Annotated in this window: 117 protein-coding genes, 2 tRNA genes and 1 riboswitch (2 of these 120 running past the window's edge); of the genes, 58 read left to right on the plus strand and 61 right to left on the minus strand. The window is 55.9% G+C overall.

The annotated features are described in order from the left end of the window. The 8 genes from Q1B21_RS01095 to Q1B21_RS01130 form a co-directional block, all read right to left on the minus strand. A protein-coding gene (locus Q1B21_RS01095) for a hypothetical protein (RefSeq protein WP_299884880.1) crosses the window boundary here: on the minus strand, positions 1-67 show its beginning. The gene continues 254 nt to the left of window position 1, outside the view; the window shows 67 of its 321 coding nt (coding positions 1-67); its start codon is at positions 65-67; the stop codon falls past the left edge of the window. Further along, positions 64-681, minus strand: a complete 618-nt coding sequence (locus tag Q1B21_RS01100) for a hypothetical protein (protein ID WP_299884882.1) — start codon at positions 679-681, stop codon at positions 64-66. The genes Q1B21_RS01095 and Q1B21_RS01100 overlap by 4 nt, the downstream gene beginning before the upstream one ends. 27 nt (positions 682-708) lie before the next feature. Next, complete coding sequence (locus tag Q1B21_RS01105) at positions 709-1,425, minus strand: hypothetical protein (RefSeq protein ID WP_299884885.1); 717 nt, start codon at positions 1,423-1,425, stop codon at positions 709-711. Between the two features lie 23 nt (positions 1,426-1,448). Continuing rightward, the gene (locus tag Q1B21_RS01110) at positions 1,449-1,928 is read right to left on the minus strand and encodes a hypothetical protein (RefSeq protein ID WP_299884887.1); all 480 of its coding nucleotides are present in this window, start codon (positions 1,926-1,928) and stop codon (positions 1,449-1,451) included. Then, on the minus strand, positions 1,918-2,433 hold the full coding sequence (locus Q1B21_RS01115; protein ID WP_299884890.1) for a hypothetical protein: 516 nt from the start codon (positions 2,431-2,433) through the stop codon (positions 1,918-1,920). Before Q1B21_RS01115 ends, Q1B21_RS01110 begins: the two co-directional genes overlap by 11 nt. A gap of 92 nt (positions 2,434-2,525) precedes the next feature. Beyond that, positions 2,526-3,830: a hypothetical protein gene (locus Q1B21_RS01120; RefSeq protein ID WP_299884892.1), complete on the minus strand. Its 1,305-nt coding sequence runs from the start codon at positions 3,828-3,830 to the stop codon at positions 2,526-2,528. 190 nt (positions 3,831-4,020) lie between these two features. Next, entirely contained in the window at positions 4,021-4,635 is a 615-nt protein-coding gene (locus Q1B21_RS01125) for a hypothetical protein (protein WP_299884895.1), read from the minus strand. A gap of 278 nt (positions 4,636-4,913) precedes the next feature. Then, on the minus strand, positions 4,914-5,282 hold the full coding sequence (locus tag Q1B21_RS01130; protein WP_299884898.1) for a hypothetical protein: 369 nt from the start codon (positions 5,280-5,282) through the stop codon (positions 4,914-4,916). Positions 5,283-5,591: 309 nt separating this feature from the next. On the opposite strand from Q1B21_RS01130, the gene Q1B21_RS01135 reads away from it, so the two are divergent. After that, positions 5,592-7,223 (plus strand): hypothetical protein, encoded by a 1,632-nt coding sequence (locus Q1B21_RS01135; protein ID WP_299884901.1) that lies wholly within the window; start codon positions 5,592-5,594, stop codon positions 7,221-7,223. A gap of 111 nt (positions 7,224-7,334) precedes the next feature. Here the strand turns inward: Q1B21_RS01135 and Q1B21_RS01140 are convergent, their stop codons facing one another. After that, positions 7,335-7,526, minus strand: coding sequence for a hypothetical protein (locus Q1B21_RS01140; protein ID WP_299884904.1), 192 nt, complete (start codon positions 7,524-7,526; stop codon positions 7,335-7,337). A gap of 413 nt (positions 7,527-7,939) precedes the next feature. Next, a complete protein-coding gene (locus Q1B21_RS01145) occupies positions 7,940-8,683 on the minus strand; it encodes a hypothetical protein (RefSeq protein ID WP_299884907.1) in 744 nt (247 codons plus the stop codon). Between the two features lie 1,228 nt (positions 8,684-9,911). Between Q1B21_RS01145 and Q1B21_RS01150 the strand changes: the two genes are divergently transcribed. After that, positions 9,912-10,331, plus strand: coding sequence for a hypothetical protein (locus Q1B21_RS01150; protein ID WP_299884910.1), 420 nt, complete (start codon positions 9,912-9,914; stop codon positions 10,329-10,331). Between the two features lie 461 nt (positions 10,332-10,792). Here Q1B21_RS01150 and Q1B21_RS01155 read toward each other — a convergent pair whose 3' ends face one another. From Q1B21_RS01155 to Q1B21_RS01165, 3 genes are all read right to left on the minus strand, one after another. After that, positions 10,793-11,869 carry an XRE family transcriptional regulator gene (locus tag Q1B21_RS01155; protein WP_299884912.1) on the minus strand — a complete coding sequence of 359 codons (1,077 nt, stop codon included), beginning with the start codon at positions 11,867-11,869 and terminating at the stop codon, positions 10,793-10,795. Between the two features lie 389 nt (positions 11,870-12,258). After that, entirely contained in the window at positions 12,259-13,596 is a 1,338-nt protein-coding gene (locus Q1B21_RS01160) for a tyrosine-type recombinase/integrase (protein ID WP_299884915.1), read from the minus strand. Between the two features lie 100 nt (positions 13,597-13,696). Further along, positions 13,697-13,783, minus strand: a tRNA-Leu gene (locus Q1B21_RS01165). Positions 13,784-13,924: 141 nt separating this feature from the next. On the opposite strand from Q1B21_RS01165, the gene Q1B21_RS01170 reads away from it, so the two are divergent. After that, positions 13,925-14,584, plus strand: coding sequence for a DsbA family oxidoreductase (locus Q1B21_RS01170; protein WP_299884918.1), 660 nt, complete (start codon positions 13,925-13,927; stop codon positions 14,582-14,584). Positions 14,585-14,623: 39 nt separating this feature from the next. Then, positions 14,624-15,280, plus strand: a complete 657-nt coding sequence (gene lipB, locus Q1B21_RS01175) for a lipoyl(octanoyl) transferase LipB (protein WP_299884921.1) — start codon at positions 14,624-14,626, stop codon at positions 15,278-15,280. A gap of 318 nt (positions 15,281-15,598) precedes the next feature. Here the strand turns inward: lipB and Q1B21_RS01180 are convergent, their stop codons facing one another. After that, the gene (locus Q1B21_RS01180) at positions 15,599-16,534 is read right to left on the minus strand and encodes a cation diffusion facilitator family transporter (protein WP_299884922.1); all 936 of its coding nucleotides are present in this window, start codon (positions 16,532-16,534) and stop codon (positions 15,599-15,601) included. A gap of 79 nt (positions 16,535-16,613) precedes the next feature. Here Q1B21_RS01180 and Q1B21_RS01185 point away from each other — a divergent pair, with 79 nt between their 5' ends. Further along, positions 16,614-17,042 (plus strand): helix-turn-helix domain-containing protein, encoded by a 429-nt coding sequence (locus tag Q1B21_RS01185; protein ID WP_299078361.1) that lies wholly within the window; start codon positions 16,614-16,616, stop codon positions 17,040-17,042. Here the strand turns inward: Q1B21_RS01185 and Q1B21_RS01190 are convergent, their stop codons facing one another. Further along, a complete protein-coding gene (locus tag Q1B21_RS01190; protein WP_299884925.1) occupies positions 17,043-17,459 on the minus strand; it encodes an HIT family protein in 417 nt (138 codons plus the stop codon). 166 nt (positions 17,460-17,625) lie between these two features. On the opposite strand from Q1B21_RS01190, the gene Q1B21_RS01195 reads away from it, so the two are divergent. The 7 genes from Q1B21_RS01195 (at position 17,626) to Q1B21_RS01225 (ending at position 24,139) form a co-directional block, all read left to right on the plus strand. Continuing rightward, on the plus strand, positions 17,626-18,588 hold the full coding sequence (locus tag Q1B21_RS01195; RefSeq protein ID WP_299884928.1) for an AraC family transcriptional regulator: 963 nt from the start codon (positions 17,626-17,628) through the stop codon (positions 18,586-18,588). A 117-nt stretch (positions 18,589-18,705) separates the two neighbouring features. Continuing rightward, positions 18,706-19,485 (plus strand): sterol desaturase family protein, encoded by a 780-nt coding sequence (locus Q1B21_RS01200; RefSeq protein ID WP_299884935.1) that lies wholly within the window; start codon positions 18,706-18,708, stop codon positions 19,483-19,485. Positions 19,486-19,682: 197 nt separating this feature from the next. Continuing rightward, entirely contained in the window at positions 19,683-19,886 is a 204-nt protein-coding gene (locus tag Q1B21_RS01205; RefSeq protein ID WP_299884938.1) for a DUF2147 domain-containing protein, read from the plus strand. A 161-nt stretch (positions 19,887-20,047) separates the two neighbouring features. Then, positions 20,048-21,706, plus strand: coding sequence for a cytochrome c oxidase subunit I (gene ctaD, locus Q1B21_RS01210; protein WP_298932538.1), 1,659 nt, complete (start codon positions 20,048-20,050; stop codon positions 21,704-21,706). 174 nt (positions 21,707-21,880) lie between these two features. Beyond that, complete coding sequence (locus tag Q1B21_RS01215; RefSeq protein ID WP_299884942.1) at positions 21,881-22,909, plus strand: bestrophin family protein; 1,029 nt, start codon at positions 21,881-21,883, stop codon at positions 22,907-22,909. Between the two features lie 94 nt (positions 22,910-23,003). Beyond that, positions 23,004-23,603, plus strand: coding sequence for a 2-hydroxychromene-2-carboxylate isomerase (locus Q1B21_RS01220; protein WP_298932541.1), 600 nt, complete (start codon positions 23,004-23,006; stop codon positions 23,601-23,603). Between the two features lie 44 nt (positions 23,604-23,647). Then, positions 23,648-24,139, plus strand: coding sequence for a DUF2244 domain-containing protein (locus tag Q1B21_RS01225; RefSeq protein ID WP_299884946.1), 492 nt, complete (start codon positions 23,648-23,650; stop codon positions 24,137-24,139). Between the two features lie 23 nt (positions 24,140-24,162). Here Q1B21_RS01225 and Q1B21_RS01230 read toward each other — a convergent pair whose 3' ends face one another. After that, positions 24,163-24,648 (minus strand): GatB/YqeY domain-containing protein, encoded by a 486-nt coding sequence (locus Q1B21_RS01230; protein ID WP_299884949.1) that lies wholly within the window; start codon positions 24,646-24,648, stop codon positions 24,163-24,165. A gap of 183 nt (positions 24,649-24,831) precedes the next feature. Between Q1B21_RS01230 and carA the strand changes: the two genes are divergently transcribed. Both carA and Q1B21_RS01240 read left to right on the plus strand, forming a co-directional pair. Further along, positions 24,832-25,998 carry a glutamine-hydrolyzing carbamoyl-phosphate synthase small subunit gene (gene carA, locus Q1B21_RS01235; RefSeq protein WP_299884952.1) on the plus strand — a complete coding sequence of 389 codons (1,167 nt, stop codon included), beginning with the start codon at positions 24,832-24,834 and terminating at the stop codon, positions 25,996-25,998. 81 nt (positions 25,999-26,079) lie between these two features. Continuing rightward, positions 26,080-27,960, plus strand: a complete 1,881-nt coding sequence (locus tag Q1B21_RS01240) for a glycosyltransferase (RefSeq protein ID WP_299884955.1) — start codon at positions 26,080-26,082, stop codon at positions 27,958-27,960. 3 nt (positions 27,961-27,963) lie between these two features. Here Q1B21_RS01240 and Q1B21_RS01245 read toward each other — a convergent pair whose 3' ends face one another. Then, positions 27,964-28,611, minus strand: coding sequence for a GntR family transcriptional regulator (locus tag Q1B21_RS01245; RefSeq protein ID WP_298932551.1), 648 nt, complete (start codon positions 28,609-28,611; stop codon positions 27,964-27,966). A gap of 100 nt (positions 28,612-28,711) precedes the next feature. On the opposite strand from Q1B21_RS01245, the gene Q1B21_RS01250 reads away from it, so the two are divergent. From Q1B21_RS01250 to Q1B21_RS01260, 3 genes are all read left to right on the plus strand, one after another. After that, the gene (locus Q1B21_RS01250; protein ID WP_299884958.1) at positions 28,712-29,356 is read left to right on the plus strand and encodes a pyrimidine 5'-nucleotidase; all 645 of its coding nucleotides are present in this window, start codon (positions 28,712-28,714) and stop codon (positions 29,354-29,356) included. A gap of 86 nt (positions 29,357-29,442) precedes the next feature. Continuing rightward, positions 29,443-29,691, plus strand: a complete 249-nt coding sequence (locus Q1B21_RS01255) for a hypothetical protein (RefSeq protein ID WP_299884961.1) — start codon at positions 29,443-29,445, stop codon at positions 29,689-29,691. Positions 29,692-29,765: 74 nt separating this feature from the next. Then, positions 29,766-30,962: a UbiH/UbiF family hydroxylase gene (locus Q1B21_RS01260; protein ID WP_299884964.1), complete on the plus strand. Its 1,197-nt coding sequence runs from the start codon at positions 29,766-29,768 to the stop codon at positions 30,960-30,962. Positions 30,963-30,975: 13 nt separating this feature from the next. On the opposite strand, the gene Q1B21_RS01265 is transcribed toward Q1B21_RS01260, so the two are convergent. Next, on the minus strand, positions 30,976-32,103 hold the full coding sequence (locus Q1B21_RS01265; protein WP_299884967.1) for an aminotransferase class V-fold PLP-dependent enzyme: 1,128 nt from the start codon (positions 32,101-32,103) through the stop codon (positions 30,976-30,978). A 231-nt stretch (positions 32,104-32,334) separates the two neighbouring features. Here Q1B21_RS01265 and Q1B21_RS01270 point away from each other — a divergent pair, with 231 nt between their 5' ends. Then, positions 32,335-33,036, plus strand: a complete 702-nt coding sequence (locus tag Q1B21_RS01270) for a GntR family transcriptional regulator (protein ID WP_299884970.1) — start codon at positions 32,335-32,337, stop codon at positions 33,034-33,036. Positions 33,037-33,042: 6 nt separating this feature from the next. On the opposite strand, the gene Q1B21_RS01275 is transcribed toward Q1B21_RS01270, so the two are convergent. Both Q1B21_RS01275 and Q1B21_RS01280 read right to left on the minus strand, forming a co-directional pair. Beyond that, positions 33,043-33,501 (minus strand): Lrp/AsnC family transcriptional regulator, encoded by a 459-nt coding sequence (locus Q1B21_RS01275; protein ID WP_298932560.1) that lies wholly within the window; start codon positions 33,499-33,501, stop codon positions 33,043-33,045. Further along, positions 33,498-33,953 (minus strand): Lrp/AsnC family transcriptional regulator, encoded by a 456-nt coding sequence (locus Q1B21_RS01280; protein ID WP_298932561.1) that lies wholly within the window; start codon positions 33,951-33,953, stop codon positions 33,498-33,500. Before Q1B21_RS01280 ends, Q1B21_RS01275 begins: the two co-directional genes overlap by 4 nt. 131 nt (positions 33,954-34,084) lie before the next feature. Between Q1B21_RS01280 and ilvC the strand changes: the two genes are divergently transcribed. Next, positions 34,085-35,107: a ketol-acid reductoisomerase gene (ilvC, locus tag Q1B21_RS01285; RefSeq protein WP_299884974.1), complete on the plus strand. Its 1,023-nt coding sequence runs from the start codon at positions 34,085-34,087 to the stop codon at positions 35,105-35,107. 44 nt (positions 35,108-35,151) lie between these two features. Here the strand turns inward: ilvC and Q1B21_RS01290 are convergent, their stop codons facing one another. Next, positions 35,152-35,607, minus strand: a complete 456-nt coding sequence (locus tag Q1B21_RS01290; RefSeq protein ID WP_299884976.1) for an SRPBCC domain-containing protein — start codon at positions 35,605-35,607, stop codon at positions 35,152-35,154. Then, entirely contained in the window at positions 35,604-35,915 is a 312-nt protein-coding gene (locus Q1B21_RS01295) for a helix-turn-helix transcriptional regulator (RefSeq protein WP_299884978.1), read from the minus strand. The genes Q1B21_RS01290 and Q1B21_RS01295 overlap by 4 nt, the downstream gene beginning before the upstream one ends. Positions 35,916-35,993: 78 nt before the next feature. Between Q1B21_RS01295 and Q1B21_RS01300 the strand changes: the two genes are divergently transcribed. Further along, positions 35,994-36,896 carry a DMT family transporter gene (locus tag Q1B21_RS01300; protein WP_299884981.1) on the plus strand — a complete coding sequence of 301 codons (903 nt, stop codon included), beginning with the start codon at positions 35,994-35,996 and terminating at the stop codon, positions 36,894-36,896. Here Q1B21_RS01300 and glmM read toward each other — a convergent pair. From glmM to Q1B21_RS01345, 9 genes are all read right to left on the minus strand, one after another. Then, on the minus strand, positions 36,893-38,236 hold the full coding sequence (gene glmM, locus Q1B21_RS01305) for a phosphoglucosamine mutase (RefSeq protein ID WP_299884984.1): 1,344 nt from the start codon (positions 38,234-38,236) through the stop codon (positions 36,893-36,895). The two genes, Q1B21_RS01300 and glmM, sit on opposite strands and share 4 nt — an antisense overlap. A 34-nt stretch (positions 38,237-38,270) precedes the next feature. Next, complete coding sequence (folP, locus tag Q1B21_RS01310; RefSeq protein ID WP_299884987.1) at positions 38,271-39,269, minus strand: dihydropteroate synthase; 999 nt, start codon at positions 39,267-39,269, stop codon at positions 38,271-38,273. After that, positions 39,266-40,186 (minus strand): dihydroneopterin aldolase, encoded by a 921-nt coding sequence (locus Q1B21_RS01315; RefSeq protein ID WP_299078308.1) that lies wholly within the window; start codon positions 40,184-40,186, stop codon positions 39,266-39,268. The genes folP and Q1B21_RS01315 overlap by 4 nt, the downstream gene beginning before the upstream one ends. Before the next feature lie 100 nt (positions 40,187-40,286). Further along, the gene (locus tag Q1B21_RS01320; RefSeq protein WP_299884990.1) at positions 40,287-41,660 is read right to left on the minus strand and encodes a multicopper oxidase family protein; all 1,374 of its coding nucleotides are present in this window, start codon (positions 41,658-41,660) and stop codon (positions 40,287-40,289) included. Positions 41,661-41,732: 72 nt separating this feature from the next. Beyond that, positions 41,733-42,374 carry a cell wall hydrolase gene (locus tag Q1B21_RS01325; protein WP_299884993.1) on the minus strand — a complete coding sequence of 214 codons (642 nt, stop codon included), beginning with the start codon at positions 42,372-42,374 and terminating at the stop codon, positions 41,733-41,735. 186 nt (positions 42,375-42,560) lie between these two features. After that, complete coding sequence (locus tag Q1B21_RS01330; protein ID WP_299884996.1) at positions 42,561-45,101, minus strand: putative PEP-binding protein; 2,541 nt, start codon at positions 45,099-45,101, stop codon at positions 42,561-42,563. An 89-nt stretch (positions 45,102-45,190) separates the two neighbouring features. Beyond that, positions 45,191-47,413 (minus strand): glycine--tRNA ligase subunit beta, encoded by a 2,223-nt coding sequence (gene glyS, locus Q1B21_RS01335; RefSeq protein ID WP_299884999.1) that lies wholly within the window; start codon positions 47,411-47,413, stop codon positions 45,191-45,193. Positions 47,414-47,422: 9 nt separating this feature from the next. Next, the gene (gltS, locus tag Q1B21_RS01340) at positions 47,423-48,637 is read right to left on the minus strand and encodes a sodium/glutamate symporter (RefSeq protein ID WP_299885002.1); all 1,215 of its coding nucleotides are present in this window, start codon (positions 48,635-48,637) and stop codon (positions 47,423-47,425) included. Between the two features lie 7 nt (positions 48,638-48,644). Beyond that, on the minus strand, positions 48,645-49,169 hold the full coding sequence (locus Q1B21_RS01345; protein WP_299885005.1) for a DUF6446 family protein: 525 nt from the start codon (positions 49,167-49,169) through the stop codon (positions 48,645-48,647). A gap of 91 nt (positions 49,170-49,260) precedes the next feature. Here Q1B21_RS01345 and Q1B21_RS01350 point away from each other — a divergent pair, with 91 nt between their 5' ends. Beyond that, complete coding sequence (locus Q1B21_RS01350) at positions 49,261-49,893, plus strand: MarC family protein (protein ID WP_299885008.1); 633 nt, start codon at positions 49,261-49,263, stop codon at positions 49,891-49,893. An 8-nt stretch (positions 49,894-49,901) separates the two neighbouring features. On the opposite strand, the gene Q1B21_RS01355 is transcribed toward Q1B21_RS01350, so the two are convergent. Beyond that, on the minus strand, positions 49,902-50,831 hold the full coding sequence (locus Q1B21_RS01355) for a glycine--tRNA ligase subunit alpha (protein ID WP_299885011.1): 930 nt from the start codon (positions 50,829-50,831) through the stop codon (positions 49,902-49,904). 206 nt (positions 50,832-51,037) lie between these two features. Here Q1B21_RS01355 and Q1B21_RS01360 point away from each other — a divergent pair, with 206 nt between their 5' ends. After that, positions 51,038-52,777: a serine protease gene (locus Q1B21_RS01360; RefSeq protein ID WP_299885014.1), complete on the plus strand. Its 1,740-nt coding sequence runs from the start codon at positions 51,038-51,040 to the stop codon at positions 52,775-52,777. Between the two features lie 58 nt (positions 52,778-52,835). Here Q1B21_RS01360 and Q1B21_RS01365 read toward each other — a convergent pair whose 3' ends face one another. Further along, positions 52,836-54,410: a thiamine pyrophosphate-binding protein gene (locus Q1B21_RS01365; protein ID WP_299885017.1), complete on the minus strand. Its 1,575-nt coding sequence runs from the start codon at positions 54,408-54,410 to the stop codon at positions 52,836-52,838. Continuing rightward, complete coding sequence (locus Q1B21_RS01370; RefSeq protein ID WP_298932594.1) at positions 54,410-55,858, minus strand: TrkH family potassium uptake protein; 1,449 nt, start codon at positions 55,856-55,858, stop codon at positions 54,410-54,412. The genes Q1B21_RS01365 and Q1B21_RS01370 overlap by 1 nt, the downstream gene beginning before the upstream one ends. Positions 55,859-55,869: 11 nt before the next feature. On the opposite strand from Q1B21_RS01370, the gene Q1B21_RS01375 reads away from it, so the two are divergent. Further along, on the plus strand, positions 55,870-56,589 hold the full coding sequence (locus Q1B21_RS01375; RefSeq protein WP_299885021.1) for a hypothetical protein: 720 nt from the start codon (positions 55,870-55,872) through the stop codon (positions 56,587-56,589). A gap of 311 nt (positions 56,590-56,900) precedes the next feature. Here the strand turns inward: Q1B21_RS01375 and folE2 are convergent, their stop codons facing one another. Both folE2 and metZ read right to left on the minus strand, forming a co-directional pair. Further along, positions 56,901-58,004, minus strand: a complete 1,104-nt coding sequence (folE2, locus tag Q1B21_RS01380) for a GTP cyclohydrolase FolE2 (RefSeq protein WP_299885024.1) — start codon at positions 58,002-58,004, stop codon at positions 56,901-56,903. Positions 58,005-58,230: 226 nt separating this feature from the next. Then, entirely contained in the window at positions 58,231-59,421 is a 1,191-nt protein-coding gene (gene metZ / locus Q1B21_RS01385; protein WP_299885027.1) for an O-succinylhomoserine sulfhydrylase, read from the minus strand. Positions 59,422-59,487: 66 nt separating this feature from the next. Further along, positions 59,488-59,565, minus strand: a riboswitch (SAM riboswitch). Positions 59,566-59,685: 120 nt separating this feature from the next. Here metZ and Q1B21_RS01390 point away from each other — a divergent pair. The 5 genes from Q1B21_RS01390 (at position 59,686) to Q1B21_RS01410 (ending at position 64,071) form a co-directional block, all read left to right on the plus strand. Next, entirely contained in the window at positions 59,686-60,384 is a 699-nt protein-coding gene (locus tag Q1B21_RS01390) for a glutathione S-transferase N-terminal domain-containing protein (protein ID WP_299885030.1), read from the plus strand. Positions 60,385-60,454: 70 nt separating this feature from the next. Further along, positions 60,455-61,633, plus strand: a complete 1,179-nt coding sequence (locus Q1B21_RS01395; RefSeq protein WP_299885033.1) for a peptidase S41 — start codon at positions 60,455-60,457, stop codon at positions 61,631-61,633. A 234-nt stretch (positions 61,634-61,867) separates the two neighbouring features. Then, positions 61,868-62,701 (plus strand): creatininase family protein, encoded by an 834-nt coding sequence (locus Q1B21_RS01400; RefSeq protein ID WP_299885036.1) that lies wholly within the window; start codon positions 61,868-61,870, stop codon positions 62,699-62,701. A gap of 252 nt (positions 62,702-62,953) precedes the next feature. Beyond that, the gene (locus Q1B21_RS01405) at positions 62,954-63,277 is read left to right on the plus strand and encodes a 2Fe-2S iron-sulfur cluster-binding protein (protein ID WP_298932607.1); all 324 of its coding nucleotides are present in this window, start codon (positions 62,954-62,956) and stop codon (positions 63,275-63,277) included. Beyond that, positions 63,277-64,071, plus strand: a complete 795-nt coding sequence (locus tag Q1B21_RS01410) for a VCBS repeat-containing protein (RefSeq protein ID WP_299885039.1) — start codon at positions 63,277-63,279, stop codon at positions 64,069-64,071. The genes Q1B21_RS01405 and Q1B21_RS01410 overlap by 1 nt, the downstream gene beginning before the upstream one ends. 90 nt (positions 64,072-64,161) lie before the next feature. On the opposite strand, the gene purD is transcribed toward Q1B21_RS01410, so the two are convergent. Next, positions 64,162-65,424: a phosphoribosylamine--glycine ligase gene (gene purD / locus Q1B21_RS01415; protein WP_299885042.1), complete on the minus strand. Its 1,263-nt coding sequence runs from the start codon at positions 65,422-65,424 to the stop codon at positions 64,162-64,164. 75 nt (positions 65,425-65,499) lie between these two features. Here purD and xseA point away from each other — a divergent pair, with 75 nt between their 5' ends. Beyond that, positions 65,500-66,984 (plus strand): exodeoxyribonuclease VII large subunit, encoded by a 1,485-nt coding sequence (xseA, locus tag Q1B21_RS01420; protein ID WP_299885045.1) that lies wholly within the window; start codon positions 65,500-65,502, stop codon positions 66,982-66,984. 3 nt (positions 66,985-66,987) lie between these two features. Next, positions 66,988-67,629: a glutathione S-transferase family protein gene (locus tag Q1B21_RS01425; protein ID WP_299885048.1), complete on the plus strand. Its 642-nt coding sequence runs from the start codon at positions 66,988-66,990 to the stop codon at positions 67,627-67,629. Between the two features lie 7 nt (positions 67,630-67,636). Here the strand turns inward: Q1B21_RS01425 and Q1B21_RS01430 are convergent, their stop codons facing one another. Next, a complete protein-coding gene (locus Q1B21_RS01430; protein ID WP_299078265.1) occupies positions 67,637-68,017 on the minus strand; it encodes a hypothetical protein in 381 nt (126 codons plus the stop codon). A gap of 161 nt (positions 68,018-68,178) precedes the next feature. Between Q1B21_RS01430 and Q1B21_RS01435 the strand changes: the two genes are divergently transcribed. The 6 genes from Q1B21_RS01435 (at position 68,179) to Q1B21_RS01460 (ending at position 73,567) form a co-directional block, all read left to right on the plus strand. Continuing rightward, positions 68,179-68,817, plus strand: a complete 639-nt coding sequence (locus Q1B21_RS01435; RefSeq protein ID WP_299885051.1) for a lysoplasmalogenase — start codon at positions 68,179-68,181, stop codon at positions 68,815-68,817. A gap of 58 nt (positions 68,818-68,875) precedes the next feature. After that, positions 68,876-70,018 carry a signal recognition particle-docking protein FtsY gene (ftsY, locus tag Q1B21_RS01440; protein ID WP_299885054.1) on the plus strand — a complete coding sequence of 381 codons (1,143 nt, stop codon included), beginning with the start codon at positions 68,876-68,878 and terminating at the stop codon, positions 70,016-70,018. 88 nt (positions 70,019-70,106) lie between these two features. Continuing rightward, entirely contained in the window at positions 70,107-71,009 is a 903-nt protein-coding gene (locus tag Q1B21_RS01445) for an EamA family transporter (RefSeq protein WP_299885057.1), read from the plus strand. 16 nt (positions 71,010-71,025) lie between these two features. Then, positions 71,026-71,631 carry an inner membrane-spanning protein YciB gene (locus Q1B21_RS01450; protein WP_299885060.1) on the plus strand — a complete coding sequence of 202 codons (606 nt, stop codon included), beginning with the start codon at positions 71,026-71,028 and terminating at the stop codon, positions 71,629-71,631. A gap of 140 nt (positions 71,632-71,771) precedes the next feature. Beyond that, complete coding sequence (locus tag Q1B21_RS01455; RefSeq protein ID WP_298932623.1) at positions 71,772-72,440, plus strand: Crp/Fnr family transcriptional regulator; 669 nt, start codon at positions 71,772-71,774, stop codon at positions 72,438-72,440. A 251-nt stretch (positions 72,441-72,691) separates the two neighbouring features. Next, positions 72,692-73,567: an FkbM family methyltransferase gene (locus Q1B21_RS01460; protein ID WP_299885066.1), complete on the plus strand. Its 876-nt coding sequence runs from the start codon at positions 72,692-72,694 to the stop codon at positions 73,565-73,567. Positions 73,568-73,754: 187 nt separating this feature from the next. On the opposite strand, the gene Q1B21_RS01465 is transcribed toward Q1B21_RS01460, so the two are convergent. The 6 genes from Q1B21_RS01465 to rpiA all read right to left on the minus strand — a co-directional run bounded on the left by Q1B21_RS01465 (position 73,755) and on the right by rpiA (position 79,947). Continuing rightward, positions 73,755-75,194: a Do family serine endopeptidase gene (locus Q1B21_RS01465; protein WP_298933466.1), complete on the minus strand. Its 1,440-nt coding sequence runs from the start codon at positions 75,192-75,194 to the stop codon at positions 73,755-73,757. A gap of 175 nt (positions 75,195-75,369) precedes the next feature. After that, a complete protein-coding gene (locus Q1B21_RS01470) occupies positions 75,370-75,564 on the minus strand; it encodes a DUF2065 domain-containing protein (protein ID WP_120635092.1) in 195 nt (64 codons plus the stop codon). Then, entirely contained in the window at positions 75,564-76,457 is an 894-nt protein-coding gene (hflC, locus tag Q1B21_RS01475) for a protease modulator HflC (RefSeq protein ID WP_299078253.1), read from the minus strand. The genes Q1B21_RS01470 and hflC overlap by 1 nt, the downstream gene beginning before the upstream one ends. After that, on the minus strand, positions 76,457-77,599 hold the full coding sequence (gene hflK, locus Q1B21_RS01480) for an FtsH protease activity modulator HflK (RefSeq protein WP_298932629.1): 1,143 nt from the start codon (positions 77,597-77,599) through the stop codon (positions 76,457-76,459). The genes hflC and hflK overlap by 1 nt, the downstream gene beginning before the upstream one ends. A gap of 72 nt (positions 77,600-77,671) precedes the next feature. Beyond that, positions 77,672-79,030, minus strand: coding sequence for a glutathione-disulfide reductase (gene gor, locus Q1B21_RS01485; RefSeq protein ID WP_299885072.1), 1,359 nt, complete (start codon positions 79,028-79,030; stop codon positions 77,672-77,674). 128 nt (positions 79,031-79,158) lie between these two features. After that, positions 79,159-79,947, minus strand: coding sequence for a ribose-5-phosphate isomerase RpiA (gene rpiA, locus Q1B21_RS01490; RefSeq protein WP_299885075.1), 789 nt, complete (start codon positions 79,945-79,947; stop codon positions 79,159-79,161). Between the two features lie 167 nt (positions 79,948-80,114). On the opposite strand from rpiA, the gene Q1B21_RS01495 reads away from it, so the two are divergent. From Q1B21_RS01495 to Q1B21_RS01505, 3 genes are read left to right on the plus strand one after another with little or no spacing between them, the layout of a single operon-like run. After that, complete coding sequence (locus Q1B21_RS01495) at positions 80,115-80,816, plus strand: glutathione S-transferase family protein (protein ID WP_299885078.1); 702 nt, start codon at positions 80,115-80,117, stop codon at positions 80,814-80,816. Position 80,817: 1 nt separating this feature from the next. Further along, positions 80,818-82,191, plus strand: coding sequence for an L-serine ammonia-lyase (locus tag Q1B21_RS01500; protein ID WP_299885081.1), 1,374 nt, complete (start codon positions 80,818-80,820; stop codon positions 82,189-82,191). Between the two features lie 51 nt (positions 82,192-82,242). Continuing rightward, on the plus strand, positions 82,243-83,157 hold the full coding sequence (locus Q1B21_RS01505; RefSeq protein ID WP_299885089.1) for a DMT family transporter: 915 nt from the start codon (positions 82,243-82,245) through the stop codon (positions 83,155-83,157). Here Q1B21_RS01505 and Q1B21_RS01510 read toward each other — a convergent pair. Beyond that, complete coding sequence (locus Q1B21_RS01510; protein WP_367277440.1) at positions 83,102-83,830, minus strand: thiamine diphosphokinase; 729 nt, start codon at positions 83,828-83,830, stop codon at positions 83,102-83,104. The two genes, Q1B21_RS01505 and Q1B21_RS01510, sit on opposite strands and share 56 nt — an antisense overlap. A 100-nt stretch (positions 83,831-83,930) precedes the next feature. On the opposite strand from Q1B21_RS01510, the gene Q1B21_RS01515 reads away from it, so the two are divergent. Continuing rightward, positions 83,931-85,490 (plus strand): hypothetical protein, encoded by a 1,560-nt coding sequence (locus tag Q1B21_RS01515; protein WP_299885096.1) that lies wholly within the window; start codon positions 83,931-83,933, stop codon positions 85,488-85,490. Between the two features lie 199 nt (positions 85,491-85,689). Continuing rightward, complete coding sequence (locus Q1B21_RS01520; protein ID WP_299885099.1) at positions 85,690-86,238, plus strand: GNAT family N-acetyltransferase; 549 nt, start codon at positions 85,690-85,692, stop codon at positions 86,236-86,238. Between the two features lie 8 nt (positions 86,239-86,246). Here Q1B21_RS01520 and Q1B21_RS01525 read toward each other — a convergent pair whose 3' ends face one another. The 7 genes from Q1B21_RS01525 to nthA all read right to left on the minus strand — a co-directional run bounded on the left by Q1B21_RS01525 (position 86,247) and on the right by nthA (position 90,052). After that, entirely contained in the window at positions 86,247-86,447 is a 201-nt protein-coding gene (locus Q1B21_RS01525; RefSeq protein WP_299885102.1) for a hypothetical protein, read from the minus strand. Positions 86,448-86,510: 63 nt separating this feature from the next. Further along, positions 86,511-86,741, minus strand: coding sequence for a hypothetical protein (locus Q1B21_RS01530; protein ID WP_299885105.1), 231 nt, complete (start codon positions 86,739-86,741; stop codon positions 86,511-86,513). 30 nt (positions 86,742-86,771) lie between these two features. Beyond that, positions 86,772-87,008: a DUF2842 domain-containing protein gene (locus Q1B21_RS01535; RefSeq protein ID WP_298932648.1), complete on the minus strand. Its 237-nt coding sequence runs from the start codon at positions 87,006-87,008 to the stop codon at positions 86,772-86,774. Further along, on the minus strand, positions 87,008-88,303 hold the full coding sequence (locus Q1B21_RS01540; protein WP_298932649.1) for an adenylosuccinate synthase: 1,296 nt from the start codon (positions 88,301-88,303) through the stop codon (positions 87,008-87,010). Before Q1B21_RS01540 ends, Q1B21_RS01535 begins: the two co-directional genes overlap by 1 nt. A gap of 131 nt (positions 88,304-88,434) precedes the next feature. After that, entirely contained in the window at positions 88,435-88,770 is a 336-nt protein-coding gene (locus Q1B21_RS01545) for a nitrile hydratase accessory protein (protein WP_299885108.1), read from the minus strand. Next, a complete protein-coding gene (gene nthB, locus Q1B21_RS01550; RefSeq protein ID WP_299885111.1) occupies positions 88,767-89,441 on the minus strand; it encodes a nitrile hydratase subunit beta in 675 nt (224 codons plus the stop codon). Before nthB ends, Q1B21_RS01545 begins: the two co-directional genes overlap by 4 nt. Beyond that, a complete protein-coding gene (nthA, locus tag Q1B21_RS01555; RefSeq protein WP_299885114.1) occupies positions 89,438-90,052 on the minus strand; it encodes a nitrile hydratase subunit alpha in 615 nt (204 codons plus the stop codon). Before nthA ends, nthB begins: the two co-directional genes overlap by 4 nt. 150 nt (positions 90,053-90,202) lie before the next feature. Here nthA and secG point away from each other — a divergent pair, with 150 nt between their 5' ends. From secG to Q1B21_RS01610, 11 genes are all read left to right on the plus strand, one after another. After that, positions 90,203-90,568, plus strand: a complete 366-nt coding sequence (secG, locus tag Q1B21_RS01560) for a preprotein translocase subunit SecG (RefSeq protein ID WP_120635078.1) — start codon at positions 90,203-90,205, stop codon at positions 90,566-90,568. Positions 90,569-90,727: 159 nt separating this feature from the next. Further along, the gene (locus Q1B21_RS01565) at positions 90,728-92,371 is read left to right on the plus strand and encodes a CTP synthase (RefSeq protein WP_299078213.1); all 1,644 of its coding nucleotides are present in this window, start codon (positions 90,728-90,730) and stop codon (positions 92,369-92,371) included. A 100-nt stretch (positions 92,372-92,471) separates the two neighbouring features. Continuing rightward, positions 92,472-93,248 (plus strand): isocitrate lyase/phosphoenolpyruvate mutase family protein, encoded by a 777-nt coding sequence (locus Q1B21_RS01570; protein ID WP_299885118.1) that lies wholly within the window; start codon positions 92,472-92,474, stop codon positions 93,246-93,248. Positions 93,249-93,318: 70 nt separating this feature from the next. Further along, on the plus strand, positions 93,319-93,612 hold the full coding sequence (locus Q1B21_RS01575) for a DUF1330 domain-containing protein (protein WP_298932663.1): 294 nt from the start codon (positions 93,319-93,321) through the stop codon (positions 93,610-93,612). A gap of 42 nt (positions 93,613-93,654) precedes the next feature. Then, entirely contained in the window at positions 93,655-94,104 is a 450-nt protein-coding gene (locus Q1B21_RS01580; RefSeq protein ID WP_298932665.1) for a TerB family tellurite resistance protein, read from the plus strand. 20 nt (positions 94,105-94,124) lie between these two features. Then, a complete protein-coding gene (locus Q1B21_RS01585; protein WP_299885121.1) occupies positions 94,125-94,562 on the plus strand; it encodes a TerB family tellurite resistance protein in 438 nt (145 codons plus the stop codon). Positions 94,563-94,567: 5 nt separating this feature from the next. After that, on the plus strand, positions 94,568-95,311 hold the full coding sequence (locus tag Q1B21_RS01590; protein WP_299886730.1) for a PhnD/SsuA/transferrin family substrate-binding protein: 744 nt from the start codon (positions 94,568-94,570) through the stop codon (positions 95,309-95,311). Between the two features lie 125 nt (positions 95,312-95,436). Then, positions 95,437-96,213 (plus strand): amino acid ABC transporter ATP-binding protein, encoded by a 777-nt coding sequence (locus Q1B21_RS01595; protein ID WP_298932669.1) that lies wholly within the window; start codon positions 95,437-95,439, stop codon positions 96,211-96,213. A gap of 32 nt (positions 96,214-96,245) precedes the next feature. Next, positions 96,246-96,995 (plus strand): transporter substrate-binding domain-containing protein, encoded by a 750-nt coding sequence (locus Q1B21_RS01600; protein WP_298932671.1) that lies wholly within the window; start codon positions 96,246-96,248, stop codon positions 96,993-96,995. A gap of 82 nt (positions 96,996-97,077) precedes the next feature. Continuing rightward, positions 97,078-97,965, plus strand: a complete 888-nt coding sequence (locus Q1B21_RS01605) for an ABC transporter permease (RefSeq protein ID WP_298932672.1) — start codon at positions 97,078-97,080, stop codon at positions 97,963-97,965. Beyond that, positions 97,962-98,768, plus strand: coding sequence for an ABC transporter permease subunit (locus Q1B21_RS01610; protein WP_299078205.1), 807 nt, complete (start codon positions 97,962-97,964; stop codon positions 98,766-98,768). Before Q1B21_RS01605 ends, Q1B21_RS01610 begins: the two co-directional genes overlap by 4 nt. Before the next feature lie 75 nt (positions 98,769-98,843). Here the strand turns inward: Q1B21_RS01610 and Q1B21_RS01615 are convergent. Together Q1B21_RS01615 and Q1B21_RS01620 are read right to left on the minus strand one after the other, a co-directional pair. Continuing rightward, positions 98,844-98,920 (minus strand) — tRNA-His (locus tag Q1B21_RS01615). 47 nt (positions 98,921-98,967) lie between these two features. Next, positions 98,968-99,450: a GNAT family N-acetyltransferase gene (locus tag Q1B21_RS01620; RefSeq protein ID WP_299885126.1), complete on the minus strand. Its 483-nt coding sequence runs from the start codon at positions 99,448-99,450 to the stop codon at positions 98,968-98,970. Positions 99,451-99,527: 77 nt separating this feature from the next. Here Q1B21_RS01620 and Q1B21_RS01625 point away from each other — a divergent pair, with 77 nt between their 5' ends. Next, positions 99,528-99,716, plus strand: a complete 189-nt coding sequence (locus Q1B21_RS01625) for a DUF6324 family protein (RefSeq protein WP_120635781.1) — start codon at positions 99,528-99,530, stop codon at positions 99,714-99,716. Here Q1B21_RS01625 and Q1B21_RS01630 read toward each other — a convergent pair. Next, positions 99,706-100,137 carry an MmcB family DNA repair protein gene (locus Q1B21_RS01630; RefSeq protein WP_299885129.1) on the minus strand — a complete coding sequence of 144 codons (432 nt, stop codon included), beginning with the start codon at positions 100,135-100,137 and terminating at the stop codon, positions 99,706-99,708. The genes Q1B21_RS01625 and Q1B21_RS01630 overlap by 11 nt on opposite strands. A 113-nt stretch (positions 100,138-100,250) precedes the next feature. On the opposite strand from Q1B21_RS01630, the gene Q1B21_RS01635 reads away from it, so the two are divergent. Next, positions 100,251-100,571 (plus strand): helix-turn-helix transcriptional regulator, encoded by a 321-nt coding sequence (locus tag Q1B21_RS01635; protein ID WP_299078196.1) that lies wholly within the window; start codon positions 100,251-100,253, stop codon positions 100,569-100,571. Further along, positions 100,568-100,993, plus strand: a complete 426-nt coding sequence (locus Q1B21_RS01640) for an SRPBCC domain-containing protein (protein ID WP_299885132.1) — start codon at positions 100,568-100,570, stop codon at positions 100,991-100,993. The genes Q1B21_RS01635 and Q1B21_RS01640 overlap by 4 nt, the downstream gene beginning before the upstream one ends. Positions 100,994-101,208: 215 nt before the next feature. Here the strand turns inward: Q1B21_RS01640 and Q1B21_RS01645 are convergent, their stop codons facing one another. From Q1B21_RS01645 to Q1B21_RS01665, 5 genes are all read right to left on the minus strand, one after another. Then, positions 101,209-101,514 carry a hypothetical protein gene (locus Q1B21_RS01645; RefSeq protein WP_299078186.1) on the minus strand — a complete coding sequence of 102 codons (306 nt, stop codon included), beginning with the start codon at positions 101,512-101,514 and terminating at the stop codon, positions 101,209-101,211. A gap of 59 nt (positions 101,515-101,573) precedes the next feature. Then, on the minus strand, positions 101,574-102,056 hold the full coding sequence (nusB, locus tag Q1B21_RS01650; protein WP_298932684.1) for a transcription antitermination factor NusB: 483 nt from the start codon (positions 102,054-102,056) through the stop codon (positions 101,574-101,576). Beyond that, the gene (locus tag Q1B21_RS01655) at positions 102,053-102,604 is read right to left on the minus strand and encodes a 6,7-dimethyl-8-ribityllumazine synthase (protein WP_299885137.1); all 552 of its coding nucleotides are present in this window, start codon (positions 102,602-102,604) and stop codon (positions 102,053-102,055) included. Before Q1B21_RS01655 ends, nusB begins: the two co-directional genes overlap by 4 nt. A 2-nt stretch (positions 102,605-102,606) precedes the next feature. Next, complete coding sequence (ribB, locus tag Q1B21_RS01660; RefSeq protein ID WP_298932686.1) at positions 102,607-103,728, minus strand: 3,4-dihydroxy-2-butanone-4-phosphate synthase; 1,122 nt, start codon at positions 103,726-103,728, stop codon at positions 102,607-102,609. A gap of 116 nt (positions 103,729-103,844) precedes the next feature. Beyond that, positions 103,845-104,432 (minus strand): riboflavin synthase, encoded by a 588-nt coding sequence (locus Q1B21_RS01665; RefSeq protein ID WP_299885139.1) that lies wholly within the window; start codon positions 104,430-104,432, stop codon positions 103,845-103,847. Between the two features lie 141 nt (positions 104,433-104,573). Here Q1B21_RS01665 and Q1B21_RS01670 point away from each other — a divergent pair, with 141 nt between their 5' ends. The 3 genes from Q1B21_RS01670 (at position 104,574) to Q1B21_RS01680 (ending at position 109,089) form a co-directional block, all read left to right on the plus strand. Then, entirely contained in the window at positions 104,574-105,872 is a 1,299-nt protein-coding gene (locus Q1B21_RS01670) for a capsular biosynthesis protein (RefSeq protein WP_299885142.1), read from the plus strand. A 79-nt stretch (positions 105,873-105,951) separates the two neighbouring features. Next, the gene (locus tag Q1B21_RS01675; RefSeq protein WP_299885145.1) at positions 105,952-107,085 is read left to right on the plus strand and encodes a polysaccharide biosynthesis/export family protein; all 1,134 of its coding nucleotides are present in this window, start codon (positions 105,952-105,954) and stop codon (positions 107,083-107,085) included. Positions 107,086-107,088: 3 nt separating this feature from the next. After that, positions 107,089-109,089, plus strand: coding sequence for a capsular polysaccharide biosynthesis protein (locus Q1B21_RS01680; RefSeq protein WP_299885148.1), 2,001 nt, complete (start codon positions 107,089-107,091; stop codon positions 109,087-109,089). A gap of 9 nt (positions 109,090-109,098) precedes the next feature. Here Q1B21_RS01680 and ribD read toward each other — a convergent pair whose 3' ends face one another. Beyond that, positions 109,099-110,152, minus strand: the 3' portion of a protein-coding gene (ribD, locus tag Q1B21_RS01685) for a bifunctional diaminohydroxyphosphoribosylaminopyrimidine deaminase/5-amino-6-(5-phosphoribosylamino)uracil reductase RibD (RefSeq protein WP_299885151.1). The gene runs 47 nt beyond the window's last position; the window shows 1,054 of its 1,101 coding nt (coding positions 48-1,101); the start codon falls outside the window, past its right edge; its stop codon occupies positions 109,099-109,101.

Consider the following 110,152-nt stretch of genomic DNA (forward strand, 5'->3'; position numbering starts at 1 on the left):
GGAATTTCTCTCTCAACAGAACCCTGATTTGTTCGATGCCCCCATAGTGGTCTTCACGTTCGCTCATTTGGAACCATACGCTTTCCGCTTGGCCTTAGTAGTCAGGTCTGCAACCTGCGCCTCAAGCTCTGCAATCCGTTCCGCGTCGGACTTGGGAAGTTCCATAGCCTTCGACGTGTCGCCTTTCTGTGCAGCAACCTGTCGTGCCATGGATGCACGAAACTCGTTCATCTTGCGGTTCTCAGCTTCCTTAGCTGTCTTAACAGCCTCGGCTACAGGGTCGGCTGGGGGTTCAACTTCTTCATATGTGCGGCCGTAGTGAGGGCTGTTCTCGCATCCGGCAGGGATAGGACCAGACACCCGTAGCACCACGCTGCCACGACGTTCGAAGTGATATTCGATTTCGTCGGGTTCTCTGACTGTATGCACGGCGTTCCGGGCGGCCTCTTCAGCATCCTTTGCGCGTTGGTTCACGAGTTCCTTATAGGCATCCTGAACAACGGCCTCGGTGCCGCCAGCACGCAGACGCTCTTGCTTCAGCCGCTCAGCCGTGGCTTCGGCGTCCTTAGCGATAGTTTCAGATAGTTCCTTAGCGGCCACATCACGGGCTGCACGTTGTTCTTCTGCCCTAAGTTCATACGAGCGGATACCTTGGGGCAAGAATTGGTCTTGTTCATTCATGGTTAGTTTATCCTTTTGGGGGTTGGTTTAGGAGGTGGCTTTGTCAAGCACGGCCTTAACACCAGCCATAGAGCCGTCAGTCAGGAATTGACCAAAGGCAGCCTTAGCTTGTGCGTAGAGTTCCGGGTCATTGGATACAACTTGCTCAAGCATGTTCAGGTCGTAACCAGCGGTGGTGATCTGTTCGGCTAGGTAGTCCCGTCCGTCGTCGATAAAGTCGGCAACGTCGTTGACCACACCTTCAACTTGGTCGTCATCTGCATCGCCCATAGCGTCTCGAATGGCGTCAACATCGATAAACCCGTCGGACATGATGGTTTGACCAATTATTACAGCGGTGGCATCCTCGCCCATCTCATCCACCAGATGGTTGACGATGTCTGTGTTCTCTTCGCCCAGCAACTCGTCCAAATCATGCGCACCCAGAGCTTCGTTGGTGGTGTCGTCATCCTCACCTTCGGGGGCTTCGTTCAAGGCTTCCTGAGGGGTTTTTTCAAGTTGTTCCTTGGTCAACAGACCAGCGGCCAGAGCGGTCTCCACAGAGGTGCGACTTGCCGGGTTGCCGGGTTCGATCTCTACAGTTGGGATGCCGCCAAGGTTATGGACGGTCGCAGCGACGTTTGTCGGTGCCGAGGGTACTGTTGTGGTGAACTCGCTGCCACCAGTAACGCTGCCTTCGGCTTTGACGCCTTGGGTAACAGCGGCCAAGTTTGCAACGTCAATGATGTCTGAACGCAGGTCCATGTTCATATCCTTTCAGTGTTGGGTTATGCCCGTACTTTCTCTCGAGCGATGCGGTTGAAATTCTGGCTTTTGCGACTGTCGACGTCCTGCTTGATCTGCTCCACTTGTTCAGGGGCTATCTTGCCAGCCGCCAGTTCAGCGTTCAGGCGGTCCTCTAGGGACGGCCCAGAGTTGGGGGCTTTCATGCCTGTGAAGTGACCCTTTGCGTTGCCGTAGATCGTTCTTAACAGGGCGTTGCTTATGTCCCCGCGCAGGTCCACGTGCTCGGCATCTTCGCCAGCTTCAGAGGCGAAGTGAACGCGGACCCGGTTATAGAGAGTGATCGGGTCAACGTGGCTTACAATCACCTTCCAAGGTGCTTGCTTGTGGTCACGCCATTCAAAGGAATACAGGTTGGCACCCTGTGCCTTGGTCATTTTCCAGTAGTCATCACCGCAGTACTCTGTGGAGAGTGTCTGTTTGCTGTCGGGACGGTTCGCCACAACGATACGCTTAGTCTTCATGTTCTTTTCCTTTAGCGGGGAGTGTGTCGATGAACACGTCATCTTCACATGCAGCGATGGCCTCCAAACCCTTCGCCATGAGACCGGCGACAATCTCTTGGTTTCCAAGTTCAAACGGAATTTCTGGGTGTGCCTGGGCAAAGCGTTCACGAACGATGTCCAGCAAGACATACGTAGTCGGCTTTAACCTCACGGGCACATTCACGGGCAGCTTGTAGCCCTCGTAACCAAGGGCCGAACGGCGCTCTCGCATCTTGTCCAGCATGCGGCCTACTTCAACGTCCCCGAACATGTCCCTGAGGGCGTTCTCTAGGCGGGTCGTTTGGATGCGCCTGATGGGGTGACTGTTGGACCGCAGAGACTTGCGCTCAGCTTCGTCCTTCTGCATGGGCGTCATGTATTGGTCTCGGGCGAACTCGGTCCTTGCCTTGCGGCCTTTGAGTTTGCCGGGGACAAGCACGCGCTTCTTTGGCCCCGTCCTAGGGGGCACCATGGGTTTCGGCATGGGGTTATCCTTTCAAAACAGAAAAGCCCCATCTTCGGTCAGGAAGGCAGGGCCAGGAATTTGGGTGTGATGGTGGACTTTGCAGGTACTGCTTAGGCAGCCATCGGCAATCGTTCAGGTTGCGCCGAGTTGAGCCAGTCGGTCAGGATGCGCCTCATCCTGTCAGATGGGACATAGACGGTGACGGGTTCCCCAACACGAACGCGAGAACGATAGAGCCACTGCACCAACTCAGTCAGGGCATACTGCTCACCCCACTTGTCCGCGTCCTTTTGCAGATAGCTGCACAGAACCGGGTTCGGGTGTTGGTCGTACAGATAAAAGGCATGTGAACAGTTGATGTAGTCGTTGATGCCTCTGGTCTGGTTAGCGACCCATTGCAGTCCACCCTTCACCTTCCACTGCCCATCTGTCTCGGTCCAGCGACCATAAAGCCCGGTGCTTTTCATCATCGCACTGGCCTTCCTGCGTTTGTCGGCACCACCATCAAAGTAGAGGTTGGCCGCGCAGGTGATCATGATGTTCTCTTTCGGGGTGTCCCTGAGGGGGCCGTTAAAGTACATCTTGCGGAGCTTGCTACCCAGCGTCTTAGCGACACCATTAGGCAAGCGGTTGGTCTGACCGCTATGGGTCAACTTCATGGGCATCCCTTTGACAACTGGTAGTTCCATCGTCTCAACGGTGATCAGGTCGCGCTGGGCACGTACCCAGTCTTCCTCACCTGCCCACTTTTGAACGTCGTAGGGGGCACCAATCCGGTTGAGATAGGCCGCGATCATGCTGCCCTCCGTCAGATAGGTCAGGATTGTCAGGCTTGAGGGTGCCGTAAGCAATGCCGTGGGGATGGCCAGAACGATGGGTCGACCATCTTCAGCAACGAAGAGGCGGCCCCTTAAGGCTTCGTTCAGCAGTCGCCCTAAGGTTCCCGTAAGTCCCGTGTTGGTCATTTGTTGAAGCCACAACGGGTTCGGAGTGACCTTCCGGGTGAAGGGGTCCACGTTGGCAAAGCCTGTATCCAGCACCTGTTCCTGAAAGTTCCGTTTGCTGATGGCTGGGCCGATCTCAAGGGGTGTCGGGCATTCGTCGATCACCAGACGGTAGCGTGCCAGAAGACCAGCCAGAGCCAGATGCTCAAGGCGGATGTAGAGGGCGTGCGTGCAGACGATATTCGCGCCAGCCTTTAGCAGCCCCTCAATGTCTATCGTTTTGTTATTGCCTTCGGGGACCGTAAGCATGGCCTCATGGGCACCTGATACTATCCTCTGGACCTCTGACAATCGCGGGGTCACCACTAGGACAGGCATGTGCGTGTCTGGGTTCCATTGTTTCAGGTCGTCGATGAGGTCGGTGGTCTTTCCTGTTCCGCAAGGGCGGTCAATGAAAGTGATCTTGGTCATGTCTACCTTCCTTTAGGCGATAGAGGATTTGGGATGGAGGGGTGGATAAGGGAAAGATGACTGGCGTCCCTGAACCCAACACGAGAGACGCCCGCCAAGGTCCCCTCACGACCAAAGGATAAGAAAAGCCGTGGGAGGAACAAAACTATAAAGTATTATTCTGCTGTGGGTGCTGTTTATAAGCCGCTGTTCAAACAGAACTTTCACATGGGTTCTTGGGCAAGGTGCTGCGTCGCATGTCGAACTCAGCAATCAGCCCTGCCTCAACGTCTGATGTATCCAGACCAGCAGCCAGTTCTCGTGCCGTGAGTATCGCCTTGGTCATCTGGTCGAACCAATCTGGGTTCTCTTCGTGGGGTTCCACTTCAGCCTTCAGTTCGGTCTCAAATTCGGTTGCCCTGTATTGTCGCCATTCGGCAACCTTCATGGTTACCCAGTCGCGGCGGCGCACGGCAAGCTCATTGGCTGCCTTCTGTTCTGCCCAAGCCTTCTTCATGGTCTCACTGCGCTTCTGGTTGGTGGCGGCTTGCTTCGCCTCACGTTCAATCTGGGGCTTGGTCAGGGGCTTCCTGTTCTTCTTGTGATCTTTCTCCTGCTTCCGCGTTTGCTTCGGCATGAGGGAACGGCACAAGGCCACGCGGGATTTGCTCAGGTAGACCTTCTGACAAAGTTCGTCGCGCTCTGCCTTGGTCTTGTACTTCATCTTTCTGGCCTTCCAGAGATTGGCGAAGGCGTCCTGCTGGGGTCGGGTCAGTGGTTTGCATCCCATGCTCTGAGGCGTGGGCATCGTCCATGTGTCTGTCATGGTATCCTTTGGTTGGTGTTCGGGGGCGGGTTCTGGTGGACGGAAGGGAAGCTTGAAGGCTGGCGGCAAGGATTGCTTCAGCGGTGATCGCGGCGGTTCTATTTGTGCAATAGTGGGGGTGTTTCACTGACTGCGCCCGCTGAAATGCTGTAAGTTGCTGTACACGCTCAAGATTTCATAGAGATTTTGGGATGCGTTCGACGCTCTCGTAACCGCTACGGAAAACCAAAAGGGCAGCCCTAAGGTCGCCCCTACGTTGGTCTAATCTAGGTCTGTACTTATTCGCCGCTGGGCAAAGGCGGAAGCGAGTTAAAGACTTTGTCGCTCCACTCTTCGGCTTGTTCCAGTCTTTCCTGCTCATCAGCTTCAAGGCGCATGTCCTCTCCATAGGGACAAAATTCACTAGAAAATTCTTGGAATACGCTAATGGTCTCTCCAAGCATACGGAGGGCTTTGGCGCGTTCGGGTTCCGCATGGTCTGGCCACTTAACCCCTTGCAGCGTGCTGTCGATTGCCCAGATCATCTTGCTTGTCAGTATCAGGTGCCCCCAATGCAACCCGTCATATCCGGCGCGGGGCAGTCCCATGTATTGCGCTGCGGCTTCGTCGGCGTCTGCTTGCATCTGAGCTACTACACTGTCTTTCATATCGGGTTCCTTAAGTTGCTTCTGACCCCTATTTAGGCAAATAGAAACGGCACACAAGACATTATTTTTGCTCACTTTTTACGGATTTTAACGATTGGTGACATACAAGTCACTCGCGCCTAATGAAGCCACTGAAAACTATAATTGTGCAGGGGACACCTAATCCCTTTTTCGCCTGTAATTTTTTTTGCTTGGACGTGTCGAGCAGCCCTCTTCTCCCCTTCAGTGGCCGATGGGTCGTCCCTTAGGGCGCGCAGACGTTCGACCTGACGGAGATCGTCGAGGGTGGCCGCTCGGGTGTAGTCGCATATGCGCGAGCAACTTCGCGTTGCGCTCAATCTGATTTTCTACCAATTTGTGGAACGCCCTATCACAAAGAAAGTCAGAACACTGAAACCTATTCACCGTGGTTCCGGGGCCACCGACAGCGAGCGATACTTAGCTGAGTTGGCAGACCGAACTTTCCTAGACCTCTGGTCCTATCCCAACACATTCAATGACAATCGCGGGCATAAAACGGGTGATGGCAAAGAGCTTTGTGACCTTTTAGTTGTCTTCGGCAACGACCTACTGGTGTTCAGCGACAAATCCATAGAGTGGAAAGACAACGCAGACGAAGCCATTAGTTGGAAACGCTGGTACAAACGAGCGGTAAAAAAATCGGTTCAGCAGATAAGAGGCGCGGAACGCTGGCTAAAGGAACACCCGGACCGAATTTTCATAGATAAAGCCTGCATGCACCCATTGCCAATTGACCTTCCAGAAGTCGAGCATCGACGGGTTCACGGAATAGCAATAGCTCTTGGAGCAGAAGAAGCTGGGCAAAGGCACTTCCGTGGGAACGATGGGTCTTTTGTAATCGCACCTGCAATCAAAGGTGACGCTCACGCACCGAAAGGCTCCGAACCTTGTCAGCCCTTTTTCATTGGAGACGTCGACCCTGACGGCCCGTTTGTACATGTTTTTGATCGACGCGGTTTAGACTTAGTGATGTCTGAGTTGGACACCGTAAGTGATTTCGTACGCTATCTAAATCATCGCGCCGACGCCATCCGCTCTGGAAAGGTTGTTATTGCAGAAAACGAAGCTGATTTACTGGCATTTTATCTTCAGAATGAGGACGACCAAGGTGGGCACGTCTTCTTGGTCAAAGGAGAAAGGCCAGAGACTAAATACATGATTGAAGGTGGGGGCTATGAGCGCTTGCAAGCGCGCCCTGAATACAAGGCCAAGATTCATGCCAATAAAAATTCCGGTGCTTGGGACAAGCTTATCCGTCTCTTCACAAAGACTGTACTCGATGGAACTGCAATTGCACCACCAGACTTTGACGTTAGCGCGAGGGATATTGAACGCGCATTGCGTATCATGGCTGCAGAGGACAGGACGAGACGGCGCGCACTTTCTGGGGCATTCATTGACGCATTGGAGACCGCGCAGAGTGGACCGCACATAAGGTTCTCAAGGAGTATTCTACCCGCAGGAGGCGATGCTGCCGACCCACTGTGTGCATACGTCTTTGTCTTTCTTCCATTCCCAACTGACGTGGATTTGGAACGCGATTATGAGCAGTACCGAGAAGTTCGAAGCAGCATCTTAGCAACCTATGCATACGCAATACTAAGACGAAACAAGCACCTAAAACGCGCGATTGGTGTAGCTATGGAGGGGCCAAACTCTACCGATCACCGAGAAGGCAGTTCTGAGGACCTGTTAATGATTGAGGTCGAAGAGTGGACACAAGAATTGGAAAGTGAGATTGTCGAGCGCGAACAGCAACACAACGTAATGAAAGAAGGTCGTGTGACCTATTCTGGCATGTCTGCACAAGAGTACCCAGATGTATCGGTGTCGCCATCCAACCCAGCGGTTCGACTTACACGACAACAAAGACGAGCCGCTGAGAGACTTGCAAAGAAGGGCCGTCAAAGCTGGCCTTGAAACCCTTTGCCCTTGCTTTGGAAAGGGAGTGCTCCTACTGGCCGGGTAGCCGGACCTAAGGCACCCCTCACCCCACCAGAAGGGCACCTTAAGTCTCCACCCACCCCCGCTTTACCCGAGGGTGCCTGAGGCAGCCGAACGCCCTGCCTCAAACTTCTTGTGGTTCGTGAAGGTCAAAGTGTAGCGACCTACATCGACGAAGGTCTCTCCCGGTCCCTCAAGGGTCACCTTAAGGGGCGTTGAAAGCTGGTGACGCTCGACGAGCAAGTCAAAGGGGCCGACGCAAAAGTCAAAGACGATCATTATACTATTCCTATTATTGGTAGTGCTGCACCGATGCGATGCAACGCATAGGTGAATCGTCAAGGAATCGCTGTCAACCCTTTATATTTACTGCATTTTCGGGAATTTCCCGCATGTGGAGAGACCCCTTTCCGGGCGGCGTTAAGGCGTGTCCCTTCGTCTGTGGTGGGGTGTTCTGCTACAGCCTTCAGCTTCCGCATCATCCGCCGCTCGGCATCTGTGGGCACGCCAACTACCGCAAACCTGCTAATGTCTGCTGTAAGCCCACTTTGATCGATGCTGCTATGTGTGAAAATACCCGCTTTCACCGGTCGCGCCTAAAACGAATGAATATCAGTATCAATTGACTTCCGTGGAGCACATTAAAGTATTACACCTCCATTTTCCCAAACAGTAATTCACCTCGATGACATTCAGCTAAAAAACAGCTTAATTGTTCCCAAGGCAATAGTGCCAACCAAAGCAATAGCCGCCAACGCCCCTTTCTGATAGGCGGCAATGCGTCGAACGAAGAAAATGGCTATGAACAAAAACAGCTTTACCGCAATTGTCTTTTTTCCTGACTTTATGTTCGACAGGACAGAAGTGATCGACACGACAGAGAAAGCAAAATACAGAAGAAGAAGAATAGAAAAGAATATTAGCGCATCAACACTCCCGCCAATTACATCAGCAAAGCCAAATTTAATGCTCAAATACCTATAACCAAACAACAAAACCACGAAAGGCGCAATAATCAAGAGGCCCAGCCTTGTTAACCGTTCTGAAGTATATGCCGAGATCGTTACGTAGAATCTAGCTAAGAATACGCGAATAACTAGCATATTGAGCAGAATTATTGATGCAACGTACATTAGGCCAGCGGCTAAACCAGACCAACCCATTTCTGGTTCATAAACCCCAAGCCCTCCGGCTTCCTCCCAATGAAAAAGCGCTCCAATTAGTATTACCGGCACAAGAATTAATGAAGACATCAGAAGAAACAGTTGGAACACAGCTACTATAGAAACAACGCCAAAGAATCCCTTGAATTCTACGTTTCTTTCATTTTGCGAAATCTCTAGAAGCCATTTTTGAAGTTTCAAGAAGTAACTATGAATACTGTCTTGCTGATGCGGCAGAAAGAAAAAATCAAGACCTCTGAATGCTATCAGCAACACGCCGATAGATAGAGGTATGTCGATGTAATATTGCAGTGCGGTATTCCCTCATCCATGTTCAATGAAATCTGCTCTCGATAACATTTTATGCAACTGCTTGCATAACTATAGGCCGACTTAGCTGTCAACGAATGGCAAAATATCATAAAATGATGTTATCCGCGAGCGCTGTGACTGCTGAACTCAATGCGCTTGAAAACGGGCATTGGGCCACATGTATCGAAGGTCCGTTTCGTCCGGAGGCTGTGTGAAAACTCCGACCGTCCGGCATAAAACGCCCAAAACACCCTTTATGTGCGCTCTCTCGCGCTACTGAGAGGGCTTTTGCACAGGTGCTGAAAATGAGCGCGACGAGAGAGCTCATGGGCCTGAGTTTTCACACAGCCTCTCCGCATAGCGTCAACCGTCAGGCTGCCCCCGTCGTCATTGCCTGAAGGTGACCCTACACTGTCCCCTGCGCGGCACCTGATGGCGTGACTTCACGATGGCTAAAGGAAGGCCACAGGTCGATCACCAAACGTGATACCTAAAGGTGTTATATTATAGGGACCTGATGGGTGACTGAGGTGGTGGCTTAGGTGTCTGCCTAAGGTGTGCCAGTCTGTACGCCCCATTGCACAGACGCCCAGCCCCTCAGGAAAAAGATGGTGGCAGTTCGGTGCGCTGTCTGAGCCTCAAGAGGTGTCCAGCGACGTGAAAAGGATTGCATATCCCCTGCATATCCCTTGGTTTCTGCACTCTGGCGGCCTGATGGTGCCCGAAGTGGTGACGTATTCTCGACCTAAGTGTGCTGCCTGTGTGTCGTGAGGTGGTACGATCAGGGGACACCGGGGGGGGGGCGGGCGGCACATTAATATATCTCTGACACTCACATTTTTTCGCCATTTCGGGGAAACACCGTGCTGGAAAAGACCAATGATGACTAGAGCTTTTACCTCCTTCATCAGCCACTTAGCCATACCTTTAGGGCCCACCTATGCGGGCAGCCTTTGCGTCCACCTGTAGGTTCCCCTGTGGTCGTACCCGAAGGTTTCCACCTAGAGGCTTCCCGTGAGCTTACCCTGCGTTGCCCTGAGGGTCGTGGAATACGTCTTCATTATGCCTTCAGCGCCAAGATTTTGGAGGTTTATTGGCGTTATGCTACAATCTAACTGTTGCGACTTCCTCATAGCTCAATTGCGGGAACAGTCATTGTAACGAAGAATTTTCGGAAAGGATTTATCTCATGACTTACGGACTTCATAGCTTTCAGCTCAAGAATGCGCATTCTCTTCTAGGCAAAGCAGTCATCATAGCGACATTTGGGGCTATGACCTCGACTATGGCGCTCGCTCAAGAGTTCATGACGCAAAAAGAGCTTCTTGCCACTATACCCGGCGGCCAGTTGTCAGGTGTATCCAATAACGACGGAAAGACGCCGTGGGTACAAGCCTACAGTAAGGCAACAAGTAAAAAGAACGGCAAGCTCAATGGTCTATGGGACGGAAAAGACAAGTACACGGGAGACTGGTTCGTTAAAGGAGACCAGTGGTGTGAAAAAGGGGATTGGGGGCAAAAATGCTGGAGCGTTGAACGCATCGGCACAAAAGAGTTTCGTATCTATGAAGACGGAAAACCGAAAAAGAATACATGGAAACTCAAATAGAAGTGCTCTCATAAGCGCGCGTTAATCGGGTTTGTAGGAAGTTATTTTTGTGGAGCCCCAGAAAACATCTCGGTCTGCCGTCTGGCTGCCCGCTCTCCGGTTAAAGATGTTGAGATGTCGCCTCACTCATTTTGTAAGCCCTTAGCCTAAGTTGCCCCTGAAGGTATACCTGAATAGTTCAGGTGCCCTATCAGGGGCTAACCTTAAGGTGCAGACTTACCTGTTCTTGCGAACATGGTGATGAAGTATCAACCGAACTTGATGGTAGACTATCATCAATCCTCAATTGGTCTTTCGGAGCGAATGCGACCCTTGAGTGTCCCCTGATGGTTCTCCTTAAGAAGGTACTGATTAAAACTGTTATCTAACGGGAACGGGGTCTTAAGTGCCTTATTTATATGGTTAAAAGTGACCCTCAGGAGAGTTCATTTCTCCCAGCCTCTTTCTGGTGCCACCTAGTGTCACTCGCGAAAAATTGGATGCGAAGCCTCACCCAATTCCCAAAGTTGCTTCTTGAACTCTTCAATGACGGCTGGTTGCTTGAAGTATGACATATAGCGCTTCACTTCAGAGCGTTGCTCCCCAAAGTCTGAGGCGAGGTAATCCGCTGTTGTTCCACGAATAAAAGCCTCCCAAGGGATTAGCAACATGGTTGCAAAGCACTCAGCCTCAGCTTCTTCATTGGTATCCACCACTTGCTGTATCTCACCCTTTGCTCCAATCATCTGAGACGAGTTTTGAGCAAGTAGCTGGGGTTCAAAGACCAACTCACCGTCCGAGTTAAGCTGGTCCCTGTGAAGCACGTAATGGCCAATCTCATGTGCCACAACATGCCTACAAAAGTGGACGCCCTTTGTGAGTTTGGTATAGCGGTCATCCTCACAATGGAGAGTGACACCGTGGGTTTCGCCAACAATAACCGCGAACGCACCGCGTGCTGTTGCGGGCAAAACTTCCGATATTCGATAATCGAAATCGTCATTGTTTGCCGCCAACTCTTCAAGGACTTTTTCCAAGTTCAGCTTATGCGTTTCCTTGGCAAAACCCCTGCGAAATTGACTTGCCAGAATACAAACCTCAACGAACCTTTGGAGTTGCAAGTGCGCCCGTTTCGTCTTTGACCTAGGTTTCTTGGGGCTTTTGTTACTTTGAAACATAAGCGCTGACACACGTTCACCAGTCTCTTTTTCGATGATCTGCTGGATTTCTGCGACCGCCTTAGGCGAAAGGTCTTTTCCGAATTGCCTTAGTAGTGCCACCATATTTGGGTGTTCGGACTGTTGCGCCTGTTCTTTCCTTACCCCGTTAGAAAAGCTGGCAAGTTTTCGAAGGTGATGCGCTTCCTTTCCTGTCGTATTTAGAACCCTCAGGTAGACGCGGAGTACATCGTCGCTAATCGCGGCCCGTTGATACTCGATATTGCTAATTCGAGAGAGCGACCATCCAGTTAGTTCTGCAAAAGCAGACTGAGTGATGCCGCGCTCCGCACGTATCTTTTGCACGGCTTTTCCAAATCCTGAACGCATGATTTCGCCCACGTCAACTTCATCGATTTCTTGTGAAATACACTATGTTGAATAGTAGCGTCCAGTCAATACCATATCTGGTCGGCGCAACTATCATCCTCCGTGACCAAATTGACAAACTTGCTCGATGTACACGCTCGGTGGCTTTATCCCGAATACCCGAGTGATTGTGTAACGACTTAGCAATTTAGCGGGTCTAACCACGCGAACAGCAACCCGAGATGCTGGGCGGTCATTGCTTTGCGAGCCCTAAAGCCCAGCCTTTACCAGCCACTCACGAACCTGCTCAGTCCGTTTATCGCCGCTTTGGACGAATGCCCCTCACATCGGGTCGAGAATCACTACATAGCGATCAGTGATTATTTGCTCAGCACCAGGAGCACGTAGATTGGACTGCTGACTTAAAGCCCAGCCTTCACGCCCCACCTAGCGAACTCTCTAAGCCGCGCCTCACGTCCACCATAGGTATTCTCGGCAACCGATTGAGCGGAATGCCCAAGATACCCATGACGAACCTCTACAGGGGCCCCTGCATCCCTTAGCTTGTCGCTTGCCCTGTGTCGCAGCCCATGGACCTTCATACGTTTGTCATCAGTGTTCTTTCTGACCGCTTTCATCAAAGCCGCAGAGGCAGCCGTAGGGCCTCCGTCACGGCCATAAGAAGGGAACAGCGGCTCACTACCCGAACGCCCCTCCACACGCGCCCTGAGGGATTCCCTGAGGCTGTCTGAGGCTAGCGGAACGTGCCTTTCGCTGTTGTTATTCTTGATGCCGTTGATCTCGTTTGCGGTGATCAGGATGGACGGTGTTTCCCCAGAGAGGTCCACATCGCTTACGCGCAGACCACAGGCTTCACCCAGTCGCATCCCCGTCCCTTTCAGCACCAGCCACATATCTGGCAGGTCTTTGCTACGGCCACCCTCAAGGGTTTCTTGCACGGCATCTACAACGCCGTCAGGCAGCGGGACGTTCTTGTCCAGCGAGCTAACCTGTTCCTTGGGCCATGCCAGACGCTCGAATGGGTCGCGCCCTGCTGGTATCTCTAGCTCCCTGACTGCATGGCGATAAGCAGCAGCTACAATAATCATCTCACGCTGACACGACTTTAGTGCCAGAGGTTTCCCGTTTGCCTTCTTAAGCCCTAATAGGTGGTCCTTGAAGGCGCGCGTCGTCAGCCGGTCGATACTCTCAATGGTTATCTCGTCCAGAGATTTCCCTAAGGCGTCACTTAGTCGACCAAAGGTGCGGTCAATTCTGACCATCTCTTTCCGATCATCTGCAAGACCGTTGTCTTTCGCGTAAACATTCCGCATGTCGACCAACGTCGGCTTCGGGGGTTCCTGATCAGGATTCAGGACAGCAGCTACAACTTCGGGGTCCTCTCCACGGGCAGCTAGGCTTTCCCCCACCACCCCACGGGTCCAGCTATCGTCAGGGTCCAACCCTTGAACACCCGCCATGTAGTGCTCTGCAAGGTGCTGGGCGTCGATGAACTTCTGAGTGGCCGACCTTGTGTCAACCTCAGGGTGCCGCCTGTAGGTATCCTCAACAATCTCGTCAAAGTTCCTCAGGTGAAACTGATACTCGCGCTGAAAAGCTGCCCCGTCGCGCGCCTTTATGTGCTTCTGGTAGGCGTCTTCACCACGTATTTTACGCACCCGTTTCGGCCACCTTCTGCGGAAACGCCACTGAGTATCGCTGATAGGGTCGATGTATTTGATCTTCATTCTAAGGGCCATTGTGTGCTGTCCGTGTGTGCTGTCTGCGTTATGCGACACACTCGGAAAATGCTGAATGCCCTTGTTTATAAGGCCGAAAACCAACTGATCAAGTAAGTTCTGGTGCGGTCGAGAAGACTCGAACTTCCACGGGTGTTACCCCACAGCGACCTCAACGCTGCGCGTCTACCAATTCCGCCACGACCGCACTGCCTGTGACTTGGTACGGGGGCGTATAGACGTTGGCGCTCATGTTGTGAAGAGGCAAAAACACGATGGTTTAAAATCCTTTGGGGCCGCCTTATCTTAGGGATCAAACACCGTCGTAAACGCCTGATCGGAACCGCTGATGACCTCGCCCGACCCACGCCCAGTTATTCAAGTCGACGTCGTTTCGGATGTGGTCTGTCCGTGGTGCATTGTCGGGTTTCGGCAGCTTGATTTAGCGCTTCAGCAATTGGGTATTCTGGCGCATCTCAGGTGGCATCCGTTCGAGCTGAACCCGAATATGCCTCTGGAAGGTCAAAATCTGCGCGAGCACATCGCAGAAAAATACGGCTCGACGACCGAGCAAAGTCAACAGGCGCGTGCGCGACTGACGGAATTGGGGACTGCCCTAGGATTTACCTTCAATTTCAACGATGAAAGTCGGATCGTCAATACGTTCTCTGCCCATCAATTACTTGATTGGGCTGAAACGCAAGGTCGGCAACATCCGCTCAAGCTTGCGCTGTTTGAGGCATATTTCACGCACCAACAAGATGTATCCGATCTGGACGTCTTATTGGCAGCCGTCGAAACAGCTGGACTAGATGCTAAAAACGCACGTGTCGTGTTGCAAACGGGCTCACATGCCGAATCCGTTCGCAAGAAGCAGCAGGTTTGGACCAGCCGAGGTGTGTCCGGTGTGCCTTCGATGGTGTTCGGCGGAAAGTACCTGCTGACGGGTGCGCAAGGTACAGACACTTATGTTCAAGTTCTGCAGCGTTGTTTGGCCGAGGCGGCTTGACCCCTTTCCCCTGCCCCGCTCGCACGATATGAGGCCCGCATGGAATGGAAAATCACGGATGGCCTGATCAGCTATGACGATGCGGTCGCCTTTATGGAGGCGCGTGTCGCCGCGATTGCAGCGGGCGATGCCGATGAATGCGTCTGGTTGCTTGAGCATCCCCCGCTCTACACCGCCGGAACTTCTGCCAAGATCGACGATTTGACGGATCCGGAACGCTTTCCAGTCTATCAAAGCAAGCGCGGCGGTGAGTACACCTATCACGGCCCCGGACAGCGTGTCGCCTATGTGATGCTTGATCTGAACAAACGAGGCCGCGATGTGCGCAAGTTTGTGAAACAGCTTGAGACCTGGGTGATTTCGTCCTTGGCAGAATTCAATGTACACGGCGAAGTAAGAAACGGTCGTGTCGGTGTCTGGGTCCGTCGGGACGACAAGCCGCTGTCAGCTACAGGCGAGCCTGCAGAGGACAAGATTGCCGCGATTGGCCTGCGTTTACGTAAGTGGGTCAGCTTTCACGGTATCTCGATCAATGTAGAACCAGAGCTTGACCATTTTTCCGGCATCGTCCCCTGTGGCATCACAGATCATGGCGTGACCTCACTGGTCGATCTCGGGTTGCCGGTCACAATGGCAGATCTCGACGCTGCGCTGCAGAAGACATTTGATGACGCCTTTGAATCGGTCAACGCGTGAAAGTGCCGGGGTATGGCAACGGGCTTCGATTCGCTTTTTGACGTGATGAGAACAACAATCGTTAAAAGCGGCCTCGTCTGTTTCCTAAGGGCAACTCTGTTTACTAAATGTTGACCCGATTTGGGGCAATCTTTAGCCAAAATCCATTTAACTGACATACATATGCCTTGTTAACGAGTAGCATGGAACGACCAGTCTAGAGTGAGTGGTATGTTAAACCGGTGATCCGGGGTTTGCGCCCTGCGAAATCCGATAAGTGTTTGGTTACGAGTCTGCCGTTCCGACCCCAAATCGGAACGGCAATTCGCTTAAAGCCCCTTATTCTTCCTGATGCCCAAACCGAGAAAAACCGACGCACGCGCTTTCAGATTGCTCGATTTCCAACGTTGCGTGCCCTATGGCAAAACGGTCCATCAAGCTCTGCCGTACATCGGCGCGTATGCCATCAGCTCTCGACATAGCACCTGCGTCAATGACCAGATGAGCGGTCAAGGCGGGTTGCCGCTCTTGCATGCTCCACAGGTGAACATGGTGCACTTCGCGAACACCTTGTGTGGCTTCAATGGCCGCGGCGACCTCTTCTGGGTCCAAATCAGGGGGCGCGCCCAGCATTAACACACGGATGGTTTCTCCAATCTCGGATTTGACGTGCCACAAGATGTAGATCGAGATCATGATCGTGACTGCCGGATCCACCCAGGTCCAGTTGAACAGAATAACCGCCGCCCCCGCGATAATAACGGCAATCGAGCCCAGTGCGTCAGCGAGGTTGTGCAGAAAGGCCGCGCGGATATTCATGCTGTCCTTAGCCATGGAATACGTCAGCGCCGCGGTAATCAGGTCGACAACAAGGGCCAGCGTCGCGACCCAAACCACCATCCAACCATTGATGGTTTCAGGTTCAAAAAACCGCATGACGCCTTCATAGAACAGGTAAACCGACAAAACGACCAAGGTGGTGTAGTTCACAAGCGCGGCGACCACCTCTGCCCGGCCATAGCCAAAGCTCATCCGGGCATCAGCCGGTCGCCGGGCAATCTTGCGCGCGAAAAACGCAATGATCAGCGCCACGGCGTCTGAAAAATTATGCAAGGCGTCCGCAATAAGCGAGAGAGATCCCGAAAAAATGCCGCCGACAACTTGCGCAACCGTCAACAGCATATTGACCCCGATCGCCCAGGCCACACGCGCATCGCCCGCGTTTGGGTCCACGTGACCATGTGAATGCCCATGGTGGGAATGTTGATGTGCCATATCGTTTTGTGTCCCTTGTTTCGGCTACACACCGCATGTAATACCTCTAGTCACTAGAGGTTCAAGGGGGTTGGGAAAAATGCATTCAATCGGGGACTTATCGCGACTAACCGGTGTGAAGGTACCCACCATCCGCTTTTATGAAAGCAAAGGGCTACTGCCGGAACCGGGTCGCACGACCGGCAATCAACGCCGATACGATGCGGCAGCCTTAAAGCGATTACATTTCATTCGTCATGGCCGAGATCTTGGACTACCTCTGGCCGATGTGCAGGCCTTGCTGTCACTGGAAGGGGCCAAGGGGCCCGATCTGAACCGGGCCCATGAAATCGCCAAGCGACAGTTGGCGGATGTGCGGGACCGGATCGCGCGCCTGCGTGGTCTCGAGTTGGAATTGGCCCACATTACCAAAGCATGCGATGGGCATCACGATCACGTTTGCGCGGTGCTGCAAGCGTTTACGGATTGTGGTCCGCGCTGTGCAAACCCAGGCGCGGACCCAGATTGATCAAGGCAGCACGGCTTTGATCTTGTCGGCATGTGCGCCGATCACATCGAAGTCGCCCATCTTCCCCGGCGGGCGCATGGCAATGCCTTCGTGGCGAGGAAGCACGTGGAAATGCAGGTGAAACACCTCCTGCCCTCCGGCCGCTTCGTTGAACTGCTGAATTGTGACACCATCCGCGTCAAAGGCCTGCTTCACGGCATGCGCCATCTTTTGGACAGTTGCAATGACGGTTGAGAGTTGTTCCGGTGTGGCATCCAGCACGTTGCGACACGCGGTCTTGGGGATCACCAACAAATGCCCGTCTGTACGTGGCATGATATCCATGAATGCCAGAGTATCCTCATCCTCATACACCCGCATCGACGGGATTTCTTCGCGCAGGATTTTGGCAAAGATGTTTTCTGGATCGTAACTCATGTCGCACCTTCCGTGTTGTCCACGCGCCCGTTTTTGCGGCCCATATGGCAAAGGTCAAGGGATCGAGACAAATCCCTCGATTTCTCAACACCCAAATTCAGAATCGACAAGACTTGCAAGGTTCTGGATGGCAAGCTGAAGCGGGATAGAAACCGGATGGAACATGATGGCAGACCTGATCCTGCGCGGAATGGCAATTGGCGTGATCGCAATCACCATCGCCGTCTTAATGCTGCACCAGCGACCACACGGGACGCTGTCTGTTGTCGCATTGGGTTTGTGCACAGGTTGCTACTTGCTGGTTTCGGCACCGGCAGAGCTGCCGGGTGTTTTGCGGGGGGCACTCGTTATCGGGGCCACACTGACGCCGATGGCCCTGGCTTGGATGGCGACCATCCAACTTACCGATGAGCGATCACAACGCAGGCCTGTTTTGATATTGGCCGCCCTTACCGTTGTGGCAGCTATGCTTGTACCAGTATTGCCGATGTTCGCGCCGATCCGGGGCGGGTTGGCAATCGCACTGTACCTGGGGCTGATCGTCTTGGCACTGGCAACGGACAGTGATGATCTGGTCAACCAGCGTCGCAGGTTCAGGCGCGGGTTTCTGGCCGCAATGGGCGCGTTGGGTCTGATCGTTTCCATTGTCGAGGTGAGCGGGCTGGATGCGAATTTACCCATCTGGGTGTATCCCCTGCAGGCCAGCGCCATTCTGGTGCTTGTACTTTTGTTCAGTATCTGGGCACTGGAACCTGCCTGGGTTCCGCCCACGGATCGCATCCGGCTTAAACCAAGACCGGACCTTGTTGAACGAATTGAACAATCCATGCGTCGCGGCATCTGGCAGCGCGAAGGCCTGACCATCGGCGCCTTCTCAGAAGAGCTTGGCGTGCCCGAACATCAACTGCGTGCCACCATCAACAGCCAAATGGGGCACCGCAACTTTTCGACGTTCATCAATACCGCCCGTATCAAAGCGGCCAAAACCCTTTTGAATGACCCGCAACACGAACGAACGACTATACTTGAGATCGCGCATGAGGTTGGTTTTGCGTCCCTTGGACCATTCAACAAAGCGTTCCGTTCCCAGACCGGAACAAACCCGCGCGACTATCGCAATCGGGACTGATCGATTCCGAAAATACCGGTTCATTCTGCAAATTTCGCGTTGATTTCAGCATCGACGAGACCTGCCCACCGCATCCAGACATCCTATTCGTATCTCAACACATGACGGAGCTTGGATATGAGTGAGTTTTCCCTGATTGATGCAATCATCGGTACCCTGACCCATGATACACTGCGGTATGCGCTGGGGGCCGGCGGCACCTTTTTGGTCGTAAACACGATGCTGGCCCGCCGCCTGCAAGATCGCAAGATACGTGACCGAACGCCGGGATGGTCCCAAATCAAGCGAGAGGTGCTGACCAGCGCGCGGACAGTTTTGATTTTTGCCGCAACCGGCATCCTGATCGGTCTCGGCCATTCCAGTGGTCTTGTCCCGATCTATGACAAGGTCTCAGACTTTGGCTGGACCTACCTGATCGCTTCGCTTGCGTTGATCATAGTGGCCCATGATGGGTGGTTTTACTGGACCCATCGTCTGCTGCATACAAGGCGCCTTTTCAGACTGGCCCACCGCACGCATCATCAGTCGCACAATCCAACGCCGTTCACATCTTATTCGTTCGACATAACAGAAGCTGTCCTTAACGCATTGTTCCTACCTATCTTTGTCGCTTTGGTGCCCATGAATACAGTCGCCCTGCTTGTCTTCTTGTTTCACATGATGTTGCGCAATGCGCTTGGCCATTGCGGGTACGAGGTTTTTCCCGCTGACCGAAACGGAAAACCCTTGCTCGATTGGATGACGAGTGTCACGCATCATGACCTCCACCATAGCCACGGGCGCTATAACATGGGTCTGTACTTCACTTGGTGGGACAGGCTCATGGGAACCGAACATCCAGACTATCACAAGGAATTCGCACGCGTCGGGTCGGCTTTCAATCCGCCGGTTGGCTAAGGATAGTCACGGTTTCGGGCCTGCTGTTTCTGGCCGGCAAGGAAGCACGTGCGGAACTGTCGGGCCTCTACTCTGCCCCCTATCTTGGCGCTGTCGTTCGGTTTGAACCCTGCCCTGGCGATCCCGCCTCAACATGCGGTCGCGTCCTTTGGGGTTGGGAAACCGCAAGTTGGCGGCACATGCGACCAGGAGAGTTCATGATCACAGGCCTACGCCCAGGCGCAAATGGTTGGGGGCAAGGACGGTTGTTGCACCCTGAAACCGGGCTGTCTTTTCGCGGCTCTGCAACCAAGCTTCCAGACGGACGGTTACGCCTTAAGGGATGCGCCGGGCCGATCTGCGCGACACAGAATTGGGTACCGCTGGATCACCTGAGGAACACCCTTTCTGACCTGGAGTAAGGCGGCATATAGCGCACCCTTTTCAAGAGGGTGCGGCTATTTATCTTGATCTATATCAAACTCGACCATTGAAGGTGCCCTCTTCGCAATCTAAAACCAGCAGGAAACCCGCGTGTCAGAGAGGTCTGTCTGCGCGGCGCAGTTGCAACAGGAGGCACCTAATGGCAGACGCAGCCATTCATGGTCACGAGCATGAAGACAACCGCAGCTTTTTTACGCGCTGGTTCATGTCGACCAACCACAAAGATATCGGGATTCTGTACCTGATCTTCTCGGCGCTTGCCGGGTTTATCTCGGTGGCGATGACCATCTATATGCGGCTCGAACTGATGCATCCGGGCGTGCAGTACATGTGTTTGGAAGGCTTCATGGCCGACCCGTGTACCCCCAACGGACACCTGTGGAACGTAATGATCACCTATCACGGTGTTCTGATGATGTTCTTCGTAGTAATCCCTGCCCTGTTCGGTGGATTTGGCAACTATTTCATGCCGTTACAGATCGGCGCGCCAGATATGGCGTTTCCGCGGATGAACAACCTGTCCTTCTGGCTGTACGTTGCCGGTACATCGCTGGGTATCGCATCGCTTCTTGCGCCCGGTGGCAATGATCAGGCCGGATCAGGCGTTGGCTGGGTTCTTTACCCGCCGCTGTCTACGACCGAAGGCGGCATGTCCATGGACCTTGCGATTTTCGCCGTGCACGTATCGGGCGCCTCCTCGATCCTCGGCGCGATCAACATGATTACCACCTTCCTGAACATGCGTGCCCCGGGCATGACCCTGTTCAAGGTGCCGCTGTTTAGCTGGTCGATCTTCGTCACCTCTTGGCTGATTCTGCTGTCCCTTCCGGTTCTGGCGGGCGCGATTACCATGTTGCTGATGGACCGCAATTTTGGCTTTACCTTCTTTGATCCTGCTGGTGGCGGCGATCCGATCCTGTATCAGCACATCCTGTGGTTCTTTGGCCACCCGGAAGTGTACATCGTGATCCTGCCTGGTTTCGGCATCATCAGCCACGTCATCGCGACCTTCTCGCGCAAGCCGATCTTCGGGTACCTGCCTATGGTGTGGGCGATTATCGCGATCGGCGTTCTGGGCTTCGTCGTGTGGGCACACCACATGTACACCGTTGGCTTGTCGCTGCGTCAGCAAGCTTACTTTATGCTCGCCACGATGGTCATTGCCGTGCCGACAGGGGTTAAGGTCTTCTCATGGATTGCGACCATGTGGGGCGGTTCAATCGAGTTCAAGACGCCGATGCTGTTCGCCTTTGGCTTCCTGTTCCTGTTCACCGTCGGCGGTGTGACCGGTGTGGTTCTGTCGCAGGCGGGTATCGACCGCGCGTATCACGACACCTACTACGTGGTTGCTCACTTCCACTATGTGATGAGCTTGGGTGCCGTCTTCGCGATCTTCGCTGGCGTCTACTTCTATTTCTCGAAGATGACGGGTCGTCAGTACTCGGAGTTCTGGGGCAAGGTTCACTTCTGGCTGTTCTTCATCGGCGCGAACCTGACCTTCTTCCCGCAGCACTTCCTGGGCCGTCAGGGCATGCCGCGCCGTTATATCGACTACCCTGAGGCCTTCGCACAGTGGAACTTTGTCTCGTCGATTGGTGCGTTCGTGTCCTTCGCCTCGTTCCTGCTGTTCTTCGGCATTGTGTTCTACGCCCTGTTCCGGGGCGCCAAAGAAACACGACCGAACCCGTGGAACGAATACGCAGATACGCTGGAATGGACCCTGCCCACCCCACCGCCCGAACACACGTTCGAGCAGCTGCCCAAGCAGGAAGACTGGGACAAAGGCCACGCGCACTGATCCCTGCATTCTGAGCTGAATTCTACAAAGCCCCGCGTTTCGCGGGGCTTTGTGTTTTAAATTCCCCAGTATCGAATTTGCTCACCGTCACGCGTGGACTCGTCAGAGAACAAATCGCTAGTATCCCCAAAACGCCCTTTCCCCCGACCAGCACTAAGCAAAGATCCACATCACATGATTCTCCACGACGGCATCTCGCTCCGGCAAATGGTCAAAGGGTCCTTTGGCTTTATCTGTATCGTTCTGACCTGGATCTTCCTGCTTGAGCTGGTGGATGCGATCACCCCGATAGACTTGATCTCCAACTCCAGCCCTCCGGTCACGATATTGGGGCTAGCGGTGGCGTTCTTTCTGGGCTTCAAGAATACCTCAGCCTATGCCCGCTGGGTCGAAGCGCGCAAGATTTGGGGCGATCTGGTCAATACCAGCCGGGATTGGGGCAATGTGATTACCAACCTTGTCCAGCTTGACGGCACCCCGATCGATCCGGAAGTACGTCGTGAGTTGCTTGAGCGTCACATAGCATGGTTGAACATGCTGGCATATCAGTTGCGTCAGCCTTCTTTGAACGGACGAACGCGCAGGCCATGGATGTTTGGACACAAACCAGCCTCGGACAAGATTGCGCTGCACCAGGATCCTGAAAGCTGGCGCAAAAGCCAGCTTGCGCAAGATTTGCCCAGGCTGAAAGGAAAGTCCAACCGCGCCGCATACCTGCTGTTTCTACAGGGTGAGCGGCTTTCGGCGCTGGCGCAAACGCACAGTATCGATCCGTATTGGCATGTGGCGCTGATGAACAGGCTAACGCGGCTCACAGATGCGCAGGGTCAGAGTGAGCGTATCAAGAATACCCCGTTCCCCAGACAGGTTGCCGAGGTCGGGCGAGTCTTCAGCTATATCTTCATCTTCTTGCTGCCACTGGCGTTCAACGACGAACGTTCGATCACTATTGGGTTGGATATACCGATGCTGCAATCGGTGTTTCTGGACTGGATGATCTTCGCCCCGATCGGCGCGCTGGTGTGCTGGATATTCTTCGTGACGGAACGGGTCAGCGCGTCGATGGAAGACCCGTTTGAAGGTGATGCCACCGATGTCCCGATCTCGGCGATCAGCCGCATGATCGAGATCGACTTACGTCAGATGACCGGCGTTGGAACGGCACCTAACCCTTTGGCTCCAATTGACAAAACCCTTATCTGAGGCGTATCGTCTTCCCGCCACGACGCGCAAAGATCGAAAAATGTGGCCGTTTGATGTATCCTGATCGCAGAGCCCCTGCAACAGGAGCGGTACAATGCCCGAAATTGACTTTTGGTTTTCAATTGGCAGCACCTACAGCTTTCTGACGGTCATGCGCTTGGATGATTGGTGCGCCGAAAACGATGCGACGGTTGTTTGGCGGCCCTTCAACGTGCGCACCGTCATGTCGGAACAACAGAACATTCCCTTTGCGGGAAAGCCGGTTAAGTCGGCCTATATGTGGCGCGACATCGAACGGCGCGCAGCCAAGTACCGCATCCATGCCAATCTGCCAGCGCCCTACCCAATCTCGGATTTAGCACTGGCCAATCAAGTGGCCTTGTTGGGGATGAAAGACGGGTGGGGAAAGCTGTTCACTCAGAATCTGTATCGCATCTGGTTCGAGGAAGGTATTGAGGCGGGCAGTGAATCGGCCCTGTCCGAGGCGCTACTGCGCTGTCAGCAGGATCCGCGTCTTGCCCTTGCCCGCGCGCGCAGCCCTGATACGGTCTCCGCCCTTGAGGCCGAGACAGATCAGGCCACCCGGCTTGGGGTGTTTGGCGCACCCAGCCTTGTTGTACGCGGAGAGGTGTTCTGGGGCGATGACCGGTTGGATGATGCACTGTCCTGGGTGCGCGTTGGTCACGTCATCTGATCATTAACCGTCGACACCCGACCATAGTGCGTTATTTTTTCACCATGCCTTATCGATGGAATCAAACATCGGAAACCGAACAAGAACTGCGCCTCTGGCCGCATAACTCTCTGCCACCGCGCGGGGCCATGATCGTTATTTTGTCGGTATTTCTGTTTGGTCTTATTCCGCTGTTGGCAATGTTGGGTTCGGTCATCTTGTGGGGATTACTACCGTTTCTGCTGCTCACCGTTTTAGGACTGTGGCTGGCCATACAGACAAACTATCGTGCCCGCAGTGCGTTCGAGGTGCTAACCTTAAACGGATCTCAGGCGAAGCTGGTTCATCACACGCCGGGCCATGGTGATCAGGAATGGTCGTGCAATCGCTACTGGGCACGCCCACAGATGCACCTAAAAGGCGGGCCGGTCCCGCACTATGTCACATTGATCGGAGATGGTCGCGAGGTCGAGATTGGTGCATTCCTGTCCGAAGATGAACGCATCACACTCTATGACGACCTCGTCGAGAAACTGCGCAGTCCAGCCGCGCAGTAGCCCATTTCATGTGTGCAATTTGCTCAGCAGCCACCGTTCGACGCAGCGCAAAGATGATCCTTGACCATCGGTCCGACCTTGCCGAAATCCATTTGCCCAGTGTAGCGGGTCTTGAGCTCGCCCATCACCTTGCCCATGTCGCGGATCGAACCCGCACCGGTTGCAGTGATGGCGGTTTGAATGGCGTCGCTGACCTCATCTTCATCAAGCTGCTTGGGCAGAAATTCTTCGATAATGCCAACTTCGCGCAGCTCACGCTCGGCCAGGTCCAAACGCCCACCTTCTTCGTAGGCCCGCGCGCTTTCCTTGCGTTGCTTGGTCATTTTTCCAAGGATTTCAAGAACCTCAGAGTCGCCGCATCCTTTGGCCTCTTCACTACCGGATCCGCGCGTGGCGATATCCCGGTCTTTAATTGCCGCATTGATCAGCCTCAGCGTCGACAAACGCTCAGCTGCTTTATCTTTCATTGCTTGCTTAAGGGCGATATTCACCCTCGATCGCATATCCATCTGGTTTGTCCATCCCCATGGCAACGGAACCACGAACATATCGAAATAAAAAGAGCGATACAACAGCCTTCAGGTACAGTTAAGTTGTTGAATTTAAACAATAGCCGAAAAATTGAACAGACTTGACCCAGCGGCCTAACCCCCTTAGATATGCGCCGATTTACCCTGCAGGAGAGTCGTGCCATGGCCCAGAACGTCCAGTCCAAGCCCACCGCATGTCTGGCATTGGCCGACGGAACTCTGTTTTACGGTATGGGCTTTGGGTCAACCGGCCAAACTGTGGCCGAGCTGTGCTTTAATACAGCGATGACCGGGTATCAGGAGATCATGACAGACCCCTCATACGCGGGACAGATCGTGACATTCACCTTCCCACATATCGGCAATGTCGGCGTGAACCCGGAAGATGATGAAACCGGCGATCCGGTTGCAGCTGGCATGGTGGTCAAATGGGACCCAACCGAGCCGTCGAACTGGCGTTCGGCGGAGGAGTTAAAAGGGTGGCTGGCCCGTCGTGGCCGTATCGCCATCGGTGGCATCGATACAAGGCGCCTGACCCGCGCGATCCGTCAGCAAGGCGCGCCGCATGTCGCACTGTCACATGACCCCAATGGCAACTTCGACATTGAAGCTCTGATCGCCGCTGCGCGCGGATTTGCCGGGCTGGAAGGCATGGATCTCGCCAAAGACGTCACGTGCGCGCAAAGCTATCGCTGGGACGAAATGCGTTGGGCATGGCCTGATGGGTATCCGCAGCAGGAAAACCCGGTCCACAAGGTCGTTGCGGTCGACTACGGTGCAAAACGGAACATCCTGCGCTGCTTGGCCTCTGCCGGTTGCGATGTCACGGTCTTGCCCGCGACAGCAACGGCTTCAGAGGTTCTGGCGCACGAGCCAGATGGCGTGTTTCTGTCCAACGGTCCCGGTGACCCCGCCGCAACCGGTGAATACGCTGTACCGATGATCAAAGAAATCCTGGATACGACTGACCTGCCCGTGTTCGGAATCTGCCTTGGCCATCAAATGCTGGCACTGGCGCTTGGCGGTCAGACCGTCAAAATGAATCACGGTCACCATGGCGCAAATCACCCGGTCAAAGATCTGGACACAGGCAAGGTCGAGATCACATCGATGAACCATGGCTTCGCTGTTGACGCTCAGACCCTACCTTCTGGGGTCGTTGAAACCCATCGCTCGTTGTTTGACGGGTCGAATTGCGGAATCCGCATGACTGATCGTCCGGTTTACTCGGTGCAATATCATCCGGAGGCTTCACCCGGACCACAAGATAGCTTCTACCTGTTCGAACGCTTTGCAGCTGCAATGGCGGACAGCAAAGAAAAGGCTTAGCTTCCAATTCATCCAGTGTTAACTGGGTGTTAACCTAGATTTCACAACCTTGGCCGCAGGTAACTGCGTCAGGGTTGTTTGATGGTCGAGCTAAATCTACATAATTTCACCGCTGCCGAACCAGGCCCTGCAGAAGGCCTGCGCAAACCGCTTGGGTCTTGCTTGGTGGAACAAGGTGCAATCACCCTGTCGCAGCTGGATCTCGCCCTTCGTCTGCAAGACCGGCAAAAAGCACCATTGGGTGAAATCCTGGTGGGCGAGGGCTGGATCACCCGACACGACGTGTTGAACGCCTTGGCGTTACAATCCGGTTGGCAAATTGCAAATCTTGATGAAATTCCGCCAATGCCGGAACTATGCCACCTGAAGCCGGTCAATTTCTGGTTGGCGCACAACGTAATCCCATGGATGCGCATCGGTCCCCTGCTCTTGGTCGCAACAGCGCGGCCTGACCGCTTCGTTACAGTTTCAAAGGAAATGCAGGATTGCGGTTACGCCGTCATCCCTGTTCTGGCTGCCCCAGATCAGATTGATCATACAATCGGACGCCAGTTTTCAAAACCGCTCGCTCAGGCCGCGGAAACGCGGGTAGACGAAGCGCAAAGCTGCCGCACCTGGACCGCCGGATCGCGCATGCGCCCTGCTGCAGCAATCGTCGCTGCTTTGACCTTTTTGACCGCAGTGCCTCAAGTCAGCCTCGCGGTTTTGCTCTTTTTGACGATCAGCACACTGATCCTGTTTTCCGCCCTGCGAATTTCGGGGGCAGTAGCATATGTTCTTCATCAGCTTGCTCGCAAACCTGATCGGTCAGAAATCGCCACCGTTCCTCTCCGCCATCCCTGTGTGTCGATCATGGTGCCTTTGTACAAGGAACGAGAGATTGTCGACGCACTGGTCTGCAGGCTCCAACGACTGACATACCCCAAAGCTCTGCTGGACGTTATTCTGGTTCTTGAGGAAAAGGATGACGTCACGCGCGAGACACTGGCAAAGGCAGACTTACCCAGCTGGATCCGCACGATAGAAGTGCCCGAATTCAACGGGCTGACAACAAAGCCCCGTGCAATGAACTATGCGTTGGACTTTTGCAGGGGTGACATTTTGGGCGTCTGGGACGCCGAGGATGCACCCCAACCAGACCAAATCGAACGGGTGGTCAATCACTTCACTCAAGCCGCCCCCGACGTTGTGTGCCTGCAGGGTGGTCTGGACTATTACAATCCACGCACCAACTGGCGTTCACGTTGCTTTTCAATCGAATACAACAGCTGGTTCCGGGTTGTCCTGCCGGGAATTGCCCGCCTGGGACTTGTCGTTCCGTTGGGCGGAACCACATTTTTCTTCCGTCGTGACAAGCTGTTAGAGCTCGGCGGATGGGACGCCCACAACGTCACCGAAGATGCAGATTTGGGCGTAAGGCTTTGCCGTGCGGGCTATCGAACGGAAATGGTCGATACTACGACGTTTGAAGAGGCAAACTTTCGCGCCTGGCCATGGGTGAAGCAACGCTCTCGCTGGCTCAAGGGATTTATGGTCACCTACCTCGTGCATATGCGGGATCCGCTGCAACTGTACAAAGATCTTGGGCTGCGCAAGTTCATGGGTATTCAGGCTTTTTTCCTGGGAACTATCGGTCAATTCCTTCTGGCTCCGGTGCTGTGGGTGTTTTGGCTAACCGCGCTGGGGCTGTACAACCCAATGGTGCAGGTGATCTCTCATGAGATGCTGACATCACTCGTTTGGATGTTCCTGGCAGCCGAAGGTTTGAATATGGCCGTCAGCGCCCTCGCCGTTTCTGCCCCAGAGCGCCGGTTTTTGTTGCCGTTTGTTCCAACGATGTGTCTGTATTTCCCTCTGGGCATAATCGCAGCCTACAAAGCCCTGTGGGAGCTGGCAGTCAAACCCTTCTATTGGGACAAGACCCAACATGGTCAGGCCGACGAAGACCTGCCATTGGCCTGAGGATCAGCTTTCGCGCCGGACGGCGTCTTGCTTCAGGCGAGTCATGAACGCGATGGAAATGTGTTCTTTCAAAGCGCGATCTGCGGCCTCTTCGTCTCGGGCGGTAATAGCCTCGACGATACCCTTATGTTCACTCTGCGCAATTTCTCCGCGGCCCTGAACCGCCAATGACGTGGTTGCCATAAGGGCCATGGTGCGATGCACCAAATTCAGCTGTTGAACCAGATAGCGGTTATGTGACGCCAGGTGGATTTGTTCGTGGAACCTGCGGTTGGCGCGCGACAAAGCCGACGGATCATCCACCAACGCATCATCTGCCGCAACCATATCCTGCAACACCTTGATCTCTTCTTCGGTGGCGTGCTTGGCCGCAAGACGCGCAGCAAGTCCCTCCAACTCGCGGCGCACGATGTACAACTCGGCCATTTGGTTGTGATCAAGAGAGGCGACAATCAGCGACCGCCCGTCCCTTTCTAGCAGCGACTGAGTTTCCAACCGCTGCAACGCCTCACGGATAGGCGTTCGGGATACGCCGAACCGTTCTGCCAACTCGCTTTCGACCAGACGGTCACCGGGTCGATAGACACCCACATCGATCGCTTCGAGTATCAGGGTATAGGCGTCTTTGTTAGAGGTTCGTGTCTGGCTCATGGGGTGCATCGTCTCCTCGTTCGGACATGTCTATCCGTCACATGGCCCCGCAATCAAGAGCAGCATTGAAAACCGCGACGCTGCGCCCTAAACCCCACTCATGGTCAAACCTGCCTTTACTCACGTCACCCAATGGGTGTTCGATCTCGACAACACGCTTTACCCGCCGCACATGCGCCTGTTCGATCAGATCGAGGTGCTTATGACCGACTATGTGGTTCAGGCCATCGGCGTGGATCGCGCAGAAGCGGACCGGTTGCGATCTCACTACTGGCGTGAATACGGCACCACGCTTGCTGGGCTGATGGCCGAGCATGATCTGGACCCCGACCCTTATCTGCATGCGGTGCATCAGGTCGACATGAGCCATATGACACCGGACACTGCGCTGGCAGACCATATCCGCTCACTGCCCGGCAGGTGCATCGTCTACACCAACGGCAGTGCGCCATATGCAGAAAAGGTATTAGAGGCGCGAGGCTTGTCAGGTTTGTTTGACGCGATCTATGGCGTCGAGCATGCCGGCTACCGTCCAAAGCCCGAGAAAGCGGCCTTTGAGACGATCTTCGCGAAAGATGGAATAAAAGCTGATACAGCTGCGATGTTCGAAGATGACCCCCGGAACCTGGCGGCTCCGCACGAAATGGGTATGCGCACGGTTCACGTCGCACCAGACCCGCACGAAGCGGATCACATTCATCATCACACGGATGACCTGACAGCGTTCTTGGCCCGCCTGCGATAGGCTGTCACACTGCGACGATCTGCACGTTCTTCGGCTACATTGGCATCCCTATATGCCCTAGAGCGACGAACAGAACGGAGACCCCCATGAGCGCGATCGAGATGCCTCGGCACCTGCCGATGTGGCAGCGTATGTTGTATTCAATCCCCTTGTTTGGCTGGATGGCCCGTGACGTGGCCGATGGCGAACCCGAAGATCTGGGATATACGGCCGCCGCGATTATTAGCATGTGGGGCTGTTCCGCGCTGGTGTTTGGATTGCCTGGACTGTACTTGCCAGCGGTGGCAATGGTGCCAGTGATGTTCCTGATCCTCATCCTGATTTCACTGGGCTGAGAAACGGGACAGGATGTCACTTGGCGCATGTGACGGAACCGCATTAGGGTCTGTCCATAACGGAGAATGGCGCCATGACCGACAGCTGTGACATCCTGATTTCTGGCGGTGGTATTGCCGGCCTGACTGCTGCCGCGGCCTTTGGATCGGCTGGGTTCGACGTGATCTGTGTTGATCCGACACCGCCTGTCACGGAACGGGATGCGGATGGGTCCGACCTGCGGACCACGGCATTCCTGCAACCTGCACATAGCTTGCTGGAACAATGCGGATTGTGGGGTCGGTTGGAAGCTGATGCTGCGCCGCTTCAGATCATGCGGATCGTCGATGCGGGCGGGGACGTGCCCGAGCCGCGCGTTGTTCGCGATTTCAATGCCTCCGACGTGTCCGATCAGCCCTTTGGTTGGAACCTGCCCAACTGGCTGTTGCGCCGTGAAATGGTGGCCCGCCTGTCCGAGTTGCCCAATGTCGACTTTCGCCCTGGCACGGGCACCGTCAACCTGTTCACCCGCATCGCTGAAGCACGTGTGAGTCTAAGCGATGGCAGTCGCATCCGCTGCAAATTGGTCATCGCTGCAGACGGGCGCGCGTCACCAATGCGCGAGGCTGCCGGGATCCAGGTCAAGACCATACGTTATGGTCAGAAAGCGCTGGCCTTTGCAGTCACGCACCCAATTGCGCACGAAAACGTCTCGACCGAGATCCACCGTTCCGGCGGGCCTTTCACCTTGGTGCCACTACCCGACTGGAGGGGTCAGCCGTCTTCAGCAATCGTTTGGATGGAACGCGGCCCGCGCGCACTTGAGCTGTTGAACCTGGGCTCTGACGCCTTCGAGACCGCGATGACCGAACGATCATGCGGGTTGTTCGGGCCTTTGAAACTGGCCTCGCGTCGTACCATATGGCCGATCATCAGCCAGTCTGCGGAATACCTGTCGGGCGAGCGCATTGCGCTGATGGCCGAGGTTGCCCATGTCGTGCCACCCATAGGCGCTCAGGGTTTGAACATGTCCCTAGGCGACCTGCGCTGCTTGTTGGAATTGGCGCAGGCCCGCCCCGATGGGCTTGGGGACACGGATATGCTTGAGGCTTACCACAAAGCCCGTCACGCCGAGATTGAACTGCGCGTCAAAGGTATCGACTTGCTGAACCGCGCCTCGATGATTGAGGCGCGTCCGCTGCGCGATGCGCGCGCCATGGGGCTGAACGCGCTTTATTCGCTGCCACCGGTACGCAAGACGCTGATGCAGATGGGGCTTGGCGTCCGCTAAGCCCCAATTGGTTTCAAAGCACCTGATCCAGCACCCGCTTCAAGCGGCCAATGGTGCCATCCACATCATAAAGCTTGTCCAAGCCGAACAGACCCAAGCGGAAAGTGCTGAAACCTGCGGGTTCGTCACACTGCAGCGGCACACCTGCAGCAATCTGCATGCCCAATGCAGCAAATTTCTTGCCGTTTTGAACCTCGGGGTCCGACGTATAGCTGACAACCACGCCGGGCGCGCCGAACCCATCGGCAGCCACGGACATGATGCCTTTGTCCTTCAGCATCCCTCTTACACCATTGCCCAAGGCCCACTGGGATTCGCGCAGTTTTTCGAACCCATAGTCTCGTGTTTCAATCATGGTATCCCGAAACTCTGTCAACGCGTCGGTTGGCATCGTGGCATGATAGGCATGCCCGCCATTCTCATAGGCCTGCATGATCTGACGCCACTTCTTCAAATCGATGGCAAAACTATCGGAACTGGTTTGTTCAAGCCGCGCCTCAGCCCGGTCTGACAACATGACCAGACCAGCACAGGGCGATGCGCTCCACCCCTTTTGTGGTGCCGAGATCAAAACATCCACACCGGTTGTCTTCATGTCGATCCAAGCGCATCCCGATGCGATGCAATCCAGAACCATCAGCGCCCCGACCTCATGCGCAGCTGATGCCATGGCAGTAACGTAGTCGTCCGGAAGGATCACTCCGGCCGATGTTTCAACATGGGGTGCAAACACGACATCGGGTCGTTGGTCGAGTATCGTTGCCACCACCTCGTCGATGGGTGCAGGCGCAAACGCGGATGGGCTGGAATTGCCGACCTCCCGCGCTTTCAGAACGGTGGCCGATGCGGTCAGCTCACCGCTCTCGATGATCTGGCTCCAGCGATAGGAAAACCAACCGTTGCGAACCACCAAAACATTAGCGCCGCGGGCAAATTGACGGGCCACCGCCTCCATTCCATAGGTCCCGCCACCGGGAATTACGGCAACCCCATCGGCATTGTAGACCTGTTTCAACAGGTCCGAGATGTCCCGCATGACGGTCTGAAACTTCGCGGACATATGATTCAGCGAGCGATCGGTGAAAACGACGGAGAATTCCTCGAGACCATCGGGATCAACAGTGTTCAGCAAGGCGGGCATGAAACATCCTTTCATCAGGGTTACGGGAGTTTTGGCGTCTTTGATCCTGATGGTAAAGCCCAAACCCGACAGAAAGTTGACCCAAGGTTACCCACGAAATCATAGTAAAAGTGCCTTATACAGGGCTGATATCACTCAAAATGACGCCAAATAGTGTCACCTTCCCCTTTACACTTTTACTTGCTTCTGACCAGATGAACACACTTAATACTTGAAGGGATATCTTTGCCCGTGGCGGAACAAAAGCGCGTCAGTTTCCAGGTCGTTCGTGATGAAGTAAAGCGCCGGATCGAAAGCCGAATCTGGCCGCAAGGTGCGCTTTTGCCGACTGAGGCACATCTGGCCGAAGAGTTTAACTGCGCCCGCGCGACCGTAAACCGCGCCCTTCGGGAACTTGCTGATGAAGGCTTTGTTGAACGCAAGCGTAAGAGCGGGACCCGTGTCAAAAAGGAACCCAGCAAGCAGGTCAAGCTGGAATTGTCATTGGCGCGGCAAGTGATTGAGAACCAGAACGCAAGCTATCGCTATGCTCTGGTCGAACGGAATGTGGTGCTCAGCCCCGGCTGGCTGGCATCGCAGCTTTGCGTTTCTCCGGACGCCCGTGTTCTTCATGTCATTTGCATGCACTACGCAGACAATCGTCCATTTCAGCTGGAGGAGCGCTGGATCAACATCAATGCCGTCCCCGAGGTGGAACATGCAGATCTCAGCGCACACGGACCGCATGAATGGCTGCTGAATGCTGCCCCCTTTACAGAGGCCGAGATCGCCTTTTGCGCGGTGTCTGCAGATATCAGGTTGGCGGAATTCATGGGAACGACGGCCGGAACATCGATGATCCAGATGGAACGGACCACGCGCAAGGACGACAATCCAATAACCTTTGCCCGCGTGACCCATCATCCGGGCTATTACATCAGAACCAAATACTGACCTCGATTATCCTATTGGTCCCGGTAGCCGTTCTTCGCTGAGAAGAACATTAGCCTCGACGTCGCCAGCACCCGGCAGCGTCATGATCCGGCGCCGCAAAACCCGCTCGAAGTCAGAAATGTCTCTCGCCACAACACGCAGGCGATAGTCGTATAGCCCCAGAACATGCTCAACCGTCTGTACCTCGGGGATGGCGCTGACAGCCCGTTCAAAGTCTTCCAGACTGACCTGCCCTTTACGGGCGAGCTTGACGCCCAGAAAGACTGTCACGCCGAACCCAAGCGCCTCGGCATTCAGTCGCAGGCGCCGACCTTTGATCACGCCCGCCTCTTCCAACCGCCGGATGCGCCGCCAGGTTGCCGGTTGCGACAGCCCAAATTTGCGACCCAACGCACCTGCACTTTGGGTCGCGTCCTGCGCTAGTGCGCGCAAGATCTTTCGGTCGATCTCGTCCAGGTCAATCATATCGGCAGTGCCTCATCGCGCTTCACCCGTGCGATGTGCATCAGCGCCTCGATATCCGCGATATGTGGCAGGGTCAGAATAAGGTCGCGATAAACCTGCTGATAATGCGACATATCCCGGGCAAGTACTGAAAGGCGCACATCTACGCGGCCCAGAAAAGTCTGAATCTCGATCACCTCGGCCACCTCACGGGCTGCCGTGGTAAAGTCATCAAACGCGCGTGCCTGTGTCTTATCCAACGTCACCCGCAACGACACTTCGACCGCATAACCAAGCACTGACCAGTCGATCACAGCCTCTTGCCCTTGGATGATGCCCGCCGCCTGCATCTTTTCGACGCGCCGCCAGCATACACCCTGACTGATCCTGCAACGCTCGGCGAGCTCTGCCGTCGTCAGGGTAGGCTCAGATTGGTAATGGCGCAGGATCCGACGATCGACGTCATCAAGCATGATTTCTCCACATATCGAATAAATAGAGAATTAATCTTCATCTTTTCTCCAAATACTCGATTCACAACCTATCGCCAATACCAAAACCTCAGGATAAAAGCACGGCAATCGAAACTGAAAGGACCAGCGACATGCGCGTCTATTACGATCGCGATTGCGACATCAACCTGATCAAAGACAAAAAAGTGGCCATTCTGGGTTATGGCAGCCAAGGCCATGCCCACGCGCTCAACCTGCGCGACTCGGGTGCCAAAAACCTCGTCGTCGCTCTCCGCGAAGGCTCTGCCTCGGCCAAAAAAGCCGAAGCCGAGGGTCTTCAGGTCATGGGAATTGCCGAAGCGGCGGCCTGGTGTGACGTCATCATGTTCACCATGCCCGACGAATTGCAGGCTGAAACCTACAAGAAATACGTGCATGACAACATCAAACCGGGTGCGGCGATCGCATTCGCCCACGGCCTGAACGTGCATTTCGGTCTGATCGAGCCGAAAGAAGGCGTCGACGTCATCATGATGGCGCCCAAAGGGCCCGGCCACACTGTACGCGGTGAATATGTCAAAGGCGGCGGCGTACCCTGCCTGGTTGCCGTCGATAACGACGCAACCGGAAAAGCGCTGGAAATCGGCCTGTCCTATTGCTCGGCCATCGGTGGCGGTCGTTCGGGCATCATCGAAACAAATTTCCGCGAAGAATGCGAAACTGACCTGTTTGGTGAGCAGGCAGTCTTGTGTGGTGGCTTGGTCGAACTGATCCGCTGCGGTTTCGAAACACTTGTCGAAGCGGGCTACGCGCCCGAGATGGCCTATTTCGAGTGCCTGCACGAAGTGAAGCTGATTGTCGACCTGATCTATGAAGGCGGTATTGCCAACATGGACTACTCGATCTCGAACACCGCAGAATACGGCCAGTACGTCACCGGCCCGCGCATCCTGCAATACGACGAGACAAAAGCACGCATGAAAGCCGTTCTGAACGACATTCAGCAGGGCAAGTTCGTACGTGACTTCATGCTGGAAAACGCCGTTGGTCAGCCGACCATCAAAGCGTCGCGTCGCGCCAATGACGAGCACATGATCGAGGAAACTGGCGCTAAACTGCGCGCCATGATGCCCTGGATCTCGGCCGGCAAAATGGTCGACAAAGAAAAGAACTAAGCCTGGCCTATGTCAGCGAAAAAGCGGCCCAAGTGGCCGCTTTTTTACTTACTGACTGCGTTCACAAAGCAATGACCCAACACGTGATCCCATCCCGTATCGTAACCACCGCGCTTTTCGGGTGCTTCATCAGCCCAAACCTCCCAGCCGGAATGCGTCAGGGTCACCTTGCTCTGCGCTGAGCCATGGCTTTCAAAGGTCACCTCTACCCGTGTCGGGCGATCTTTATTCGTACCGGGGTGCCAACTGAGCGCGAGTCGACGCCCGGCCTCAAAGACAAGAACCTCGCCCCAATCGGCCCGTGTTCCATCGAACATCGTCTCATACACTGCTCCGCCCACGTGTGGTTCAATCGTGACAGCAAGCGCCGGTTTTCCTTTGGAGGCTGACACGGCATGGCCGTCCAACGGCCACCATTTTGCGATCCGGTTAACGAAAACATCAAATGCCTCTTCCGGTGCCGCATTCACAGTCACTCTCTTAACAATAGGATCGGTCACGAGCCCCGCCCTCCTTGGTTTACTTCGGCTGCAAAATTTTCAAGAACGTCAGACCAATATCGCTCTAGCCAGTCGCGCATTTCGGCAAGCCCCTCGGGCCGTGCCGCATATATCCGACGAGTTCCCTCGGCACGGCAAACGACAAGCCCCGCATCCGAAAGTACTTTTAGATGCTGCGATACTGCCGGGCGGCTGACAGGCAATTCAGCGGCCAAAGCCCCCACCGCGCGCGGCTGACTGGCAACCGCCTCAAACACCTGTCGCCGGGTCGAGTCTCCCAGAGCTGAAAAAACATCACCGTAAGTCATTACTTACCGTAAGTGATTACTTACGCAAAATCAAGACCGCCCCGTGACACTTGTTGAATCGCAGGTTAAGGGGATGGAATGGTTCAACAACCCGATTACCGCGATTGGAGCGGCGTCATATCCCTTGGCCTGATTTGGGGCGGTACGTTCATGGTTGTTGCCATGGCGCTGGACGGGTACGGGCCGGTCACAGTTGCGACGGCACGCACGACGTTGGGCGCAGTGACATTGTTGATCCTGATGGCAGCAACAGGGCGCCGATTTCCTGCCCCAAGCCCTGCGCTTTGGGGTTCGACAATTGTCATTGGTGTACTCTCCACCGCCCTGCCTTTCCTATTGCTAAGCTGGGGACAACAATATGTAGCTTCGGCCTTCGCCGGTCTGTCTATGGCAGTAATCCCGTTGATGGTCTTGCCGTTGGCCCATTTCTTCTCTGACGAACCGATGAACGCACGTCGGTTGCTTGGCGTCACCCTAGGGTTCTCGGGTGCACTGGTCTTGATCGGTCCGGGGTTGGCTCAAATCGGTCAAGCGGCTGAGCCGTTGGCCCAACTGGCCTGTATCGGCGCCGCGCTCTGCTATTCGGTGGCGTCTATCTTTACCCGCCGCTGCCCGCCGATCGATCCGGTGACACTGGCGGCACTGACATTGGTGGTCGGAGCGATAATCCTGCTGCCGATCATGCTCATATCCGAAGGCATACCGCGCTGGGAAGGCACGCGACCCGGCCTTGCCATCGTGGGTCTGGGACTTGTTCCGACAGCTTTTGCCACGCTGCTGCGCGTATCGATTATCCGCAGTGCCGGGTCCGTTTTCCTGACACTAGTGAACTATCAGGTGCCGATCTGGTCGATGATCTTTGGCGCATGGATACTGTCCGAGGCCCTACCCTTGCGGTTCTACATTGCATTGTCGTTGATCCTGACCGGATTGGCCATCAGCCAATGGTTCAGCCTGAAAAAACTACTAACCGAGCGTTAGCCCGCTACAGCCTCGACTTCGGCCACAATAGTGTCAACGACCTGTGTCAGCAAAACATCGTCTTCACATTCAGCCATGACGCGGATCAAAGGTTCTGTGCCCGATTTACGTATCAGCAAACGGCCCTGCCCGTTCAGACGCGCCTCGGCATCGGCAATTGCCGCCTGAACGTTCTGAGCGTCCAGCGGAACCTGGCCTGATTGGTAGCGCACATTCTTCAGAAGCTGCGGCACCGTCTCGAATTGTTTGGATAGATCAGACGCTTTGCGACCGGATAGAACCATCTCGGCCAGGAAATGCAACCCGGCCATCAGGCCGTCGCCGGTGGTGGCATAGTCGCTCATCACAATATGCCCGGATTGTTCCCCGCCCAGGTTGAAGCCACCTTCGCGCATCCGTTCAACCACATAACGGTCGCCAACGGCCGTTCGTTCAAGGCGCAGACCTTCAGCCGAAAGATGCCGTTCCAAACCCAGGTTCGACATGACGGTCGCCACCAAGGCGTCACCCTTCAATTGTTCGGATTTCTTCCAAGCTGTGGCCAGCAGCGCCATCAGTTGATCGCCGTCTGCCACCTGCCCGGTCTCGTCGATCACAACAACCCTGTCCGCGTCCCCATCCAGGCAGATGCCCACATGCGCACCATGGGTCACCACGGTTTCAGCAGCCAGTTGCGGCTTGGTCGAACCACAATTCAGATTGATATTCTTGCCATTGGGGGCGATGCCCACTGGGATAACCTCGGCACCCAACTCCCACAAAACCTCTGGCGCGGTGCGGTGTGCGGCGCCATTGGCGCAATCGATAACCACCTTCAACCCGTCCAGACGCACATTGCGCGGCAGCGAAGACTTGACGCGTTCGCCATAACGGAACCGCGCATCATCGACGCGTCGAGCCCGCCCGATATTTTGGGCCTGCGCGGGTTTGACCCCTTCTTCGATCAGAGTCTCGATTTCAATCTCGGCCTGGTCGGACAGTTTGAACCCATCAGGGCCAAAAAACTTGATTCCGTTATCTTCTGCCGGGTTATGGCTGGCCGAAATCATCACCCCAAGGTCTGCCCGCATCGACTGGGTCATCAGACCAACCGCGGGTGTTGGTACCGGCCCCAACAGCAGCACGTTCATACCGGTCGAGGTCAAGCCAGCCGTCAATGCGCTTTCCAGCATGTAACCCGACAAGCGCGTGTCCTTACCGATCACCACGCGGTGCACGCCCGTCGCATCACGGCGAAAATAGCGGCCCACAGCGGCTCCGATGCGCAAGGCCATTTCTGCCGTCATCGGGTGGGTGTTGGCGGTGCCCCGCACCCCGTCGGTTCCGAACAGCTTGCGCATACCTGTCACTCCGTAAAACTAACCTGCGACCGGATTACCGGACGGCAGCCCATAGACGCAAGGCCTGAGCTGTTTCAGCGACATCATGCACCCGAATGATCTGCACGCCCTGAGACAATCCAGCCAAAGCCAATGCAATTGATCCCGGTGCGCGCGCGTCTTTGCGCGGCTCTTGCCCGATGGACCCGACGAAGCCCTTTCGGGACACGCCCACAAGGATCGGACAACCAAGCCCGTGGAATAGGCTTAGACCGCGTAGCAAAGCCAGATTGTGGTCTTGCGACTTCCCGAACCCGATACCCGGATCCACCACGATGTTTTCGCGGTTCAGACCTAGCCGTTCCAGATGCGTGATCTGACCCTCAAGAAAGTCATAAACGTCCAACAGTACGTTGTTGTATTGCGGATCATCCTGCATCGTGGCTGGATCACCCTGCATGTGCATGAGACAAACCGGGGTGCCCAATTGCGCGCATAATGGCGCCAAATCCGGGTCAAAGGTGAACCCAGAGACATCGTTGACCAGCCCGGCCCCGACGGCACTCGCCGCTCTGGCCACGCGGGCCTTTCGGGTATCGATCGATATCAGAACATCTGTTTCTGCTCGGATCGCCTCGATCAGAGGGCGGGTTCGGGCGATTTCCTCGTCCTCGGGAACGAAATCTGCGCCAGGCCGGGTCGACTCGCCCCCGATATCCAGAATGGTCGCACCATGCGCGACCATTTCGGCGGCTGCATTGCGCGCGCCTTCGACCGAGTTATGCAGGCCGCCATCCGAGAAACTGTCAGGCGTTGCGTTGAGGATGCCCATAATGTGCGGACACTTCATATCCAAACCGCACAAGTCTGCGCGTGGATTGGTCAACCTGCCCAACGCATCGGACGGGATTTCAGCAACTGGCAAAATCTGCGCGGGGTTTTCTCGTGTCAAAACCTCAGCATGTGTGAACCAAAGTGGCTGACCAGCAAGCTCTACGGCACCTTTTGGACGTGCCGGACCGTGCTGGACCAAGGGTCGGAAATAGGTTTTCACAGCTCTGCCTGATCTACATCCACAGCCCGCAATGGCGTTTTCGGTGTTTCTGGCAGATCTCCGCCGATCACCATCATCTCACTGGCTTCAAATGTGGCTGCGAACCAGGCCGCCAAAGCCACCGCGTCCGACGGCGCTGCCGATGGGCCATCAACAGCGTCCAAGACGATCTTGGAGGGAGCCCAAACGCAAATTTGTCCATTTTTCATGGCCCAATCCAACTCGGTCCGGGTCGAGACAACAACGCAGCGAAAATCGCGCGCGGCGAGCACCCATGCGTTCTGCTCGATAGCAAGCAGGTCGATCCTGCGCTGGGTCATCGCATGTCCGGTTTGCGGCGCGTCCAGATCTGAGGCTCCGACGCACAGGATCAACGGGCGTTGACGGTTCTCTAGCTGATCGATCCAGCCCGTCAGATTGTCCGAGGCAATCGCTTCATTCGACAGGAAAACAAGCCGTGGATGCGGGCGCTCTTCCTCGACTATATCGTGGTGATGCGCATCTTTGCCACGGACGATTTCAACACCAAGCGCCCCAGGGCCTCGGTCAAGTTTTTCTATTCTAACAAAAGCTCTTACAGCCTGAGGTTCAAGTAAAATTCGTTCGGCTACACGTTCAGCCAAGGTCTCTAACAGATTCAACCGCTCAGCCGACAACTCATACGCAATTGCTTCGGTCACGCGATCATAAGACAGAATGCGATCCACATCGTCATCGATCGGGTCGGTCAGCGGGCGCACTTCAACGACTATATTGAAGCAGACACGCTGCGTCGTCCCACGCTCGGCCTGAAACGCGCCGATCTCAACTTCCACGATATGGTCGCGCAACGAAATGCGATCCAGCGACCCTTTGGACGAGGTCGCCTCGGACCGCTCAGAGGGGTGCGCAAATGCCAGGCGGATTTCAGAACTCATGGGACAGGCCTTCTCGGGCTCATTGGAAGTTTGCCTATATTAGGCTTTGCGAGAGCCTATAACATTCAAGCAAGCGCCATTCCAACCGCCGAATGCGGCGTCAGGTTACGCGAATCCAACTCATCATACCCGAAGCAGCATGGCCAAGCATGTGGCAATGCAGCAGCCAGTCCCCCGGATTATCGGTCAACAACGCGATCTGGCGGGTCTGCCCTCGGTCGACGAGTACGGTGTCTCGCCAGGGCCCAAATGAGCCATCTTCAAGGATCAACCGAAAGTGATGGCCGTGCAGGTGCATCGCATGCGGGAAAGCAGTTTCATTGACAAATTCGATCCTGTGCAAGCTGCCAAGACCAGTGTCCAAAAACGGATCAGTTGGGCGTTCGGCATTGCCGTTCAAAGCCCAAAACCTCCCAAGTTGCGCTAACTCGCGCCCGGACATCTCGGTGTCTCCGATCCGCGCGTTTTCAAGCCACCGCATCGCCCCGCCCTGCAAAACCATTCGATGAAGCGGCGCCGTTTCAACATCTCGCAGAACGGGCAAGGGATTGGGCGGCAAAGCATCCACTCCGTCTCGACGTGTTTTTGCGAGCTCACCGGTTACATTGAACTGAACCAAACCATACGCGCCGTCCTGTTCAACACTCAGAAGGTTTGCCGCGTCATCATCAGTGCTCACATCAACAACAAGATCCGCGCGTTGTGCAGGCGCAAGTGGGAAGGATTGCGGAATTGCCAGAGGTGCTTCCAGCGGCATACCGTCCAAAGCAACGATCCACCCAGACAAACCGTCAAGCCCGACATCAAAGATCCGCGCGTTGGACGCATTGATCAGACGCAGCCTGAGGCGTTCGTCGCGTTTGACAGGGAATGCAGGATCAAAGGAACCATTGACCGTCACAAGATTGCCGAGACGACCGGCGTGACTCAGATCTCGGCCATTGTCGAAGTCATCCGTGATTTGCGCGGTTTCAGGGTCGAGCCGCCAGTCATCCAGCATCAAGATCAGATCCTGATCAACGTCTGGCGGCGTCGCTTCTTCGACGATCAAAGACCCGTAGAGGCCCCGCGCGACCTGTTCCATGGACCGGTTATGTGCGTGATACCAATAGGTTCCAGCATCCGGAACCTCGAAATCGTAATCGAAGGTATCGCCTGGAACTACAGGGTCTTGCGTCAACCCGGACACACCATCCATTGCGTTTGCGATACGAATTCCATGCCAATGAACCGACGTCGGCTGCGGCAGATTGTTAACAAGCCTGCGCTGGACGCGGTCACCCTGTTTCAAGCGCAGTGGAATTCCGGGAACCTTTCCGCCGTAACTCCAAAGTTTGGTCTCGGGATACCCGTCCGGGGCGATCAGCTGATCTGCTACCCTCGCCTCAAGCGACAGAAAACCTGCACGGGCCATGCAGGGCACAAGTAAAGCCGCTGCTGCAGATTGCATGAATTGTCGACGATTAACGGTCATTGCGGACCTCCTGGCCTGCAATATAGAGTACCCCGCGCTGCTGGCATCAAGCTTCCAGCGCAGGTGCGTCAATCAGTTGCTCGCGGTGCGGTAGTTGTGGCGATAGAAAAGATGCACACCGATCCGTGCGGTTTGCTTGTACACCTTGGCCCAGGATGGACGTACGGCGGTGGTGTGATAGTGGGTTGCCCCTTCGGTCAGCTCCTTAGCCACCCCATCTATTGCGGCCCGAGCCACTTTGGACACACGCTCATACGCCTTCTTTTCGTGTATCACTTCTTTTTGGCCATCACAGGTGTATGTGAACTGGCACTGATACTTCTTACCAGTGCCCTGACGGATCACCCCACAAAGAGAGTTTGGGAAACGACTACTTTTGACCCGGTTCAAAATAACCTCGGCCACAGCAAACTGACCGCGCACGCTTTCGCCACGCGCTTCGAAATACAACGCCTCGGACAGGCACTTCCAGTTCTCGTCACCGGCCGCGTTGGGTTGTTGGTCCAACCAATCCTTGGAGTAGGATACTGTGATCGGCTCAACCGCTTTGCGGGGCTTGAACAATTTCAGATAGTCACGAAAGCTTTGTGCCGGCAATTCATTGCGGGCAACAATTTCTTCCTTGGCAGAATCGGTCGCTTCCCTCTCGGCGAAGGACGCACTTGGCAGCATGGTTGCTGCCAATGTGGCAACAGCCATTATATAACGTAGCATCAGATAACCTCGCACAGGCACTATACGCGCCAAACCCTCCCCCGGCGGGCGCGACGAGGCATCTACCCCAGTCTTGGGCAAACGTCCAGATCAGAAGAAAAAGCAAGTGGAAAACCGCCCGTTAGGTCAAAAAAATTGACCCCAGACCCATGCTTAAACCACTATTCTTAGGGCTTTGAGGCTATGTCAACCCCCAAGTCTGGATGAAATTGCCAGTTGAGCGGCAGCCAGCCGAGCGACCGGCACCCGGAACGGAGAACATGACACGTAGTCAAAGCCAAGGTCCCGGCAAATGGCGATTGATTCGGGATTGCCGCCATGCTCACCGCACACCGACAGAGTAACATCCGGCTTTGCAGCACGCCCACGCTCGGCCCCGAGCTTCAACAACTCTCCGACCCCATCGGGATCAAGAACATGAAACGGATCTTCGGTGAATACGCCTTGTCGTACATATGCAGACATAAACCGCCCGGCATCGTCTCGCGAGAGACCATAAGTCATCTGGGTTAGGTCATTTGTTCCAAAACTCAAAAAGGATGTGTTGGGTGCGATCTCTTCAGCGCGCAAACACGCCCGTGGCGTTTCCACCATCACGCCGAGGCGATATTCGAACTCTTGCCCGAACTCTGCGGCAACCGCAGCTGCCACTGAATCGATACGGGATTTGACCAGCTCAACCTCGCGTTTGGCAGAAACCAACGGGATCATGACTTCGGGCACCACCGGCGCACCGTTCTTGCGGGCCTCCAAAGAGGCCTCAAAAATTGCCCGCGCCTGCATATCGTAGATTTCTGGCACAGTGACACCCAGCCGAACGCCGCGCAGCCCCAGCATCGGGTTGTATTCAGTCATAGAATCGACCCGGCGTTCAACGTCCGAAATCGGTAGATCTAGTGCTTCGGCCAGTTCACGCTGTCCGCTGCGGGTGGTTGGCAGGAATTCGTGCAGCGGCGGATCGAACAACCGTATACAGACTGGCTGACCTTCCATGATCCGGAAGAGTTGCATGAAGTCTTCACGCTGCATGGGAAGCAGGCGTTCTAATACCGCCGCACGACCAGAAGAGGTTTGGGCAAAGATCATCTCGCGCATCACGATCAGGCGGCCAGGATCAAAGAACATATGTTCGGTCCGGCACAAACCGATACCCTGGGCCTGGAAGTTACGGGCTGTCTGCGCGTCTGCAGGCGTGTCGGCGTTGGCACGGATTTCGATGTCGCGCTCGGCGTCGGCCCAGGCCATCAGTGTCTGGAAACAGTCATCAAAGACCGCCTCGAGCATGGCAGGCTGTCCTGCCAGCACTTGACCCGAAGTGCCGTCAATCGTCAGAACATCACCGGTTTTGAAAACCCGACCATCCGGGGCCGTCAGCAATTTCTTCTTAGTCTGAAACCGCATATCCGAAGCGCCGACAATACAAGGCAATCCCAAACCTCGGCCGATCACGGCTGCGTGGCTGGTCATGCCGCCCTTCTCGGTCAAAACGGCGACCGCGGCATGCATACCCCGCACATCTTCGGGTGATGTCTCGCGCCGGACAAGAATACACGCTTCACCACGCGCTGCGCTGGCTTGTGCCTCGGCCGCTGTAAAGACAATCTTCCCGGTCGACGCGCCGGGGCTTGCTGCAATGCCAGTTGTCAGAACATCGCGCCGTGCTTCGGGATGTACCTGCCGGTGCAGAAGTTCGTTTAATGCATGAGGATCAACGCGCATCACCGCCTCTTGTGGCGGCAGGATGCCATCCTCAGCTAACCGCACGGCAATCCGCATGGCGGCGCGGGCGCTGCGCTGCACCCGCACACCATCAAGAATGTGAACATGGCCGTTTTCGATCACAAATTCGACCTGCATTTCTTCGCGCAGCTTCTGGCGCATCAAAGCGGCCTGAGCCTTCAGTTCTGCAAAGGCTTTGGGCGCAACCTCTTCCAGCGACGGACCACGCGAGTCCCTCTCCAGGAACAGGGCAGCGACACCCTCTCCCAATGCGTCCCTGCCCTGACTTTGGCTAAGGTATCGACCGGTGATCTGCGGCATACCGGTTGTGGAATCAACGAGTTGCAGAACGCCAGATCCACACTCACCCTGCCCGACGCCTGGGATCATCTCTTGTATGACCAACCCCAATCCGGCATCCGCTGGGGCACCTTTTGCCTGCCGCAACAATCTGGCTGACGTGCCATCCCAGGCTCGCGCCATTGATCGCAGAACTGCGACCAACTGTTCGCCCCTGTCTTGCGGAAAGGCTTCATCCGTCTCGTCTTCATAAGCACGCAATGACAGGCGCAAGCCTTCCCGACCATCCGCTTCAATGTCGTCAAACACATCAGCGTCCAGCCGCGCCACATGAATTGCATAGCTTTGTACGAACCTCAGATACAATGCTGCTGCCGCCTCGACCCCCATCTTATCTGACAGATCGACATAGCGTGCATCGTTCATACCAATGTTCAGCACCGCCCCCGGACCACCCCAATCAGGGTCTTCAGAACTGGGTCGAACACAAAGCAGAGCTGTCGGATCAAACTGTTCCAAGATCGCGGCCAGATCGGGAACGTGCCCCTCGGCAATGCGATGAACTGCATCAAATGACAATGCGACCGTGCGCGGAACCGGCAGGTCCAGCCGAACAAGGCGTTGCAGACATTTTGCCCGACCGCCATGTGTACTTGCGGCGACAGGCGCTTTGGATGTGATAAGCGTGGTATGCGGATTATTCTGCACTGCGGCACCTTTTGATTTGCCCGCAGCATAAGCGCCTGCGCCCTTCGCGCAAGGGTGATCTGGGCGCGTTGTGACACGCGCCTGTGGCTTTATCCTTCGATTTTCGTCAGATCCGCAATGCTGGAACAGATCTGCCGGATCTGGCTAAGCAAGTTCAATCGGTTACGACGTAGAATAGCATTGTCGGTGTTCACCTGAACATCCTCGAAAAACGCATCCACCGGCCCGCGCAGCGCAGCCATCGCCGCCATGGCGGCCGGGAAATCTTCGGCCTTCAGGGCCGGATCGATCTTGGCCTGTGCCGCGTCCAATGCTGCGAACAACGCCTTTTCGCTCTCGGTCTCGGCAAATTTCACATCCGCCCCGTAGGAGTATTCGACGCCGTCCTTTTCCTCAGCCTGAGCCAGGATATTGTTGGCCCGCTTGAAACCCTGCACGAGGTTTTCCCCGTCCTCGGTCGCAATCACCGCATTCAGTGCACTGGCACGTTTGACCAGCAGGTTGAGGTCGTCATTGCCCTCCATCGCGATGCAGGCGTCGATGACGTCGTGGCGGATTCCTTCGTCGCGGAGAAAGACTTTAAGACGATCGTGGAAGAAGGAGAGGAGATCGTCAGATGCGTCAGGAACCTTTTGCTCAAGTTCAAGAAAACCCGCAGGTGGAGTATCCCCGATTCTTACCTTCACAGCTTGGAACGCTGCACCGAACACGCCATGTTCAGCGATCTCCTCTAACAAATCCTCGACTGATTCAGCCGAGAAATTGCCGTTGATCCCGCTTTCGATCCGCACAAACTGACTGTCAAAAAAGCGATCCAATCGAAGCCTCAGGTCGTTTTCCAGAATCAGGCGGGTCACGCCCAAGGCTGCACGGCGCAGCGCAAAAGGATCCTTCGAGCCGGTTGGCTTTTCATCGATTGCCCAAAACCCGGTCAACGTATCCAGCTTGTCGGCAAGCGCGACCGCGATCGACACTGGTGCGTTGGGAACACTGTCTGAGGGACCCAAGGGCGAATAATGCTCCTCACTTGCCAGCCCTACCGCTTCAGGTAAGTCTGCGGCCGCAGCATAGTAGCGCCCCATAAGGCCTTGCAGTTCCGGGAATTCGAAAACCATTTCGGACGACAAATCGGCCTTGCTCCCCTGCGCTGCCATCATCGACAGTTCGCGGTCCGCGCCCACAGCTGGGGCCAACTCATAGGCCAGTGCAGCAATACGGCTGACCCGCTCACCCTGAGATCCGAGTTTGGCGTGGAAAGTAACATTTTCGAGCCGACTAACCCACGGCTCAAATCCGTCGGACTTGACGATGCGCAGATCGTTCTCCCAAAAGAATTTAGCATCTGCCAGACGTGCCGACAGCACCTTTTGGTTCCCTGCCAGAATGGTAGCGCCATTGTCCACTGTCTCGCGGTTGGCCACGGTGATGAACCGCTCGATCCGCCCGGTTTTCGGATTGCGGACCGAGAAGAACTTCTGGTGTTCCTTCATCGAGGTCTGCAAAACCTCGGGCGGCAGATCAAGGAATTCTTCATCAATCTGACCCATCAGCACAACCGGCCATTCGACCAACCCGGCAACTTCGGCCAACAGGCCCCGGTCCTCGACCACTTCCAATCCGGCCGCAAAAGCCATGTTCCTGGCATCGTTCCAGATATGCTCGGCGCGCTCATCCGGCGACAGAACCACAAAGGCGCGTTTCAGCTTGGTCGCATAGTCATCGAACGAAGAAACGGCAAACCGCTTGGGGGCCATGAAACGATGACCTTCGGTCGTGTCACCGGACGTAATCCCCTCGACCTCAAGCGGCACGATATGTGCGCCGGTCTCACCACTCAGAATACATAGGATCGAATGCAACGGACGTACCCAGCGCATCGCGCCGCTGCCCCAGCGCATCGACTTGGGCCACGGAAAATCGCTGATCGTCGCCTCAAGAACTTCGGCTACGATCTCGGCAGCAGGGCGACCGGGTTTCTCAATGGTGGCGAAATACACAGAACCTTTGGGGGTTTCACGTTCTTCCAACTGATCACGGGTCAGCCCTGCCCCGCGCAGAAACCCTTCGATGGCTTTATCCGGTGCGCCAACCTTTGGTCCTTTGCGTTCTTCGCGAACAGTTGGGCTTTCCGCCAACAAGCCTTCGACTGCCAGTGTCAGACGGCGCGGAGTCGTCAGGGCTGCCGCCCCGGCATAGGTCAGACCAGCCTCAACCAAACCATCGGTGATCCGCTTTTTCAGGTCTTCACCTGCGCGGGTCTGCATGCGCGCGGGGATCTCCTCGGAAAACAGTTCGATCAGCAGGTCGGGCATTTTTGGTCCTTAGAAGTTGACGATCGTCTGGATGACGATGGCATTGGCGATGTCCACAAAGAAGGCGGATACAAGGGGGAGCACAATAAAGGCAATAGGTGACGGCCCATATCGTTTGGTGACTGCTGTCATATTGGCGATTGCCGTTGGGGTCGCACCAAGCGCAAAGCCCCCGAACCCGGCGGACAAAACAGCTGCACGGTAGTTACCGCCCATCACGGGAAACAGCACCCAGATCACGAAACCAACAGCAAACAATGTCTGCGCGGTCATAATGACCACGATTGCCAGTCCCAGTTCGGCAATGGTCCAAAGCTGCAGACTCATAAGCGACATTGCGAGAAACGCGCCTAGTGAGAATTCAGATATCAGCGCCAGCGATGGCGTCCGCGAAACGGCTGGGGCATTTGGTGCCGTCAGCGCGCGCATATTGGCAATCACGATGCCCATGATCAGGCAAGGCACAAAAAGAGGCAGCTTCAGGCCCGCTGCCGTGATCGCTTCGCTTAGAAAAAATCCGGCGATGATCGCAAGGTTCAGGTACAGCAAAACGCGCATGATCGTCAGGTGATCGATCAGCGGAGCTGCTTCATTTTGGTTGTCCGGAACACCGATGGTATGCTCTTCCTCAGGCCGCGACGGGCTGAGGTTTCGACCTTCGACCAGAAACCGCGCAATTGGGCCGCCGACCAACGCTGCCAGGACCAGACCCAGCGTGGCAACAGCGACGCCCAATTCCGTCGCTCCGTCCAGCCCGGTCACTGCGGTCACTTCCGGAGCCCATGCGATGGCTGTTCCGTGCCCCCCAATCAATGACGCGGACCCGAACAGAACTCCTGCCTGGGCCGGATATCCAAAGGTAACCGCACCGGCCGCACCAATGACGTTCTGAAAGACAATCGTCGCCAGTGTCAAAACCAATAGCAAAAGCAGTGGCTTGCCGCCTGCAATCAAATCAGCAAGTCGTGCATTCAACCCAATTCCGGCAAAGAAAACCACCAAAAGGAAATCTCGGGCCGTCAGATCGAAGTTCATCTCCATGCCGAACAGCAGGTACAGTGCCAAAACGACTAGCGACGCCAAGAGGCCACCGGTAACCGGTTCGGGGATGTTGAACTGCCGCAGAACAGCGACACGCGCATTAATTTCAGCACCAAGAAGATAGACGGCGAAACCGAGTGTTACCGTAATAAAAGCCGGAATTTCCAGGATTTGCTCGGCCATCTGCATCTCAACTCTGCGGTCTGGGCGGACATTCTTCGCCGACGACAGTACCGTCATAGGCTTTCTCGCCGCAATTGTTCAGAACGTGCCAGATGAAACCTCGGCCATCCTGCGTTACTGCCACAATGCGGTCCACTCCGAAATGGACGTTCTTCACGCCAATGAACGCTTCTGCCTGACCTGTTTTCATGGCATCTGCTAGCTTGATGGCATCGTAGCAGTCAAACCAACCGGGCGCAGTCAGCGGCGTTGCCTCCTCGGCGGGTATGTAGGTGGCGCGCAATTCATCCAGCGTCAATTCAGTTTCAAAGCATGCACGATATCGGATCGGAGAGCTGTCGGCATCAATCGCCTGAAAGCCGGTATAGGGGATGGGTTGCGGGCTATCCGCACCTTCGGCCAGTAACACCACATCCGCGCCGGGATTGTGCTGAACAGTGTAATAGTAGCCATAGACCTGCAAGTAATACATGCCCGCGCCAGCAATCGTGGCGGATAACAAAAGTATGAGTGCCAGAACCTTTCCAGTCATTTTTTCGCTCTTCCCTTTACGCAGGCTCTTTCAAGTGGCTTAGAAATAGGACAGGTTCCATTGCGGAACAGGCGAAGCTGAGGCTGCTTTTATGGAAACGACCCTTGCCGTAGGATTTTTCGGCGCGCTTTTTGCGATCATGAACCCGATCAGCAACTTGCCGGTTTTTCTGAGTGTCACACAAGATCTTCCTGCGGCTGACCAAAGAAAAGTCGCTTTGAAAACCTGCCTCTATTGTTTGATCCTTGGCGGCGCTTTTGCGTCTGTTGGCAGTCAGACCCTGGGTTTGTTCGGCATCACGGTCAATCATTTGCGCGTGGCCGGAGGTCTGGTTGTCCTGATGATCGGGATGAACATGTTGAACGGCAGCGAAAGCAGTTCGCATCACGGGACCGAAGGTGAGAAACGGTCTTATCCGTCGCCCGACACGGTGGCTTTTTACCCTCTGGCATTCCCCATTCTGGTTGGGCCGGGAACGATTACCACGCTGATACTCTATGCCCATCATGTGACAAAGCTCACCGAAGCCGTTGTCTTTGCAGGTGTTTTTCTGAGCGTTGTGCTGCTGCTGCTGATCACCTTCTGGAATGCCGCGTGGTTGGCCAAGCGCTTGTCCGAGAACGCGCGCGTGATCATGAGCCGGTTCATGGGCATGATCCTGTCGGCCATCGCGATTGGCATGATCGCAGATGGCCTTAAGGTCTTGTTGCCGGGATTGGCCTGAGCGGCCCATCAGGCCGTATGCCCGGCGGCCTCGGTCTGAACAAACGCGTCGGCGCATTGTTTGGCCAATGCGCGCACCCGGCCGATATAAGCTTGGCGTTCGGTCACCGAGATCACGCCGCGCGCGTCAAGCAGATTGAATAGATGGCTGGCCTTGATGCACTGGTCATAGGCCGGATGCGCCATGACAATGCGTTTGCCGGTTTTAGGATCGTCATGTTCCTGCGCCAGAATGCTGGCACATTCGGCTTCAGCCTCTTCGAAATGGCGCAATAGAACTTCGGTATTAGCCACGTCAAAGTTCCAGCGGGCGTATTCCTCTTCAGTTTGCTTGAAGATATCGCCATAGGTCAGCGGGCTGGGGGATTGCGGATCGTTAAAGGGCATGTCCATCACATGGTCGATGCCCAACACATACATCGCCAGACGCTCCAAGCCATAAGTCAACTCGCCCGAAACAGGCGCGCAGTCATGGCCACCGACCTGCTGGAAGTAGGTGAACTGGCTGACTTCCATACCGTCGCACCAGACCTCCCAGCCCAGACCCCAAGCGCCCAGCGTGGGGCTTTCCCAGTCATCTTCGACAAAGCGGATGTCGTGCAGATCCATATCAATGCCGATGGCCCGCAATGAACCAAGATAAAGCTCTTGCAAATCTGATGGGCTGGGTTTGATCAGAACCTGATACTGATAATAATGCTGCAACCGGTTCGGGTTCTCACCATATCGCCCGTCGGTGGGACGGCGTGACGGCTGCACGTAAGCCGCGGCCCAGGCTTTCGACCCCAGCGCGCGCAGCGTCGTCGCGGGATGGAACGTCCCTGCCCCAACTTCCATGTCATAGGGTTGTAGAATGGCACAGCCCTTGGACGCCCAATAGGACTGAAGTCGCAGGATAATCTCCTGAAAAGATCGAGGTGCGCTGGACGGTTCGGTCATGACATTCCCTTTGGACGCATCAGCGCCCGGTTCCGGTCGGTTTTGCCCTTCCTATGCAAGGGGCCAAGGGGCGTCAACGGGCCAATGGCTTATTGCTGTAACTGCGCGGCCACACCCTAGAAACCCGTTCATCTCAGCATGGTATTCGCCGGGTGAAATCGCGTACTCTGCGCCAAAGAACAAACACTGCACAAGACGGGCGGAAGATGACACGCATTTTATCAGCTACTTTATTGTTTCTTATGTTTGGCCTGCGTGCCGCAACGGCCCAACAGGATCCGGGCGTTTGGGTCCAAGTCGAAGCCCAACCGTCACTACGTGAAGCACGGGACCGGGCGCAGGCTTATGCCAACACATTGCCTGACGTGAACGGGTTTCGCCTGAACAGCGGCTGGTACGCAATCGTCGTTGGCCCCTATTTGCGCAGCGATGCAGAACAGGTCCTGCGGGTGTACCGCGCCGAAGGTCAGATACCATCGGATAGCTTCGTTGCGTTCTCCAATACCTTGGGACAACAGTTTTGGCCGATCGGAGCAAATGTGCTGAATCGTGGCGCCGTTACGCCCCCGGTAGAGCCCGAAGTGCAGCCAGAACAAAACCTGACCGAAATTCAACCGCAAAGCACAGACGAAACCCGGTCGGAAGCCCTGCAAAACGAACGCCTTCTGACCGCGCAGGAACGTAAGGACCTTCAGACCGCGTTGCAGGCAGCCGGGTTCTACAACTCGACCATCGATGGCGCGTTCGGCCAAGGCACACGCCGATCCATGGGCGACTGGCAGCGTTTCAACGGGTACGAACCAACTGGCGTTCTGACCACCCTGCAGCGGCAAGCTTTGATGGAGGAGTACAACGCCCCCTTGATCAGCGTTGGAATGGCGCCCTATTCGGACGATCAGGCAGGCATTGCGATGGACATGCCACTGGGCGCAATTGAGTTTGATCAGTACAAGGCGCCGTTCGTCCATTTCCAAAGCTCAACCGATCTGGGCGCCAAAGCGCTTCTGATCAGCCAGGACGGCACCAAATCCACCTTGCGCGCGCTTTATGACGTGATGCAGTCCCTGGAAATCGTACCGCTGAATGGCCCCCGTGAATTGAAAGGGGATCGTTTTACTCTGGAAGGGCGTGGAAACGGCATCGTCTCCTACACCCAGGCAAAGCTTCAAGACGGGCAGATCAAAGGGTTCACGCTGGTTTGGCCAGAAAACGACGAAGCCCGCCGGATCAGAGTTTTGGCTGCAATGGCGTCCAGCTTTGAAACCTCTGAAGCTGTATTGGATGCCAGCGCCGGAGCGGATGCCGAACAGCGGATCGATTTGGTTTCTGGCCTTCAAGTGCGCAAACCACGTTTGTCGCGGTCAGGTTTCTTTGCCGATGCCAGCGGCACGGTTTTGACCGTATCCGAGGCCGCCGACAGTTGCACACGTATCACCCTGGATGGCGATCAGGAGGTCGAGGTGGCGTGGACCGATGCCGATCTGGGCGTCTCGGTTCTGCGACCCAGTCAGGCGCTAGCGCCGATGAGTGTGGCTGAGTTCAGCGCAGATCGCCCCCGGATTCAGTCTGAAGTGGCCGTCTCGGGATATTCCTACCAAGGGGCTTTGGGTGCGCCAACACTGACCTATGGGCAAATCGCCGATATCCGAGGTCTCGACGGCGAGGAAGGTGTCAAACGTTTGGCACTGAGCGCACAACCCGGCGATGCCGGTGGCCCTGTCTTCAACGACAGTGGAAACGTTGTTGGAATGCTGCTGCCAACGCCATCCGAAGGCCGCACCCTTCCCGACTCCGTCAGCTTGTCTGCATCGGTTGAGCGGTTGACGGATATCCTGACCCAAGCTGGTGTCTCAGGTCAGTCGGGGCAAGCAAGCGCGCAGATCTCGCCTAATGAGTTGAACCGCCGTGCCGCAGGTATGACTGTTCTGGTCAATTGCTGGGACTAAACAAGTTCCAATCTAAGTAGTGAAAGCGCCGCAGAATTGCGGCGCTTTTTTCGTAAAGCTACAGAATGTTCGGCGTAACGTGTATCAAGGTGGGTACAGGCGCTTGGAATGCGGCGCGAACCGCATTCTGCATCTCACTCAAATTGGTCGGTGATGCAGATAGTGCCCCGAACGCTTCGGCAAGTTTGCAAAAATCGGGGTTGCGGGCCACGACCGCGTTTGGCGCAATCTGCCCCCGCACCATGCTGTCTTCGATCTCTTTGAGTTTGCCATTGTCCCAAAGGATAATCGGAAGGGGTAAGCCAAGCTCGACCGCGACCCCAAGCTCTTGCATTGTATAGTGAAAGCCGTAATCGCCTGCGATCACTGCTGTTGGTTTGCCGCGTCGCGCAACCGCTCCACCGATCCCGGCAGGCAATGCGTACCCCAATGTCCCAAACCCGGTTGGGTGGTGCCAGTGATGGGGATAGGCCATGTCCCAGACTTCTTTCGCGACATAGGCAAACTGGGTCATGTCCGAATAGATCATGGTATCAGCCGGCATCGCTGCGCGCAGAGCATCCGCCACCGGAACAATGCCGGGCCGTTCTGCATCAACCTCAGCCCGCCAGCGTGCACGCGCTTCGGCAACCTCCTCTGCTGTCCAGCCGCTGGCTGGTTTCGCGCTTTCGGTAGCGGCCCATAGTGAACGGGCAAAGCTCCCACTGTCGGCCTGTATCTTCACCGCTGCCCGGTGATGGTCCGACAACACTTCGGGGTCCAAATCGATGCGCACCAGATTGGCCGTATGGCCCAAGGCGTTGCGCCACAGATCGACATCGCCCAACTCTGCACCGACCGCAATCACCAGATCTGCCGATGCAATCACTTCGGCGCTGCCCGGTCGCGGCAGCATCGCGCCAAAATCCAACGCGTAGTCAAGCCCAACCATTCCCCGCCCGGCATAAGTCGTAAAACACGCCGCGCCAAGTTGTGTTAGAATCTGCCGCCAATGATTAGACCTGCATCCGCCGCCAAGGATAAACAAGGGCCTGCGCGCAATGTTCAGCAAGGAAACGACCGGCGCAACGTCAGGCGGTAGGGCTTGGGTCCGTAGGGCAGGTTGATTGGGGAATGGCGCAGGGTCCGCGCCAGCCTCAAGTTGAGCAATCGGCACCTGTATGTGCTTGGGGCGGGGACGTGACAGTTCGAATTCTTCGAAGGCGCGTTCCACCAGGCTGTACGCAGCCGTGGCCGTGTTGGCCTGCGCAGACCAGTCCGCCACTGTGTCCGCTGCAGCTCGCTGGTCTTTCATCTGGTGCAATTGGCCCCTTTGCGCCTGTGCCTCGTCCAGACAAGACGACAGAACCAGCATCGGTACCGAGTCGCTGTAGGCCTGCCCCATCGGGGTCATGATGTTGCACAGGCCTGGTCCCGTAATCACGTAGGCAACCCCGGGCTTACCAGATGCGCGAGCGTATCCGTCAGCCATAAACCCCGCACCCTGTTCGTGACGGGCCAGAACATGGATAATCCCGGCCTCTTCAATGCCACGATACATTTCCTGATTATGCACGCCGGGAATGCCAAAAATCACGTCAACACCGCGATCCCTGAGCATGTGCGAAATTTGCGCACCAAGGGGTCGTTTCATCAGCCTCTCCAGAATTGAACGGTAAAGATGGCGTAGACAGCCAAAAGCTCGAGACGCCCAACAAGCATGCCAATCGTCAGCAGCCATTTTGCAGTGTCGTTCAGACCTGCAAAATTGCCAGCCGGTCCGATCTGATCGCCCAAACCGGGCCCGACATTTGCCAAGGCCGTCGCGGCCCCCGACACAGATGTGATGAAGTCCAGCCCGGTCAAAGCCAGTGCCCAGGATAAAACGCCCATCGACACCACGAAGAACATAAAAAAGCTCATGACCGAGGTCAGAACATCTCGCCCGACCGGGCGCCCATCATAGAGCGGCATGAACACACCATGCGGCGAGCGGATCCGCCGAATCTGAGTTTTGATCGACGCGAACAGAAGCTGGTAGCGGAAAACTTTGATGGAACAAGCAGTGGATCCCGCGCATCCTCCGATTAGGCCAATCAGAAAGAACAACATGATCGGGAAGCTGCCCCACCCCATGTAATCGACGCTGGCATATCCTGTGCCAGAAATGATCGACGTGATGTTGAACAAAGATTCCCGAAAGGCCTGTTCCCAATGATGCGGGAAGACCGAGGTCAAAAAGACCGACATGATGACCACCAGCACAAAAATCGTGGCCAGAAACGCACGGATCTGGCTGTCTTTCCACAAAGGGCTGGTGTGTCCGTTTGCCAATTGGACGTATCTGACAAAGGGCAACGCTGCCAAAATCATAAAGACCGAAGCCGCGTATTCAACAGGCCCTGAGAATGTTCCAAACGAGGCGTCGTAGTTCGAAAACCCGCCCGTTGAAATCGTCGTCAGTGCATGCACAAGGGCATCAAAAAAGCTCATCCCGAACCCGGTATAGACCAGAACGCAAACAACCGTCAGAAACACGTAGATCAGGGAAATCTGGCCAGCAATCTCCTGCGCGCGTGGCAGGATTTTACCCATGGTTTCAAACCCTTCTGATCGGAATATCTGCATCCCGCCAACGCGCAGTTCAGGCAAAAAAACCATGGCGACGACAATGATGCCGATACCACCCAACCATTGCAGGATGCCGCGCCACAACAACAATCCGCGCGGCAATGCATCCAGCCCTGAAATCACGGTTGATCCGGTTGTTGTCAGACCCGACATCGCCTCGAAATAGGCATCGACAAACCGCAGATCGGTTTCCCCAAACAGAAACGGGATTGCACCAAAGACTGGCAAGGCCACCCAAACGCCTGTGGTCAGTAAAAAGGTCTGCCGGATCGTTAGCCCTTCGCCGACGCCATTTGCGCAGCTCATCGCCAGAACGGCACCAGCCAGCGTCGTGATGATGGCGCTTTCGAGAAAGACATACCACTCACCCCGGCCTTCGATCATGTCGGCGACCATAGGCAACAGCATGGTCGCCCCAAGAATGGCGACCAGCAGGCCAATAACATATCCGACCGGGCGAAGATCCATCATGACGCGCAGCGTTGGCGTGGCAGCCCGACCGTGTCAAGCAGATGATCGGCGATTACTTGTCGGTTTTCGCGGTCACTGCTGGCAAAACAGGTGGTTTCGAAGGTGCACGCGTCCGGCGGGGTTGTGGTTTCGGCTTCTCTGTAGACGTGATCTGTTTGGTCGTTTGCGTGGCTTTGGGCGAAGCGCTTTGGCGTGCTTGGGGCGCAGGTTTAGGCTGCTCCGTCATCACATTTGACACCGCTGCAGGTGTTGGTTTTGTTGCAGCTGCTTTGCGTACGGCGGGTTTAGCCGCTTGCGTCTTTGGCGCAGCGGCTTTCCGGGCGGTTGATTTCGGCGACTTAGCCACAGGTTTGGGCGACGCCTCAGCAGGCTTCGTTTCGGGTTTTGCGACCGCTGCGGGCTGTGCCTTTGCCTTTGGTGCAGCCGCGGTGGCGCGTGGCTTTGCAGAGAACGCTACAACAGGTTCCGACTTCGGCTTTGGCTTTGGCGCAGGCTTTTTAGCGGCAGGCGAGGCTTTGACAGCCCCGGGTTTCACGCGTTTTGTAACTGGCTTCGCTGTTGCTGAACGCTTTGGAGCTGGCTTCTTGGGTGCGGAAGGTTCCGCAGAAGTTGGTGTTTTCAGCGCGCTGATAGACGCCATCGGCAGCTCGATCGCTGATCGGGTCATGATCTGCATGATCTTCAGTTGGTTCACCATCGCATATCCTGCGACGCGAACAGCAGCAGCCTGAAGCTCCAGCTGTTGGGTAATTGGATTCATAACGTATTTCTCCTGTAATCGCGACGCAGCTTGAAACTTGACGATGAAGTGCCCTGCCCGCTCCAATTGCTCGGGCGCATATTAAGGTGTTGCAGTCCAAGGCGTCGCACGTCTCGGGTTCCTTTCGGGGCAACACGCCATACCGGGCGCACGCGTGCTGCAGCAGCATTCGTCCACACTGTATCGCAGATTATAACGCAATTGCAGCATTTTTTGCTGCGGCGCGGCAAAAAACATCGACTCGAGGGATATCTTTTTAAATTCTAGAGACTTACACGCTGATCAGCCGATGTGAAACAACGTCGTGAACAACCTCGGATCAAGGCTAGACGCCTCAAACGTGGGCCCTTCTGTCAGAATCGAAACCGCATCATGGCTGTGCAGGCTTTCCTGATGGCTGGCGATTACCCTGAAATCCCCAACGTGATGATCCGCAAGAAGCTCCGAACAGAACAAGCGCGCCGCATCTTCGACGAAGATGGGATTGGCGGCGTTCAACTCTGCAAACGCTTGTTCATCTTCACGCTTGACCATCACCTGAGTTTCGGTCGGTACCGCACGACGGCACAGCGCGATCAGGTCTTCGAACCAGAGGCAATCGGCATCGCAATCCACGACTACAGAAATCCGGGCCACGGACCGTTGCGAATGTGGGGTCGCCAGTTGACCACGCATCGACCGCGCATGTTCGCTCAACTCCAGAGAACAAGGACAGGTCGACGAATAGACATAGTCGAGATGCATGATCTTTTGGCGCACGCCATTTTGCTCGATCAATTCCAGCGCGATATCGTAGTACTGATACCCCTCCAGACCAGATCGCAGGCTTGTTACCTTGTCTGGATAGGAAAAGCGCATCTGGATACGTGCATCAAAGCTCTCCAGATCGGTCATATAGTCATTCAGAGCCGCTTCCATCACCTCGAAACTAAAGGTGCGTTCTGCGTGCTTGTAGAAAGACCGCATGATCCGGGACATGTTGATGCCCTTTTTCTCGGCCTCAAGGCTGACTGTGCCAGTGATCGAGGTTTCCAGCGTCAGATCTTCATCGTCTTTGCGGTGAAACCGGATCGGCAGGCGGAAGTTCGAGATGCCGACATGCTGAATCTGCTGCTTGGCCCCACGGATCAGACTGGATGGACCATTCTGCAAATCGGGCAAAGATGCACGATAGGCTGTATCAACGGTGAAATCTTCGGCGTATTCCCGCGTCAGTGACGGGTAGCTTACCGGCGTTAGACCAGGAATCAAACGGGCGACGGCTGGGTCCAACTGACTGATCTCGGCTGCGGATGCTGATCGCGCCCATTCCCGCAGAACCTTTAGGGCCTCAGCGGCCTGTTCACGATCAGGGGTTTCGTCAATGTCGCGCGGATGAACGTTCATTGCATGGGGTTCCTTGATTGGTCGCAGGAATATATACAACTGTCGGTCTTTTTCCAGTCTATCCCTATACGTGTCATATTGCAGCCCGGATCGAAAAAAACGGCGCAAAATGGTCGCCTTGCGCCCTAAAGCGCCTACGCCAAACGAAATTGCCGCCAAAGGGATGTGCGTTCCATCGCAAATGACCAAGCTACAGCCCTGCAAAAGGCCGGGTCGCCGCCGCAAACTAGCTTTGTGAGACGTCCAGTGCCTGCCGTATGTCAGCCAAAAGATCGCCGACATCTTCCAGCCCAACCGACAAGCGGATCAGCCCCGGCGTGATCCCCAGCTCTTCTTTCTGATCATTACTCAGACGCTGATGGGTTGTTGTCGCGGGATGGGTTGCGATCGATTTCGCGTCCCCGAGATTGTTGGAAATCACCGGAATGGTCATCGCGTTCAGGAACGCAAATGCAGCATCCTTGCCGCCCTTGATATCCAATGAAAGAACCGTGCCACCTTTGCCGCCAAGTTGTGCCTGGACCAATTCATTCTGCGCGTGAGTTTTTAGACCTGGATAAAGAGTCCGCTCCAACGCCACATGCCCTTCCAGCGCTTCTGCGATTTTCAAAGCGGTGTCTGCCTGTGCATTGACCCGCAAAGCCATGGTTTCCAACCCTTTGAGCATGATCCACGCATTAAAGGGGCTTAGCGCGCCACCGGTGTGTTTCAGGTAAGGTTCGACCGTTCCGCGAATGAACTCTTTGGTGCCAATGATAACGCCACCCAGGGCACGCCCCTGCCCGTCTATGTGTTTGGTGGCCGAATAGACGACGACATCTGCCCCCTGCTCGATCGCGCGCGAAAACACCGGGGTCGAGAACACATTGTCCACAATTACGACGGCCCCGACGGCATGCGCCAACTTGGACACAGCGGCAATGTCGATCACTTCCAGTGTCGGATTCGACATGGATTCAAAGAACACTGCTTTGGTCTCGGGGCGGATTGCCGCCTGCCATTGCTCCAGATCCGTTCCGTCAACAAACGTCACATCGACGCCATAGCCGGTCAGGATGTTCTCGAGGATGTACAAGCATGAGCCAAACAGCGCCTTGGCCGAAACAACATGATCGCCAGCCTTCAACATAGACGTCAATGCACCATTGACTGCCGCCATGCCAGACGCCGTGGCAAATGCATCTTCGCCACCTTCCAGCGCGGCAATGCGCTGCTCGAACATGGACACGGTGGGGTTGCCGTAACGGGCATAAATGAACTCATCCGGACCACATTCCAGAAACCGGGCTTCGGCCTGTTCGGCGGTATCGTAGACGAAGCCCTGTGTCAGGAAGATCGCTTCGCTTACTTCGTTGTACTGACTGCGACGGATGCCGCCATGGACGGCTTGGGTGCGCTTGTTCCAGCTCTCGCTCATGTCATTCCTTTCGGCTCCGAACCCGGAGCGCCCAACAAAAAAACCCCAGACGCGGTCAAGCGAAAGGGGTCTTTCATCCTGACCTTTTAGCGGTGTTGTTTATCGTGGCCCGCAATCCGGTAACAAATCGCCACGTAGCTTCTGAAAGGCCAATACGCCCCCTGTGTTTGGTCGTCAAGTCCGACGATAATTTGTCACGGTTTCGTAACCAACCTTGCCGATCCCACCGAAAACCGCATGATCAAGCCAAAACGCGGAGGCCCCATGACACACCCGATCGACCTGTATTTCTGGCCCACGCCGAACGGCTGGAAAGTGTCTATCGCTTTGGAAGAGATGGAGCTGCCCTACACCACTCATCTGATCAACATCGGCAACGGCGATCAATTTGAACCTAATTTTCTTAAGATCGCGCCCAACAATCGGATGCCCGCCATCGTTGATCCCAAAGGTCCAGATGGCGCGCCGATCTCGGTTTTTGAAAGCGGTGCCATCCTGATGTATCTGGCCCGCAAGACAGGTCAGTTCTACGGTAATACCGAACGCGACCGGATTGCGGTTGAGGAATGGTTGATGTGGCAGATGGGTGGCGTGGGCCCGATGGCCGGTCAGGCGCATCACTTCCTGAAATACGCCCCACAGATGGATCCGCCGCAAGACCTGCCCTACGCAAAAGATCGCTACCGAGCCGAGGTCGCGCGTCTATACGGGGTGCTGAACCGGCGGCTGGCCGAAAACGAATACGTCGCGGGTGATTTCTATTCGATTGCAGACATGTCGGTCTGGGGTTGGGCCAGCTTATGGGAGGGCCAACAGCAAGTGCTGCAGGATAAACCCCACTTTGCGCGCTGGCTGGAGGTCGTCAGCTCTCGGTCCGGGGTCCAAGCAGGACGCGCGCTGCATGCGGATCTGCGGGGGGACCATAGGGACAAGCAGTCGCAAGGGATCTTGTTTCGGCGTTAGAGCGTTTTGCCTGATGTCCAATTTGAGATCATGATGGACATCCGTTTCTTCGTTGCTTTAAGTCTGAACCGTGTCGTTGGTTGAAGACCTTGAACAAATTCTGGACGTGGTCGTCCGAATCGACCCCAGCTTTCAAGCGGTCGAACCAAGTATTGTCGAAGCCTGTATCCGGGACGTGCGACTGGACGCATTGGCCGAGAAAGAGGGCGAGTTCTTGCTTTCAGCAATGCGTCTGCTGGCACTACCGGCGAATGGACACACGCGCCTTATCCCAAATGATGCTATCTCGGTGCTGCCGCTTCGGTTCGTGACCGTCGGGAAATCTGTATTCCTGACGAAATCTGGGGCGGTTCCCAGCAACAGCCCAATCAGAAAGCTGATTGCCGTCAATGGCATTCCGGTCGAACAGGTTGAAGCGGCCGCGCAAAGTTATCTTGCCGGGACGCCGCAAAGGAAACGCGTAATTGGCCCTATCTTGCTTTCGTGGCCACTGGCCCTGACTCATTTGGGGGCTGCTTCGGCCGGCGATACAACAATTTACCTAATGCAAGACGCGGAAGGGCAAGCCGATACTATGGTCGTGGACAACTCGAACATTGTTCCTGCGTCGCAATTGTATCCGAGAAATGAGCATGGACAGATGGATCCGGTGTGGGATTTCAAAACCCTCGCCGATATCGCGGTATGGCCCGGGATCGGGCTCTCTGTGTGCCTACCCAGTTTTCTGGAAACAGACGACAACCAACTATCCAGATCAATCGCGAAAGCAGCAGCTCGACTACGAAGCTATGCAGCCGTACCTCTGCTAATCGACGTCAGGGGAAACACTGGGGGAGATTTCCTGAAAACCCTGCCTTTAATTGATGCAATCGCAGAAAGCTCGAACAAGCGCCGTTGCGCAGTCCTTGTCGACAAATTCACATTTTCTGCCGCAATTGTTTTTGCGGCTATTCTAAAGCACCGCTTAGGACGCAATCTCGTTCTTGTAGGGGAAGAGATGGGCGATGGCCTGAAGTTCTTCGCTGAAGGCGGATCGGTTGTTCTGCCAAGCAGCGGCGCTGTCGTGCGATATTCAACCGCCCTTCACGATTGGGCGTCTGGATCCATCGATCGCACCACCCCGCCCGAAGTCGCAGAGCAGATTCTTAAAGTGGGAAAACTGGAAATCGATCGACACTGGACAGCGTCACCCCAACATGTGGAATCACCAGCTGAAACCTATCAGAGAATTCTTCGAGAGCTACATTGACCACCGGCCTAGCAAGCCTCGCATCCCTTTCTGCACCGAACAAAACGTCTGGATCGGGCCGAATATTCTCGGTTTCTTCCAACGTCACTTGGATCATCGCGCATGCACGTTTCACCCGACATGTATTTTGCCGTATGACAACACGGGCGCAACTGGTCTCGGCTGATGATGACTGGCACAAAGAATGATGACCGGCTAGTGCTATTTCACAGAACAGGATCAGAAGGGTTTTGCATGCGTCGGTCGTTGTCTACCAGAAACATCTCGCTTTTGGTATTTGCGGCATTGGCCCTCGCAAGCTTGAACTACTTTCGGGTTGCATCCTCGACATTCCAATCCAATCGCTTGTTCGTGGAAGAAATGACGTGGCCAGAAGTCCACGCCGCGCTGGAAGCAGGGTATAAAACGGTCATTATCCCGACCGGCGGCACAGAACAGAATGGGCCTCACACCGTTCTTGGTAGGCACAACTTTGTTGTAGCGCATACCAGTAAGAAAATTGCCGACAGGTTAGGAAATACACTGATCGCGCCTGTGATACCCTATGTGCCGCAAGGTGATGTCGGCGCAGAACCGACTGGTCATATGAAATGGCCCGGAACCATTTCTGTGCCAGAACCTGTTTTTGAACAACTGCTTGAAGCCTCGGTTCGGAGCTTTGCTGTGCACGGGTTTAATGAAATTCTCCTCATCGGAGATAGCGGCGGAAATCAGGCCCCTCAATCCCGTGTTGCCGACACAATGACCCTTGAACTTGCTTCTGCTGGCGTCGTTGTGCGTCACATCTCCGACTATTACGACAGGAACGGTCAAATCGCGTATCTCGAAAACTTGGGATTCGACAAGGAACAGATCGGAACCCATGCCGGGCTTCGCGACACGTCTGAGATTCTTTTCGTTAAACCGGATGAAGCAAACCGTACTCCTCTGCCAATTCCGCCGGGTTGGTATACGGGATTTGACGGCCGGCCTGACCTTGCTTCGTCGGAAATTGGTGAGGCATTGATCCTGCTGAAGATCGAAGCAGCATTGGCGCAAATTCACGATCTGCGAAACGCGCGCCAATAGCGCGCAGGGGAAAGGTTCGTAGGTCGCGCACCAAACTGCGGCATTTGCAAACGCCCCTTTGGGCGTGCGCCCAGCCAATAGGCAGGCCGCGATTTCGGGAAACGCGCGAAATGGGACGATGAGAAAAGAACAAATATGGAACAAACAGAAGGAAAGTCCAGACCCGGCGAGATGAGTCGCAAATGAGACTGGAAAGACCTAAATGCCTTGACTAAGGAAGAGTTCGAACATCGCAGAAGGAAGACGCACGCAATGGCAAAGATCACCTATGTCGAGCATGGCGGTACCGAACACACAGTCGAAGTCGCCAGCGGACTGACCGTCATGGAAGGGGCCCGTGACAACAACATCCCCGGCATCGAAGCCGATTGCGGCGGCGCCTGTGCCTGCTCGACCTGCCACGTTTATATCCACCCAGACTGGGTCGAGAAAATTCCCGACAAAGATGACATGGAAGAAGACATGCTGGACTTTGCTTATGAGCCGGACCCGGCCCGGTCGCGCCTGACCTGCCAGATCAAGGTCACGGATGCGCTGGACGGTCTGGTTGTGCAGATGCCCGAAAAACAGATCTGATGCATCTTGAAGCGCCGCACACGCGCGCTCGCCGGTGGCTGGGCCGGGCTCGCGGCGCACTGCTGGCATCAAGCGTTTGGTTGTCAACAATAGGGCCAACGTCAGCGGCTGACACGATCATATCCGCACGCTTCACAGAACCGACCACCCGATACGCACATGGTGTGTTGGGTGATAATATCGAATACGGCACGCTGGAAATCACGGTCCAGACCCAACGGTCAAAACAGACACAGGCAACTGATGCTGCCCAAGATCATTCGGTCCTGACTATCCGCCTTCCAGAAGATCGGGTATTCGAAGATCTCTCTCCACGTCTCACGGACGTAGATTCCGATGGCAAATTCGAAGTAGTCGTCGTGGAATCTCAAGCTCAAGAAGGCGCTCAGCTGGCGATTTATGACGCCTCGGGGCAGAAGATTGCCGCCACCCCGCATATTGGCACACGCTTTCGCTGGCTCGCCCCGATCGGCGCGGCGGATCTGGACCGTGATGGTCATATTGAAGTCGCCTATATCGACCGCCCTCATCTGGCTAAGACCTTGCGAATCTGGCGCTTTGAAAGCGAGCAATTGACCGAAATCGCCACCCTGCCCGGCCTCACCAATCATCGGATCGGGGAGGACTTCATAAGCGGTGGCATCCGGGAATGCGGATCAGGTCCGGAACTCATTGTGGCCAGTGAAGATTGGCGCAACATTTTCAGTGTGCGCTACGCGAACGGTTGGGTAAAAAACCAACTCGGCCCGTTTTCGCCCGCAGCTATGGATCAGCACATGGCCTGTTCACAATAGTACTGCCGCAGCCCGCGACAGCGGGCTGCCCGGCCCAAGGCCTGTTGAGACGCATCTAAGATGCGGCGCAAGGGCACGGGAGCTTTTTGATCAAAGCGCTCGCCAGCCGATGTCGCGTCGGTAAAACCCGTCCGGCCAATCGATCCCGTCAACCATCGCGTAAGCCCGGTCGCGTGCTTGCTTCAAGGTCTCACCACGTGCGGTAACGTTCAACACGCGCCCGCCTGAGGCGGTGATCTGACCATCAACAGACTTGGTCCCTGCATGGAAAACCATGTTTCTGCTGTCTTCAGGAACACAATCCAGACCTTTGATAAAAGTCCCTTTTTCATAGGATCCCGGATACCCGTTGGCAGCCATGACCACCGTCATTGCATAATCATCCGCCCAGTTGACCTGCGTTTCGCCTAACCGTCCCTCAGCTGCCGCATGCATCAGATCCATCGCCTGCGCCCCCAAGCGCATCATCAAAACCTGACACTCCGGGTCACCAAAACGAACGTTGTACTCCACCAAACGGGGCTGGCCGTCCCTGATCATCAATCCCGCGTACAGGACACCCTGAAACGGCATACCCCGGCGCTTCATTTCCTCCATGGTGGGCCGGATGATTTCTTCCATCGCGCGCGCCTCGATATCAGCACTCAATACCGGCGCGGGGGAATAGGCGCCCATGCCGCCGGTGTTCAGTCCGGTGTCACCTTCACCGACGCGTTTGTGGTCCTGAGCGGTTCCGATCGAAAGAATCTCCTCGCCATCGCAGAGCACAAACAACGACGCCTCTTCGCCGTCCATGAACTCTTCGATCACGATCTCAGCCCCGGCACCGCCAAAAGCCCCTCCGAACATGTCGTCTATCGCGTCCAGAGCGTCCTGTTCCTCCATCGCCACGATCACGCCCTTGCCTGCAGCCAGACCATCAGCTTTGACGACAATCGGCGCGCCCCGTTCGCGAATATAGGCTTTAGCAGGCCCAGCTTCGGTAAATCGCGCATACGCCGCTGTCGGTGCCCCCGACGCATCACAGACTTCCTTGGTAAAGCTCTTTGAAGCCTCCAATTGCGCCGCTTCTGCCGAGGGTCCGAAAACCAACACCCCGGCTTCACGCAGACGATCTGCAACACCCGCAGCCAATGGCGCCTCGGGGCCTACAATGACAAAATCAATCGCGTTTTCTTCCGCAAAGCTGACCACCGCACCGCCGTTTTCGATATCCAGCGCCGCGCAATCGGCAATCTGGGCGATCCCGGCATTGCCCGGCGCCACGATGAGGCGGTCACATTTAGGGTTTTGCAACACGGCCCAGGCCAGGCTGTGCTCGCGCCCACCACTGCCGAGAATGAGGATATTCATGAATGCGCTCCGATCTGCTTGGCCTTGCCTTCCGGGCGTTCTAAGCTGGGCACGCATTTGACACAAGGCGCTGAAATGTCCGACCTGCTTGACGACCCGGTTCCGGGCCAAAACACACCCGAATACACCGTCTCGGAAATCTCAGGCGAGGTGAAACGTACGCTCGAAGGCTCGTTCGGGCGAATCCGCGTGCGGGGCGAGGTTGGGCGCGTGTTCAAAGCGCGGTCCGGGCATCTGTATTACGACGTCAAAGATGATCGGAACGTTCTGGCCTGCACCACTTGGAAAGGGCAAGTTTCCGGCCTGTCTGTTGTTCCCGAAGAAGGGCTGGAAGTTGTAGTAACCGGTCGTCTGACCGCATTTGGGGCGCAGTCGAAATACAACCTGAATGTCGACGAAGTTGCAGTCGCCGGGCAAGGCGCGTTGATGGCCTTGTTGGAAAAGCGCAAAAAACAGCTTGAGGCCGAAGGTTTGTTTGCGCAGGAACGCAAAAAGCCCCTGCCCTATTTGCCGCAAGTTATAGGCGTTGTGACTTCGCCATCTGGCGCGGTGATCCGGGATATCCTGCACCGCCTACGAGATCGTTTTCCCCGTAAGGTGTTGATCTGGCCAGTGGCCGTTCAGGGTTCAAACTGTGCACCCGAAGTCGCGAACGCAATAACTGGGTTCAACCAGTTTACATCCGGCGGGGCGCTTCCACGTCCCGACCTGATCATTGTTGCACGTGGCGGCGGATCAATCGAAGATCTCTGGGGATTCAATGAAGAAGCGGTGGCCCGTGCTACGGCAGCGTCGGACATCCCGTTGATCTCGGCCGTTGGACATGAGACGGATACAACGCTGATCGATTTTGTTTCGGACCGTCGCGCACCCACGCCCACGGCGGCGGCCGAACTGGCGGTGCCAGTGCGCATTGAGTTGCTAGCCTGGACCGGCGAACAAGGCGCTCGCCTGTCGCGGGCAGCCACCGATGCGGTCCAACGCCGGACCCAGCGTTTGCGCGATCTGTCTCGCGCCCTCCCGCGGGCCGAGACGCTGCTGGACACGCCGCGTCAGCGGCTGGATCAGGTGTCAGAACGGCTCCCCAATGCGCTCATCCGTGGTGTACAGAACCGCCGAGTCAAACTGCTGGATGCGTCCGCGCACCTGCGCCCTTCGACATTGCGCGGACTGGTGGAAACACGGCGCGACCGCTGGCGCAACTTGTCGTCACGCCTGTCTTTACGCCCGATCCAACGTGAACTCGAAGCCCGTAGCGAGACTTTGTCCCGATTGACCGAACGGCTCAACATCGCACAAACCACGCGACTGGACCGATTGCGCCAGCAGCTTGAGGCAACGGACCGCCTGCGCGAAACACTCAGCTACAAAGCAACGCTGGAGCGCGGCTACGCTGTTGTCCATGCCAACGGCGAGGTGATGACAACCAGGTCACAAGCCGCAGAGCATTCGGTTCTGGAAATCGAATTCTCCGATGGTCGTTTGAAAACCGGCGCGACTGGCAAAACGCCCGCCAGGAAAACCAAACAGGACACCCCTGACCAAGGGTCGTTGTTCTAAGCCATGCTGACCATCTGGGGCCGCAAAACATCATCGAATGTTCAGGCCCTGATGTGGTGTGTTGGTGAACTTGGCCTTGAATATCGACGCCATGATTTAGGACATCACTTTGGTGGCTTGGACACCGAACCGTTCAAACACTTGAACCCAAACCAGACCATTCCGGTTTTGCAGGACGGCGACACCCCACCGATTTGGGAAACCGGTGCGATCCTGCGCTACCTTGCCGCCCGATACGGGGACGATACGTTCTGGCCAAAGGACCCTGTTCAGCGGGCCGAGGTGGACAAATGGGCTGAATGGGCAAAGATCAATGTCGCGATGGCGTTCACAGTTCCAGTGTTCTGGCGCATCGTTCGAACGGCTCATTCGGCACGGGACGAAAGTGCCATTTTAGCTGCTGTCAACGCGCTCGAAAGCAAACTGAAAATCGCGGATTCGAAACTGATGCAGAGCCAGTTCATCTCCGGGCCCGACCTGACACTGGCTGACATTCAACTTGGCCACATACTTTTCCGCTACTACGATATTGAAATTCCAAGAGCATCTCTGAAAAATATCCGCCGCTATTACGACGAACTGAGCCAACGAAGCGCATTCCACGAACATGTCATGATCAGCTATGACGACCTGAAGGTGACTTGATCCGGTTTCAGACCCCAACCTCAGGCCCGTAACAGATCATTTCTTCGCCTATGTCATCCGCTTCGTACAGTTCGGTTGCCTCCGGGTCGCCTTCAAACTGGGCGATCAAGCCGCCGCCTGACTGCGTAAACACCCAACACTGAGGGTCCAGACGATCCTCATAAATAAAGCAGATTTGCTCACCTTGTTGATACCAGATGCCTTCGCGGCACTTGCCGTCAAGGAAGGACCAGATAACGCGCTGATTGGGCAAATACCGCTCAACCCCATAAACTTGGCCATCATTGCCATAGTACAGCGTCTTACCGCGCGTATAGTTATCAAATTCTGAGCCGGACAACGGGGGCTGCGCTGCGGCTGCATTGCCCAAAAACACCAACGGAATCATCAGACATCTCAACATGCCTGCATTTTGTCAGATGCGGTGCGCCCGCGCCATACAAGCTTTGACATCGTGGCGCGCACAACTGACTGCCTCAACGTCACTGCTTGCGCCCAATCTGGAACCGAAGTGACATGGCTAAGAACAGTATTTGATCGGGACCTGACATGACGACAATCCTATTCTGGGCCGCCTTCGGATGCGCCTTGGCCTATCTGGCCCTTACAGCACGCGCCGCGAGCCCCATTCGCACCGTTTTGAAAACGTCGTCGGTTGCCATACTGGCATTAGTCGCGCTGATGCTGTCCACCCCTTGGATGCTGGTCCTTGCTTTGGCTTTGTGTTCCGTGGGCGACGCCTTGCTATCGCGAGAGACAGAGACAACCTTCATGGCCGGGATCGCAGCGTTCGCCGCCGGGCATCTGGCCTATATCGCTTTGTTCCTGACGCACCCTGCAAGCGATCCTTCACTGATCCTGGCATCACCCGCAGTCTTCTGGTCCCTCATCACTCTTGGGATTGTAATGGCGACACTGCTCACACCGCGTGCGGGGGATCTCAAAGGACCGGTATTGGCCTACATCCCGATCATCCTCGGGATGGGTGTAACGGTTCTGGCCCTGCCCGAAACCGGCGCGCTACGATGGGCCTTACCTGCTGCCATAGCCTTCATTGCATCGGATTTGATCCTGGCGACCGAGAAATTCCTTCTGCCCGAAGATCATCCGGCGCTTAAGCTTACGCCCTATATGGTCTGGCCGCTTTACTGGGGCGCACAAGCTGGCTTTCTGATCGCCTTTTCGTGACCCTTTGCAACTGCCGTCAATCCGCATTAGGTGAGGGGAACACCTGCGGAGACCAAAGATGGCGTTTTTCTCAAAGCTGAAGGACAAGCTGTTCAAATCCTCATCGCGCCTTGAAGAAGGGCTCGACGCGATTGTCGAGGATGGCGGCGAGGAAACCACAACCCCGGATCCGGTTATCCCGGAACCCGAACCCGAACCGCACCCCGTCCCCGAGATCCCTGAACCCGCGCCGGTCCCGCAGCCGGCTGAAACGCCCTCTCCAATCCCAGCGGACCCCACACCTGCAGCGCCACCGCCCGAAGTGCCGAGTTCCAAGGGAGTACTGGGTCGCCTGTTTGCTCGCAGCGACACCCCCACCGAAGTTCGACGCACACTGGACGATGACATGCTCGAGCAACTCGAAGAGCTGCTGATCGCATCTGACATGGGCGTCGATACCGCCCTGCGTGTCACCGCCAACATGGCCGAGGGTCGCTTTGGCCGCAAACTTTCAACGCGTGAAATCAAGCAGTTGCTGGCGCAGGAAGTCACCCGTGTCATGGAACCGGTCGCGAAACCTCTGCCGATTTACTCCAAACGCCCGCAAGTGGTTCTAGTCGTCGGCGTTAACGGCTCGGGCAAAACCACCACGATTGGTAAGCTGGCGAGCCAATTCAAATCGGCTGGCAAGAAGGTGGTCATTGCCGCTGGCGACACATTCCGCGCAGCGGCAGTCGAACAGTTGCAAGTTTGGGGTGATCGCGCTGGCGTTCCGGTTCTGACAGCGCCCGAAGGCTCTGACCCGGCATCGCTTGCCTTTGATGCCCTGAGCAAAGCGCAGGAAGATGGCGCTGATCTGCTGATGATCGACACCGCCGGCCGTTTACAAAACCGCGCCGACCTGATGGAAGAACTGGCCAAGATTGTCCGCGTCATTCGTAAAGTCGACGATACCGCCCCGCACAACACCCTGCTTGTACTGGACGCAACCACCGGTCAGAACGCGCTGAACCAGGTCGAAACCTTCCGCAATCTGGCCGATGTCTCGGGCCTTGTGATGACCAAGCTGGATGGCACGGCCAAGGGTGGCGTGCTGGTGGCGCTGGCTGACAAGTTCGGCCTGCCGATCCATGCCATCGGCGTGGGCGAGCAGATCGACGACCTGGCCCCATTTGACCCAGAGGAATTCGCCGCCGCCTTGACGGGCCTGGAACAGAGCTGATCCACATCTTCATCTGGCTTCAAATATCCTCGGGGGGTCTGGGGGGCAGACAGCCCCCCAGCCTCTGCGCCAGCGAAAGCCCCGAGGCTTGAGCGACTGGCTGATTTCTCTGGAGGGTACCGAGGCAGGTCACCAACTTGCCCTCGGCCTCGCCCTGATGGCAGCCTTCCTGCATGCCGTATTTGGTGCGCTGCAAAAGGGTCGTCACGACCCATGGCTGTCACGCGGTGCAATCGACGCCTGCTATTGCCTGATGGCCGCGCCTTTTGCTTTCTTGGTGGTGCCATGGCCGGAACCTTATATGTGGCCGATCTTTGCAATGGTTTGGCTGATCCACATCGCCTACAAAACACTTCAGGCCATGGCCTATACCAAGGGCTCCTATACCGTCGTCTATCCGGTCGTCCGCGGAACCGGCCCGCTATTCACGGTAATCGGAGCCTATTTGTTGTTCGGAGAAGTCTTCACCGGTCTGCAATGGTTCGGCGTTGCAGTCTTGTTGGCCGGCATATTTGGCTTGGCCGCCTATAACCTTCGCTTCCTGGAAACCGACCGCGACACACTGGGTGTCGCGCTGGTATTAGCACTGGCCACGGGTTTGTTCGTTGCGATTTACACCACCTATGATGCTTACGGCATCCGCGCCACGGCTGATCCGTTCACCTTCCTGGCCTGGTTTTTTATGATAGATGGGGCAGCTATGCCGATCTATGCGTTCTTCAGGTGGCGCGCCATGATCCATCGCCCTACCATCGGACCGCTGATGTTGCGCGGTCTCGCAGGGGGCATCATTGCTCCGCTGTCTTTCGGGGCGATCATGTTGGCCACGCGTCTGGACAAGGTCGGAGAAGCGGCTGTGCTGCGCGAGACGTCAACGGTGTTCGCAGCCTTGATCGGGTGGCTCGTTTTGAAAGAAACCGTCGGTCCAAGGCGTATTGCGCTGATGGCATTGATTGCACTCGGCGCTGTAATAGTTGAAATGGGCGGGTAAGTAGCAGGGCGATAGCATGACCGACAAAAGAGAAATCAATCCGTTTCTGAAGCAGGCCCTGGAATTGGGTCCACCCTTGGCGTTTTTCTTCATCTACCTGCGCTTGCGTGATGACAGCTTTCAATTCGGCAATACCGAGTATTCTGGCTTTATCGTTGCGACAATTATCTTTGTTCCGCTGATGTTGGGCGCGATGGGCGTTCTTTGGTTCCTGACTGGCAAGCTTAGTCGAATGCAGATCTTCACAGCTTTCATGGTGATCTTCTTTGGCGGCCTCACAGCCTGGTTCAACGACGAGCGATTCTTCAAGATGAAGACGACGCTGGTTTATGGATTTTTCGCGCTGATCCTGGGTATCGGTCTGCTACAGAAGAAATCCTATCTGGCCTACGTGCTGGACGAGATGCTGCCCATGCGCCACGAAGGCTGGATGATCCTGACCCGGCGCCTCTGCGCCTGTTTCGTCGTATTAGCGGTGGCAAACGAATTGGTCTGGAGAACATTGTCCACTGATCTGTGGGTCAAGATCGAAACTTTTGGGTTCCCCATCGCATTGATGATTTTCCTGATGTTGCAGTTCAATCTGCTGCAAAACTTCATGGACGATCCCGACCACCAATAGCCAAAACTGACCCGAACGGCGGATTGCATCAGCAATTGGCCGCAGATTAACAAAAATCAGACAAAAAACCTTGGCTTAGCCTTCAAGCTGTGAAACCTTGACTCACCACTCACCATCCAATTCCGGAGAACAGCGCCCGAATGACGGCCTTCCCAACCAGCGGATTCCTGTCCGAAGCATCCGACGGGCTGAGAGAAATGCTTGCCGATCAAGCATCCGAAATTTCTTTGGCTCAGGGCGAAATTCTATTCGAACAAGACGACGAAGGCGACGCGTTGTACGCCATTTTGGACGGCACGCTCGAAGTTTCGTTTCTCGCGATGAGCGGCAGAAAGCTGACGCTGACGTTGATGCGTCCCGGCGAAGTGTTTGGCGAGATTGCTTTGTTCGACAGCGGTCCTCGCACAGCCACCGTCGCGGCCGCAGAGCCCTCGCGCGTTCTGCGTGTCCGTCGCAGCGACGTCATGAACCAAATCCGCCGACACCCTGATCTGGCTGTAGATATGGTCCGCCTCGCCGGTTTAAGGATGCGGTGGATGGGATCGCAACTCAACGAGCAGGTCTTTCTGCCGATGCCAATACGGCTGGCTCGGAAACTCCTGCATTTGTCCGGCCTGCAGGACGACCCAACTGAACGTATCACATTGTCGCAAAGCGAGTTGGCTGAATTCGTTGGAGCAACACGTGAGGCCGTGTCCAAGACAATTGCCACATGGAAACGTGACAATGTCGTTGAAGCCTCTAGGGGTGGCTTGCTGATACAGGATTTCGACGCCCTACGCGAATTGGCAGATTCCGACCTGATCTGACCGCGTGTGAACTGCTTCACATACCAAGAACAAGTCCTGAGCTAACTTGGATTCGTTACCGTAGGAGGTCAGAGAATCATCCCCGATATCTGTCCACTGACCTCTCCCTGTATCTGAGCCATATGCCCGCACGGCATATGGCTCATTTTCTTTTGCGCCTTCTCGATCAGCTAGAATAAAGTTATTGCGTCCCACGCCCGTATTCCTACTAGTTGGCTTCGACGCAAATCAACTGAATTGGCCTACAGTAAATGGACGAGAAAAACCTAGCTCGTTGGAGGCACCTTGTCCGGTGCTTTGACACCGAAGCACCTCTACATGTGATCGATGTTGGAGCCAGGCCCCTGGAGAGACCGCTGTATCAAAACCTGCTCGAAAATCAGCTCTGCAAGCTTTCGGGTTTTGAACCCGACCCTGAAAGTTTCAAAAAACTTGAACAAATAGAACTCGAAAACGCGCAGTACTATTGTATGGCATTGGGTGACGGAACAGCGCGGACCCTCAATATCTATCGTTCTGGCGGTTTTACTTCGGTACTTTCACCATATGAACCATCCCTGCAGTATCTGGGGCGCTTCAAGAGGGCATTGCGGATCATAAACAAGGTGGATGTCGACTTGCATCGTATGGATGAAGTCGAAGGTCTAAGAGATGGCGATATCCTCAAAATCGACGTGCAAGGCTTTGAGCGAGAGATCATCCTGGGTGGAAAGCGCGTTTTGCAGAACGCGATAATGATAATCCCAGAAGTTAGATACCTTCGCATCTATCAGGCAGAACCAATGTTTGGGGAAATTGATAGTCTTCTAAGAAACATGGGGTTTTCCTATCTGAAGACACTTTTCACCAAATCGATGCGCATAAACAGTCGTTATGCTGGCAGGTTAAGTCAGAAGTATCAAGGATCGCAGGCTATTGATGGAGATGTTATCTATATCAAAGATCTGTCGGCGCCGGGCACGTTCAGTGATAGTCAGCTAAAACACTTGTGCCTTTCCGCAGATGCTGTGGTTCAGTCTTATGACTTGGCTTTGAAGTGTCTGGAATTACTAACTTCCAGGGGCTGCGTTTCGGAAGAAGATGTTTCAACCTACATTGATTTGATCCCGGAAAACGAAAGCGCGTGAATGATCGGAACAAACTTCTTGCTCTCTGAAGTTAAGGCTGCCAGCCCAAATAAGAGCATACGGCGCTTAGGCGCGGGTCAATCGACTCCCGCTGTAAACACGAAAGGAGGCCCAACAATGAGCCTCCTCGAAATTCACCTTTGCGACCAACTGTAAGCTTGGCTCAACTCATCGAGTGCTTCTTGGCTTACTCCTCGAGGCTCAGCGCAACAAAACGCGGATCACCGCCTCGGCGCACCAAAAGCAACAGGGATTTTCGCCCAGCTACGCGCGCTTCCTCCATTCGTCCTTCGAGATCTTCGATCGTTTCGACCTTTTGCTGACCCGCTTCGGTAATCAGGTCGCCTGCACGTAGCCCTTTGGCATAAGCCTCGGATGCCTCATCCACATCAGCGACAACCAGCCCTTCTGCATCAGCGTCCAGACCAAGATCTTCCCGGAATTTGTCTGTTAGCGGGGAAATGGTCAGACCCAGGATATCAGCGTTTTCACCACCCTCAGCGTCAGGTGTTTCTTCTTCTTCGCTTTCGCTGCTTTCAGCGTCTTCACGACGTCCCAGCGTAACCAGAATGGTCTGTGTGCCGCCGTCTCGCTGAACAACGACCCGCACGGATTTGCCCACCGTAGTCTCGCCAACCTGACGTACCAACCCGCGCGTATCTTCGACGTCAACACCGTCAAAGCTGAGGATCACGTCGCCCGCTTTAAGGCCGGCTTCTTTTGCCGGTCCTTCGGGTACATCGCTGATCAATGCGCCGCCGGGCTTCTCCAGCCCCATTGCCTCTGCCATATCTTCCGTGACGTCCTGAATGCGGACGCCGAGCCAACCGCGGCGCGTTTCTCCGAACTCACGCAGTTGATCTACGACTTTGATCACCACATTGGAGGCCATTGAAAATCCGATACCGATAGAGCCGCCATTGGGCGACAAGATCGCGGTATTCACACCGATGACCTGCCCGTCCATGTCAAACAGCGGCCCGCCCGAGTTGCCACGGTTGATCGCTGCGTCAGTCTGAATGTAGTCATCATAGGATCCGCTAAGCGCCCGATTACGGGCCGAAACAATCCCGGCTGAAACGGAAAAGCCTTGCCCCAACGGGTTGCCCATTGCGATGACCCAATCTCCGACCCGAGCGTTGTCACTGTCGCCGAAGGTCACATATTTCAGCGGCCCCGATGCCTCGACCTTAAGAAGCGCGATGTCGGTTTTCTCGTCAGTACCGATAACTTCGGCGGGTAGTTCCTTTTTGGGCTGACCGTCGCCCGGGAAGAATTCAACAAGGATTTCATCTGCTTCGGCGATGACGTGATTGTTGGTGACGATATAGCCGTCTTCGGAAATCACGAAACCCGACCCCAGCGCATTGCTACGGCGCGGCCGATTTTCGTCATCGCCGTTGCGGTCCTGAAAATCACGAAAGAAGTCTTCGAATGGTGACCCTTCAGGGACGATACCCTGCGGACCGGTCTGCCCTTCTATCAAGGTGGAGGTAGTGATGTTCACGACCGCAGGGCTGATTTGCTCCGCCAACGGCGCCAGGCTTTCCCCCCGCGCATGCGCGGCCATCGTCTGTGCCAAAACGAGTAGCATGCTGGCAAAGGCCAGCCACATCAGCCGCATCATAACACTAACATCGTCCCAACGGACGGACACACTGCGCGCTTTTGCCTGCACTTGGGATCTCCTTGTCGACTAACTATCCCGACGGTTATGCCGGTATTTCTACCCAATGTAGTCAGTTTGGGTCTGCCCGCAACTCGGGAACAGGGGGAAATCACCAGCACGTGACATCACCAGATCAAAATCCCAACTGATATGCACCCCACAAAAGGACAAAACCGCTGACCACACACAGCAAACCCATCAGTCGCCGGGCTGGTTCCGGCAGGGCCCGCAGCGCCTCTAACATGCGCTCAATAAGCGAAGGGGCCAGCGCATAGGCCAGCCCCTCGACTATCAATACCAGCCCGAAGGCCAGAAGGATCAGGCCCATTACTCGGCTACCGCAGCCGGCGCTTGCCGTCCGGTGGGAGAGCTGAGGTAGTTGAAGAACTCTGAATCCGGGCTCATTATCAACGAGCTGTTTCCGCCCTGCAGCGCATTCTCATATGCAGTCAGAGAGCGGTAGAATTCAAAAAACTCAGGGTCCGCGCCGTAAGCTTCGGCAAAGATCGCGTTGCGTTCAGCGTCAGCTTCACCGCGGATGATCTCGGCCTCGCGACGCGCGTCAGATACCAGCTCCACAACCGTCCGGTCGGCTTGAGCGCGCACACGCTGCGCTGCCTCGTTACCGCGGGCACGCTCGTCGGTCGCTTCCCGTTCCCGTTCGGCTTTCATCCGATCAAACGTTGCTTCGAGGTTGGCTTGCGGCAGGTCAGTGGCCTTCAAACGAACGTCAATCACGCTCACGCCCAGCGCCTGCGCCTCGGCAATCGCGCTGTTGCGGATACGAAGCATCAACGCGGCACGATCCGAGCTGAGGATATCGCGAGACGATACCGAACCCAGAACCTCACGTGTTTCGGCGCGCAGGATCCGGTCCAGACGGTCTTCGGCAACCGGAATACCGCCGACACCAACCGCCTGACGGAACTGTTCAAGGTCTGAAATCCGGTAGCGTGCAAACGCGTCAACCACCAGACGGCGATCATCTAAAGGCGTAACCTCAAGCGGCTGAACGTCGATGGACAAGATTCGGTCGTCGTATCGGACTACTTCTTGAATAACCGGGATTTTGAAGGCGAGACCAGGCTCTTCCTTGACCGCAACAACGCGACCAAATTGCAGAACCAACGCGCGTTCGCGCTCGTCCACGATAAAGATCGAGGACAGACCCACAACCGCCAGGATGAAAACAAGGATCAGAATAATAGGTGATTTACGCATCAGTTGCTCTCCGCGGCAGGGCTACGACGCAGCTCGTTAAGCGGCAGATAGGGTACGACACCCTGCCCCTGCCCGCCTGAGTTCTGGTCCAGAATGATCTTATCTACGTCGCCCAGAACCTGTTCCATTCGCTCAAGATAAAGACGCTTACGGGTGACATCCGGCGCTTTGGAGTATTCTTCAAGAACCGCGCTAAAGCGGCTGGCCTCACCCTGAGCGCTGTTGATCTGCTGGGCACGATACCCTTCAGATTCTTCCAGGATTTGCGCGGCTTCACCACGCGCCTCGGCGAGAACCCGGTTGGCATAGGCGTCAGCGACATTCTGCAATCGGTCCCGCTCCTGCGCGGCAGCCTGAACGTCGCGGAACGCGGCAATCACGTCCTGCGGTGGGTCGGCCTTGTCGAAGTTCACCCGCACAATGTTCACACCAGAGTTATAGCTGTCCATCGTGGACTGGATCAGTTCCTGCAGGCGATCCGCAATAATACCCCGATCCCGGTTCAGGATCGGAGCCAGCTCTGATTGCGCAATGATCTCACGCATGGCGGATTCCGACACTGCCTGAATGGTTTGCTTAGGATCTCGCAAGTTAAACAGGTACTTGGCGGGGTCGTTGATGTTCCAGACAACCTGATAGTCGATGTCGACCACGTTTTCGTCGCCGGTCAGCATTAGACCGTCATCGCTGCCACGCGCTCCGCCCATATCTTCGTTCTGTTCGCGGGTCACCGGAATGACTTCGGCGGTCACAAGCGGCCAAGGTGCAAAGTTCAGACCCGGGTTACCGACGGCTGAGAACTCGCCCAGAAACAACTCAACAGACTGTTCTTCTGGCTTGACCGTATAAAAGCTTGCTGCCGCCCAAAGACCAGCCGCGACCAACAGACCAATGGCAACAGTGCCTTTGGTGAAGATGGGACCGCCACCACCACCCTTGCCATTCGAACCACGGCCACCGCCGCCGCGCCCGCCCATAAGGACGCGCAACTGCTCCTGGCCCTTCTTCATCAGCTCGTCGATCTCGGGAATCTGCGGGCCGTCGCTTTCGGGCGGCTTGCGCCCGTCCCCGTTGTTACCCCGATTTCCTCCGCCACCCGAGGAGCCTCCGCCCCCCCAGGGGCCACCGCTGTTGCCCGCCATATTTTTCAATTCCTTCGCTTAGGCCCGTGTGATCACGGGGTCCCTTGTAACTTGTGTGCGCGTACTTGCAAATCAAGCAGTGCGCACAGGTTGCCGCATTGTCACCAATTCCTCGGCCATCACCGGGTGAACCGCGACTGTACGGTCAAAGTCTTCCTTGGTTGCGCCCATCTTTACCGCAATACCTGCCAACTGAATCATCTCACCTGCGCCCGGCGCGACGATGTGACAGCCTAACACCTTTCGTGTCGCCTGGCTGACAATCAGTTTCATCAAAACACGCTGGGTTCCACCGGCAAACGCTTTCTGCATCGGTTTGAACGAGGTGGCATACACCTCGATCGGTTCCTGTTCGGCGGCCTCTTCCTCGCTCAGGCCAACCGTGCCCATTTCCGGCTGGGTAAAGATCGCTGTTGGGATAAGCTCGTGATCGACCGGTGTAGGGTTGCCCTTAAACACGGTTTCGACAAAAGCCATCCCCTCGCGGATCGCAACCGGCGTCAGATTGACCCTGTCGGTGACATCGCCAATGGCGAAGATCGAGGGAACGGCCGTCTGGCTGTAGTCATCGACGACAACCTCGCCTTTACGCCCCCTCTCAACACCCAAAGCTTCAAGCCCCAGATCATCGGCATTCGGCGCGCGGCCCGTCGCGTACATAACCGTGTCAAACAGTTGTTCAGACCCGTTGGTCGCCTTGACCCAGATCTTGTCGCCCTGCTTCTTCATCTCAAGCACGTTTGTGCCCAGGTGAACATCGATCCCGTTCTGGCACATTTCTTCGCTGATCAACCCACGCGCCTCGTCATCGAAGCCGCGCAGAATTTGCGCGCCGCGATAAAACTGTGTCGTCTTGACCCCAAGCCCGTTCATGATCCCTGCAAATTCGCAAGCAATGTACCCGCCGCCGACAATCAACATTGTCTCGGGCAGCTTTTCCAGATGGAAGATTTCATTTGACGTAATCGCCAGCTCTGATCCAGGAAACGCGGGCACAACCGGGCGACCGCCTGTGGCCACCAGAATGTGCTTGGCGGTCTTGCGCGTACCATCGGCCAGCTCGACTGTGTGTGCGTCCACCAAATGGGCACGCTGATCAAAGCTTTCGACGCCGTTGTTCTTCAGGATACTGCGATAGATACCTTCCAACCGATCCAGTTCTGCATGCAGCTTGCCGCGGAACGTTTCCCAATTGAAAGCACCGGGTTGAATGCCCCAACCATAAGCTTGTGCGTCACCCACGGTGTCAGCAAATTCGCTGGCAAAAACCATCAGCTTTTTCGGAACACAGCCCCGAATGACACAGGTTCCGCCATAACGATCCTCTTCAGCCAACGCCACTTTGGCGCCGGTTTCGCCAGCCGCGACCCGCGCCGCGCGTACCCCACCCGAGCCACCACCGATGACGAATAGATCATAGTCAAAGCTCATGCCTGGTTCCTTCGTTCAACTTGCAAGAATTCTCTGGATATCTGGGCACAGAAAAACGCCCGCCAACCCCTTTGGAGAGGAAATAGCTGCTTTTCTTACGAGATTTGCGCCGCGACACATCAAATGGCTCAATCCGACAAATCGGAGAACAAGTTTTCGCCGGCCCCTTCGATCAACTGGTCCAGCTCGATTGTGCCCTCGTTGATGTCGCGTAATTCGACCCGACCATCCCCATGCCCGATGACGACCTTGTCGCAAATGTCGATGAACAAGCCATTCTCGACCACGCCCGGCACCTGATTCAGCACCAAGGCCATTTGCCGTGCGTTGCCAATGCGTTGTAGATGCAGATCAAGAATATGGTTTCCCTCATCCGTCACAAACGGCGCCTCACCATTCATGCGCAGTGCGGCCGAGGTGCCAAGCACGTCCATTGTGTCCAGCGCTTCTTCGATCAGCGTTCGCGTGGTTTGCCAACCAAACGGGATCACCTCGACCGGAAGCGGGAAAGCACCCAGTGTTTCGACCTCTTTTCCCGCATCCGCAATCACGATCATCTGGTCACTGGCAGTGGCCACGATCTTTTCCTGCAAATGCGCACCGCCGCCGCCCTTGATCAGATTCAGATCGCCGTCAAACTCGTCTGCTCCGTCGATGGTCAGATCCAGCCACCCCGCCTGATCCAGCGAGACCACCTCGATACCAACCTCGCGGGCCAGCTGAGCGGTCCGGGTCGATGTCGGAACACCCATGATCCGCAGGTTTTCACCCTGAACCCTTTCGCCCAAACGGCGTACTAGCCAGGCGGCGGTGGACCCGGTGCCCAAACCGACACGCATTCCGTCTTCAACCATGTCGGCTGCACGGCGCGCTGCAACGTATTTTGCCATATCGATGGGCGACAGTTCTCCGGTCATGGCAGCTATCCTTTGTTTTTCTGTCGATCTTATACGGAATGCGTCAAACGACTGCGAGCCCGAAATCGCATAAGCGCTTACCAATCATGTCGCAAAAATACGCGTTTCCTATCGGAAACGTCGCAATCAAGTCTTCCTGTTTCCACGTAGCGCTATAAGTAGACAGAATGACGACGCTGTATCGCCTCCACTATGCTCCTGACAACGCCTCGCTGGTGATCCGACTGGTGTTGGAAGAAATGGACCTGCCCTATGAAACTGTGCTGGTCGATCGCAGCCGGAACGAGCAAGAAAGCGTGGCCTACCGGGCGCTAAACCCGAACGGGTTGATTCCTGTTCTTGAGACATCGCAAGGCCCGATATTTGAGACAGCCGCGATTCTGTTGTGGCTGGCAGACACCCATGGTGAGCTCGCGCCCTCCTCAGCCAGCCCTAACCGCGGTGATTTCTTGAAATGGCTGTTCTTTGCGTCAAACACGCTGCATTCAGATCTGCGTATCCTGTTTTACGCGGACCAGTACATTGAATCTGCGAAGGCAGCGGAACTGCGCGCCGGAATGTGCCCTCGCCTGCGTCGACACCTGAACGCACTAGATACGGTGGCAAAACAATCGCCCGAATGGCTGCACGCCGATCACCCATCGATCCTGACCTATTATCTGGCCTGTATGATGCGGTGGATGGCGCTGTATCCTGCCCGAATGGATCGCAGCTGGTATCAGCTGCCCGACACGCCGTATCTACAGAAAATTCTGATGCAACTTGAAACCCGCCCTGCGACACGTGCAGCCATTGCGGCCGAGGGCCTTGGGGTCACACCTTTCACATCTCCCACTCACGCCACTCCTCCTGAAGGCTCAGCTATCTGACATGTTCCTCTCTGTCTTTGATATGTTCAAAGTGGGCATTGGCCCATCCTCGTCGCACACAATGGGACCGATGGTTGCCGCTGCCCGGTTTCTTGACATGATGCGCGCCTCACCATTCGAATTTGCGGGACTTCGCGGGTCGCTACACGGCTCGCTGGCCTTTACTGGTGTCGGCCATGCGACAGATCGGGCGACCATCCTGGGGCTGGCAGGGTTTGTTCCGGACACCTACGACAACGCCAAAGCCGAGGCCGCATTGGCGGCGATCTCCGAGACCCACTCCGTTACGCCCGACGGTTTGCCAACCCTCAAATTCGATCCCAAAGCCGATCTTCTCTTTGATTATGAAAACACCCTGCCGGGTCACGCCAACGGCATGATCCTGATAGCGACGGACGCACAAGGCGACGTCATCCTGCGCCAAGTGTATTACTCGATCGGTGGCGGCTTTGTGATGACCGAAGAAGAACTAGCCGCAGGCAAAGCAACCGACGAAGGCGCACCGGTTCCGTTTCCCTTCAAATCTGCCGCCGAGATGCTGGAGATGTCCAATTCCAGTGGCAAAAGCATCGCCCATATGAAGCGCGAAAATGAAATCGCGCGCGGGTGCGCCAACAGTTTTGCCAAAGGGTCGGCCCGCTTGTGGCAAGTGATGAATGACTGCATCGAACGTGGGCTGTCCACGGATGGTATTCTGCCCGGAGGTCTGAGCGTGCGCCGCCGCGCAAAGGGTATCTACGATGCCTTGATGGCCGAGCGCGGTATGAACCTGACAGCGCCGCACACCATCAACGACTGGATGAGTGTTTATGCCATGGCCGTGAATGAAGAAAACGCAGCCGGTGGTCAGGTCGTGACAGCCCCGACTAATGGCGCGGCGGGCGTGTTGCCTGCTGTTCTGCGTTATTACTTGGATCATGTCCCGGGCGCATCAGAAAGCCATATCGAAGATTTCCTTCTGACCGCAGCCGCCATCGGAGGGCTGGTGAAATACAACGCCTCGATCTCGGGGGCCGAGGCTGGTTGCCAGGCCGAAGTTGGCAGCGCGTCTGCCATGGCCGCTGCGGGTCTGTGCGCAGTGATGGGTGGAACCCCGGAACAAGTGGAAAATGCTGCCGAGATCGCGTTGGAACATCACCTTGGCATGACATGTGATCCAGTAGCTGGTCTTGTTCAAGTGCCTTGCATCGAACGCAACGGGCTTGGCGCGATCAAGGCCGTCTCGGCGGCGTCACTAGCATTGCGTGGCGATGGTCAACATTTCGTGCCTTTGGATGCGGTGATCGAAACCATGCGCCAGACCGGGCAGGATATGCATGAGAAGTATAAAGAGACTTCACTCGGTGGTCTCGCGGTGAACATTCCCAACTGCTGAACGAGCGTTTAGCCCTTCCCCCCCGGCACAGCTTGACCTAGCGTGCCGGGCATGACCCAGGATCGCCCCGTCTTTGGCATCGTTCTGATGCTTGGTTTTTGTGTGCTCGCGCCGCTTGGCGACGCGACGGCGAAGCTGTTGGGGGAAACCACGCCATTGGGTCTGTTAGTGATAGTGCGTTTTGCGATTCAGGCGCTGATCCTGATTCCGTTGATTGCCGCCACCGGCCGCCCCTGGCGAATGCGCGGACGCATTCTACGACTGACAATGATCCGCACTGTGCTGCATATCGTTGGGATTACAGCAATGTTCAGTGCCTTGAAGTTCCTGCCGCTTGCAGATGCCGTCGCGATCGCATTTGTGATGCCATTTGTCATGCTGCTGTTGGGGAAATACGTGCTGGGCGAAGAGGTTGGCGCCCGACGTTTGATCGCCTGTATCGTTGGATTTGCAGGCACATTGCTGGTTATTCAACCCAGCTTCGCAGAAGTCGGCGCGCCTGCCTTGCTACCCCTAATCGTCGCCGTGGTTTTTGCGCTTTTCATGCTGGTCACACGGCAGATCGCAAAAGAAACCGATCCGGTTTCGTTGCAGGCCGTGTCTGGAGTGTTTGCGACGATACTATTACTGCCAGTGCTTTTGATCGGAACGAGTGCCGACATCTGGGAGATCTCGGTGATCGTACCGACTGGCAACTCCCATTGGCTATTGCTGGGCATCGGTATCCTGGGCACCGTGGCGCATCTGTTGATGACCTGGTCGCTGCGCTACGCGCCCTCGGCCACTTTGGCCCCGATGCAGTATTTGGAAATCCCGGTTGCGACCCTGATTGGTTGGATGATCTTCAAAGATCTGCCTGACGGTCTTGCCGCACTTGGGATTTTCATCACGATCCTTGCTGGGCTTTACGTCATCCTGCGCGAGCGGGCCACAGCCCGGTCTGCCCCGACAGAAACGCCTGCATGACCTGATCCAGCGCGTTGCGCGGGACCATAACCAGCAAGCCCGGTCCATCAATGTGCAGCTCGACCTCTGACAAGGCGCGATTGGACGTGCCCACTTTCCCGTTCGGTTCAAGAATCAAATCCTCGATGGGCCACTCCAACCCATTGCTGCGGCCAGTTACCCGAGCAAGTGGAAACAGAGACACTATGTCTCCGGGCGCTATTGCCAGCGAAATCTTAGGCGGCGCATGAAAGACTACTTCGTGTTCGCCAAACAAAACACATGCTCGGTCCTGATAGGTGACCAGAGTATTGAGCACCGCTAACTGGTGATCCAGACGCCTGCCCAAAAACCCAGCGCCCAGAACCAAGGGTGCCTGCACACTGCGCAAGGCCTTGTCAAAATCCGTGCTGTCTTGTTCCCGTATGGGAAACAAGCGGTCGTCAGGGATTCTGTCTTTGATTGTGCTCTCTAACGAATCAAAATCGCCGATGACAGCATCCGGCAATCGCCCCGAATCTACCAAAACCGCTGCTCCACCATCCGCCGCGACGACGGTGGTGACGCGATTCAGCACCAAATTCAGGTCATCTGGCCCAATCTGACCGCCTCCAAACAGCCCAATGGGGCCATTTGACCGTATAATTGTCCCATTTTTTCTAAGATTGACCATTTTTTCCGGATTTGGACACATTGAGACCACAAAATGATAGGTTCATACAAAAAGTTTTAAGCCAACAGGTGTGCCCGGACCCGGGCAAGTTGGCTCGTAGTTTGTAGAGGACATGTGTCTGATGGTACAGAATAACAAAGTGTTGACCGTTTCTTATGGAACCTTTTCCTGCACATTAGAAGGATTTGACAATTCCTTCGAAACTCTGAAAGCCATTGCCGACTACTTCCGCGAACTCGCTGCGGATGACCGGTATTTCGGATCTGAGCCGCCGCAGCCAGATGCAGAAATGCTAAACCGCATCGCTCAGCGCAATCCCTCCCAACACATCGAGGCCAGTCACAACGAAGCCGGTCTGTTGCTGCGCGCAACAGAAGCTGCTGCGCCCTCAACTGCAACTGCACCCGAAGAACAGACCTCGCAAGCCGCCTCGCTGAACATGATTGAAACGCCTGCCCCCGAAGCACAGACAGAGCCTAATGTTGCCAAGACAGACAGGCCCGCTGGCGCAGCAGCTGCGCCTGCTGATAGTATAGCATCCAAGTTGCAACGCATCCGCGCCGTCGTTTCACATTCGGATGCAAACCCACAGGGCTATGTCGAAGACGAAGACACCTCGTTGCTAAAAAGCAAAGAAGCCCCAGCAGACGCACTTACCGCCGCGTTCGAGGCGGGCGCGCTGAGTTCAGAAGATTTACAGCCGGCAAACGTTAAAAGCCCGTTTTCAATGGATGACCCCCAGCCAGTGACCGAGACGGCGCAGAAAGACGATCCTCAAACTGACGAAATTCTCTTTTCTGATCTCGACGAAACGTCGGAGGTCGAATTAGAAGATGACGGCATGCTCAACATCCTGAGCGATGAGGAAGTTGCTAGCCAGCCGGAAGGCGCGTCGATTGAGGACGCGCCGGGTCAAACCGCCGAAGGTGTCATCACCGCGGAAGATGAGGCTGACCTGCTAGATGAGATTTCGGAAGTCGAATCAAAGCTTTCGGATCCGTCAGGCATCAAGCTGGCCGAGAAGACCGATCCGGACCAGGATGTTTTTCGCCTGATGGAAGAAGCCGGAACACAGATGGAAGACCCGGCCAATAACAACAAACGCGAAACCTACTCGCACCTACGCACAGCGGTTGCCGCAACCGAAGCCGCGCGCAAGGTTGAAGGTGACGCTGGACAGAAATCACTGGATCAGGACTACCGCGGCGATCTGGCGTCCGTGGTCAGCCCCCGCCGTCCGGACACGAATACGACCAGCGCGCGACCCGACTACGATAGTGCTGCACCTCTTAAACTTGTTGCAGAACAGCGTGTCGATGACGGGACGGAAGACGCTGGCCCGGTTTCGCCGCGCCGCGTAAGTACTCAGTTGGAAGACGCTGTCCCCGAAGAGGGTGGTTTTGCCCAATTCGCCCGCGAACAAGAGGCACAATCCCTGCCCGATCTTCTTGAAGCGGCCGCAGCATACTTGTCCTTCATTGAAGGTCAGGAGCAGTTTTCGCGCCCGCAGCTGATGAACAAAGTACGGTCGTTCAAGCAAGATGAATTTGATCGTGAAGAAAGCTTACGTTCTTTTGGACAATTGTTGCGCGACGGTAAAATCCAAAAAGCGGGTGGCGGTCGTTTTGCGGCGTCGCACCTGATTGGGTTTCGCCCAGACGATGCCCGCGCCGCGGGCTGACACTCATGGAAATTGAACTAAAAGGGCCGGGAGTTTCTCTCGGCCCTTTGCTTTTTGCATAGCTCTGTCGACACCAACAGATGCGCGAATTGCCACTCATGCGATCAATTGGCCACGTTATGCTGCAGCGCAGAATTGTGTTACAGTGAACCAAGCTTCCTTTTTTGCCAAGATATCCCGCTCAGACAGAGGCCGCGCCATGCACGACATCGCAATCCGACGTTTGCGTAAATACGATAAGGCTCAGGTGACTACACATTTTAGTAATCTGGACAGCGAGGCCCTGACATCTCGTTTCGGCGTACCTGTTCGCCCACAACGGTTACAAACCTACATATCAGACATGTTTGGCACCGCAGCATTGGTGTTTGGCGCTTTCCCGGATACTTGCCTGCGCGGATTGGCAGAATTGTATCTACAACCTGACGGCAATGGTCACATTGCCGAAGCCGCATTTTCGGTGGAAAGCCCCTGGCAAGACCAGGGCATCGGTGACGCCTTGTTGTCTCGGCTGCTAACGGCAGCTCAAAACAGAGGGATTCGGGAAGTCCACATGCTCTGCCTTGCGACAAATCAAAAGATGAGGCGATTGGCATCACGTCACCAAGCTGACCTTACTCTTTTGCCTGGCCAGGTTGCGGCGACGCTGACCACGCCGTGGCCCACTCCATTTAGTATGGCCGAGGAACTGACTGGTGAATACCACGCCTTTGCACGTGCGATTCTGAGTTGGCCAAGTAAACAATAGAGAATCAATTAAGCTTGGAAATTAAATGCCAGCGCGACATATGGGCCGGTCAGAATCAGATCAATTACGTTTTTGCCCTCTTCGAAATCCACACTCAGATGTCGATACCCACCTGCAACGTCGATACGGTCGGTCCATTTCCAACTGGCTTGAACCACCGCCTCCCACTGAAAATCTGACCCAACATCAAAACCCCCAACATTACCCATGGCCGAGACACCCCAATGCGAATTGATCGCCCTGCTATATCAAGCGCCGATCAAGGGGTCGGTCTAACTCTCATCAGTGCTGGCAGTAAATCCTGCGACAGTCGTCGACAGGTTCAGATCCCAATGCCTTAGCCCGCCGGATGCTTCGACTCGGGATTGGCCATCGTCAAACACCGAATAGCCCAAAACCAACGAGGTCATTGTGCCGTCCAATACCCAGTTTGCAATGTCATTAAACGGCCCGATGTTCACATCGTCGCCAAGGCATCGGTGCTCAAGCAGGGTCTCGTGCAAACTGTTTCCAGGCAACGGTCTGAGAGCGCTTCAGGACTGATCTGGATCTTCTTTGCCGACGCCCCGAAACACGAACTTGAATGGCAACGCCCACAATATGCCCAGAACGATATAAACCAGCAATTCCAACCAGATCGGTGGACGATCCAGCCAGTTCAATACCGTCACCACCGCCACAATATACAGCGGCAGCCCAACCAAAAGAACCACCAGCGACCAGCGGCGACGCGCCTTATAGCTGAGGCCGGGTTTGTCCTCGCCACTCATCAGTCGGCAAATGGGTCGGTCACCAGGATGGTGTCGTCCCGTTCCGGGCTGGTTGACAAAAGTGCGACCGGGCACTCGATCAATTCCTCGACCCGGCGCACATATTTGATCGCATTTGCCGGCAGGTCCGCCCAACTGCGTGCGCCCTCGGTGGATTCGCTCCAACCCGGCATTTCTTCGTAGATGGGTTTGCAACGCGCCTGTTGGTCCGCGGCAGTCGGCAGGTAACCCAGACGTTCACCATCAAGTTCATAACCGGTGCAGATCTTCAGTGTCTCGAAACCATCCAGAACATCCAACTTGGTAAGCGAAATACCATTCACACCGCTGGTGGCGCAGGTCTGACGCACGAGGCAGGCGTCAAACCAACCACACCGGCGCTTGCGGCCGGTGACCGTGCCAAATTCATGCCCACGGGTTCCAAGGCGCAAGCCGTCATCATCATCCAGCTCGGTCGGAAACGGCCCCTCACCCACGCGCGTGGTGTAAGCTTTCACAATACCCAGAACAAAATCCACGGAACCCGGACCAATACCAACCCCGGTCGCCGCCTGCCCCGCAATCACATTCGACGACGTCACAAACGGATAAGTTCCAAAGTCGATATCCAACAACGCGCCCTGAGCGCCCTCAAACAAGATACGCTTACCAGCCTTGCGCTTTTCATTCAGAACTTTCCAAACGGGTGCAGCAAACGGAAGGATCTGCGGCGCAATTTCTTTCAGCTGAGCAACCAGCGCATCCCTATCGACGGCCTCAATACCCAATCCTTTGCGGAGCGGATCATGGTGTTGCAGCGCCCGGTCTACACGCGCCTCAAGTGTCGCCTCATCAGCAAGATCGGCAACACGCACAGATCGACGACCAACCTTGTCTTCATAGGCAGGTCCGATCCCGCGACCTGTGGTGCCGATTTTCGTCCCTTTGCTCGCCGCTTCCTCGCGCGCGCGATCCAACTCACCATGAATGGGTAGAATCAATGGCGTATTCTCGGCAATCATTAGCGTTTCGGGCGTAATCTCGACGCCTTGCTTTCGGATCGAAGCAATCTCTCCCACCAGATGCCAAGGGTCCAGAACAACCCCGTTGCCGATCACGCTCAGCTTACCGCCGCGCACAACACCTGAAGGCAGAGCATTCAGCTTGTAGACTTCACCATCGATGACCAGTGTATGACCGGCGTTATGCCCGCCTTGAAAACGCGCGATCACGTCTGCCCGCTCGCTGAGCCAGTCGACGATCTTGCCTTTTCCTTCGTCACCCCACTGGGCGCCGACAACAACCACATTGGCCATATCTGGTCCTTTTGCGCTGAGTTATCAAACTCGGCTCATATAGCGGGGCGCAAGCGGCAGGGAAACCGGTAATTCGACGCAGCCGACAATCGCTCTGCGTGCGATGCCTCCGGCGGGGGCAGCGCCCACTTCTAAGTGGGGGATATTCGAACGGGCTGACCGTGAGGTGTCGTCAGGTAGGCATTTTCCCATGCGCTTTGCAGGCGCGTAACATCTTCCGGCGCGGCTTCGCCTTGGTCTGCCAACAAATCTTCAAGCGTTTCGAGCCAAGCGTGGAAGTAGTCGTCACCACCATCCAGATCCCTGTTCAATCCATGACGCTTTAGAGTGTCCGAGAATCGTACCGCCCAGTCGGGCCAGGCGAACCGCCCGACTTCGTTCAGCGCGACCGTCACTGCAAAGACCTGTGCGTGCCAGGGTTCCGCAAACACTGGTTCGGGGGCGCTATGAATAATGCAATCCGTCATAGTGGTTCCAGGTAGCTTTGCCATAGATCCAGCACAACTTCGTCCTTCGGGTGTTCCGGGTTTACCCAGAGTTCGGATGCAGGGAACGCAACAGCGTAGAGCGGCTCGGGCGCTTCACCCAACCCGTGCGCGTTTGAATCCGGCAGAACATGGGTTCCATGTAACTTGAGAATACGCCCCTTTGCGCCTGCGGCGTAGCCCGGCAATCGGGTGTGGCCACCATCAACAAAACGATTTGCGGTTGGGCGCACTGTGCGGACGCTGTCACCGATCTCGAATTTGATTGGAGTGTCCGAAGCGCGATCTGCCGGGCCGCCCTTGGCCAGAGCACCTGCAACAGCTTCGGCCCTCAACATTCGCGCCGCCAAAGGGTGGTCACCCTCACTTGCATCTCGCAGATCATCCAGAGTCAGAACGTCGTTTTCGACCAACAGGTCGGCCAGGCCTGATATCCATTTTTCATAGTAAGAAAACCGAGCGTAGTCCGTGGGTGACAATCGTTCCCGAGCATGGCGCGACACGTCAATGTTCCATTGCCCCAAGAATCCCGAGGCCAGTGTCACGGCCAGTGCCCGCGCTTGCCAGTTTTCGGCAAAGACCGGTTCGTCTTCAGATTCGGGGCGGATTGCCCAGTCACCGAACCGTCCACCCATGTCATGAACCCGGGTCATGAACGCACCCTGGGTAATCCTGTGCCTATCATACTGTCGCGGGTTACCAGAACTGCCAGTTCATCCTCGCTTAATCCTTCGGTTCGACCTGGGCGCATTGGCAAGACGAGGTATCTAATCTCGGCCGTTGAATCCCATACGCGCACCGAAGTGTCTTTGGGCAAACTGACACCGAATTCGGACAAGACCTTGCGAGGTTCCCGCACCGCACGAGCGCGATAGGCGTCAGATTTATACCACCCCGGAGGGATGCCCAGCAACGGCCAAGGATAACAACTGCACAAGGTGCAGACGACCATGTTGTGCTGTTCAGGCGTATTCTCGACCACCACCATGTGTTCGCCTTGCCGACCGTAATACCCCAGATCCGCAACAACGGCGGTCGCGTCCTGCAGCAGAGCCTGCTTGAACTCCGGGTCAGCCCAAGCTTTGGCAACGACTCGTGCCCCGTTCTTCGGGCCGATCTTGTTTTGATATGTGTCGATAATCTCATCCAGCGCCGCCGGATCGATCAATCCCTTGCGGGTCAGAATCGTTTCCAGCGCTTTGACTCGAAGCGCAGGTTCGGGCGGCAATAGGGCATGCGGGTGGTCGTGATCATCATGTGGCATGGGCACAACTTGCGTCACTGATCATTTGGCTGTCCAGTCCCTTTACCGTGATATCAGATATCACGTCTTGTGATGCCAACTCGTCCCTTGCCCCCAGCTTCAAACTTGCATAAGTACCACGCGATACACGCTACGCCGCACAGGAACACCATGGAAAACGTCGTTCTCATCATCCATCTCCTCCTGGCCCTGGGCCTGATTGCCGTTGTTCTGATGCAGCGGTCCGAAGGCGGTGGCCTTGGCATGGGCGGCGGTGGCGGTGGTGCCATGGCGGGCCGGTCAGCAGCGACCGCATTGGGCAAAGTCACTTGGGTGTTGGCCGCGTGCTTTATCGTGACCTCGATCACCCTGACGATTCTAGCTGCGCAAAAATCTTCGGGCAGCTCGGTTATCGATCGTTTGGGCGTACCGGCACCGGCATCGACCGAAGAAAGCACTCCGGCGGTTCCGTCGGCGGACGATCTGCTGCCACCCACGCAGGGTGACAATGCGCCGCTGATCCCGCAAGCCGACTAAGCCACAAAACCTAGAAATCTGACAGAGAGCTGCAACAGCATCTTGCGGTTCTCTTGCGCTGCGTGCGCGAATCCTTTATACGTGAAGTCCCGTGGTGCAGCGGTTTTTTCAAGCCGCCGGGCAGCTGATAATGACGTCTCACGGGAGCAGCCGAAAAACATGGCGCGTTTTATTTTCATCACTGGTGGTGTGGTTTCGTCCTTGGGTAAAGGACTGGCTTCGGCGGCTCTGGGCGCCTTGTTGCAGGCCCGGGGGTACTCGGTGCGCTTGCGCAAGCTGGACCCTTATCTGAACGTCGATCCGGGCACGATGTCTCCGTTTGAACATGGTGAGGTTTTCGTCACAGATGACGGGGCCGAGACCGATCTGGACCTTGGTCATTACGAGCGTTTCACCGGCGTCGCGGCGCGCAAGACCGACTCGGTCAGTTCGGGCCGGATTTATTCCAACGTGTTGGAAAAAGAACGCCGCGGTGATTATCTCGGCAAGACCATTCAGGTGATCCCGCACGTCACCAACGAAATTAAGGATTTCATCGCAATCGGTGAGGATGAAGTTGATTTCATGCTATGTGAGATCGGCGGCACCGTGGGCGATATCGAGGGCCTGCCCTTTTTCGAAGCGATCCGCCAGTTCAGCCAGGATAAGCCGCGTGGTCAATGCCTGTTCATGCACCTGACGCTGCTGCCCTACATCAAAGCCTCGGGCGAGTTGAAAACCAAACCGACCCAGCACTCAGTGAAAGAGCTGCGGTCTATCGGTCTGGCCCCCGATATTTTGGTCTGCCGTTCTGAAGGTCCAATCCCGACGAAAGAGCGCGAAAAGCTTGCCCTGTTCTGCAACGTCCGCGCTGACAGTGTGATCGCGGCTCAGGACCTGAGCACAATCTACGATGCCCCGCTGGCCTATCACCGTGAAGGTCTGGATCAAGCCGTTCTGGACGCGTTCCAGATCAGCCCTGCGCCTAAACCCGATCTGACCAAATGGGAAGATGTCAGCGACCGTATCCACAATGCCGAAGGTCAGGTGAAGGTGGCCATCGTGGGCAAATACACGCAGTTGGAAGACGCTTATAAATCGATTGCCGAGGCCCTGACCCATGGCGGAATGGCCAACCGGGTCCGCGTGAAGGTCGAGTGGGTCGATGCCGAAGTGTTCGACACCGAAGACGCCGCGCCACATCTGGAAGGGTTCCATGCGATCCTTGTCCCCGGCGGGTTTGGCGAACGTGGCACCGAAGGTAAGATCAAAGCCGCGCAATATGCACGCGAACATAAAGTGCCATATCTGGGCATTTGTCTGGGCATGCAGATGGCCGTCATCGAAGCGGCGCGCAACGTGGCCGGCATTAAAGAAGCCGGTTCGGAAGAATTTGACCACGAAGCAGGAAAGAAACGGTTCGAGCCGGTTGTCTATCACCTAAAGGAATGGGTGCAGGGCAATCACAAAGTCGAACGCAAAGTAGGCGATGATAAGGGCGGCACCATGCGTCTGGGTGCTTACGATGCTGTTCTGGCCGATGGCTCGAAAGTGAACGAGGTTTACGGCGGCACAAATATCGAAGAACGCCACCGTCACCGGTATGAAGTCGACATCAAATACCGCGACAAACTGGAAAAGGCAGGCTTGAACTTCTCAGGCATGTCACCGGATGGTCGCCTGCCCGAGATCGTTGAATGGTCGGATCACCCTTGGTTTATCGGTGTGCAGTATCACCCCGAGCTGAAATCCAAACCTTTTGATCCACACCCGTTGTTCCGCGATTTTGTACGTGCAGCCAAGGAAACGTCACGCTTGGTCTAAGCTTGAAATCACTGCAATGTGACGGAATACGCAGAATTTTCTGTACGTGATAGTCGATCACACGGATAACTGTCGTCAACACAGCGACAGGAGACCGGCCATGACTGATCAAATCACCCGCGCAGAACTCTTTGCCGCCCTGCACAAAAAGGGCGATCCAATTGTCCTCTACAATATCTGGGATGCAGGCAGCGCTGGTGCCGTACGTGATGCCGGGGCCAAGGCGCTGGCCACGGGCAGTGCTCCGGTTGCCATGGCGCAGGGTTTTGCAGATGGTCAGAACATACCCTTCGATCACGCGCTGGATAACGCCCGTCGGATCGTCGCGGCGGTAGATCTGCCGGTCTCGATGGATCTTGAAGGGGCATACGCCGAAGACCCGGCTGAGATCGCAGTCAACGTTCAGAACGCCCTTGAAACCGGGGTCATCGGCTTTAACTTTGAAGACCAAATCATTGGCACCAAAGACCTTTATGACATCGAAACTCAATCGGCCCGGGTCGCCGCAATGCGTGAAGGCTGCGATGCAGCGGGCATCCCCGCCTTCATCAACGCGCGCACTGATGTCTTTCTGAAAGCCGCGCCCGACACTCACAACGACGCTATGCTAGACGAAACCATTTCCCGTGCCAGATCCTATGCCGATGCCGGCGCCAGCGGTTTCTTCGCCCCTGGTCTGAAAGACGAAGCCATGATCAAACGGCTGTGCGACGCAACCGATTTGCCCGTCAACATCATTGCCCTGCCCGGCACGCCCGACACGCCTACTCTGGCCGGGCTTGGCGTGGCACGGATCAGCTACGGGCCGGTGCCGTATCGGCAAATGCTCGCCTGGCTGCAGGACAATGCGCATAAGGCGATTGGCCCGTCGAACTGACCACCTTTAGGGGATTGCATTTTCTTCGTTTCCTTCGCACCTTGCGTGGGAATCCACAGGAGGACGCGCCGTGGCCAAAGGATATTGGGTTGCCCATGTCGATGTGCACGACATGGAGACATACAAGAACTACATCGCCGCAAACGGTGCCGCGTTTGCCAAATATGGCGCAAAGTTCCTTGTGCGCGGAGGCGAGCGGGTCGAGCCCGAGGGTCAGGCCCGATCCCGCACGGTTGTAATCGAATTCCCCAGCTACGCCGATGCGCAGGCCTGTTATGAAAGCGATGCCTATCAAAAGGCCAAAGCCCTGCGCGACCCGGTCTCGACCGGCGATCTTGTGATCATTCAGGGCTATGACGGGTAGTCCACGCTTGGCGGACCACAAAATATGGAATAACCTGTTCCCATGCTGAAAAAGTTCTTTCAGGCGTTTCGACCGCCGCAACATGATCACCTGCCTGACCCGGATGCCGAACTGGCTTTAGGGGCCTTGATGGTGCGCGTTGCCCAAGCGGATCGAGACTACAAACTGGAAGAGATCAGCCTGATCGATCGCATTCTCGCGCGCCTGTATCAACACAACGCCATTGAGGCCGCCAAGGTGCGCGCCACCTGCGAAAAGCTGCACGCTGCTGCCCCAGAAACCGACACCTTCGGGAAGCTAATCCGCGAAACCACCGATTTGAAGGAACGTCTGGCTGCGCTAGAGGCGCTTTGGGAAGTTGTCGTCGCGGATGGCAACATGGACGAAGGCGAAATGAAGATCGTCGAAGAAGCTCGAATAGCGATGGGTCTAAGCTTCAATGACAGTCAGGCTGCGCGCGAGCGTGTGCAATCCCGCTTGGATGCGGGCTAAGCTGAGTCTATATCTGTCTCATGTTTAGTGTTTTTTTATCCCGGCTGACCCAGCCTCAGCCCGATCCGATGGTCGATGACGATGCCCGCCTGGCCCTGACGGCCCTATTGGTGCGCATCGCACGATCCGACAACGACTATGCTGATTCTGAAATGGCCCGGATCGACCGGATATCAGCCGAGCGGTATGGCCTTTCGCCTTTCGAATCGGCGAGCCTGCGCGCGCAAGCCGAAGACCTCGAGGCAGAGGCACCGGATACCGTCCGCTTTACCCGCGCGATCAAAGAGGCTGTTGCCTACGAGGATAGGCTGGCCGTAGTTCAGGCGCTTTGGTCGGTTGCCTTGGCTGACGGTCATCGCACCGGTGAAGAAGATTCTCTGCTGCGTTTGGTCGTCAGTTTACTAGGTGTTAGCGACGTGGACTCTGCAATGGCACGGCAGAGCGTGGCGAAATCGTGACAGCCATGCTGGGCATGTATGACATGCCTGCTATGCGGCCAGCAAATGATCGGTTCTGGGGTCTGATTCGTGCTGAATTGAACGACGGTCCAGCGCAACTGACCCGTGATTGCGACATGTGGAAGGTCTGGATGAGCCCGGACCTGATCTTTGCCCAAACCTGCGGGATGCCCTACAGAACCAAGCTACATGGTCACGTGCAATTGGTCGGTACGCCGGACTACGGAATACCCGGATGCCTGCCGGGTTATTATCGCTCGGTGATTGTGGCCCGGTCAGAAGATAAGCGTGATCTGCAAGAACTGGCGCAAGGTGTTTTTGCCTATAACGAGGCTCTTTCCCAATCAGGCTGGGCCGCGCCAACTACTCATTTGTCTCAGATGAGTCTGGTGCCGGCAAAGCTGCTGGAAACGGGCGGGCATGCGTTATCCGCCGAAGCCGTCGCAGATGGTACGGCCGATTTTGCCTCGCTGGATGCGCTGACCTGGCTTTTGCTACAAGAACATACAGATTTGGGGGATAGATTGCGTGAAGTGGCTGCCACTTCGCCGACCCCCGCGCTGCCCTTTATTACGGCCCTTGGGCGAGATGCTTGCCGGATTGCAGACGCGGTTCAGTCAGCCATTGTCGAACTGTCACAAGAAGACAGGCAGACGCTCCACATCCGGGGGCTGATCCCGATAGACGCGGATCAATATCTTGCCGTCCCAACTCCGCCTACGCCACAGGCGCTGCGGCACAATAGCTGACCGTTTTGGTGAAAACGTCTGGTCACTTTGGTGGATTCCGGGCTTGGTTTGGTGATTTGCGCATTGCATTGCTCTGATTTTTAAGCCCTAGTACCGCACCAACACCACAAGCTACTGGACCGTCCGTGACAGAACCCGCTCCCGTTATCGAGATCAACAACCTTCACAAAAGCTTCGGCAATCTCGAAGTGTTAAAAGGGGTCGACATTACCGCCCATCGAGGCGACGTGGTATCGTTGATCGGGTCGTCCGGCTCTGGTAAATCGACGCTTCTGCGCTGCTGCAATCTGTTGGAAGACAGCCAGGAAGGTGAGATCCTGTTTAAGGGCGAACCTGTGCTTTGGTCGGGGAAAGGCCATAGCCGCAGACCAGCGGATTCCAAGCAAGTTCTGAGGATCCGCACAAACCTGTCCATGGTGTTTCAACAATTCAATCTTTGGGCGCATTTGACTATCCTGCAGAACGTGATGGAAGCGCCGATTACGGTTCTGGGCCGTGATAAGGCTGAGGTTGAAGATAGCGCTCGCAGATATCTGGAAAAAGTTGGCATCGGCGACAAGTGCGATGTTTACCCGGCCCAATTGTCTGGTGGCCAGCAGCAACGAGCGGCCATCGCCCGTGGTCTGTGCATGGAACCTGAAGCTCTGTTGTTTGACGAGCCCACATCGGCGCTCGACCCAGAGCTTGAGCAGGAAGTCATCAAGGTGATCAAAGATCTGGCTGCCGAAGGTCGTACCATGATCATCGTAACCCATGATATGAAGATGGCGGCTGACATCTCAAGCCATGTCGTGTTCCTTCATCACGGTTTGATCGAAGAAGAAGGCACCGCCGAAGATATCTTTACGTCCCCCGAATCCGAACGGCTTCGGGGCTTTCTATCCGCCACTCAGGCGGCATAACTTTCAGGAAGAAACAAACTGGGGAGTAACCAATGAAAAACCTGATTCTGACAACCGCAGCGCTGGCACTGACTGCTGGTATAGCAATGGCAGACACAGTTCGCATGGGTACCGAGGGCGCTTACCCTCCGTACAACTTCATCAATGACGCCGGCGAGATCGACGGTTTCGAGCGTGAGTTGGGCGATGAGCTTTGCAAACGCGCCGAACTGGACTGCGAGTGGGTCAAGAACGACTGGGATTCGATCATTCCAAACTTGGTCTCTGGCAACTACGACACTATCGCGGCTGGCATGTCGATCACCGACGAGCGTGACGAAGTCATCGACTTCACTCAGGACTATTTTCCACCCACCGCATCGGCCTATGTTGCGACGTCTGACGCGGCTGACGTAACGGGCGGTGTTGTTGCAGCCCAAACCGCGACCATTCAAGCAGGCCATGTGGCAGAATCCGGTGCAACTCTGGTCGAGTTCGCAACTCCGGAAGAAACCATCGCAGCCGTGCGTAACGGCGAAGCGGACGCCGTTCTGGCCGACCGTGACTATCTGGCACCGCTGGTCGAGGAATCGAGTGGCGAGCTGGTCTTTATCGGCGATCCGGTTCCATTGGGTGGTGGTATCGGCATGGGCCTGCGTGAAAGCGACGGCGAGCTGCGCGGCAAATTTGATGCAGCCATCACCTCGATGAAGGCGGACGGTACACTGAACGAAATGCTGAAGAAGTGGTTTGGCGAAGAAACCGCCACTTACGGCACAGACGGTACAGTTGTAACCAACTAAGCCATTTGTCTTGCGGTTCGGCGCGCATTAGCGCCGAACCTACCCCGACTTCAGGTCGGGCGCGACGTTCGAAAGACGCCATATGTTCTCCTACTGCGCTGATCCTGACACGCTGGGCACGTTCCGCTGGTTTTCGTGCTATCTGACCAATGGCGTCCACTGGTCATTCTACCTGTCCTTCATCAAGGTTCTGGCACTTTTGGCCGTCACCGCGCCCGTTGCGCTTGGCTTTGGGTTTGCAGGCGCGATGGCAGCACGGTCGCATTTCCTGCCCCTCAGCTGGCTGGGCAAAGGATACATCGCCATTGTACGTGGCGTGCCGGACATCGCATTCTTCCTGTTTTTCGTGATCGCTCTGGATCAGGCCTTCGAATGGACGCGCCATCAGGTCATGTGCCCCGAATGGACGGATCCAATCCGGCAGGGCAACGACTTTATCGTTTGCCGCGCCGCTAAACTACCGCTGGGTACCGCCCCGGAATGGGTCCACGAAACCTATGGGTTCCTGCTGGCGGTCATTACGTTCTCAATTGTTTTCGGCGCTTTCGCGGCCAATGTGCTGTTCGGGGGGATGCGTGCTGTACCGCACGCGCAGCTTGAAACAGCCGAAGCCTATGGGATGACCCGTCGCCAGACATTCTGGCGCATCCTGGTTCCACAAATGTGGGTCTACGCCCTGCCGGGCCTGTCCAACCTGTGGATGGTGCTGATCAAAGCGACCCCTCTGCTGTTCCTGCTGGGAATCGAGGACATCGTCTACTGGGCCCGCGAGTTGGGCGGAACAAAGACGTCAAAGTTTACACAATACCCGCATGGCGACTGGCGCATGTGGTACTTTCTGTTCCTGTTGGTTTTCTATCTTGGCATGACCCGCGTTTCGGAAATCGGGTTGGAACGCCTGATGCAAAAGCTGTCCCATGGCCAGGCCACATCCGGTGGTGAGTTGCTGCGCAAGGAGACGACAGCATGAGCTGCTTGCAAACCATTCAGGACTACGGCCTGAGATCCATCGGCATTGGCGAGCGTCTGCTGCCCAAGAACGATTTTACGCTCTGCGAACAGTTCACCCTGATCGGTTCAGGAATGATCTGGAACGTTTATTTCGGGATCATGGCTCTGGCGACGGGGTTCTTTCTGGCCACTGCACTGGCGCTTGGGAAATTCTCTGCGAACAAGTGGCTGCGAAAACCGTCCGAGTGGTTCATCTTCCTGTTTCGAGGCTCACCGCTATTTATCCAATTCTTCTTCGCCTATTTCTTCTTCCTGTCATTGAAGAAACCCTACCCGATGTTTGACGCCTTCACCTCGGCCTGGCTGGGGGCGTTGATCGTGCTGTTCCTGAACACGGCAGCTTACACGGGTGAGATTTTCTATGGCGCGCTGCGGTCGATCCCCAAAGGCGATCTGGAGGCGGCAGATGCCTATGGGATGTCCGGCTGGTCCCGGTTCCGCCGGATCGTCTGGCCCACGATGCTGCGGTTGGCCTGGCCCGCTTATACCAACGAGGCAATCTTTCTGTTCCACGCAACCACGCTGGTGTATTTTTCTGCCTTTCCTGCGTGGCAGCAACGGGGTGATGCGCTGTACTATGCCAGCTACTTTGCCGACAAGACATTCAACCCGTTTGTCCCCTACCCGATCCTGGCGTTTTATTTCATCGTGCTGACTCTGGTGATCGTCTGGGGCTTTGGCCTGATCAACACACATCTGAACCGGCATCTTCCCGTCGCCAAACAAGGCAAGATGAAATTCAGGCTGAACCTGGCGCGCTGATCAAACTGCGCACCTGAAGCTCTCATCGCGGAATCAACGCTCACAACGCCATATTGTTCTGATTTTTTAGAGAGATGGTACCGCCTCCCTGGCTTGAACAGGGGACCTCTGGATCCACAATCCAGCGCTCTAACCAACTGAGCTAAGGCGGCACTCGTGAGGGGCGATTTACCGAACGCGCCCCCGGAATGCAAGAGGATTAAAGCTGAATTCTCCAGCTTTGTTCAACAAGATCGACGCCAAAAGACTGCACAGGTTTACTGTCTAATAGCTGCCAGCCGTTTGCCCGATACAGCGCACAGGCCGCCTTGTGGCTTTCGTGTGTCCACAAGGCCATTTCCTGATACCCAACGTTGCGTGCAAACCCTGTACAGGCGGCCAGAAGGCGCTTTCCCAAACCCAACCCGCGCGCCTGTGGAACCAACAGAAACAAGCGCAGCTTTGCTGTTTCTTGGGTCAGGGAGACACAGAAAATACTACCCAGTCTCTGCCCGCCTTTTTCGGCAATCCAACCCCGCTCCCGCGAAGGATCATGCTCGGCGATGAAGTCATCCAAAATCTGCGCCACGAGCTGGCCAAAGCTGTCGTCAAACCCTTCAGCCTGTGCATACAGCGTGCCGTGCTGTTCGATCAGCCAAGGTGCGTCATCGGGGCGAAACGGTCTGAGAACAACGTCTTCCATACCGCATCTGATAGCAAAGGTGACTTGATTCTCAACCCTTCGCGCGCTAGCACGAACGCTCAGTCCCGGAGGCACACATGGGCATTAACACCGAACGCGACATTCAGGCGAACCTTCAGATCGGGCCGACAGATCACGGCATGGTGCGGCTGTTCATCGAGGCAGATGGGGTCGAAGTTCCAATGGATTTCGAACCCGAGGAAGCCGAAGAAATCGCAGACGAACTCCGCGCTGCCGCGCAGGCTGCCCGAGCCGTCAAAGCCTAGGATCACGCAGCATCTGCAGGCGGCGCGCTGCATCTGTGGCGAATTTTTGGATCATTTTTTTGCGGCGAGCCGGAGCCACCCTGTCTTCCGGGGCCATACGAATGATTTCGGCATCGTAGGCGTCCGCAATGATCAGCCCCGTTTCGTTGGGCAACAGATCGGTTGGAAACTCGGTATCCACCGCCCAGAAAAACCGATCACACCAGTCCAGATAGCCCTGCCACTTGGAGTCTGACTGGAAATCGGCACGGCTGGACTTGCACTCAATCACCCATAGTTCACCCTTGGGGCCCAACCCCATGACATCCACACGCAATCCACGTTGCGGCACGAATTCCTCAACAGACACAAAGCCGTGCGCGCTTAAGTGGCGCGACACGCCCCGTGCCAGTTTCTGTCCAGGCTGCAGATCCAACGTCATGTCAGGAATGTGAACAATTAGCGAACAAAAGTAAAGTAGACAGCTGTCTTGACATGATACCATTTAGTATCATACTTATATAGAACCAAATGGTATCCCAATTGAGGTTACTGATGCATATCCAAACCCAAAACGCCTTTCGTGCCCTTGCTGATCCCACCCGTCGGGACATCGTACAAATCCTTGCCGCCCAAGAGATGACGATCGGGCAACTTACTGACCGGTTCGATATGACCCGCGCCGCTGTAAAAAAGCACCTAACCGTTCTTTCGGACGGCGGACTGATTTCGGTCGAGGCGCGTGGAAGAGAACGTATTAACCGACTTGAACCTCAGGGCCTGGCCCCAGTGCTCGACTGGCTCAGCTACTTCGATCAGTTCTGGGATGATCGCCTCAACTCTCTCAAAGAAGCTATTGAAAGGAAAAAGAAATGACTGACGCCGTTCTGCAAAAAACGATCTTCCTACGCGCTGAACCTGAAACTGTTTGGGCCTATCTGACCGAGCCTGACAGGTTGGCAGAATGGTTTCACAAACCCGAACACCCGCTGGCCCAAGGGCAAAAGCTCGAGATGTTTGGAACAACCAGCGGCGATCTGCTGATCTGGGGAGAGGTGCGGGTCGCGCAGCCGCCGAAATACTTGGAGTATACGTTCACGGTCAAACCCATGGGGGAAGCCGTGAGTGTTGTCAAATGGACCCTGGACCCCGTCGCAGGAGGCACACGCCTTGGCCTGCAGCACGAAGGCTTGCCCCAGGGCGCAGAAGCCTTTGGCCTGATCTTGGCCCTGGACAATGGATGGGACGAACATTTTGGCAAGATGCGCACCGCGCTGCACGAAACAGTTGACGCCTGACCCCTTGTGCAAGCCCGCCGCACAGCCTACTTAGGCGCGTGGCGGGTTCTGCCCTTCTTGTGACAGGTAGCATTCTGGTGGCCTTAAGCAATTCCGAGGGGGCTGGCTCTGTTCAGGTTCTGGCCTGATTACCTGGCGCCCACCTGTACATACAGGTCCTCGGGAATCAAACCACACGGTTGACTGGTGGTCCCGCCACACTTCTTAAACTAACATCAGCGCCCTGCCTTGGCTTCTTGCTTTGCAACTGAGGGCTCGAAGCTGTGCACGACGGGGGTACCGCGGCGTGGGCCTTGCGGTTTGTCAGCCATGCTCATGATCGCGTAGGCAAACTGCACGCCTGCAAAGACGATCCCATTCATGAACCAGATCATGACAAGGGCAATCAGGCCAATCTCAGAGCTTGTAATCAAGTGACGCAGGTTGGCGACGTTCAAGGCCAAAAGCACTCCGACAAACACAGCCGAAATCGCAAAGCCCCAAGCAACCTGAGTGATATATAGGCGGATCAGTTTGGGCATGACGAACCTCCTTGAACTATGACCTTGAGTCTAGTGCATGTGAGGTTCGGGTAAACGTGTCAGAACGCCTCGGGCTTCGCTTCGTGGGCCATATGATCCAGGACGGCGTTGACGAATTTGGGTTCTTTGCCTTCCGGGAAAAAAGCGCGCGCCACATCGACAAATTCGGTGATTACCACTTTGGGCGGCGTATCACTTTGCGTCAGTTCAGCCCCTGCTGCGCGAAACAATGCCCGCAGCGTTGGGTCAATCCGGGAAATCGGCCATTTCGCAACCAGCGCACGGTCGGTCAACTGGTCGATGGGCGCCTGGTAATTCACCGCATCATCCACCAACCCGCGAAACACCGAGATATCGCCATCCAGCATTTCGTCACCCTCATAGACCGCGCCAAACCGGTGATCCAGAAACTCACCAACAACCTGTTCGGTCGTCTGGCCCGACTGCTCCATCTGGAACAGTGCCTGCACGGCGTACAGCCGCGCGGCGGATTTCATCAGGCGTTTCCGGTTGGCCGGTTTCGGCGCGTCTTTCTGGGTCATGCTGTCGTGGGTCCGTTGCTATCGCCCGCCACAAGGATGGACTCGGACGGCGGCTTGAAGCCAACGCCCTTTTTCGAAGCGCCCCACTTACGGCTGAGTGCGATCAGATGCAAGGCCGCAGCGGCCGCCCCGCCGCCTTTGTTCATCTTTTCAGGGTTGGCGCGCACCTCGGCCTGATCGTCATTCTCGACCGTAAGAATGCCGTTACCGATGCACAGACCTTGCAGACCCATCAACTGGATGGCGCGGCTGGAGTCATTGCACACCGTCTCATAGTGCGTGGTCTCTCCGCGAATGACACAGCCCAATGCAACATAGCCGTCGAAATTGCACTGACGGTCAGCCATGGCGATTGCAGTGGGGATTTCCAGCGCACCGGGCACTTCGACCACGTCACAGGTGCCGCCTGCCCCTTCGATCTCGGCCTTGGCACCGGCAACCAGGTTGTCAGCGATGGCGCGGTAGAACGGCGCGACGACAATCAACAATTTCACCGGGCGGTCGAATGTTGGCGTTGGCAGAACGCCGTGTTTGTCTTGTTCAGCCATGATCATCCCTCCTTGAGAATGGAGCGGTTTCCGACGATGGACAGACCAAAGGCGTCCAGACCCAGATATTTGGTTTCTGGTGAGTCGGTCAGCAAGATCAGCTCCTGAACGCCCATCTTGGACAGGATCTGAGCCCCAAGGCCGGTTTGCTTGATGGTCCTCGGCCCTTCGTCCTCGGCCGCGTAAAGCGAATTGCGCGGCTGACGGAACAGGCAGACCACACCTCGTCCTTCGGCAGCGATGATTTCCATCGCGCGGGGCAGTTCCTGTGGAGGTTTGGGTCCCAGGCCCAGAATATCGGGCGCTTCGTGCAGGGCATGGGTGCGTGTCAGAACGGGCTCGGGTGTCGTGATATCGCCTTTGATCATGACGACATGTTCGATGCCGTGGGTCTGATCGGTGAAAATCCGCATCTCCCAATCGCCGCCATATTCCGAGGTGACCGTTTCACGCGAGGTTTCGACCACCAGATTGTCGTTGCGAGACCGATACGTGATCAGATCGCTGATGGTGCCGATCTTCATGTCATGCTCTTTGGCAAAAGCCACCAGATCCGGCAGGCGTGCCATGGTGCCGTCAGCCTTCATGATCTCACAAATCACGCCCGAAGGGTTCAACCCTGCCAGCCGCGAGATATCGACCGCGGCCTCGGTATGACCCGCGCGCACCAGCACCCCACCCCGCTTGGCCCGCAGCGGGAAAACATGGCCGGGTGTCGCGATATGCGCCATGGTGTTTTGCTCGTTGATCGCAGTCGCGACGGTCAGCGCGCGATCAGCGGCAGAAATCCCGGTCGACACGCCCTCGCGCGCCTCGATCGAAACGGTAAATGCTGTTTCGTGACGAGACGAATTATTCACTGCCATCATTGGCAGACCCAGCAAATCGATACGTTCCGCCGTCATCGGCAGACAGATCAGGCCTCGCCCATGGGTTGCCATGAAGTTGATCGCCTCGGCATCCGCAAACTCGGCAGCGATCACCAGATCGCCTTCGTTTTCGCGATCTTCGTGATCGACCAGAATGTACATCCGGCCTTTGCGCGCCTCGTCGATGATCTCTTCGATCGGGCTGATCGCGTCGCGCAGCTCGGCCTCAACCGGTCCGGGTGTTTCAAAGCTCATGGGGCAGCCTTTCACAAGAGCATATCTGCAGGGCGGGATAGACCACCACGCGCCCAAAGGCCAGACCGCAAACGGCGCTGGCTGGCCGCGACGCGACGTTGTGTGCCCCCATCAGGTCAGGTCATTTCGGCCAAACGGGCGACGTAGCGTGCAAGTGTGTCGATCTCGAGGTTGACACGGTCGCCCTTTGATACGTCGCCCCAGGTCGTAACATCCTTGGTGTGCGGAATGAAATTGATCCCGAAATCGCAGCCCTCAACATCGTTTACCGTCAAAGACGTGCCGTTCAAGGCAACCGACCCCTTTGGTGCGATAAACCGCGCCAGATCCTTTGGCGCGCGCAAGGTGACACGGGTGCTGTCGCCTTCGTCGGCGACTTCGACCACCTCTGCCACGCCATCGACATGCCCCGAGACGATGTGGCCGCCCAGTTCATCACCAACCTTCAGAGCACGCTCCAGATTGATCCGTTTACCAATCGTCCAGCTTTCCACATTGGTCTTGGACACGGTCTCGGCACTGATTTGGACGTCGTACCAATCGTCACCCAGTGCAATCACAGTCAGGCAAACACCGTCGCTGGCGATGGACGCACCTATATCGATGCCCGCAGTGTCATAGGCCGTCTTGATCCGCGCGCGCAGGTCACCTTGCTGCTCCAACTCGGCGACAGTGCCAACATCTGTAACGATCCCTGTAAACATTCCGTTAACCCTCAGTTCATAACCTGTGCCTGACTATCACTGTCGAGTTACGCTCAGTAACCCGGGCGGGCAAGCCCTGGCTTGTTGGAATTGGGCGAAACGGGCATAGTTTTGACAATAACTAAGACTAAAGCAGATTACATGCACCACTCGTTTTCAGGTTCCAAAGGTCGCGTCTTCCTGTTCTTGCAGGGGCCACATGGTCCGTTTTTCAATGCTCTGGGACGCATGCTGCGCGCGTCAGGGGCGCAAACGTGGCGCGTAGGCTTCAATGCCGGGGATCGTGCATTCTGGTCTGAAAAAGCAAGCTACATTCCGTTCCGAGACACGATTGAACAATGGCCGGATGCCTTGATTGACCTGATCGTTGGCAAAGGTGTGACGGACATCGTGCTATATGGCGATACCCGCCCAGTCCACGCCCGTGCGGCGGAAATCGCCAAATCCCGCGGCGTGATGGTCCATGTGTTCGAAGAAGGGTACCTTCGCCCATGGTGGGTGACCTATGAACGGGGCGGGTCGAACGGCAATTCACGCCTGATGTCACTGGACATCGATCAGATGCAACATGCGCTGGAGGCGTCCGCGTCCAAAGCGCCGCCACCGCCGTCCCACTGGGGAGACATGCGGCAGCACATTTTCTACGGCGCGCTATATCATTGGTTCGTCCTATTCCTGAACGGGCGCTACCGTAACTTCAAGCGCCACCGGGAATTGCCCGTCTCACGAGAATTCATGCTGTATTTCAAACGGCTTATCCTTATGCCGTTCCATCGGGTGCAACGCAGTTGGGCAACCGCACGCGTGCGCTCGGGCGGATTTCCCTATCACCTCGCATTGCTGCAATTGGGTCACGACAGCTCGGTGCAGGCTCATTCCGACTTTTCCAGCATGAGCGAATTTCTGGAGACGGTGATCGAGGGTTTCGCCCAAGGCGCACCCAAGCATCACCGGTTGGTCGTTAAGGAACACCCTCTGGAAAACCACCGTGAGCCGCTGCGCCGCCGCGTGCGGCAATTGGCGAAGGAATACGGAATTCAGGGCCGGGTTCATTATGTGCCCGGCGGCAAACTCGCCAAACTGCTGGACGAGGCGAACTCTGCCGTGACAATCAATTCGACGGCGGGTCAGCAGGTTTTGTGGCGCGATATCCCGCTGCGCATCTTTGGGAAATCAGTTTACGACAAGCCTGAATTTGTCTCACAACAATCCATAGCTGCGTTTTTTGCCAATCCCAGCGCTCCTGACGGCGACGCATACCGCAGTTACCGCCAATTCCTTTTGGAAACCAGCCAGATACCGGGCGGGTTTTACTCCCGTCGTGGTCGCCGACAGCTGTTGCGGCGGATGGTAGACATGATGCTTCAGATCCATGATCCCTACCAATCTGTCCTGAAAAGCAACGAGGCGATAACGCCACAGTTGAGAATCGTTGAGTAGCTCTGACCATCTGCGACTGGAAGTTGCGATTCCAAAGCGGTATTCTGCCGAAAACTAAGAAACTTGAGGATATTCGGCAGTGCAGAGCTTTCCAATCCGATGGATGCGGGGGATTTCCCTTGTCGCGGCGTTTGGCCTTCTGGCCGCCTGCCAGCTTCCCAAGTCCGGGCCTAACAAAAACGAGATCCTGGCCGGTTCTGTCGAAAACGGCGGCAATGCGTTTGTTGTCGAGGTGGATGACCGCGTGGCCAGAGCCACCTCCGCTGTCCCGCAATATGGGTTTTCTTCCTCATTCAGCACCGCACAGACTCTGACGGCTGATACGGTGCGACCGGGTGATGTCCTTGGTTTGACCATCTGGGAAAACGTCGACGATGGCCTTTTGTCCGGTGAAACCGGTGCGGCCACCGCGCTGGACGAAGTTCAGGTCGATAGCGAAGGGTTCATCTTTGTCCCCTATGCCGGTCGCATGCGCGCCGCAGGCAACACGCCAGAGCAACTGCGCGTTTTGATCACAAACAAGCTTCAAGAACAAACACCTGACCCTCAGGTCGAAGTACGCCGTGTTGCAGGTGACGGATCGACCGTGTCCCTGACGGGCACCGTTGCGGCGCCTGGCATCTACCCGATTGAACGGCCTACCCGATCTTTGCTGGGTATGTTGTCTCAGGCTGGCGGTGTTTCTGTCGCCTCGGATATTGCGCTTGTGACCCTGATCCGCGGCGATCAGAAAGGCACCATCTGGTACGAGGATCTGTTCCGCAATCCCAGGCTGGATGTTGCGTTGCGCGGTGGGGATCGCATCCTGGTGGAAGAAGACAGCCGATCCTACATCGCGCTGGGCGCCACCGGTGGACAATCCCGGGTCGCGTTTGAAAGTCAGGACCTTTCCGCGCTTGAGGCTTTGGCACAGGTTGGCGGATTGCTGACCTTGTCATCGGACCCCACTGGGATCTTCATTCTACGCAAAGAACGGCAGGATGTTGCCCGCAACGTGATGGGACGCGCTGACTTGCAGGGGGAGCAACGGTTGATCTATCTGTTGAACCTGACGGCGCCAAACGGCCTTTTCGTTGCGCGGGACTTTGTTGTTCGCGACGACGACACAATCTATGTGACCGAAGCCCCCTACGCCCAGTGGAGCAAATCAATCTCGCTGATTGCGGGCGGGCTGACCCCGGTTGCAAATATAGCCACGCTGTCGGGTAACTGATGAATGGTCCTGGATCAGGGCACCCCAGCCGGGGCTGAGCGCACCCGGCTGTTTGTCTACAACGGTGGTTTTCTTACAAACAAGCGCATCAGGCGCATTCTGTCGCTGGCCGGGTATGACATGCGTCTTGGCCTACCTCAGCAAAGCGATGCTGTTGGTGTTTGGGGAAACAGTCCGACCGCCTATCGCGGGATGCATATCGCGAAAAAACACAACACGTCGATCCTGCGCGTAGAGGATGCTTTCCTCAGGTCACTACACCCGGGTCGGGGCGGTGAAGCGCCGCTGGGTCTGTTATTGGATCAAACCGGCCTGCATTTTGACCCCGAAACGCCGTCGGATCTCGAAACGCTTCTGTTGTCTCACCCGTTAGACGACACCGCCTTGCTGAACCGGGCACGTGGCGCGATTGAGCGGTTGAAAGAACTGCATCTCAGCAAATACTCGGCTTTTGACTTTGACGTTCAACCACCCGAACCCGGTTATGTTCTTGTCATTGATCAAACACAGGGCGATGCGGCTGTGACAGCCAGCGGTGGCGACCATGCCCGTTTCCGAGAAATGCTGGTGATTGCTCAGGAAGAAAACCCCGGAATGCGCGTTCTGATCAAGGCGCACCCGGAAACGCTTGCAGGTCACCGCGAGGGATATTTCTCGGACCAGGACCAGTCGGATCGGGTGTCTGTTCTGCGCAAGCCAATAAGCCCGTGGTCGTTGTTGGATGGGGCTGTCGGTGTTTACACCTTGTCTTCGCAAATGGGGTTCGAGGCGATCCTGGCGGGCCACAAACCACGCGTTCTTGGACACCCTTTCTATGCTGGTTGGGGCCTGACACAGGATGAAAACCCAATCCCACGCCGCCAACGCAATCTGACCCGGGCGCAATTGTTTGCCGCAGCCATGCTGCTTTACCCCACATGGTATGACCCATATCGGGACCAGCTTTGTGAGCTTGAAGCCGTATTGGACACGTTAGAGGCGCAGACCCGGGCGTGGCGCCAGGATCATTTGGGCTGGACCGCTTCGGGGATGCGTCTGTGGAAGCGCAGACACCTGCAGCAAATGTTTGGGCGGCACCAAAAGATTCGGTTTTTCTCGGCAGCCCCTACAGTATCAAAACGTCCGCATATGGTCTGGGCCAGTCAGGCCAGAGGCATCGAAGACGCCACACGGGTCGAGGATGGCTTTCTGCGTTCGCGTGGGCTAGGAGCAGAACTTGTGCCCCCAGTCTCGCTGGTGACGGATGATCTGGGGATTTACTACGATCCGACACGGCCCAGCCGGTTGGAAGAACTGATCGCAAAACGTGAGACCCTGCGACCCGATCAGGAACAGCGGGTCGAGCGCATGGCAGGACAGCTGCTGTCCAAAGGGTTGAGCAAATACAATACCGGCGGCACCAATCTTTCACTTCCCGAAGGTCATCGGGTCTTGGTTCCGGGGCAAGTTGAAGATGATGCGTCTATCTTGTTGGGAACCAGTGAGGTGCGCACGAATATGGGCCTGCTAAGTGCCGCGCGGGATGCGCATCCAGACGCAGTATTGATCTACAAGCCTCATCCTGACGTCGAAGCTGGTCTGCGGGAGGGAAAGATTGACGCCCACAAACTGGCAGATGTGGTGGCCGAAAACACGGATCCAGCGGCTTTGTTGGCGCAAGTCGACGAGGTCTGGACTATGACCTCGCTGACAGGGTTCGAAGCGCTTTTGCGAGGGGTTAAAGTCACGACGCTGGGGGCACCTTTTTATGCAGGCTGGGGGCTGACCACCGATCTTGGCACAGTCCCAGCACGTCGGGGCGCGCGACCTTCTCTAATGGGTTTGATTCATGCGACGCTGATCGACTACCCGCGCTATATGGACCCCGCCACAGGACAGCCCTGCCCCGTTGAAATCGTCGTCGAACGCCTGTCGAGCGGTTACGTCGCTCATCCCAGACCGCTAAACCGTATTCTGTCTAAACTGCAAGGCATCTTCGCAACCTATGCCCATCTGTGGCGTTGAGCATCTCGCCTATTGCGTAGATCGTCGCCACCGGTGGAATACATCGTCCCCTAGTGCGCGCGTTTCGACGAGCTCGAAACGGGGGGCAGCATCCAGTTTCTCCAACCCCAGCGTTCCAACCGCAGCAAGACCTTCGGCCCCGATGGTCAGTCCTGCTGTGAACCCTACCAGCTCGTCAACCAGATCCCCTGCCAGCAATGAAGCAGCCAGCGCGGCCCCGCCTTCACAAAAGACGCTAGTCAAACCTGCATGGCCCAGTTGCTGCAGCACATCGACCGCATCAATATGGTGATCTTTCAGGGCGCAGGGTATCAAACGTGCGTCTAACCCCTCCCATGCCCGAGCCCGATCGGCATCCGGGTGTGGACCATGGCACAACCAGACCGGAATTTCGGACGCCGTACGCGCCAACTGGCCCATCAACGGCAAATCCATATGCCGCGACACGACAACGCGCACGGGCTGATGAGTTGCGCCAACATCTCGCACAGTCAAAGACGGATCATCTGCGCGCGCCGTCCCGGCCCCGACCATCACCGCATCATGACGCGCCCGCATTGCGTGGACCGCGCGTCGGGATGTTGGGCAAGTGATCCATTGGCTTTGGCCTGTCGCGGTCGCGATCCGCCCATCAAAGCTGCTGGCCAGTTTCAGCGTTACAAAGGGGCGGCCTTGTTCAGTTTTCAGAAAGAAGCCAGCCAGGTGCAGCGCCGCCTGATCTGCCAAAACACCAGTTTCAACTTTGATCCCCGCATCGCGCAGCATTGCAAAGCCCTGCCCCGCCACACGCGGATCGCTGTCCTCAAGCGCGGCAACGACGCGACCTATGCCAGCGGCAGTCAATGCTTCGGCGCAGGGTGGTGTTTTGCCATGATGGGCGCAGGGTTCCAGTGAAACATAGGCTGTCGCACCACGGGCTGCCGCACCGGCCTGCGTTAATGCTTCGGTCTCGGCATGGGGGCGTCCGCCGGGTTGTGTCCAACCACGACCAACAATCCGCCCGTCTTGCACTATGACACACCCGACGGCGGGGTTGGGCCAGCATCTGCCTTGGCCGCGCTGG

This window comes from uncultured Ruegeria sp., from assembly GCF_947504215.1.
Lineage (GTDB): Bacteria > Pseudomonadota > Alphaproteobacteria > Rhodobacterales > Rhodobacteraceae > Ruegeria.

What these genes read in the sequence shown, in the direction of transcription:
- Q1B21_RS01225 (WP_299884946.1), top strand. Translation starts at nt 23,648, where the DNA reads ATGCCTTATCGATGGAATCAAACATCGGAAACCGAACAAGAACTGCGC.
- Q1B21_RS01130 (WP_299884898.1), bottom strand. Translation starts at nt 5,282, where the DNA reads ATGAAAGACAGTGTAGTAGCTCAGATGCAAGCAGACGCCGACGAAGCC.
- Q1B21_RS01110 (WP_299884887.1), bottom strand. Translation starts at nt 1,928, where the DNA reads ATGAAGACTAAGCGTATCGTTGTGGCGAACCGTCCCGACAGCAAACAG.
- Q1B21_RS01120 (WP_299884892.1), bottom strand. Translation starts at nt 3,830, where the DNA reads ATGACCAAGATCACTTTCATTGACCGCCCTTGCGGAACAGGAAAGACC.
- Q1B21_RS01105 (WP_299884885.1), bottom strand. Translation starts at nt 1,425, where the DNA reads ATGGACCTGCGTTCAGACATCATTGACGTTGCAAACTTGGCCGCTGTT.
- lipB (WP_299884921.1), top strand. Translation starts at nt 14,624, where the DNA reads ATGGAATGGAAAATCACGGATGGCCTGATCAGCTATGACGATGCGGTC.
- Q1B21_RS01455 (WP_298932623.1), top strand. Translation starts at nt 71,772, where the DNA reads ATGACGGCCTTCCCAACCAGCGGATTCCTGTCCGAAGCATCCGACGGG.
- Q1B21_RS01495 (WP_299885078.1), top strand. Translation starts at nt 80,115, where the DNA reads ATGACGACGCTGTATCGCCTCCACTATGCTCCTGACAACGCCTCGCTG.
- Q1B21_RS01205 (WP_299884938.1), top strand. Translation starts at nt 19,683, where the DNA reads ATGATCACAGGCCTACGCCCAGGCGCAAATGGTTGGGGGCAAGGACGG.
- Q1B21_RS01605 (WP_298932672.1), top strand. Translation starts at nt 97,078, where the DNA reads ATGTTCTCCTACTGCGCTGATCCTGACACGCTGGGCACGTTCCGCTGG.
- Q1B21_RS01250 (WP_299884958.1), top strand. Translation starts at nt 28,712, where the DNA reads ATGGTCAAACCTGCCTTTACTCACGTCACCCAATGGGTGTTCGATCTC.
- Q1B21_RS01170 (WP_299884918.1), top strand. Translation starts at nt 13,925, where the DNA reads ATGACCTCGCCCGACCCACGCCCAGTTATTCAAGTCGACGTCGTTTCG.
- Q1B21_RS01460 (WP_299885066.1), top strand. Translation starts at nt 72,692, where the DNA reads ATGGACGAGAAAAACCTAGCTCGTTGGAGGCACCTTGTCCGGTGCTTT.
- Q1B21_RS01275 (WP_298932560.1), bottom strand. Translation starts at nt 33,501, where the DNA reads ATGATTGACCTGGACGAGATCGACCGAAAGATCTTGCGCGCACTAGCG.
- Q1B21_RS01265 (WP_299884967.1), bottom strand. Translation starts at nt 32,103, where the DNA reads ATGCCCGCCTTGCTGAACACTGTTGATCCCGATGGTCTCGAGGAATTC.
- gltS (WP_299885002.1), bottom strand. Translation starts at nt 48,637, where the DNA reads ATGGCCGAGCAAATCCTGGAAATTCCGGCTTTTATTACGGTAACACTC.
- Q1B21_RS01600 (WP_298932671.1), top strand. Translation starts at nt 96,246, where the DNA reads ATGAAAAACCTGATTCTGACAACCGCAGCGCTGGCACTGACTGCTGGT.
- Q1B21_RS01635 (WP_299078196.1), top strand. Translation starts at nt 100,251, where the DNA reads ATGCATATCCAAACCCAAAACGCCTTTCGTGCCCTTGCTGATCCCACC.
- Q1B21_RS01100 (WP_299884882.1), bottom strand. Translation starts at nt 681, where the DNA reads ATGAATGAACAAGACCAATTCTTGCCCCAAGGTATCCGCTCGTATGAA.
- Q1B21_RS01630 (WP_299885129.1), bottom strand. Translation starts at nt 100,137, where the DNA reads ATGACGTTGGATCTGCAGCCTGGACAGAAACTGGCACGGGGCGTGTCG.
- nthA (WP_299885114.1), bottom strand. Translation starts at nt 90,052, where the DNA reads ATGCCACATGATGATCACGACCACCCGCATGCCCTATTGCCGCCCGAA.
- Q1B21_RS01315 (WP_299078308.1), bottom strand. Translation starts at nt 40,186, where the DNA reads ATGAGTTCTGAAATCCGCCTGGCATTTGCGCACCCCTCTGAGCGGTCC.
- Q1B21_RS01230 (WP_299884949.1), bottom strand. Translation starts at nt 24,648, where the DNA reads ATGGATATGCGATCGAGGGTGAATATCGCCCTTAAGCAAGCAATGAAA.
- Q1B21_RS01350 (WP_299885008.1), top strand. Translation starts at nt 49,261, where the DNA reads ATGGAAACGACCCTTGCCGTAGGATTTTTCGGCGCGCTTTTTGCGATC.
- Q1B21_RS01355 (WP_299885011.1), bottom strand. Translation starts at nt 50,831, where the DNA reads ATGACCGAACCGTCCAGCGCACCTCGATCTTTTCAGGAGATTATCCTG.
- folE2 (WP_299885024.1), bottom strand. Translation starts at nt 58,004, where the DNA reads ATGAACGTTCATCCGCGCGACATTGACGAAACCCCTGATCGTGAACAG.
- Q1B21_RS01505 (WP_299885089.1), top strand. Translation starts at nt 82,243, where the DNA reads ATGACCCAGGATCGCCCCGTCTTTGGCATCGTTCTGATGCTTGGTTTT.
- Q1B21_RS01135 (WP_299884901.1), top strand. Translation starts at nt 5,592, where the DNA reads ATGCGCGAGCAACTTCGCGTTGCGCTCAATCTGATTTTCTACCAATTT.
- glmM (WP_299884984.1), bottom strand. Translation starts at nt 38,236, where the DNA reads ATGCGCAAGCTGTTCGGAACCGACGGGGTGCGGGGCACCGCCAACACC.
- Q1B21_RS01370 (WP_298932594.1), bottom strand. Translation starts at nt 55,858, where the DNA reads ATGATGGATCTTCGCCCGGTCGGATATGTTATTGGCCTGCTGGTCGCC.
- Q1B21_RS01545 (WP_299885108.1), bottom strand. Translation starts at nt 88,770, where the DNA reads ATGACGGATTGCATTATTCATAGCGCCCCCGAACCAGTGTTTGCGGAA.
- Q1B21_RS01260 (WP_299884964.1), top strand. Translation starts at nt 29,766, where the DNA reads ATGACCGACAGCTGTGACATCCTGATTTCTGGCGGTGGTATTGCCGGC.
- ilvC (WP_299884974.1), top strand. Translation starts at nt 34,085, where the DNA reads ATGCGCGTCTATTACGATCGCGATTGCGACATCAACCTGATCAAAGAC.
- Q1B21_RS01345 (WP_299885005.1), bottom strand. Translation starts at nt 49,169, where the DNA reads ATGACTGGAAAGGTTCTGGCACTCATACTTTTGTTATCCGCCACGATT.
- Q1B21_RS01295 (WP_299884978.1), bottom strand. Translation starts at nt 35,915, where the DNA reads ATGACTTACGGTGATGTTTTTTCAGCTCTGGGAGACTCGACCCGGCGA.
- Q1B21_RS01465 (WP_298933466.1), bottom strand. Translation starts at nt 75,194, where the DNA reads ATGATGCGGCTGATGTGGCTGGCCTTTGCCAGCATGCTACTCGTTTTG.
- Q1B21_RS01645 (WP_299078186.1), bottom strand. Translation starts at nt 101,514, where the DNA reads ATGCCCAAACTGATCCGCCTATATATCACTCAGGTTGCTTGGGGCTTT.
- Q1B21_RS01515 (WP_299885096.1), top strand. Translation starts at nt 83,931, where the DNA reads ATGGTACAGAATAACAAAGTGTTGACCGTTTCTTATGGAACCTTTTCC.
- Q1B21_RS01425 (WP_299885048.1), top strand. Translation starts at nt 66,988, where the DNA reads ATGCTGACCATCTGGGGCCGCAAAACATCATCGAATGTTCAGGCCCTG.
- Q1B21_RS01320 (WP_299884990.1), bottom strand. Translation starts at nt 41,660, where the DNA reads ATGACCGTTAATCGTCGACAATTCATGCAATCTGCAGCAGCGGCTTTA.
- Q1B21_RS01125 (WP_299884895.1), bottom strand. Translation starts at nt 4,635, where the DNA reads ATGACAGACACATGGACGATGCCCACGCCTCAGAGCATGGGATGCAAA.
- Q1B21_RS01520 (WP_299885099.1), top strand. Translation starts at nt 85,690, where the DNA reads ATGCACGACATCGCAATCCGACGTTTGCGTAAATACGATAAGGCTCAG.
- nusB (WP_298932684.1), bottom strand. Translation starts at nt 102,056, where the DNA reads ATGACCCAGAAAGACGCGCCGAAACCGGCCAACCGGAAACGCCTGATG.
- Q1B21_RS01245 (WP_298932551.1), bottom strand. Translation starts at nt 28,611, where the DNA reads ATGAGCCAGACACGAACCTCTAACAAAGACGCCTATACCCTGATACTC.
- Q1B21_RS01680 (WP_299885148.1), top strand. Translation starts at nt 107,089, where the DNA reads ATGGTCCTGGATCAGGGCACCCCAGCCGGGGCTGAGCGCACCCGGCTG.
- Q1B21_RS01255 (WP_299884961.1), top strand. Translation starts at nt 29,443, where the DNA reads ATGAGCGCGATCGAGATGCCTCGGCACCTGCCGATGTGGCAGCGTATG.
- Q1B21_RS01620 (WP_299885126.1), bottom strand. Translation starts at nt 99,450, where the DNA reads ATGGAAGACGTTGTTCTCAGACCGTTTCGCCCCGATGACGCACCTTGG.
- Q1B21_RS01200 (WP_299884935.1), top strand. Translation starts at nt 18,706, where the DNA reads ATGAGTGAGTTTTCCCTGATTGATGCAATCATCGGTACCCTGACCCAT.
- Q1B21_RS01325 (WP_299884993.1), bottom strand. Translation starts at nt 42,374, where the DNA reads ATGCTACGTTATATAATGGCTGTTGCCACATTGGCAGCAACCATGCTG.
- Q1B21_RS01585 (WP_299885121.1), top strand. Translation starts at nt 94,125, where the DNA reads ATGTTTAGTGTTTTTTTATCCCGGCTGACCCAGCCTCAGCCCGATCCG.
- Q1B21_RS01525 (WP_299885102.1), bottom strand. Translation starts at nt 86,447, where the DNA reads ATGGGTAATGTTGGGGGTTTTGATGTTGGGTCAGATTTTCAGTGGGAG.
- Q1B21_RS01280 (WP_298932561.1), bottom strand. Translation starts at nt 33,953, where the DNA reads ATGCTTGATGACGTCGATCGTCGGATCCTGCGCCATTACCAATCTGAG.
- Q1B21_RS01470 (WP_120635092.1), bottom strand. Translation starts at nt 75,564, where the DNA reads ATGGGCCTGATCCTTCTGGCCTTCGGGCTGGTATTGATAGTCGAGGGG.
- ctaD (WP_298932538.1), top strand. Translation starts at nt 20,048, where the DNA reads ATGGCAGACGCAGCCATTCATGGTCACGAGCATGAAGACAACCGCAGC.
- Q1B21_RS01360 (WP_299885014.1), top strand. Translation starts at nt 51,038, where the DNA reads ATGACACGCATTTTATCAGCTACTTTATTGTTTCTTATGTTTGGCCTG.
- purD (WP_299885042.1), bottom strand. Translation starts at nt 65,424, where the DNA reads ATGAATATCCTCATTCTCGGCAGTGGTGGGCGCGAGCACAGCCTGGCC.
- Q1B21_RS01115 (WP_299884890.1), bottom strand. Translation starts at nt 2,433, where the DNA reads ATGCCGAAACCCATGGTGCCCCCTAGGACGGGGCCAAAGAAGCGCGTG.
- secG (WP_120635078.1), top strand. Translation starts at nt 90,203, where the DNA reads ATGGAAAACGTCGTTCTCATCATCCATCTCCTCCTGGCCCTGGGCCTG.
- Q1B21_RS01400 (WP_299885036.1), top strand. Translation starts at nt 61,868, where the DNA reads ATGCGTCGGTCGTTGTCTACCAGAAACATCTCGCTTTTGGTATTTGCG.
- Q1B21_RS01450 (WP_299885060.1), top strand. Translation starts at nt 71,026, where the DNA reads ATGACCGACAAAAGAGAAATCAATCCGTTTCTGAAGCAGGCCCTGGAA.
- nthB (WP_299885111.1), bottom strand. Translation starts at nt 89,441, where the DNA reads ATGACCCGGGTTCATGACATGGGTGGACGGTTCGGTGACTGGGCAATC.
- Q1B21_RS01540 (WP_298932649.1), bottom strand. Translation starts at nt 88,303, where the DNA reads ATGGCCAATGTGGTTGTTGTCGGCGCCCAGTGGGGTGACGAAGGAAAA.
- Q1B21_RS01580 (WP_298932665.1), top strand. Translation starts at nt 93,655, where the DNA reads ATGCTGAAAAAGTTCTTTCAGGCGTTTCGACCGCCGCAACATGATCAC.
- Q1B21_RS01590 (WP_299886730.1), top strand. Translation starts at nt 94,568, where the DNA reads ATGCTGGGCATGTATGACATGCCTGCTATGCGGCCAGCAAATGATCGG.
- Q1B21_RS01390 (WP_299885030.1), top strand. Translation starts at nt 59,686, where the DNA reads ATGACACACCCGATCGACCTGTATTTCTGGCCCACGCCGAACGGCTGG.
- Q1B21_RS01410 (WP_299885039.1), top strand. Translation starts at nt 63,277, where the DNA reads ATGCATCTTGAAGCGCCGCACACGCGCGCTCGCCGGTGGCTGGGCCGG.
- metZ (WP_299885027.1), bottom strand. Translation starts at nt 59,421, where the DNA reads ATGAGCGAGAGCTGGAACAAGCGCACCCAAGCCGTCCATGGCGGCATC.
- hflC (WP_299078253.1), bottom strand. Translation starts at nt 76,457, where the DNA reads ATGCGTAAATCACCTATTATTCTGATCCTTGTTTTCATCCTGGCGGTT.
- ribB (WP_298932686.1), bottom strand. Translation starts at nt 103,728, where the DNA reads ATGAGCTTTGAAACACCCGGACCGGTTGAGGCCGAGCTGCGCGACGCG.
- Q1B21_RS01220 (WP_298932541.1), top strand. Translation starts at nt 23,004, where the DNA reads ATGCCCGAAATTGACTTTTGGTTTTCAATTGGCAGCACCTACAGCTTT.
- Q1B21_RS01665 (WP_299885139.1), bottom strand. Translation starts at nt 104,432, where the DNA reads ATGTTTACAGGGATCGTTACAGATGTTGGCACTGTCGCCGAGTTGGAG.
- Q1B21_RS01535 (WP_298932648.1), bottom strand. Translation starts at nt 87,008, where the DNA reads ATGAGTGGCGAGGACAAACCCGGCCTCAGCTATAAGGCGCGTCGCCGC.
- Q1B21_RS01640 (WP_299885132.1), top strand. Translation starts at nt 100,568, where the DNA reads ATGACTGACGCCGTTCTGCAAAAAACGATCTTCCTACGCGCTGAACCT.
- Q1B21_RS01435 (WP_299885051.1), top strand. Translation starts at nt 68,179, where the DNA reads ATGACGACAATCCTATTCTGGGCCGCCTTCGGATGCGCCTTGGCCTAT.
- hflK (WP_298932629.1), bottom strand. Translation starts at nt 77,599, where the DNA reads ATGGCGGGCAACAGCGGTGGCCCCTGGGGGGGCGGAGGCTCCTCGGGT.
- Q1B21_RS01405 (WP_298932607.1), top strand. Translation starts at nt 62,954, where the DNA reads ATGGCAAAGATCACCTATGTCGAGCATGGCGGTACCGAACACACAGTC.
- Q1B21_RS01160 (WP_299884915.1), bottom strand. Translation starts at nt 13,596, where the DNA reads ATGGCCCTTAGAATGAAGATCAAATACATCGACCCTATCAGCGATACT.
- carA (WP_299884952.1), top strand. Translation starts at nt 24,832, where the DNA reads ATGGCCCAGAACGTCCAGTCCAAGCCCACCGCATGTCTGGCATTGGCC.
- Q1B21_RS01655 (WP_299885137.1), bottom strand. Translation starts at nt 102,604, where the DNA reads ATGGCTGAACAAGACAAACACGGCGTTCTGCCAACGCCAACATTCGAC.
- Q1B21_RS01670 (WP_299885142.1), top strand. Translation starts at nt 104,574, where the DNA reads ATGCACCACTCGTTTTCAGGTTCCAAAGGTCGCGTCTTCCTGTTCTTG.
- Q1B21_RS01570 (WP_299885118.1), top strand. Translation starts at nt 92,472, where the DNA reads ATGACTGATCAAATCACCCGCGCAGAACTCTTTGCCGCCCTGCACAAA.
- Q1B21_RS01195 (WP_299884928.1), top strand. Translation starts at nt 17,626, where the DNA reads ATGGCAGACCTGATCCTGCGCGGAATGGCAATTGGCGTGATCGCAATC.
- Q1B21_RS01365 (WP_299885017.1), bottom strand. Translation starts at nt 54,410, where the DNA reads ATGAAACGACCCCTTGGTGCGCAAATTTCGCACATGCTCAGGGATCGC.
- Q1B21_RS01565 (WP_299078213.1), top strand. Translation starts at nt 90,728, where the DNA reads ATGGCGCGTTTTATTTTCATCACTGGTGGTGTGGTTTCGTCCTTGGGT.
- Q1B21_RS01300 (WP_299884981.1), top strand. Translation starts at nt 35,994, where the DNA reads ATGGTTCAACAACCCGATTACCGCGATTGGAGCGGCGTCATATCCCTT.
- gor (WP_299885072.1), bottom strand. Translation starts at nt 79,030, where the DNA reads ATGAGCTTTGACTATGATCTATTCGTCATCGGTGGTGGCTCGGGTGGG.
- Q1B21_RS01510 (WP_367277440.1), bottom strand. Translation starts at nt 83,830, where the DNA reads ATGTGTCCAAATCCGGAAAAAATGGTCAATCTTAGAAAAAATGGGACA.
- Q1B21_RS01190 (WP_299884925.1), bottom strand. Translation starts at nt 17,459, where the DNA reads ATGAGTTACGATCCAGAAAACATCTTTGCCAAAATCCTGCGCGAAGAA.
- Q1B21_RS01180 (WP_299884922.1), bottom strand. Translation starts at nt 16,534, where the DNA reads ATGGCACATCAACATTCCCACCATGGGCATTCACATGGTCACGTGGAC.
- Q1B21_RS01430 (WP_299078265.1), bottom strand. Translation starts at nt 68,017, where the DNA reads ATGATTCCGTTGGTGTTTTTGGGCAATGCAGCCGCAGCGCAGCCCCCG.
- xseA (WP_299885045.1), top strand. Translation starts at nt 65,500, where the DNA reads ATGTCCGACCTGCTTGACGACCCGGTTCCGGGCCAAAACACACCCGAA.
- Q1B21_RS01140 (WP_299884904.1), bottom strand. Translation starts at nt 7,526, where the DNA reads ATGATCGTCTTTGACTTTTGCGTCGGCCCCTTTGACTTGCTCGTCGAG.
- Q1B21_RS01500 (WP_299885081.1), top strand. Translation starts at nt 80,818, where the DNA reads ATGTTCCTCTCTGTCTTTGATATGTTCAAAGTGGGCATTGGCCCATCC.
- Q1B21_RS01625 (WP_120635781.1), top strand. Translation starts at nt 99,528, where the DNA reads ATGGGCATTAACACCGAACGCGACATTCAGGCGAACCTTCAGATCGGG.
- Q1B21_RS01610 (WP_299078205.1), top strand. Translation starts at nt 97,962, where the DNA reads ATGAGCTGCTTGCAAACCATTCAGGACTACGGCCTGAGATCCATCGGC.
- Q1B21_RS01150 (WP_299884910.1), top strand. Translation starts at nt 9,912, where the DNA reads ATGACTTACGGACTTCATAGCTTTCAGCTCAAGAATGCGCATTCTCTT.
- Q1B21_RS01215 (WP_299884942.1), top strand. Translation starts at nt 21,881, where the DNA reads ATGATTCTCCACGACGGCATCTCGCTCCGGCAAATGGTCAAAGGGTCC.
- glyS (WP_299884999.1), bottom strand. Translation starts at nt 47,413, where the DNA reads ATGCCCGACCTGCTGATCGAACTGTTTTCCGAGGAGATCCCCGCGCGC.
- Q1B21_RS01185 (WP_299078361.1), top strand. Translation starts at nt 16,614, where the DNA reads ATGCATTCAATCGGGGACTTATCGCGACTAACCGGTGTGAAGGTACCC.
- ftsY (WP_299885054.1), top strand. Translation starts at nt 68,876, where the DNA reads ATGGCGTTTTTCTCAAAGCTGAAGGACAAGCTGTTCAAATCCTCATCG.
- rpiA (WP_299885075.1), bottom strand. Translation starts at nt 79,947, where the DNA reads ATGACCGGAGAACTGTCGCCCATCGATATGGCAAAATACGTTGCAGCG.
- Q1B21_RS01240 (WP_299884955.1), top strand. Translation starts at nt 26,080, where the DNA reads ATGGTCGAGCTAAATCTACATAATTTCACCGCTGCCGAACCAGGCCCT.